The 115343-nt window shown below is 61.3% G+C and carries 84 protein-coding genes and 1 pseudogene (1 of these 85 running past the window's edge); 51 read left to right on the top strand and 34 right to left on the bottom strand.

Annotated elements, in window-relative coordinates:
- Positions 1–371: 371 nt before the first annotated feature.
- Both CAF74_RS04455 and CAF74_RS04460 read left to right on the top strand, forming a co-directional pair.
- Positions 372–5246 carry a hypothetical protein gene (locus tag CAF74_RS04455; protein WP_218189653.1) on the top strand — a complete coding sequence of 1625 codons (4875 nt, stop codon included), beginning with the start codon at positions 372–374 and terminating at the stop codon, positions 5244–5246.
- Entirely contained in the window at positions 5195–6646 is a 1452-nt protein-coding gene (locus CAF74_RS04460) for a hypothetical protein (protein ID WP_139832883.1), read from the top strand. The genes CAF74_RS04455 and CAF74_RS04460 overlap by 52 nt, the downstream gene beginning before the upstream one ends.
- 151 nt (positions 6647–6797) lie before the next feature.
- Here the strand turns inward: CAF74_RS04460 and CAF74_RS04465 are convergent, their stop codons facing one another.
- The gene (locus CAF74_RS04465; RefSeq protein ID WP_085745847.1) at positions 6798–7280 is read right to left on the bottom strand and encodes an N-acetyltransferase; all 483 of its coding nucleotides are present in this window, start codon (positions 7278–7280) and stop codon (positions 6798–6800) included.
- Between the two features lie 547 nt (positions 7281–7827).
- Here CAF74_RS04465 and CAF74_RS04470 point away from each other — a divergent pair.
- Entirely contained in the window at positions 7828–8187 is a 360-nt protein-coding gene (locus CAF74_RS04470; RefSeq protein WP_085745434.1) for a DUF6124 family protein, read from the top strand.
- A gap of 697 nt (positions 8188–8884) precedes the next feature.
- Here CAF74_RS04470 and CAF74_RS04475 read toward each other — a convergent pair.
- Positions 8885–9247: a DUF6124 family protein gene (locus CAF74_RS04475; protein WP_007959368.1), complete on the bottom strand. Its 363-nt coding sequence runs from the start codon at positions 9245–9247 to the stop codon at positions 8885–8887.
- A gap of 613 nt (positions 9248–9860) precedes the next feature.
- On the bottom strand, positions 9861–10241 hold the full coding sequence (gspI, locus tag CAF74_RS04480; protein ID WP_085745435.1) for a type II secretion system minor pseudopilin GspI: 381 nt from the start codon (positions 10239–10241) through the stop codon (positions 9861–9863).
- Between the two features lie 146 nt (positions 10242–10387).
- Between gspI and gspG the strand changes: the two genes are divergently transcribed.
- The 9 genes from gspG to CAF74_RS04525 all read left to right on the top strand — a co-directional run bounded on the left by gspG (position 10388) and on the right by CAF74_RS04525 (position 32611).
- Entirely contained in the window at positions 10388–10846 is a 459-nt protein-coding gene (gene gspG, locus CAF74_RS04485) for a type II secretion system major pseudopilin GspG (protein WP_007959380.1), read from the top strand.
- 8 nt (positions 10847–10854) lie between these two features.
- Positions 10855–11808 carry a type II secretion system minor pseudopilin GspK gene (gene gspK, locus CAF74_RS04490; RefSeq protein ID WP_085745436.1) on the top strand — a complete coding sequence of 318 codons (954 nt, stop codon included), beginning with the start codon at positions 10855–10857 and terminating at the stop codon, positions 11806–11808.
- Positions 11805–12950 (top strand): type II secretion system protein GspL, encoded by a 1146-nt coding sequence (gene gspL, locus CAF74_RS04495; protein WP_085745437.1) that lies wholly within the window; start codon positions 11805–11807, stop codon positions 12948–12950. Before gspK ends, gspL begins: the two co-directional genes overlap by 4 nt.
- A complete protein-coding gene (gene gspM, locus CAF74_RS04500; RefSeq protein WP_085745438.1) occupies positions 12943–13488 on the top strand; it encodes a type II secretion system protein GspM in 546 nt (181 codons plus the stop codon). Before gspL ends, gspM begins: the two co-directional genes overlap by 8 nt.
- On the top strand, positions 13485–15836 hold the full coding sequence (gene gspD / locus CAF74_RS04505; RefSeq protein ID WP_085745439.1) for a type II secretion system secretin GspD: 2352 nt from the start codon (positions 13485–13487) through the stop codon (positions 15834–15836). The genes gspM and gspD overlap by 4 nt, the downstream gene beginning before the upstream one ends.
- Positions 15833–17239, top strand: coding sequence for a type II secretion system ATPase GspE (gspE, locus tag CAF74_RS04510; RefSeq protein ID WP_039768906.1), 1407 nt, complete (start codon positions 15833–15835; stop codon positions 17237–17239). Before gspD ends, gspE begins: the two co-directional genes overlap by 4 nt.
- Complete coding sequence (gene gspF, locus CAF74_RS04515) at positions 17239–18450, top strand: type II secretion system inner membrane protein GspF (RefSeq protein ID WP_085646838.1); 1212 nt, start codon at positions 17239–17241, stop codon at positions 18448–18450. The genes gspE and gspF overlap by 1 nt, the downstream gene beginning before the upstream one ends.
- Before the next feature lie 348 nt (positions 18451–18798).
- Positions 18799–19908 (top strand): substrate-binding domain-containing protein, encoded by a 1110-nt coding sequence (locus CAF74_RS04520; protein ID WP_085745440.1) that lies wholly within the window; start codon positions 18799–18801, stop codon positions 19906–19908.
- Between the two features lie 190 nt (positions 19909–20098).
- A complete protein-coding gene (locus tag CAF74_RS04525) occupies positions 20099–32611 on the top strand; it encodes a filamentous haemagglutinin family protein (protein ID WP_085745441.1) in 12513 nt (4170 codons plus the stop codon).
- Positions 32612–32659: 48 nt separating this feature from the next.
- Here the strand turns inward: CAF74_RS04525 and CAF74_RS04530 are convergent, their stop codons facing one another.
- From CAF74_RS04530 to CAF74_RS04540, 3 genes are all read right to left on the bottom strand, one after another.
- Positions 32660–33028, bottom strand: a complete 369-nt coding sequence (locus CAF74_RS04530) for a type II toxin-antitoxin system RelE/ParE family toxin (protein ID WP_371857324.1) — start codon at positions 33026–33028, stop codon at positions 32660–32662.
- Positions 32934–33128 carry a stability determinant gene (locus CAF74_RS04535; RefSeq protein WP_085745848.1) on the bottom strand — a complete coding sequence of 65 codons (195 nt, stop codon included), beginning with the start codon at positions 33126–33128 and terminating at the stop codon, positions 32934–32936. Before CAF74_RS04535 ends, CAF74_RS04530 begins: the two co-directional genes overlap by 95 nt.
- A gap of 254 nt (positions 33129–33382) precedes the next feature.
- The gene (locus tag CAF74_RS04540) at positions 33383–34330 is read right to left on the bottom strand and encodes a transporter (protein WP_085745443.1); all 948 of its coding nucleotides are present in this window, start codon (positions 34328–34330) and stop codon (positions 33383–33385) included.
- 211 nt (positions 34331–34541) lie between these two features.
- Between CAF74_RS04540 and CAF74_RS04545 the strand changes: the two genes are divergently transcribed.
- The 7 genes from CAF74_RS04545 to CAF74_RS04575 all read left to right on the top strand — a co-directional run bounded on the left by CAF74_RS04545 (position 34542) and on the right by CAF74_RS04575 (position 42080).
- Complete coding sequence (locus CAF74_RS04545) at positions 34542–35579, top strand: AraC family transcriptional regulator (RefSeq protein WP_085745444.1); 1038 nt, start codon at positions 34542–34544, stop codon at positions 35577–35579.
- Between the two features lie 275 nt (positions 35580–35854).
- Positions 35855–36742: a Dyp-type peroxidase gene (locus tag CAF74_RS04550; RefSeq protein ID WP_085745445.1), complete on the top strand. Its 888-nt coding sequence runs from the start codon at positions 35855–35857 to the stop codon at positions 36740–36742.
- A gap of 9 nt (positions 36743–36751) precedes the next feature.
- Complete coding sequence (locus tag CAF74_RS04555) at positions 36752–37720, top strand: Gfo/Idh/MocA family protein (RefSeq protein WP_085745446.1); 969 nt, start codon at positions 36752–36754, stop codon at positions 37718–37720.
- 95 nt (positions 37721–37815) lie between these two features.
- On the top strand, positions 37816–38562 hold the full coding sequence (locus tag CAF74_RS04560) for a GntR family transcriptional regulator (RefSeq protein ID WP_085603142.1): 747 nt from the start codon (positions 37816–37818) through the stop codon (positions 38560–38562).
- Positions 38563–38564: 2 nt separating this feature from the next.
- Positions 38565–40295, top strand: a complete 1731-nt coding sequence (locus CAF74_RS04565) for a fumarate reductase/succinate dehydrogenase flavoprotein subunit (protein WP_085603144.1) — start codon at positions 38565–38567, stop codon at positions 40293–40295.
- 25 nt (positions 40296–40320) lie between these two features.
- Positions 40321–40566 carry a ferredoxin family protein gene (locus CAF74_RS04570; protein WP_007959413.1) on the top strand — a complete coding sequence of 82 codons (246 nt, stop codon included), beginning with the start codon at positions 40321–40323 and terminating at the stop codon, positions 40564–40566.
- A 110-nt stretch (positions 40567–40676) separates the two neighbouring features.
- Positions 40677–42080, top strand: coding sequence for an ABC transporter substrate-binding protein (locus tag CAF74_RS04575; protein WP_085745447.1), 1404 nt, complete (start codon positions 40677–40679; stop codon positions 42078–42080).
- Positions 42081–42087: 7 nt separating this feature from the next.
- Here the strand turns inward: CAF74_RS04575 and CAF74_RS04580 are convergent, their stop codons facing one another.
- Complete coding sequence (locus CAF74_RS04580) at positions 42088–42318, bottom strand: hypothetical protein (RefSeq protein WP_085745448.1); 231 nt, start codon at positions 42316–42318, stop codon at positions 42088–42090.
- A gap of 18 nt (positions 42319–42336) precedes the next feature.
- Here CAF74_RS04580 and CAF74_RS04585 point away from each other — a divergent pair, with 18 nt between their 5' ends.
- The 4 genes and pseudogenes from CAF74_RS04585 to CAF74_RS04600 all read left to right on the top strand — a co-directional run.
- Positions 42337–43119, top strand: a complete 783-nt coding sequence (locus tag CAF74_RS04585; protein ID WP_085745449.1) for an ABC transporter permease — start codon at positions 42337–42339, stop codon at positions 43117–43119.
- Positions 43119–43967: an ABC transporter ATP-binding protein gene (locus tag CAF74_RS04590; RefSeq protein ID WP_085745450.1), complete on the top strand. Its 849-nt coding sequence runs from the start codon at positions 43119–43121 to the stop codon at positions 43965–43967. Before CAF74_RS04585 ends, CAF74_RS04590 begins: the two co-directional genes overlap by 1 nt.
- Positions 43964–44926 (top strand): HEAT repeat domain-containing protein, encoded by a 963-nt coding sequence (locus tag CAF74_RS04595; RefSeq protein WP_085745451.1) that lies wholly within the window; start codon positions 43964–43966, stop codon positions 44924–44926. The genes CAF74_RS04590 and CAF74_RS04595 overlap by 4 nt, the downstream gene beginning before the upstream one ends.
- Positions 44923–45192 (top strand): annotated as a pseudogene (locus CAF74_RS04600) (DUF971 domain-containing protein); the annotation flags it as partial. The gene CAF74_RS04595 and the pseudogene CAF74_RS04600, both read left to right, overlap by 4 nt.
- A gap of 7 nt (positions 45193–45199) precedes the next feature.
- On the opposite strand, the gene CAF74_RS04605 reads toward CAF74_RS04600, so the two are convergent.
- From CAF74_RS04605 to CAF74_RS04615, 3 genes are all read right to left on the bottom strand, one after another.
- Positions 45200–46858: a phosphoethanolamine transferase gene (locus tag CAF74_RS04605; RefSeq protein WP_085745453.1), complete on the bottom strand. Its 1659-nt coding sequence runs from the start codon at positions 46856–46858 to the stop codon at positions 45200–45202.
- A 162-nt stretch (positions 46859–47020) separates the two neighbouring features.
- Positions 47021–47758: a TorF family putative porin gene (locus CAF74_RS04610; protein WP_085745454.1), complete on the bottom strand. Its 738-nt coding sequence runs from the start codon at positions 47756–47758 to the stop codon at positions 47021–47023.
- Positions 47759–47857: 99 nt separating this feature from the next.
- Positions 47858–49615 carry an amidohydrolase gene (locus tag CAF74_RS04615; protein WP_085745455.1) on the bottom strand — a complete coding sequence of 586 codons (1758 nt, stop codon included), beginning with the start codon at positions 49613–49615 and terminating at the stop codon, positions 47858–47860.
- A gap of 103 nt (positions 49616–49718) precedes the next feature.
- On the opposite strand from CAF74_RS04615, the gene CAF74_RS04620 reads away from it, so the two are divergent.
- The 8 genes from CAF74_RS04620 (at position 49719) to CAF74_RS04655 (ending at position 58358) form a co-directional block, all read left to right on the top strand.
- Positions 49719–50636, top strand: a complete 918-nt coding sequence (locus CAF74_RS04620; RefSeq protein WP_085745456.1) for a LysR family transcriptional regulator — start codon at positions 49719–49721, stop codon at positions 50634–50636.
- 38 nt (positions 50637–50674) lie between these two features.
- Positions 50675–51292 carry a transcriptional repressor LexA gene (gene lexA / locus CAF74_RS04625; protein WP_085745457.1) on the top strand — a complete coding sequence of 206 codons (618 nt, stop codon included), beginning with the start codon at positions 50675–50677 and terminating at the stop codon, positions 51290–51292.
- Positions 51292–51909 (top strand): translesion DNA synthesis-associated protein ImuA, encoded by a 618-nt coding sequence (imuA, locus tag CAF74_RS04630; protein ID WP_007959433.1) that lies wholly within the window; start codon positions 51292–51294, stop codon positions 51907–51909. The genes lexA and imuA overlap by 1 nt, the downstream gene beginning before the upstream one ends.
- A 7-nt stretch (positions 51910–51916) precedes the next feature.
- On the top strand, positions 51917–53332 hold the full coding sequence (locus tag CAF74_RS04635) for a DNA polymerase Y family protein (RefSeq protein WP_085745458.1): 1416 nt from the start codon (positions 51917–51919) through the stop codon (positions 53330–53332).
- A complete protein-coding gene (locus CAF74_RS04640) occupies positions 53308–56406 on the top strand; it encodes an error-prone DNA polymerase (RefSeq protein WP_218189654.1) in 3099 nt (1032 codons plus the stop codon). The genes CAF74_RS04635 and CAF74_RS04640 overlap by 25 nt, the downstream gene beginning before the upstream one ends.
- Positions 56407–56623: 217 nt before the next feature.
- Complete coding sequence (locus tag CAF74_RS04645) at positions 56624–57310, top strand: CsgG/HfaB family protein (RefSeq protein ID WP_162130490.1); 687 nt, start codon at positions 56624–56626, stop codon at positions 57308–57310.
- Between the two features lie 29 nt (positions 57311–57339).
- Entirely contained in the window at positions 57340–57702 is a 363-nt protein-coding gene (locus CAF74_RS04650) for a DUF4810 domain-containing protein (RefSeq protein ID WP_007959442.1), read from the top strand.
- Positions 57699–58358, top strand: coding sequence for a DUF799 domain-containing protein (locus CAF74_RS04655; RefSeq protein ID WP_085745459.1), 660 nt, complete (start codon positions 57699–57701; stop codon positions 58356–58358). The genes CAF74_RS04650 and CAF74_RS04655 overlap by 4 nt, the downstream gene beginning before the upstream one ends.
- Positions 58359–58507: 149 nt before the next feature.
- Here the strand turns inward: CAF74_RS04655 and CAF74_RS04660 are convergent, their stop codons facing one another.
- The 7 genes from CAF74_RS04660 to CAF74_RS04690 form a co-directional block, all read right to left on the bottom strand.
- On the bottom strand, positions 58508–59167 hold the full coding sequence (locus CAF74_RS04660) for a flavin reductase family protein (protein ID WP_085745460.1): 660 nt from the start codon (positions 59165–59167) through the stop codon (positions 58508–58510).
- 11 nt (positions 59168–59178) lie between these two features.
- Positions 59179–60666 carry an amidohydrolase family protein gene (locus tag CAF74_RS04665; RefSeq protein WP_085745461.1) on the bottom strand — a complete coding sequence of 496 codons (1488 nt, stop codon included), beginning with the start codon at positions 60664–60666 and terminating at the stop codon, positions 59179–59181.
- Positions 60663–61859, bottom strand: coding sequence for an amidohydrolase family protein (locus tag CAF74_RS04670; protein WP_085745462.1), 1197 nt, complete (start codon positions 61857–61859; stop codon positions 60663–60665). Before CAF74_RS04670 ends, CAF74_RS04665 begins: the two co-directional genes overlap by 4 nt.
- A gap of 274 nt (positions 61860–62133) precedes the next feature.
- The gene (locus CAF74_RS04675) at positions 62134–63186 is read right to left on the bottom strand and encodes an extracellular solute-binding protein (RefSeq protein WP_085745463.1); all 1053 of its coding nucleotides are present in this window, start codon (positions 63184–63186) and stop codon (positions 62134–62136) included.
- An 18-nt stretch (positions 63187–63204) separates the two neighbouring features.
- Positions 63205–63993, bottom strand: a complete 789-nt coding sequence (locus CAF74_RS04680; protein WP_007959453.1) for an ABC transporter permease — start codon at positions 63991–63993, stop codon at positions 63205–63207.
- Positions 63990–64907 (bottom strand): ABC transporter permease, encoded by a 918-nt coding sequence (locus CAF74_RS04685; RefSeq protein ID WP_085745464.1) that lies wholly within the window; start codon positions 64905–64907, stop codon positions 63990–63992. The genes CAF74_RS04680 and CAF74_RS04685 overlap by 4 nt, the downstream gene beginning before the upstream one ends.
- A 1-nt stretch (position 64908) precedes the next feature.
- Complete coding sequence (locus CAF74_RS04690; protein ID WP_085745465.1) at positions 64909–65994, bottom strand: ABC transporter ATP-binding protein; 1086 nt, start codon at positions 65992–65994, stop codon at positions 64909–64911.
- A 140-nt stretch (positions 65995–66134) separates the two neighbouring features.
- Here CAF74_RS04690 and CAF74_RS04695 point away from each other — a divergent pair, with 140 nt between their 5' ends.
- The 3 genes from CAF74_RS04695 to CAF74_RS04705 all read left to right on the top strand — a co-directional run bounded on the left by CAF74_RS04695 (position 66135) and on the right by CAF74_RS04705 (position 71730).
- Positions 66135–66824 carry a GntR family transcriptional regulator gene (locus CAF74_RS04695; protein WP_085745466.1) on the top strand — a complete coding sequence of 230 codons (690 nt, stop codon included), beginning with the start codon at positions 66135–66137 and terminating at the stop codon, positions 66822–66824.
- A gap of 132 nt (positions 66825–66956) precedes the next feature.
- Positions 66957–69068, top strand: a complete 2112-nt coding sequence (locus tag CAF74_RS04700) for a PAS domain-containing sensor histidine kinase (RefSeq protein ID WP_085745467.1) — start codon at positions 66957–66959, stop codon at positions 69066–69068.
- Between the two features lie 28 nt (positions 69069–69096).
- A complete protein-coding gene (locus tag CAF74_RS04705; RefSeq protein ID WP_085745468.1) occupies positions 69097–71730 on the top strand; it encodes an excinuclease ABC subunit UvrA in 2634 nt (877 codons plus the stop codon).
- 51 nt (positions 71731–71781) lie between these two features.
- Here CAF74_RS04705 and CAF74_RS04710 read toward each other — a convergent pair whose 3' ends face one another.
- The 7 genes from CAF74_RS04710 to CAF74_RS04740 all read right to left on the bottom strand — a co-directional run bounded on the left by CAF74_RS04710 (position 71782) and on the right by CAF74_RS04740 (position 77970).
- On the bottom strand, positions 71782–73725 hold the full coding sequence (locus CAF74_RS04710; RefSeq protein ID WP_085745469.1) for a response regulator: 1944 nt from the start codon (positions 73723–73725) through the stop codon (positions 71782–71784).
- The gene (locus tag CAF74_RS04715) at positions 73715–74590 is read right to left on the bottom strand and encodes a sensor histidine kinase KdpD (protein WP_085745470.1); all 876 of its coding nucleotides are present in this window, start codon (positions 74588–74590) and stop codon (positions 73715–73717) included. Before CAF74_RS04715 ends, CAF74_RS04710 begins: the two co-directional genes overlap by 11 nt.
- Positions 74583–75593, bottom strand: a complete 1011-nt coding sequence (locus tag CAF74_RS04720; RefSeq protein WP_085745850.1) for an ATP-binding protein — start codon at positions 75591–75593, stop codon at positions 74583–74585. The genes CAF74_RS04715 and CAF74_RS04720 overlap by 8 nt, the downstream gene beginning before the upstream one ends.
- The gene (locus CAF74_RS04725) at positions 75590–75994 is read right to left on the bottom strand and encodes an anti-sigma regulatory factor (RefSeq protein WP_085603201.1); all 405 of its coding nucleotides are present in this window, start codon (positions 75992–75994) and stop codon (positions 75590–75592) included. Before CAF74_RS04725 ends, CAF74_RS04720 begins: the two co-directional genes overlap by 4 nt.
- A complete protein-coding gene (locus CAF74_RS04730) occupies positions 75991–76353 on the bottom strand; it encodes an STAS domain-containing protein (protein WP_011334518.1) in 363 nt (120 codons plus the stop codon). The genes CAF74_RS04725 and CAF74_RS04730 overlap by 4 nt, the downstream gene beginning before the upstream one ends.
- Positions 76354–76356: 3 nt before the next feature.
- On the bottom strand, positions 76357–77208 hold the full coding sequence (locus CAF74_RS04735; RefSeq protein ID WP_085745471.1) for an STAS domain-containing protein: 852 nt from the start codon (positions 77206–77208) through the stop codon (positions 76357–76359).
- 240 nt (positions 77209–77448) lie between these two features.
- Positions 77449–77970, bottom strand: coding sequence for a DUF4142 domain-containing protein (locus CAF74_RS04740; protein WP_085695913.1), 522 nt, complete (start codon positions 77968–77970; stop codon positions 77449–77451).
- A 205-nt stretch (positions 77971–78175) separates the two neighbouring features.
- Here CAF74_RS04740 and CAF74_RS04745 point away from each other — a divergent pair, with 205 nt between their 5' ends.
- Together CAF74_RS04745 and CAF74_RS29205 are read left to right on the top strand one after the other, a co-directional pair.
- Positions 78176–78418 carry a YdcH family protein gene (locus tag CAF74_RS04745; protein ID WP_007959466.1) on the top strand — a complete coding sequence of 81 codons (243 nt, stop codon included), beginning with the start codon at positions 78176–78178 and terminating at the stop codon, positions 78416–78418.
- 109 nt (positions 78419–78527) lie between these two features.
- Positions 78528–78698, top strand: a complete 171-nt coding sequence (locus CAF74_RS29205; RefSeq protein WP_007959467.1) for a hypothetical protein — start codon at positions 78528–78530, stop codon at positions 78696–78698.
- Between the two features lie 15 nt (positions 78699–78713).
- On the opposite strand, the gene CAF74_RS04750 is transcribed toward CAF74_RS29205, so the two are convergent.
- The 4 genes from CAF74_RS04750 to CAF74_RS04765 all read right to left on the bottom strand — a co-directional run bounded on the left by CAF74_RS04750 (position 78714) and on the right by CAF74_RS04765 (position 83684).
- Positions 78714–79790, bottom strand: a complete 1077-nt coding sequence (locus CAF74_RS04750) for an SMP-30/gluconolactonase/LRE family protein (RefSeq protein WP_085745472.1) — start codon at positions 79788–79790, stop codon at positions 78714–78716.
- Entirely contained in the window at positions 79787–80932 is a 1146-nt protein-coding gene (locus CAF74_RS04755) for a sterol desaturase family protein (protein ID WP_085745473.1), read from the bottom strand. The genes CAF74_RS04750 and CAF74_RS04755 overlap by 4 nt, the downstream gene beginning before the upstream one ends.
- A 109-nt stretch (positions 80933–81041) precedes the next feature.
- A complete protein-coding gene (locus tag CAF74_RS04760) occupies positions 81042–81905 on the bottom strand; it encodes a LysR family transcriptional regulator (protein WP_085610473.1) in 864 nt (287 codons plus the stop codon).
- Between the two features lie 60 nt (positions 81906–81965).
- On the bottom strand, positions 81966–83684 hold the full coding sequence (locus CAF74_RS04765) for a hydrogenase maturation protein (protein ID WP_085745474.1): 1719 nt from the start codon (positions 83682–83684) through the stop codon (positions 81966–81968).
- Positions 83685–83982: 298 nt separating this feature from the next.
- Between CAF74_RS04765 and CAF74_RS04770 the strand changes: the two genes are divergently transcribed.
- From CAF74_RS04770 to CAF74_RS04815, 10 genes are all read left to right on the top strand, one after another.
- Positions 83983–84489, top strand: a complete 507-nt coding sequence (locus CAF74_RS04770; RefSeq protein ID WP_085745475.1) for a sigma-70 family RNA polymerase sigma factor — start codon at positions 83983–83985, stop codon at positions 84487–84489.
- On the top strand, positions 84486–85433 hold the full coding sequence (locus CAF74_RS04775) for a FecR domain-containing protein (RefSeq protein WP_085745476.1): 948 nt from the start codon (positions 84486–84488) through the stop codon (positions 85431–85433). Before CAF74_RS04770 ends, CAF74_RS04775 begins: the two co-directional genes overlap by 4 nt.
- Before the next feature lie 91 nt (positions 85434–85524).
- A complete protein-coding gene (locus tag CAF74_RS04780) occupies positions 85525–88449 on the top strand; it encodes a TonB-dependent receptor (RefSeq protein ID WP_085745477.1) in 2925 nt (974 codons plus the stop codon).
- A gap of 254 nt (positions 88450–88703) precedes the next feature.
- On the top strand, positions 88704–89195 hold the full coding sequence (locus CAF74_RS04785) for an antitoxin Xre/MbcA/ParS toxin-binding domain-containing protein (RefSeq protein ID WP_085745851.1): 492 nt from the start codon (positions 88704–88706) through the stop codon (positions 89193–89195).
- Positions 89192–89695, top strand: a complete 504-nt coding sequence (locus CAF74_RS04790) for an RES family NAD+ phosphorylase (RefSeq protein WP_085745478.1) — start codon at positions 89192–89194, stop codon at positions 89693–89695. Before CAF74_RS04785 ends, CAF74_RS04790 begins: the two co-directional genes overlap by 4 nt.
- A 118-nt stretch (positions 89696–89813) precedes the next feature.
- On the top strand, positions 89814–92468 hold the full coding sequence (locus CAF74_RS04795) for a TonB-dependent receptor (RefSeq protein WP_085745479.1): 2655 nt from the start codon (positions 89814–89816) through the stop codon (positions 92466–92468).
- 114 nt (positions 92469–92582) lie between these two features.
- A complete protein-coding gene (locus CAF74_RS04800; protein ID WP_085745480.1) occupies positions 92583–94433 on the top strand; it encodes an extracellular solute-binding protein in 1851 nt (616 codons plus the stop codon).
- Positions 94420–95484: a microcin C ABC transporter permease YejB gene (locus tag CAF74_RS04805; RefSeq protein WP_085745481.1), complete on the top strand. Its 1065-nt coding sequence runs from the start codon at positions 94420–94422 to the stop codon at positions 95482–95484. Before CAF74_RS04800 ends, CAF74_RS04805 begins: the two co-directional genes overlap by 14 nt.
- A complete protein-coding gene (locus tag CAF74_RS04810; protein ID WP_085745482.1) occupies positions 95484–96506 on the top strand; it encodes an ABC transporter permease in 1023 nt (340 codons plus the stop codon). The genes CAF74_RS04805 and CAF74_RS04810 overlap by 1 nt, the downstream gene beginning before the upstream one ends.
- A gap of 1 nt (position 96507) precedes the next feature.
- Positions 96508–98091, top strand: a complete 1584-nt coding sequence (locus tag CAF74_RS04815) for an ABC transporter ATP-binding protein (protein WP_085745483.1) — start codon at positions 96508–96510, stop codon at positions 98089–98091.
- A 52-nt stretch (positions 98092–98143) separates the two neighbouring features.
- On the opposite strand, the gene CAF74_RS04820 is transcribed toward CAF74_RS04815, so the two are convergent.
- Positions 98144–98461, bottom strand: a complete 318-nt coding sequence (locus tag CAF74_RS04820; RefSeq protein WP_042610331.1) for an SCP2 sterol-binding domain-containing protein — start codon at positions 98459–98461, stop codon at positions 98144–98146.
- Positions 98462–98509: 48 nt separating this feature from the next.
- Complete coding sequence (locus CAF74_RS04825) at positions 98510–99220, bottom strand: histidine phosphatase family protein (protein ID WP_085745484.1); 711 nt, start codon at positions 99218–99220, stop codon at positions 98510–98512.
- Between the two features lie 207 nt (positions 99221–99427).
- Between CAF74_RS04825 and sohB the strand changes: the two genes are divergently transcribed.
- From sohB to CAF74_RS04840, 3 genes are all read left to right on the top strand, one after another.
- Complete coding sequence (gene sohB / locus CAF74_RS04830) at positions 99428–100450, top strand: protease SohB (RefSeq protein WP_085745485.1); 1023 nt, start codon at positions 99428–99430, stop codon at positions 100448–100450.
- 85 nt (positions 100451–100535) lie between these two features.
- Entirely contained in the window at positions 100536–102836 is a 2301-nt protein-coding gene (locus CAF74_RS04835; protein ID WP_139832884.1) for a dermonecrotic toxin domain-containing protein, read from the top strand.
- Between the two features lie 10 nt (positions 102837–102846).
- Positions 102847–105522, top strand: coding sequence for an NEL-type E3 ubiquitin ligase domain-containing protein (locus CAF74_RS04840; protein WP_176240470.1), 2676 nt, complete (start codon positions 102847–102849; stop codon positions 105520–105522).
- Between the two features lie 47 nt (positions 105523–105569).
- Here the strand turns inward: CAF74_RS04840 and CAF74_RS04845 are convergent, their stop codons facing one another.
- Together CAF74_RS04845 and CAF74_RS04850 are read right to left on the bottom strand one after the other, a co-directional pair.
- Positions 105570–106064, bottom strand: coding sequence for a DUF934 domain-containing protein (locus CAF74_RS04845; protein WP_007959510.1), 495 nt, complete (start codon positions 106062–106064; stop codon positions 105570–105572).
- The gene (locus CAF74_RS04850) at positions 106048–107706 is read right to left on the bottom strand and encodes a nitrite/sulfite reductase (RefSeq protein ID WP_085745488.1); all 1659 of its coding nucleotides are present in this window, start codon (positions 107704–107706) and stop codon (positions 106048–106050) included. Before CAF74_RS04850 ends, CAF74_RS04845 begins: the two co-directional genes overlap by 17 nt.
- A 525-nt stretch (positions 107707–108231) precedes the next feature.
- Between CAF74_RS04850 and CAF74_RS04855 the strand changes: the two genes are divergently transcribed.
- Entirely contained in the window at positions 108232–109305 is a 1074-nt protein-coding gene (locus CAF74_RS04855) for an ABC transporter substrate-binding protein (RefSeq protein ID WP_085745489.1), read from the top strand.
- 4 nt (positions 109306–109309) lie between these two features.
- Here CAF74_RS04855 and CAF74_RS04860 read toward each other — a convergent pair whose 3' ends face one another.
- Positions 109310–109528, bottom strand: a complete 219-nt coding sequence (locus CAF74_RS04860) for a DUF2970 domain-containing protein (RefSeq protein WP_007959515.1) — start codon at positions 109526–109528, stop codon at positions 109310–109312.
- A gap of 177 nt (positions 109529–109705) precedes the next feature.
- Here CAF74_RS04860 and CAF74_RS04865 point away from each other — a divergent pair, with 177 nt between their 5' ends.
- Positions 109706–114961 carry a dermonecrotic toxin domain-containing protein gene (locus tag CAF74_RS04865; protein ID WP_085745490.1) on the top strand — a complete coding sequence of 1752 codons (5256 nt, stop codon included), beginning with the start codon at positions 109706–109708 and terminating at the stop codon, positions 114959–114961.
- Positions 114962–115025: 64 nt separating this feature from the next.
- Here the strand turns inward: CAF74_RS04865 and metH are convergent, their stop codons facing one another.
- Positions 115026–115343: the 3' end of a methionine synthase gene (gene metH / locus CAF74_RS04870; RefSeq protein WP_085745491.1), read on the bottom strand. Its footprint extends 3393 nt past the window's final position; the window shows 318 of its 3711 coding nt (coding positions 3394–3711); its start codon lies beyond the right edge, outside the window; it ends in the stop codon at positions 115026–115028.

Here is a 115343-nt window from a genome sequence, read left to right on the forward strand (position 1 = left end):
GGTGCGGTTGGAGGTGGAGAGGTTGGGGGAGGGGGTGGAGCTGCCTAGGTTGGTTAGGCCGTGATTTCTCAGGTGGGTAGTGATTGGTGTTTCAGTCGGTTGGTGAGTACTGGATTGCGGGGGACGTGCTTGATTGCTTTTGACCAACCGGAGGAAGCGTGGCGCAAATGTCCGATTTCGGCAAAAAGTGGTCACTAAAGTATGCACTGGACAGTACATAATCATGCTTATCGCGAAGGGAATAACAATGGAGGCTTAACAAAGGCCCACGTTTCCAGTCACGGATTGGCAGTCAGCGACCGGACAGGTTGCCAAAGGGTGTGAACCCAGCTATCACTAAGCAATTCTTAGACGTAGAACGGAAACGTCCCTTGACCCATACACCGCAAACTCCTCCCCCCAGTGACCGGATAGGTGGTGGTGGCGCTGCGACCAGCGCTGGCATACGTTTCGAACAACAACTCGGAGCACTCTTCTCCACTTGGATTCTGGCGGGCGACAGGCTTGATGGCAGCTTTCGCCTTGGAGCTGCGACTGCTGAATGGATTCGCTTCGAAACCGAGGCTCCAGTCGATGATCTTTTGATCAAAACTAGCAACGGCGGCTACCTTGCCGTTCAGGCTAAGACAACTGCGAGTATCAGTGAAGATCTGGGCTCTCCATTCGGTAAGACGATCTCACAATTCGTTCGCCATTGGCTCGTTGCTCAGCAAGGCAATGCCTCGATGGAGTGGAACCGGCCTCTCGATCCTACCCGCGACCGATTAGTGCTGGCTGTGAGTCCTCAAGCCTCAAATCAGATCAAAACCGATTTACCGGCCGCGCTCCGCCTCGTTTCACAGCCTGGAGGAGGCGCTCTTAACCAAGCACAGCACCGCGCGTATAAGGTGTTCTCAAGCTTAGTCGAGCAGGCTTGGGCGAGTATCACCAAAAGTACATATGATGATGATCTGCTACTGAAGTTGGCAGAGTTGATCGTTGTATTCACCTTCGACGGCGATACAGGCTACGCATTGGCGAGCGGATCCCTTTACAAGGCCTTTGGCCAAGGGATAGATGCCGCAGCCGCCTTTACTACTCTGACCGATCTTAGCGGCCAGTTGATGAAGCAGCGCGGGGGGGGGGATTTGCTCACTTGGCGACAACTTTTAGCTGGCCAAGGTTTTGCGCTCAGCGCCCCCCCTGAGTATCGCAGTGATATCGAGGCTCTTAAGCGTCACTCCAAAGGGATCGCCAGTGCCCTCGCCAGCTATGAAAAAATCGATATGGGCAATGGCGATTTCTTGTCTGTGCGCCGTGAATGCCAAGCTGAGGTTGAGACCGCGGTACTCAACGGACCGCTGCTCATCATCGGTGAGCCGGGAGCCGGCAAAAGCGGAGTTCTGAATACGCTTGCGAAGAGATTGTGCGATGACGGGCTCGATGTTCTCCAGCTCGCAGTAGACCGCTACTCAATTGAAAGCCTTGAAGGCCTGTCTCGTGAACTTGGACTAGCGCATCCACTTCTTGATGTTATTGACGCTTGGGATGGGCCAAGTAAGGCTTATCTGATTATCGACGCGTTGGATGCGACCCGGGGCGGTCGCGGTGAGAACGTTTTTCGAGCGCTTATCGAGCGGGTTCTTGAGCGAAAGGGCCGATGGAACGTAGTGGCGTCGATTCGAAATTTCGACTTGCGCATGGGCCAGCAGCTTCGCACTCTGTTCAAAGGAACACCACCGCAGCCGTCGCTTGCGGACTCATCCTTCCCCAATGTCTCCCACATACAAGTGCCGCCGTGGTCAGAGACGGAGTTCCAGCAACTCCTTCAACAGTCGCCAGCATTGGCAATGTGCCTCGCGCAATCTCCGCCGCGTTTGCGTGAATTGGCTATGGTGCCGTTCAACACTCGATTGCTAAGCGAATTGATCTCGGCTAACGCCGTCAAAAACTTAGATGTGATCGCGTCCCAAGCTGACTTGTTGGATCTCTACTGGGACAATCGTGTGGAAGGCCATGGCTCGCCAGCAAAAATTAGCCTTAAGCGCATGGTTCAACTGATGGTTGAGGCGCGAGCGCTTCGCGCACCAATGATTGATGTGGCAGCCGACAATCCAGCGATGATCGATACTCTTTGCCAGGAAGGGGTAATCGTTGTTGTTGATAACAGGCGATGGGTACAGTTCCGCCATCACCTCTTGTTCGACTACGCAGCAGCAAAGCTTTTCTTGGATCCGGATGCCATAGGTAGGGGCGTTTATCGTTTCAAAAAGACTGACGCGCTAGGACTGATGTTATCGCCAGCCCTGGGATTTGTACTGCGCGAAATTTGGGAATCACAGGCAGATCGTAGGCCTTTCTGGGTGTCGTTGGGCACACTCATCAATGACGAACATGGAGATCCGATCACCCGTAGCACAGCCGGCAGATTAGGTGCCGAATTTCCTATTTCGGCCGAAGATTGCCTTCAACTTGGGAAACTTGCTATCTCGGAGGACAAACTGGCGCAGGGGACGCTATCCCATGTCATCGGCGCATTGGCCGTACAGCTAGAAGACGAGAAAAATGTAACTCTGGAACCTTGGGTGCACCTCGCCGACTACCTCGCCACATCGCCGGAGAGTGTCGCGAATACTCTTCGCTTTCTGCTTCACAACCTAATCGGACGAGCCCAGGATGATGCTTTCAAACCAATGGTTGGCAGAGCCGCACGCTCGTTACTGACATACGGGCTAACCCAGCCTGAACCCGGATTTATGGTGAGGACGGCCATCGATTTCGTCATCGCCACCTACGGCAGCGATGTCGCCGCTTCAAAAGAGTTGCTAGCCCAGCTGTTCACTCGCGATCGACTAGATCGGTTCGGGCATGAGGAGGTGCCAGCGGTCTGCTACAAGATCGAAGCTGTAGGCGAAATCGATCCAGAGTTCGTTAGTACCGTCGTCTACCCAGTGGTGTTTGACTATCAGGTCACAGAAGATCAGAAGACAAGGATAAGTCATAGTCAAATCCTCAACCTAACCTCCAACGCCCGTCAAGATTATGAAATGGCGCGATGGTCGCTAGGTGAGTATTTGCCGAAGTTTTTAAAACTCCATCCTGAAGCAGCGATCAGGGCTGTCGTCAATGCAGTCGAAGGATATGTGTCACGTGAACACGCAATCTCTGACAACGCCCTAAATGTAGAGCTTGAGGTCGATGGAAGAGCAATCCATTTACGAGAGGACCGCAGCTACATCTGGGCGCACAATCCCGATAGTCCTCACGACCGTGATGCAAGCCGCTTAGTGGCGAAGTTGCGGAAGTATCTAAAAACCGCGCCGGAGGTAGAAGCCCTGACAGCGATCAAACTCCTGAGCACAGAGGCTTCTTTAGCGATTTTTTGGTCTCGGATGTTCCTGTGCGCTGTCGAACGCTTTGAAAGCTTGGTAGACCTGCTCTGGCCTGTTGCGGTGACAGAGCCCTTCCTCGTCCTCCCCGACACTCGAAAAGATGCCATTGATCTCGTAGCGAAGGGCTTCGTTCGACAGCCTATGCAAGAGCGTCAGAGTTTCGAAGAGCGGGTGCTCCAGTTCGACTTTTCAAGTTACAAATATGCCGAAGCTCGGCAAGCCTTCCTAGAGCGCATCTTTGGCGCGATCAGCCGGGAGAATTTGGTAACCGAGGAGGCTCGACGAATTCTGGACGCCTCTCCTCAAGATCGGGTCGAGACAAACCAAAGGTTATTCTCCGTTCAGACCAGTTGGGGAAGTCCGGAAGATTTTTTCTGGATCGAAGGCCTAGATAGAAATACACCTGAAAACGCATCAGCCATTGGCGCCATCAAAAGTGCGGAAAAGCTAATTGAGCTCGAAGCGAATTCTGCCGAGACCTCAGACGTCTCCTTGGAAGGATTGCTGGCAGCGCTCAACTCCATACAAGCTCGATTGGCTGACGATGCAGTACACGCCGGTCTAAAGCGTTACGCTGAGGGGGTAATTGGTCAAGGCTGCGAGGCGATCGTGTCGCGAAAGCTGCTGGCATCCACGCCGCTACCTCCGACGGGAGAGCAAGACTCGACATTTACAACGCTCCTGGAGATCGCCGCCGGATCCGAAAGCCCGGAAATGGACGAGGATACTGAAACTCAATTCGAAAAGTCTGCTGCTTGGGGTAGCCCCGCAGCGCGAGTTGAAGCTGCGCAAGCTTATTGGGATCTCTTCGCACAACGACCAGACCTCTACACAAAATTGGCAAAAAAGGCGGAAGAACTACTTTCCGACCCCCATCCGGCGGTCCGGCTGAGCGCAGTAGTCCGTCTTATCAGAATCTGGGACATAGATCGTGAGCGTTTCTGGCATCTTCTGAAAGAACGACTCACGAATGAACCTAACCTATCCGTTGTCGAACACCTCCTCGATGGGCTCATCTCACGCTTGATACATTCGGATCAAGAACGGACCCAAGAATTGTTGCTATTGCTGTCACAACGTGAGACGCCTGGGTCAGATCGACAACAACGCCTGCAAGAGGCTATCGCAGATAAACTTACTATCCTCTGGATTACCTATGATTCGACTGAGGCCAGAGAGGTTATCGACCAGTGGATAAGGGAGCCCTGGAGGCACGCTGAACAGGCAAACAAAATCTTGGCCATCTTGCGCGACGCCATAATTACTGGAGTAGGCGATACGCCCGACAAATACGTTGGTCTCCGCCATCGCTCCCGAGCGCTTGTTTCAGAGATCGTGAATGCCGCGAATACACGACTTGCCAGATATCTGACGGCTCCAGATTCGGACGGGACAGATAGCGAAGATGTTCGGGAGTGTGCGCGACTGATTGACACCGCAGGCATGCAGATGTTTTTTGCGGCTGACGCGGACAGCGATCGGTTGATGGGCGAAGCTTCATCCTCCCGGCGAGGCTTGGATGTATTTCTACAAGAAAACGCTGACCTTCTGAAGCGGATCGGCGAGTATGCACAGCCGCACACTACTTATTATCTACTCCAGCTCGTCGAGCGTTTGGTCGATGTCGATGCGGGAGCCGCCTTCGATCTAGCAGCCAGCATTCTTCAATCAAGCACCCGTTCAGGCTATCAAAACGATAGCTTGGGTGTGGACTTGTTGGTGAAACTCGTCGGTGTTTTTCTTGCTGACCACAAAGGAATATTCGAGGATTCTGCCAGGCGTACCGCACTCATTGACTGCCTGGAAATCTTTATGGACGCCGGTTGGCCGGCAGCAAGACGCTTACTCTATCGCTTGCCGGAATTTATCCAGTGAATCGGCTTGCGCTAGAAAACCGGTTCAAGGGGAAACTCAACGACCTACTCACTGAAGTAGAGCGAGAGCTACAGAAGCCAGACCGGGACCCCTACGCAGAACCAGACCCGGATCGCCGTCCCCACGAACACGATACGCGTCTTATCTTCGTGAATGAACTTCTCACTCTTCTTGACTGGAAAGTCGGTGCACGGGGCAATGTACTCGAGGAAGCCCGTTTACAAGCCAATACCACGAGATTTATGGACTATGTCGGGATTTCCGAGGTATCTAGAAAACCACTTTTGTTGGTAGAAGCCAAAGCTTGGGACAAACCTGCGATCTCGCCTCGTGGGGACGGTGAGCATGCTAGCGAAGGCGCATTAGTTGTGGCGGCGATCCAACATATTCGAGACGGAAAACCCGCGGATACGTCGCCGATAATCGGTGAGTGGGATGCCTATTTGCGCCAAGTCCGCGGCTATGTTGATACTCTTAAAAACGGATACCAACATACCTTGCGCAGGGCCATCATCATCAGCGGCGAGTGGATGGTGGTGTTCCGGGCTCCAGATGAAACGTTCCTAGGCTCTGCTCTGCCGGACGATATTATAATTTTCACTCGTTCCCAGTTCAGAGGACGCGCGGAAGAAATATTCGAACTTCTCCATCGTTCTGTTCTTACCAAAGACCCTCCGTTGCCGTTACGCCCTGCACAGCTGAGACAGTATTTGGAATTGAGTGATGTCTCCGGAGTATTTATGGGGGTGCATGTCCACTATGAACGAAGCGGCAGCAGACTGTTCACCCCGCGCCCGCGCATCCTGATCTACCCAACACTATTCATTGCCCTAAAGGATGATTCTGTTTACACAGTAATCCGCAATGACACCCACGTTGAACTTGGCTACGCAAGGAACGCCGATGGAGTCGAAACGCTAGCTCCGCACCTAGATGAAGTCCGAGCGCATGGCGCGGCACTCATTGAAGCATGCAGTATTGAACTAGGTGGCGCCTTGGCCGCAGGTGAGCTTTCGGCATTTCCTGGTTTTCCTAATGATGGTCAGCTGCAGGAGCCAGTGAAACAACTTGCAGAGGCGGACGATTGGCTCATTGCCACGGGAAGTGCGGCACACTTTCTCCTACCAGAACCTCGTGTTCCAGATTGTCGATACCATAGCTGGAACGAATGCGGTGCTGATGCCGCGATGCAATCAGCGATTAGCATTCGCTCCGTCGATCCACCAGCGTTCTTCGTCGATACTCAGCGTCACCACTGTGCGCATCAAGTTGTACAAGACCGTCGCGATAACCGCTGCCTAATTCAAGGTATCGACAGCCGTACCTGCTGCCAGGCCTGTGTGTTTTATGAAAGGTGCTGGACACAGGCGGAGCGAAATGCTCTACCCTGTGGTCGATAACAATATCTCAGCCTTTGTAAAATATGGATGACCGCTTCGGGTCCGGCTGTGTAGAGGAAGAAGGGGACAGATTTATTTTCCAGAAAATAGATCAATCTCCTTTGTTCATCTAAAGGTGCAACATCTGACGGGGCGCCGTATCAAGATCTGCCTAGTCGCCCAAATCAACGGCATTACCGTTAGCCCGGACATAATAATTATCGAATTCACCGCTTTCGACGAACACGAAGCCATGGCGAGTGTAAAAACGATTTGAAGCGCTTTCCTTGAGAGCACCGACCTTGATGGGACGCCCGATCTCATCAGCCTCTCTGAAAATCTGACTAAGAACTTCAGAGCCGATTCCTGCTCCTTGAGCACTGGGTATCACATACAAGTGGTCAAGCAAAAGCTCGCTCTGTTGGTCTTTGATTACGACAAAACCGACCAGATCACCTGATACTTCTATGCGGCGAGTGCTGTTAACGTCGAACCCAGCAACAAATCGTTCGCGTGCACGATCTGGGTTGAATCGTCCAAGCCGTTCAAGGCTCTCGCGCATGGCCTCAATCCTGATGGCTACCAGATCTTCCAGGTCGTTATTGGAAGCTGCGCATAAAACGACAGCGGAGATTTGATCAGCGGAGGCTGGCATGACAAGCACCCTAAACATGGCTGGTCAGTCATTATGCAGAGAACAGATTCCGCATAACCACTACTGCTTCGGTTCAATGGAGGCGATGGCTCCATATCAGCTTCAGGGGGATGTTCTCGCCGGACGCTTACGTTTGTTGGGGCAAGGGGACGGATCTGTCGTGGGATCCGAGACGCAATGAGAATTCCGATAAACACGAACGTTTAAAAAGACATCTCCAGACACTCTCTCAGGCTACATATCCTTGCGCCGTTGCCTACAGCTACGCCAGAATCCGCCGGCTTGTGCGCTTTGTACCTGGTCTTTATCGTCTACGTGTCGCTGGCAACCCAGCGACCGGGTTTAGCGACCCGACCAGGTATAAGTTCAACGACGCTCCAGTTTGTCGCAGACATTTGCGATGACGATATGGTGGCTGTGCGTGGGAGACCTTCGGGTCTGCCGGGTCTTATACCTCTCGGTTCGCTAACCCGCGTACAGCTGCCACCCTTACTTGTTTAGCGACAGGTGTTGGTGGTTTCACAAGGTATAAAAATGGAGCTTCACCATGATCAAACCAACACCCAACCCGCCCGAAACCGAATCGTTTTCCCCCTACGAATCCATCGACTCCAGAAAACTCCACGAAGCGGCCGACCGCGCGCTCGACCATTACCTCTGTCCGCCCGGTTCCACTCCGCCTCCACGCAGAACCCGCGGGATGTATGCCGTGACGGCGGACAACAAAAACGAAGAACTGCTGATCGATGCCAGTGAAACACTTGCCTCGGCCCAAACCATTGCCCAAAACATCGCCAGTCTGGTGCCGGCTTCGCAGCGTCGGGCGTTGGTGGGCATTGCGCAGTTGATCATGCTCGGGGAGTTGGCGGTGAATCGGGCGTTGGATAATTTGCAATTGCCGGAGTGAGGCAGACATCGGGGTCAGTTGCTGATTAGGCTGGTGTCAATTCTGGCGCGTTCGCGAGGAAGTCGAATCGTGAAAAAGGGGACTGATTCATTTCAATCGGTCCCCTTTTTGGGTCGCGGCTATCTGGCAATGAAGGCGCATCCGGCAGCTCGATAACCGCTGTGCGTCAGTGCCAGTCTCGAAAACAATGCATGCACTGGCGCGCACGCCAAGTCCTCAACTGCCCTGCGCAGTGTGGGCAGTGGGCAAGCTTTTGCTCGCACTGAGGTGCCATTCGATGGCGGAAGTACTCCCAAACGATATCCGGATCAATATTTTCTCGCCTGACGATCTCATCTACTACGGCTTGGTCACCCTTCTCGTGGAAGACCCCAATGATCGCTAGCGTTTCAACCGATGGGCAGTAAGCCGTAATGAGCTCGCCGCATCGATTACAAACACGTTGACCATGGCCATTAATCATAAATTCGCTTCAGTATCGGGAATTGGATAAACCCTTTTACTAGACGCTCGATGCAGAGACAACGGCCGCTAGTGGCCAAACGCGGCTGATCGTGAATGGCAGAAATGGGTGATGTCTCAATCTGTCTTTGAAGCGTGCCGGAAAAATTGCACCGCCTCTTTGGCGAGGTTGTCAGCTACACCTGACAACCTCGGCCATTTTCTTTTCGTCTATTGAGCTACAGCGCTCAGCCGCTTACGCCTTCACCTCAACATGATCCAGCGCCTGATTAACCGCCAACTCACTCAACATCACCAACTGCGCAATCCCGATCGCGGTTTTGCGATGAGCGGGCTCCAGCGTGGCCGCGAAGTTGTTGAGCATTTCACTGGCCGATCCCAGTGATTCGCTGGCGTTGGCCAGGAGGGATTCGGTGTTGTAGGCAGGGTTAGCCAGGTACATGGGATCGTGTTTGTGGTGGCTGCCCATGATGCGTTGTTGCGGGGTTAGGTAGTGGTCGAGGGCGCGTTCGGCGGCTTCGTTGAGGGTTCGGGAGTCGGGGAATTTGTAGGGGGAGACCGGGTCGGTTTCTGGTGGGTTTGGTGTTGGTTTGAACATAGATGTAGCTCCATATGGGACTTAAGGAGCCATCACTCTCGCTACCAAACGAGTGGTGGTGGCCATACGAAGGTTGGTAGACCGGCCCATATGGAAAATCCGGCGCGCCCGAGGACGCCCTGCGCATGGCCACCATAAGACAAATGCCGAAAAGGCATCTGCGCTAGGTGACGTTATGCGTCATATGGGAGGTCGGGCTACCAAACCCGATCACTGTTTTTCAGTGACCCGGAAACGATAAGACCCGCACTCCAGACGCACAAGCCGGCGGATTCTGGCGTAGTCGTAGGTAATGACGCAAGGTTGTGTAGCCTTGGGGAAGTAACGGAGAGTGTCTTTTAAACGGTGGTTTTTGGGGTTGTTAAACAGGTGAGTCAACAAGCGGCCCTCACCCCAGCCCTCTCCCGGAGGGAGAGGGGGCCGACCGAGGTGTCTGGCGTTATACATCGACCTGAGCGACCGAGTCGATTATGGGTTTGGAGGCAAGCGTTCACGTCGATTTTGGGTTCAACACGGCTGGTGCGAGTTGGTGAAGATCTTCAGGGTGGTGTCGGAAATGTCCCACGGCTGATTCATTTGCCATCGAGGAGGCCGACGATTTCGGGGGCTAGGCCTAAGGATTTTCCGGACGGCTGAGCAACGTCTCCAGCCTCGCCAGTGCCGGCGCCTCCTGGTTGCGGTCGAAGACCTGGAGGCCGACCTTGAGCAAGCGGCCATTTTCCGCGGCAGAGATGATCTGCTCGCAGCGCAGCATCAACCGCCCCTGATCGCAATCCTGCGCTTTCATGCCCATCAGCAATCTCCCTTCCAACCGAAGTTCAGCCATCCGACTCTGCGCCGCAATCATCGCAATCGAGCGATCCCGCAAAACCCCGCTGCTTTGCGTCATCAACCCCGCCACACGAACAGCGGCGGACATGGCTACGGCGATGATCGCCAGCGCCACGAGCACTTCAATCAAGGTGAATCCGGCTTGCGGGGAGGGGGTGCGCATCGGGGGCTCGGGCAGTCGGGCAGCCCTTGACGCTAACGCCCGTGCTTGACGGCTTGACGACGAAAACACCCGAGGATTTTCAACATCCCTGACATATCTTCTTGCAACACTGCGCGTCGAATCGAATCAAGCCAGGGAATGACGAGATGGATATCGCGCAGTTCAAACAGCCCAATCGACCGAGCCGGATGCCCCGTGGGCAGCAGGGTTTCACGCTGATCGAGATCATGGTGGTGGTGGTGATTCTCGGGATTCTGGCGGCGATGGTGGTGCCCAAGGTGCTCGACCGGCCGGATCAGGCGCGGGCCACGGCGGCGAAGCAGGACATTGGCGGGTTGATGCAGGCGCTGAAGCTGTATCGCCTCGATCACGGCACTTACCCGAGCCAGAGCCAGGGCCTGAAAGTGTTGGTGGAGCGGCCGGCCGATGCGAAGAACACCAACTGGCGCTCGTACCTGGAGCGCCTGCCGAATGACCCGTGGGGTCGTCCTTATCAGTACCTCAATCCCGGTGCCAACGGCGAGATCGACATCTTTTCCCTCGGCGCCGACGGCCAGCCTGACGGCGATGGCGTGAATGCCGACATCGGTTCCTGGCAGTTGTAAGGCCGGTCATGAACAGCCAATCGAACCAGCAGGGGATGGCGATCATCAGTGCGCTGCTGATTGCGGCGGTGGTCGCGGTGATCGCCGCCGGCATGCTGACGCGCCAGAGCGTTTCGACCCGGGCGCTGGAGGCCGAACAACTGCGCGTGCAGGGCCGTTGGGTGTTGCACGGCGGGTTGGAGATCAGCCGGCAATTGTTGTGGGATGCGCGGCAGCGTGATCCGCTGACCCGACTCGATCAACCCTGGGCGCAGTTGTTGAACACCCAGGGTTTCGAGGGGCGGCTGGAGGATGAGCAGGGCAAGTTCAACCTGCGCAATCTGGTGGCCAACGAGCGAATCGATGACGCGCAGGTGCAGGCGTTCGAGCGCTTGTGCGAGTTGATTGGTGTCAGCAGCGGCTTGAGCCGGCGCATCAGTCAGCGGGTGATCGGCTCTTATCCGCACCTGTTGAATGCGCAAGTGGTGGACAAGCCTGTGGCGAAAAACACTTTCGACAGCGGGCGCGTCACGTCGCCGTCCGCTTCGCGCAAACCGCAATCGCCGACCTTGCCGATGCTGCGCACGCTTGATGATTTGCGCAGTGTCGACGGAGTCAACGATGCGGTGTTGGCGAAGCTGGCGCCGTACCTGACGGTGATTCCGGCGACCACCTGGCTCAACGGCAACACGGCCACGGCGCCAGTGCTGGCGGCTTATGTGCCGGGGCTGTCGCTGGAGCGGGCGCAGGCGTTGATCAATGAGCGTGACGCCGGGCGCTGGTTTATCAATCGTGGGGATTTCGTCAATCGCCTGCGACTGCCGCAACTGGAGATCACCAGCGTCAAGGTCGGCATCACCAGCGACTGGTTTCGGCTGCGCGGGCAGGCGCGGCGCGATCAACGACGGGTGAGCCTCGATGCGTTGTTGCATCGCAGTGAGGATCGTCTGCCGCAAGTGATCTGGTCGCGGGTGGGCGTATGAGCCAGTTGCGCGTGAGTTTGCCGCCGCTGGCGGAGCTGAGTCTCGACAGTGAAGTGGATTGTGCGTGGCTGGATCGTCAGGGGCAGGTCACACGCCAGGAACGCGTGCGGCTCGGCGCGCTGCCGAAGCAACCGCTGGTGTGCTTTCTGCACCCGTCGGACAGCCTGTTGGCGAGTATCGATTTGCCGCCGCTGCCCGCGAGCAAAACCGCTGCGGCGGTGCAATGTGCAGCGCAGGCCTTGATGCTCGGCGACAGCGCCGAGATGCACATCGCTCACAGCGCTCGCAATGAAAGCGGCCAGGTGCAGATTGCCTGGGTAGCTCGCAAGGATTTGCAGCACCTCGGGCAGTTCGGTTTGAACATCAAAGGTCTGTACCCGGCGGCCTACAGTTTGCCGGTGATGGCGGGCGGCGTCGGTTGCCTGCACGACGATCATCTGTTGCTGCGCCACGGCCCGAATGCGGCGCAGGTGCAGCCGATGATCGACGAAGCATGGTTGCTGGAAACCGGTCTGCCGGCGCACTGGATCGGTGACGGCGCGCCGGAAGCGGTGCAATCGACATTGCCCGACACACAGCGTAATGCCGGCCCGTTGCCGAACTGGGGCCTGCACGGCGGCCTTCAGCAACCGGGCACCGAACATCGCGGTTGGGGCCGGGCGCTCGGTTGCTGTGCGCTGGCGTTGGCGGTGTGGGTGATCGGTTTGAATCTGTACGCCGCCCGCGAGGCCGGGCAGGGCCAGCAGCTCAAGGCGCAGATGGCGCAGCGGGTGAAGCAGGCGTTTCCCGAGTTGCCGGTGATCCTCAATCCGCTGCAACAGGCCCGTCAGCAAATTGCTGCGCGCCAGCAAGGCGCGGTGGATGCGCCGGGGCAGGATTTCACGCGGCTGGTGTCGCAGGCCGGCAGCGGCATGCTGTCCATGGCCGGGACGGTGCAGCGGCTGGAGTTTGTCGACGGCGCGTTGCAATTGAGTCTGCTGCCCGAAGCCCGGCGTTCGGGCAACGACAAGGATTGGCAAGGCACGCTGGCCCAGGCCGGCATCACCATCAGCCCGAACGACGACGGCTGGGTCCTGCGCCCGGCCGGCGAGGCGACCGCCGCCACCGACAACGAAGACAGCAGCGGAGCCGAAGATGAATAGCCCATTGCTTGCGAAATACCGCGCCGGTTGGCAGCGCTTCAATGCTCAGTTGCAGGCCCGTTGGCAGCCGTTGGCGCTACGGGAAAAACGCATGGTCGGCGGCATGGCGGCGCTGTTGCTGGGGCTGTTTGTGTGGGTGGCGTTGGTTCAGCCGCCGCTGAAGAAGATCGCCGCCTCGCAAGTCGAAACGCCAAAACTGCGCGCCCAGGCTGAAGCGCTGGAAGTGTTGTTGCGCGACGTCAGCGTGCGCCCGGACGGGCAAAACCTGGAGCAGTCGCTGCAACAGACCTTGCAGGCCAGCGGACTGGGCGGCCATTACCAATTGGCGGCTGCGTCCGCCGGCTGGCAGTTGACCTTCGACGCGGCACCGGCCGACGCCGTTCTCGACTGGCTGCTGAGCCAACCGCGGAATTTTTCACTGCAAGTGGTCGAGGCCCGTCTGCAACGTGCAGACGACGCCGCGACCGATGACACCGCCGGCACTCTGTCGGGCACCGTACGCATGGATCAGGCGCTGGGCGCTAAGGAAGCTTCATGAAGGGGTCAGGATCCAAACGCATGGCGTTGCCGATGCTGTTGATGGCATTGAGCGCGTGCAGCAACACCACGCCATCGAATCAACCGCCGCTGCTGGTGGACAGCGAACTCGGCCGGCCGCTGGCCAACACTCAGCGCAGTGGCGACGCGGTGCTCGACCGCGAAAGTGCGCAGGCTCAGGCAAGACCTGCGCCGAAGCAATTGCACAACATCACCGAACGCGCCCGCAGCGGTGGTTCGGCGCGCGGCACGACGTTGCCGGCCAATCCTTTGGGCGATCAACCGGTGACGCTGAATTTTGTCGACGCGGATATTCAAGCGGTGGTGCGGGCGTTGTCCCGTTCCACCGGCCAGCAGTTTCTGGTCGATCCTCGGGTCAAGGGCAACCTGACGCTGGTCTCCGAAGGGCAGGTGCCGGCGCATCAGGCCTACGACATGTTGCTGGCGGCGCTGCGCATGCAGGGTTTCAGCGTGGTCGATGTCGGCGGTGTGGCGCAGGTGGTGCCGGAGGCCGACGCCAAACTGCTCGGCGGGCCGATCTACAGCGCCGACAAACCCGCCGGCAACGGCATGCTCACCCGCACGTTCCGCCTGCAATACGAGAACGCGGTGAACCTGATTCCAGTGCTGCGCCCGATCGTGTCGCCGAACAACCCGATCAACGCTTATCCGGGCAACAACACCATCGTCGTCACCGACTACGCCGAGAACCTGACGCGGGTCGCGCAGTTGATTCAAGGCATCGACACCCCGAGCGCCATCGACACCGACGTGGTGCAGATCCAGAACGGCATCGCTGCCGACATCGCGCCCATGGTCGCTGACCTGCTCGACGCACCGGGCAATGATCCAACGCAGAAGATCGCCGTGATCGGCGACCCACGCTCCAACACCATCATCATCCGCGCCGGCAGCCCGGAACGCACGGAGCTGGCGCGCAACCTGATCTACAAACTTGACAACGCCCAGAGCAACCCGAGCAATCTGCACGTGGTGTATCTGCGCAACGCTCAGGCCGGCAAATTGGCCCAGGCCCTGCGCGGGTTGTTGACCGGCGAGAGCGACAGCGGCACCAGCGACAATGCGCGTTCGGTGCTCAGCAACATGGGCAGCTCCACCAACTCGGGCGGTGGGCAGAACGGCCAGAGCGGTACGCAAACCAACGGCTCCACTTCGACCACCAACAGCGGCAGCACCGGCGGCAGTTACGCCCAGGGCAGTAGCGCCACCAGCGGCAGCAGTAACGCTCAAAGCAGCGAACAGAATGTGGCCTTCAGCGCCGGCGGCGTGACCATTCAGGCGGACGCGACCACCAACACCTTGCTGATCTCCGCGCCGGAACCGCTGTACCGCAACCTGCGCGAAGTCATCGACCTGCTCGACCAGCGCCGCGCACAAGTGGTGATCGAAAGCCTGATCGTCGAAGTCGGTGAGGACGACGCCAGTGAATTCGGCGTGCAATGGCAGACCGGCAATCTCGGCGGCAAAGGCGTGATCGGCGGCGCCAACCTCGGCGGCTCGGGGATCAACGTCAACGGCAAGACCAGCCTCGATGTGCTGCCGCAAGGTCTGAACCTCGGCTACGTCAACGGCACCGTCGACATCCCCGGCATCGGCAAGATCCTCGACCTGAAAGTGCTGGCCCGGGCCCTGAAGAGCAAGGGCGGCACTAACGTGCTGTCGACTCCGAACCTGCTGACCCTGGACAACGAAGCGGCGAGCATTTTTGTCGGCCAGACCATCCCGTTTGTCAGCGGCAGCTACGTCACCGGCGGCGGAGGCACCAGCAACAACCCGTTCCAGACCGTAACCCGCGAAGAGGTCGGTTTGAAGCTCAACGTGCGGCCGCAGATTTCCGAGGGCGGCACGGTGAAACTCGACATCTATCAGGAAGTCAGCAGCATCGACGAACGCGCCTCGGCGGCGGCCAACTCGGCGGGGATCGTCACCAGCAAACGGGCGCTCGACACCAGCATCCTGCTCGATGACGGGCAGATCATGGTGCTCGGCGGCCTGCTGCAGGACGGCTACAGCCAGAGCAATGACGCGGTGCCGTGGCTCTCAAACATTCCGGGGCTGGGCGCGCTGTTTCGCAATGAACGCCGCTCGATCACCAAGACCAACCTGATGGTGTTCCTGCGCCCGTACATCATCCGCGACAGCGCGGCGGGGCGCAGCATCACGCTGAACCGCTACGACTTCATGCGCCGCGCGCAGGGCGGTCTGCAACCGGAGCGCAGCTGGGCGATGCCGGACATGCAGGCGCCGCAATTGCCGGCCACCGCCCAAGGCGTGCCGGCGCCGGTGTCCGGCCCGCGCGCGACGATCAAAGCGGTGCCGCTGCAATGAGCGCATTGCCTTACGCCTGGGCCAAGGCGCAGCGGATTCTGCTGCGCGACGGCGTGCTGACGGTGTGCCCGTCGACGCCGGGCTGGTCGATCAGCGAAGTGCGGCGGCAGTTCGGTGCAGCGAAGCTTGAGCGGGTGCGCGACGACGAACTCGACGGCTTGCTCGCCACTGCCTACGCCGACACCGGCAGCGCGGCGGCGGTGGTCGGCGCGGCGGAAAACGAAGTCGACCTCGACCGCCTGATGCAGGACATGCCGGAAATCACCGACCTGCTCGACACCCAGGACGGCGCGCCGGTGATCCGCATGATCAACGCCTTGCTCACGCAAGCGGCGCGGGACGAGGCCAGCGACATTCACATCGAACCGTTCGAAACCCATTCGGTGGTGCGCTACCGGGTCGACGGCACCCTGCGCGACGTGGTCTCGCCGCGCAAGGCATTGCACGGTGCGCTGGTGTCGCGGATCAAAATCATGGCCCAGCTCGACATCGCGGAAAAACGCCTGCCACAGGACGGCCGCATTGCGTTGCGCGTAGCAGGGCGGCCGATCGACATTCGTGTTTCCACCGTGCCCACCGGCCATGGCGAGCGAGTGGTGATGCGTCTGCTGGACAAGCAGGCCGGGCGCCTGCATCTCGAAACGTTGGGCATGGACGCACAGGTGCTGGCCAAGCTCGATCACCTGATCCGCCAGCCCCACGGCATCGTGCTGGTCACCGGCCCGACCGGTAGCGGCAAGACCACCAGCCTCTACGCGGCACTGGCGCGGCTGGATGCGAGCACCAGCAACATCCTCACCGTAGAAGACCCGGTGGAATACGACTTGCCGGGCATCAGCCAGATTCAGGTCAACGCCAAGATCGACATGACGTTTGCCCTGGCATTGCGGGCGATTCTGCGGCAAGACCCGGACATCATCATGATCGGCGAAATCCGTGACCTCGAAACCGCGCAGATCGCGGTGCAGGCTTCGTTGACCGGTCACTTGGTGCTGGCGACGTTGCACACCAACGACGCGGTGTCGGCGGTCAACCGCTTGGTCGACATGGGCGTCGAGCCGTTTCTGCTGGCCTCGTCGATGCTCGGCGTGTTGGCTCAGCGCCTGGTGCGGCGGTTGTGCAACCAGTGCAAACAGGAAGACCCGGCGACGCCCGGCACCTGGCGTCCGGTCGGTTGTGCGGCGTGCAATCACACCGGTTACAGCGGCCGGACCGGCATTCACGAGTTGTTCTGCATCGATGACGACATCCGCACCCTGATCCACCAAGGGGCAGGGGAGCAGGCGTTGCGTGCGGCGGCGAGCAAGGCCGGGATGTTCAGCCTGCGCGAGGACGGCGAGCGCTGGATCCGCAGCGGTGCCACGGCGCCGGAAGAAATCCTTCGTGTGACACGGGACGCCTGATGAATCGCTATCGTTTTGAAGCCGCCGATGCCAGCGGCAAGATCGAGTCCGGGCATCTGGAGGCGGAGAGTCAGGGCGCGGCGTTCGGCGTGCTGCGCGGGCGTGGTTTGACGGCGTTGTCGGTGGAGAAGGAGAGCAATGTCTCCCAGCATGGCGGCGGTGGATTGTTTAGTGCCAAGCTCTCGGATAACGATCTGGCGTGGGCCACGCGGCAACTGTCGAGTCTGCTCGGCGCCAGCCTGCCGCTGGAAGCTGCGTTGAGCGCCACGGTCGAACAGGCCGAGAAAAAACACATCGCTCACACACTCAGCGCCGTACGTGCCGACGTGCGCAGCGGCATGCGCCTGGCCGAAGCGCTGGCGGCGCGACCACGGGATTTTCCGGAGATTTACCGGGCGCTGATCGCGGCGGGCGAGGAGTCCGGTGATCTGGCGCAGGTGATGGAGCGGCTGGCGGATTACATCGAGGAGCGCAACAACCTGCGCGGCAAGATTCTCACCGCGTTCATCTATCCGGGCGTGGTCGGGCTGGTGTCGATCGGCATCGTGATTTTCCTGCTCAGCTACGTGGTGCCGCAGGTGGTCAGTGCGTTTTCCCAGGCGCGGCAGGATCTGCCGGGGCTGACGTTGGCGATGCTCAATGCCAGTGATTTCATTCGTGCCTGGGGCTGGTTGTGCGCCGGGATCATGGCCGGTGCGTTCTGGAGCTGGCGCCTGTATCTGCGCAATCCGGCGGCGCGATTGAGTTGGCATCATCGGGTGCTGAAGCTGCCGCTGATCGGGCGGTTTGTGCTGGGGCTGAACACGGCGCGGTTCGCCTCGACGCTGGCGATTCTCGGCGGTGCGGGGGTGCCGTTGCTGCGAGCGCTGGAAGCGGCGCGGCAGACCTTGTCCAATGATCGTCTGAGCCTGAGCGTCAATGAGGCCACCGCCAAAGTGCGCGAGGGCGTCAACCTGGCGGCTGCGCTGAAAGTGGAGAACGTGTTCCCGCCGGTGCTGATTCACCTGATCGCCAGCGGCGAGAAAACCGGTGCGCTGCCGCCGATGCTCGAACGCGCTGCGCAAACCCTGTCCCGCGATATCGAGCGCCGGGCGATGGGCATGACTGCGTTGCTTGAGCCGCTGATGATCGTGGTGATGGGCGGGGTAGTGCTGGTGATCGTGATGGCGGTGCTGTTGCCGATCATCGAGATCAACCAGTTGGTGCAGTAGTTTTCTCAACTTTTTTTACCGGCGTCTGATCTCACCCGAGCGCCAAAAACAGCATCCTCGGGTTCTCCTTTCTGTCATCTGCAACGGCCCTTCAAGGGCTGTGGCCGATTCCCTCGAAAAGCTTGCCGCAGACACTCCGCACAAGCCCCGGAACACCCGAGAAAATCCCTCGAAAATCAGCCTGCACCTCCCGAGGTTTTTTCCTTTATCTGTCACCGGAAACTGCGAATTTCTCAGTGCGACTTAACCACGGACCCCGCTTGCGAAGGTCGGCGGTGAGTCTTCCCAGTGTCATGCAAGACCCCTGAAAACCTGTGTTCACAACCAACGTTGAAAAGGAGATTCTTCATGTTCAAGCGCACTCTGATCGCAGCTTCCCTGACCGTCGCTGCCCTGGCTTCCGCCCAGGCCATGGCTGCCAACGTAACCGGTGGTGGCGCGACTCTGCCTGCCGCTCTGTACAAAGGTTCTGCCAACAGCATCTTGCCAGCCAACTTCAGCTACCTGGGTACCGGTAGCGGCACCGGCAAGACCGCTTTCCTGACCAACAACTCGGCACTGTTCAACACCACCGGTTCGGTTCACTTCGCCGGTAGCGACTCGATCCTCAGCGCTTCGGAAATCAGCACCTACAACACCAACTTCGGCGCTTCGTACGGCCCGCTGATTCAACTGCCTTCGGTGGCTACTTCGGTTGCCATTCCGTACAAAAAATCCGGTCAGACCGCTCTGAACCTGACCAGCGCTCAGCTGTGCGACGCCTTCTCCGGCGCCAAAACCACTTGGGGTGATCTGCTGGGCACTTCCGACACCACGCCGATCCGCGTTGTTTATCGCAACGTTTCCAGCGGCACCACGGAAATCCTGACCCGTCACCTGAACTCGATCTGCCCGACCAAGTTCGCCACCAACTCCACCTTCGCCAGCGCTCGTCTGCCAGCCGGTTCGACCCTGCCTTCGACCTGGGTAGGCGTTGCCGGTACTGCTGACGTGGCCACTCAAGTCAACGCCGTTGACGGCTCTATCGGTTACGTTGGTCCGGACGGTGTGAACGCCGCCAGCAACGCCGTGGTTGCTCGCGTCAACGGCGTACAGCCAACCACCGCCAACGTTTCGCTGGCTCTGGGTTCGGCGACTCTGCCAACCGCGCCTTCGAACCCTGCCCAGTGGGTACCGGTCGTTCCTAACCCAGCCAGCGGTTACCCGATCGTGGCTTACACCAACTTCATCTTCGGCCAGTGCTACAAGGACGCCACCGTGGCCGCTGATGTCAAAGCTTTCCTGACCACCCACTACAGCAACCCGGGCAACAACGCTGCCACCATCGCTCACAGCTTCACTCCGGTTCCAACCAACTGGAAAGCGGCTGTGACTGCCAACTTCGTCACCAACACCTCGGGCAACAACCTGGACATCAACAACGCCAGCGTCTGCAACGCTGTCGGCCGTCCTTTGTAAGCCTCGCTTCACGGCAATGAAATGGCAGCAGCCTTCGGGCTGCTGCCATTTTTTTTGGCCGATCTACACCTCGTTCATGAAGTTTGTGTGACATCCGTTCGGTCGCGGCCCCCGCCAACCGCCTATGTCGTAACAGCAGGGGCAAGCCGACCTGCGGCCTCATGTGGCAAACAAAAAGGATCTCGTAGTGATGCTCGCTCGCCCATCCCGTCGCAGTACCCGTGTTCAGCCTCAGCAGCGCATGGCCGCCGATCCGGCGCTGTGGTTGCTCAAGCCCCTGGCGCAGGCGATTGCCTTGTGTCTGGTGGCAGGCAGTGCCGAGGCGGCGACTGCGTTCAGTTCGGGATGGTTCGCCGCCAAGGGCGCGGCGCAACAGGCCGCCGCAGCGCGCCCGAGCGTGGGCGGATTGCCGGGGATGACGCCACCGCTGGCGCAGCAGCAAAAGGCCAACCAGCAGTTGCAGCGCTCGATTCAGACCTTGAACAACACGGTGGCCGCGATTGCGGCGCAACAGGCGGCGCAGGCGGCCGGTCGTGCGGCGGCGCTGGGCACGGTGCAGTTTGTGCCTGATGGTCTGGGCGAGGGCGGTCTGAAGGTCGATAACAGCCTCACGCAAGGTTGGCAGAACGCCAAGGGCCCGCAGCAGACTCAGGTTGATGGCAAGACCACGGTGAAGATCGAGCAGACCGCCGACAAGGCGATCCTCAATTGGGAGACCTTCAACGTCGGGCGCAACACCACCGTCGATTTCGTCCAGCAGTCGAACTGGGCGGTGCTCAACCGCGTCAACGATCCGAATGCGCGGGCCAGCCAGATTCAGGGCCAGATCAAGGGTGACGGCACGGTGATGCTGATCAACCGCAACGGCATCGTGTTCAGCGGCACCAGTCAGGTCAACGTGCGCAACCTGGTGGCGGCGGCGGCCAACATCACTGACATTCAGTTCCGCGACCGCGGCCTGTATTTCGACAGCACCGGCAGCCAACCGACGTTCACCGAGGCGGCCGGCAAAGTGCTGGTGGAGCGCGGCGCGTCCATCGAGACCGCGCGGCCGGCCAAATCGACCGATGCCGGCGGCTATGCCTTGCTGCTCGGCAGCGAAGTGCACAACGACGGCAGCATCAACACCGCCAAGGGCCAGACCGTGCTCGGCGCGGGCGATCGCTTTTACATCCGCAAAGGCTCGGGCACTGAGGGCAATGGCTTCTCGACGACGTTCGGCAACGAAGTCACGCCGGGCTTCAAGACCGGCAGCGCTGCCGGCAAGGTCAGCAACAACGGCCTGATTCAGGCCGCGACCGGCGACATCACCCTGACCGGCCATGAGGTCGTGCAAAATGGTGTGTTGCTGGCCAGCACCTCGGTCGCCACTCGCGGCACGATTCATTTGCTCAATCCGGCCACCGACACCCAGGGCAGCGTGACGCTGGGGCAGGGCAGCGCGACGGCGATCCTGCTCGACAGCAGCGATCTGACCGCCCTCGACAGTCAGCATCAGGCGGCGCTGACCGGCGTTACACCGAACAACCGGATTCGCAGCGATCAGTCGCGCATTGATATCCAGAGCGGCGGCAGCGTCGAGTTCCAGAACGGTTCGATCACCCTGGCCACGGGCGGCCAGGTTGCAGTGGCGGCGCAGCGTCGCAGTCTGGTGCGTGACGGCGCATTGATCGATGTCTCCGGTGCCATCGGCGTGAAAGTCGCGATGGAATCCAACAGCATCAAGATCAACGTCCAGGGCAACGAGCAGCGCGATGCTTCGGTCAATCGCGACAAGGGTGCGCTCAACAGCAATGACATTTGGGTCGATGTGCGCGAACTGGTTTACGTCCCGGCCGGCACTAACGGCTACGCCACGGATCGCTGGTACACCGCTGGTGGTCTGCTGGAGGTCGGCGGTTACCTCGGCACCCAGGGCCACAGCATCGGCGAGTGGATGGCTCAGGGCGGCATGGTCAGTTTTGCCGGCAATGACGTGGTGACCGAGAAGGGCTCGCTGATCAACCTGTCCGGCGGCACGCTGGATGTACAAAGCGGCGAGATTCGCCAGAGCTGGCTGCGCGGGGCCGACGGGCGCCTGTATGAGGTCTCAAAGGCACCGGGCGATCTGCTCTACACCGGGCTGTACAAAGGCTTTGAAGACAGCAGTGAACGCTGGGGTCAGACGAGTTATTACTACAACCCGTTGATTGCGCCGTCCAGTCGTCGGGAGTCGGGCTACACCGTGGGACGCGATGCCGGGCAACTGGTGATCGGCACCCGCAACGCTGTGCTCAAAGGGCAAATGCTTGGCGAGGTTTATCAGGGCGAGCGCCAGATCCAGGCACCGCGTGCCGTACTCGATGGCTATGCGCAGAGTCAGACGGCGCTGGCGCGGCGCGGGCAGTTGATTGTCGGCAGTTATGACCCGGCGTACGTGGCGGCTTCCGGTGGTTTGCTCTACGGCCTCAACCCATTGTTCGATCAGGTGCAGGTCGGCGGCGAACGGCCGCTGGCCGGCGATGATCGGGAGCTGACCGGCGCCGTATCCGATGCGCGCAGCGGCAAGCTGTTTCTTGATGCCGGGCAACTCAGCGACTGGCAATTGGGCGCACTGAAAGTGGCGGCCAAGGAACGGATCGACGTGCAAGGTGCCGTCACCGTCGACAATGGCGGCGACATCACCCTTTACGGGCCGGACGTGCAGGTCAACGCAAACCTGACCGCGCGTGGCGGCAGCCTGCGTCTGGGCAATGTGCTCAATCAGCTCAACACCGATCGCCTCACCGACACCCGACTCGTCGCGCCGACCGGCAAGGCCACCCGCGTGAGCGTGGCTGAAGGGGCACAACTGGACACTCGCGGTCTGTGGAGCAACCTGCGCACCAACCCTGACGATACCGCCAGCCTGGCGTATCTGGATGGTGGCGTGGTGTCGATTCGCAGCAGCGGTGACATCGAGATCGGTGCCGGCAGCCTGCTGGACGTGTCTTCCGGCGGGGCGATTCTGGCCAATGGCAAGACCCTCGGAGGCAAGGGCGGTGACGTGACGCTGGAGGCCGGCGCCTTGACCGCGTCGGGTGACAGTCATCTGACTCTGGACGGCCAGCTGCGGGGTTACGGTGTGTCTGGCGGCGGCCGTTTGTTTCTGCAGACCGGCGATGTGCTGATCGGCCAGACCGATAAGCGTCAGGCCGACTCTGTGTTGCAGCTGACGCCGACGCTGTTTGAAAAAGGCTTCTCGACCTACAACCTGATTGGCCTGAACCGGATGGAAGTGACGGATAACACCGTCATTGATGTGTCGATGCCGGTCTATCGCTTCAGCGAGGCGGCCGCCAATCAGGTCAGCGGTGCCGCGCCGCAGCGGGCACTGGAGCTGTGGACGCCGCCGCTCTATCAGGAAAATCCGACCAAGGCCCAACTGACGCAGCGTGCCGGTGCCAGCCTGACGCTGCAGGCCGGTAGCAGCGAAGTCAGGTTGCTCGATCCTGCGCACACGACCCTGAGCCTCGGCCAGGGCTCGCGCATCAGCGTCGACCCCGGGCAGAGCATCAACTTGCGCGGCGCGGGACAGATCACCCTCAATGGCGAACTGAATGCCTGGGGTGGCACCCTCGACATTCGCCAGCAACAGTTCGGTTTGAACGACGTCGCCGACAACTCACAACTGGCTGACAACGCAGCGCACAACCGCTCGATCTGGATCGGCGAACACGCGGTGCTGGATGTGGCTGGCCGCGCGGCCACGGCGGTGGATGCGCTGGGTCGTACTTACGGGCTGGTGGGCAAGGGCGGCACGATCATCGTCGGCGGTGAAATCGATGCGAAAAAAACCACGGCGACATCGGCCGATGCCTATGTGATCGTGCGTGAGGGTGCACGACTCGACGCGTCCGGTGCTCAAGCCACGCTGGATATCGCCGGGCAGGGCCCAACGCCGATAGCCACCGATGGTGGACGAATAAGCCTGAGCTCCTATAACGGACTGTTCATCGATGGCAGCCTGCGTGCAGTCGCCGGTGGTGCGCGCGCAGCCGGCGGGCGTCTGGACATTGCACTGGAGACGCCGCTCTACGACCTCAACCTCGCCGCCAATAAAGTGCGTGCCGCCAGGGAAATCATCCTTGGACAGGACGCAGGCAAGTCCCAGCTGCCGCAGGATCTGCAACCCGGTGCCGCTGCTTCAGCCTTGCAATACGGTCGTGCCCGCCTGGGCGCCAATCAGTTGATGGCCGGCGGTTTCGACAACCTCAGCCTGCTGAGCAATGGTTTGCTGTCGTTCGACGGCGATGTCGATCTGCACAGCCGCCAGAGCCTGAGTCTGTATGCCGGCGCGTTGGCGTTGGCCGACGGCGCCAGAGAGACTGCGCGGATCAATCTGTCAGCGCCGTATCTGCGGTTGTCGGGGACCGGCAAATACTTCGACGCGCCGGGTTATCTGCGCCCGCGAGTCATGAACACTCCGACGACCCATGTGGCACCCGCCACGTTCAACGCCACGGCGGACCTGCTGGATCTGGGCAACAGCCTGTCGTTCGGCACGGCGGGGAAGATTGCGTTACTCAACGGTGCGGCAATCGAGGTCAGTCGGCGCGGCTTTGATCAGGTGACCTTGCACAGCCGGGGGGATCTGCGCTTTCTGGCTCCGACCGGGTACACCACTAAAACGGAGTTGTGGACGCCTGGGGACCTGAACCTGCAGGCCGCGCAAATCTATCCGGCCAGTGATGTCACTGCCGAGGTGCGGGTCGGTTATCAGAGCGTGCACCCGGGCGCCGACCCGGCGCGCACCTTGCGCATCACCCGCGCCGGGAGCGCCCCGGCCGCCGTGCCTTACTCGGTGTTTGGCGACTTGACGCTGGCTGCCGGGCACATTGAGCAGGGCGGCGTTATTCGTGCGCCGCTGGGCATGATCCGCCTGGGCGACGAGACCGTGGTCAACACCCATGACCTGCATTTGTTGCCGGGCAGTGTGACGTCGGTCAGCGCGGACGGACTGGTCATGCCCTATGGCGGCACCACCGACGGCATCGACTATCGATACGCTGGCAAATCGGTTGTGCTCAAGGGGATTACCGCAGAAACCGCCGGTGTAACGCTGACCTCGCGGTACGTCGATGTGCAGCAGGGAGCATTGATCGATTTGTCTGGCGGCGGCGACCTGCGAGGGGCCGGGTTTGTGTCCGGGCGGGGCGGCTCTACCGATGCACGCTTCAATCCGCTGGTGCGCAATGCCACCGACGGTTCGTTCAGCTTGCCAGGCCTGGCCAGCAATCCGGTGTACGCCATCGTGCCCGGCAATCAGAGCACCTACGCGCCGATGCTCGCCGAAGCGGGAGCGGTTGATCCGCGCATCGGCCAGCAAATCACCCTCGGCGCCGGCGTGCCGGGGCTGGCGGCAGGCACCTATACGCTGCTGCCCTCGACGTTCGCCTTGTTACCGGGGGCGTTCCGGGTCGAGGTCAACGGCCAGGCCGCAGCGGGTGTCACGCCTGGCGCGTTGCCTTTGCGCAATGGTTCATGGACCAGCTCGGGGTTGATGTCGATCGCCAACACCGGGCTGCGTGACAACCTGGCCAGCCAGGTCATCCTGACCTCGGCCGATGTCGTGCGCCGTTATTCGCAGTACAACGAAACCGGTTTTACTCAATTCGTCCGCAGTGACGCTGCACGGCGTGGCGTGCCACGGGCGTTGGCGCCGATGGATGGCAAGTCGCTGAATCTGTACTTGATGTCGGGCGCCGAGCAGGGTATTGCGCTGGATTTCGCCGGACAGGTGTTGTTCAAACCGGCCACTGGCGGCGTGGTTGGGACGGCGGTGGTGAGGGGCGCGCGGGATGTGGAACTGCTCGGCGACGGGCATCGGCGTACCGAGGGTTTCAGCGGCGTGTCGCTGTATGCCGACAGCCTCAACAGATTGGGTGCAGGCCGTCTGACCATCGGCGCGCAACCGGCGATCGATTACAACACGGCGGGCAATATCGTTTCGTTCATCGGTGATACATCGAATATCACCCTGCGTGAGGGCGCCATGCTGTCTGCGCCTGAAGTGCTGCTGCGTACCACCAGTACCCGTGGCAGCATCACGCTCGAAGCCGGCTCGGGGATCAACACTCTGGGGCGCGGCGACGCACCGTACGATTCATCCGCAGGCTTTATCTATGCTCCGGGCACGGCAGGTCTGCTGGTGGTCTCGAACGGTTGGACCAACGTGCTCGCGCCGTCGTTGTCGACCCCTACCTCCGGCGCGGGGGATATTCGCATCGGCAACTGCCCGACGAACGCCTGCACCAACCCGACGCTGCTTTACTCCAATGGCAGCATCACGGCCGCCACAGACAAACAGTTCGAGCTCGACGAAACGGTACGCTTCGGTACTCGCCATCTGACGCTGGCAGTGGGGACGATCAATGCCGGCAGTGCCGAGGCCTTGAGTGCCGCCGGCAGTCGTGTGCCGACCGGCCTGACCCTGAACCAGAACGTGCTCGACCGGCTGTTGCGCGGTGATACGCAGTTTGGCGCTCCGGCCCTGGAGACCTTGAGCCTGACCAGTCGCGATGCCTTCAATTTCTATGGCAGTGTCAGCCTCGACACGCTGGATCGGCAGACCGGCGTCAGCAAACTGCAGAATCTGATACTCAGCACACCGGCCATTTATGGCTTGGGCCAAGCCGCAGACGTTGCGAGCATCCGCACTGCGAATCTGGTCTGGAACGGCGCCACGCAAGCGCCCGCTGCTGTCATCTCTGGCGGCGCCGGCACCGGTCAGGGCACACTCGACATTCAGGCCCAGCGCATCGAATTCGGCTACGGCCCCAACCCGCAGGCCAGTGGACTGGAGCAGAACGATCGCCTGGTGCTGGGCTTTGCCAACGTCAATCTGACCGCCAGCGACCGCATCACCGCCAACCACAAAGGCAGCCTTGCGGTGTATCAGGCGCAAGGCGCATTCGACCCGGTCGGGGGTTATGCCTACAGCGGCGGCAACCTCAACCTGCGCACCCCGTTGCTGACGGGGGAGGCGGCCTCGGTGAACCTGCTCAAGGCCGGTAACAACCTGACTCTCACGGGCGCCGGTACCCTAGCGGCGGCCAATGTCCTGGGCGCGGAACTGACGCTCGATGCGCGTAATGTCACGCTCGACAGTCGCATTGCTCTGGCCAGCGGCAAACTGGTGATCAGATCGGCAGAAGACCTGACCCTGAACAGTGGCGCTTACCTGGATATGGCCGGGCGTACCCTGGCATTCAACGATGTGAACAAGTACAGCTGGGGCGGTGATGTGGCGCTGTACAGCAGCCACGGCAATATCCGTCAGCTCGCGGGCTCAAGCATCGACCTGTCGGCGCAGAACAATCAGGCCGGCAATCTCAGCGCCATCGCCTTGGCCAGCGATGCCGGGATGGTCGATTTGCAGGGCCAGATCCTCGGCGCCAGCAGCGGCAGTTATGACGCGGGTGGCACATGGGTGCCGTACAAGGCCGGTGGCGTGGACATCCGCGCGCAACACTTGAATGGCGATCCGAGCCAGCAATTTGCGGCCCTTAACCAACGCTTGAACGCAGGGCAGGTTTTTGGCAGCCGTAGCCTGCAACTCAAGCAGGGCGATCTGTTGATCGGCGACGGGCTCAAGGCCGGTGAGGTCAATGTCTCGGTGGACAACGGTAGCCTGACCGTCGCGGGGCTTGTCGACGCGAGTGGTTCAAGGGTTGGTTCGATTCGTCTGTCGGCGAAGAACGGCCTGACGGTGACTGGCAGCGCCGTGCTCGACGCCCATGGCCGTGTGCTGCGGGTCGACAGCTACGGAAAAATCATCGATGCACCGAACCGGGCGATGGTCGAGCTCAACTCCGGCGCCGGAACGCTGACGCTGGGCTCCGGCGCACGGATCGATCTGCGCCACGGCACCGACGCTGCACCGGGGCCATTGCCCGGGCAGTCCGATGGATTGCCGCGCGGTACGCTGGAGTTGAACGCACCACGTCTGGCCGGCGGCGACATCGCCATCGATGCCAGCGGCGCACTGAACATTCAGGGCGCCCGTTCGATCGGGCTCAATGCCACGCGCCGTTACAGCGATGCCAGCGACGGTGCAGACCCGGCGGCCAGCGGACGTCCGTATCAGGTGATCGATCAGGCCTACCTTGACCGCATCCATGGCGACAACACGGCGTTCATCGATGCCGCGTTGCTCAACAGCAACCTGCTGCAGAACAAACTGGCCGGCCTGAACAATGCGTCCTATGCCGATGCCTTCCATCTGCGACCGGGTGTCGAGATCGTCAGCAAAACCGCCGACGGCGATCTGGTGGTGCAGGGCGATGTGGATCTGTCCGGTTACCGCTATGCCAGTCTCAATCCGCATACGCAGAAAACCGCAGCCTATGGCTCTGGCGAGTCTGGCAGCCTGGTGATTCGCGCCGGCGGCAATCTCGATATCCACGGCAGCCTCAACGACGGTTTTGCACCGCCACCCGAGACGGTCGACGATGCGGGCTGGAAACTGTTGCCGGGGATTCAGCCGTTCGGCGGTGATCTGGTGGTGCCGGGTGCAGGCGTCACACTGGCGGAGGGCACGCTGTTCCCGGCGGGCGTCACGCTGAACTACGACGTGCCGCTGCAAGCGACGACCCTGGCCGCTGGCACGTTGTTGCCAACCGAAGCGACCTTGGCCGCGCCGTACACGCTGGGCGCCGGTACGGTACTGGCAGGCGCGGTTCACGATGCCTCGGGCCAGTTGATTTTTGCCGCTGGAACGCTGCTGACCGACAACGTCACATTGCCGGCCGGCAGCCGCCTTGGCGCGGGTATTCGCTTGAATGACGTCACGTCTGTCAAAGCGATTCGCTGGCCTAAAGGCGTGCCGTTGCCGGGGAGCGTCGAAGCCGGTACCAACGCGATCAAAGGCGTGCGCTTGAGTGGATCGCTGGCATTGCTGCGCGGTTCTTTGATTCCGTCGATGACCGACGTGGTGCTGACCGATGGGACGGCCTTTATCGAGTTGCGGCCATTGAACGGCAACCAGCAGGGGCGCAACTGGGCCGTTGCCAGCCTGTTACCGGCCGGCAGCGCGTCCTGGTCGATGCGGGTGGTGGCGGGGGCCGATTTGGGTGCCGCTGATACGCGTGCGATCAAGCCGGTTTCCAGCGACGGCAATCTGCGTCTGGCCGACACTCATTACGGGCTCAAAGTCACTGAAAAGGCACCAACCCTGGTCTGGGGTGAAGGCAACCTGGGTGGCTTCACCCCGGGCGAACCAGTGCCTGACGAGCTCAAGGAATGGTGCGACTGGGCACCGAACTCCTGCGTTTCTGCACCGCGATGGACGTGGGCACCGGACAACTGGATGGGCATGCCCCCGGGGTCACCGATAAGCGATGACGACGTGCTTGCCTGGTGTGGGTCTTTCCCTGAGCTGTGCGTGGAAAACAAACCGGGCATCACCGTCAGGACCCGCACACAGATGTTCAGCGTACTGCGTACAGGTACCGGGGATCTGGACGTGCTCGCCGCCGGTGATCTGAGCATGGACTCACCGTTCGGCGTCTATACCGCCGGCACCCAATCCGAAGAGATCGATCCGCGCTTCAACCAGCCGCGCGGACGTCTGTCGGACAACGGTTCGGTGCTGGGCAGTGCCGGCAGCGATTACGAGCGGTGGGTCACAGGCAACGACAGTCTGTATCAGGCCTGGTACCCGCAAATGGGCGGCAACCTGACCATCAACGCCGGTGGTTCGATTTCGGGGGATGTGCTGGGTCGGCGTGGCCCTTCGGCAACCCTGGAAACACCTGAGCAAGTGCCCAGTGTGGCGGTGGGCAACTGGCTCTGGCGTCAGGGGACCGGCAACAGCGATGTGCCGACGGCGTGGTGGATCAACTTCGGCAGTTATGCGACTCAGCCGTTGCCGGATCAAGGCGTCGATACCGGGCCGTTCCTGGTTGGCTTCACCGGTTTCGGCACGTTGGGTGGCGGCAACATCAGCCTGCGCGCAGGTGCCGATGGGGGCATGGTCAAGGCGTTGGGCGAAAACGCCAACACCAATCTTTACCCCCGTGGCCAAGGCTTGATCGTGGCGGTCGGGAGTACCGGGCGCGTCGGCGACGATGGACGGCTGCAATTGACCGGTGGCGGTGACATGGACATCCGCATCGGCGGTTCGCTCAATCCGTCGTTGCAGGCCCGGGCCGGCAACAGTGGCGTGGGAGTCCCCCGACACGACCTGCAAGGCGCTCTGATCAACCTGCGCGGCGCGGCCCGACTGACTGGCGGGGCGCTGGGTGGAATCAATCTGCAGTACGGCGCAGCCTCCTATGTGCAGGACCCACGCGAAGTCCGACCGTTTGACCCGTTCACATCCACCGCTGGCAGTGCCTCCGGCGGCCTGGTCTTGATCCCTGGCGACTCGGGCATGAGCCTCAATACCCGCGGCGACCTGGTGCTGGGTGGCGCGGCGGACCCGGGCCGGGTTCGGTTGCAGAACTCGACGCCGTTCACCACCGCTGACGGTGTTGTGCATGACGGGGGCGGATTGAGTGGTTTCTCGCTATGGACCGATCACACGGCTATCGATCTGTTTTCGGCTGGAGGCAACCTGACGCCAAGTACACAGCTGGGCGAGGTTGACGGGCAGGGGCCCATGATCGGGCGAAACACATCTCCCACCGATGGGCGCTTCGTATATCCGTCGATCCTGCGTGCGGTGGCGGCCCAGGGCTCGATTTATGCCGGGCCGTCGGCGACCTACATGCAAGGCAGCGGATTTTTGCCGGCCACAGCGTACTCCTTGTTGCTGGCGCCCTCGAAGGCAGGGCAACTGGAGCTCCTGGCGCAGGATTCGATCTATGCCGGTGGCTACGCAATCAATCAGTCGGGCGCCAGTCCGTCGGCCATCGCTACGCCATTCACACCGGCCTTCAATGGCTACGGTAACAACACATCGAAAACGCCGATCATGACCAACCGTGGCAGTGATGGGGTTTCACCCGATAAAAACTTGCGATATCCGCTGTTCGCTTTTGGTGCCAACAGTTACTCGGGTTTGAGTGAGGTGCAGGCGCCCGCACGGTTCTATGCTTTGACCGGTGATCTGGTGGGGGTGCGCAGTGGTGAAACACTGACGTTCAGCCTCTCCAAACGTACCTGGTACGAGGCGGCCAGCCCTGTCTGGATGCTGGCAGGGCGCGACGTCGTGGCTTCCGGTACCTTTCTCGGGCAACCGACCACGGCGCCCAACGGCGAGATGGGGTTACCGAATACAGAGGGTGTCGCCTCGACCGGCAATCTGTTCGTGCACAACAATTCACGGGATATTTCCCGGGTCTCGGCAGGGCGCGACATCCTCTACAGCAGCTTCGACATCGCCGGCCCGGGTGTGCTGGACATCAAGGCAGGGCGCAACATCCTGATGGAGGACCGTGCCAGCATTACCAGCATCGGACCGATTCTGGCGGGGGACAACCGCCCCGGCGCCAGCCTGGTGATGCAGGCCGGTACGGGCGCACAGGGAGCGGATTATTCGCGGTTCATCGCCCGTTACCTGAACCCGCAGAACCTCGCGGACCCGAACGCATCCCTCAACGGGCAACCGGGCAAAGTGGTCAAGACTTACCTCGATGAACTGCAGAGCTGGCTGACCCTTGGCTATGGCTTCAGCGGCAACGCCGAACAGGCGCAAGCCTTCTTCGCTGCACTGCCGAGTACCGAGCAGGCGATCTTCGCCCGTCAGGTGTATTTCGCCGAGCTGCGTGCTGGTGGCCTGGAATACAACGATGTCGACGGCCCGCGCAAAGGCAGTTATCTGCGTGGTCGCAACGCCATTGCTTCACTGTTCCCGACTGTCGATGTGGCCGGCAATCCGATCCGCTATGACGGCGACATCACGCTCTACGGTGGTGCCGGGGTGAAAAGCCTGTTCGGTGGCGATATCCAGATGCTCACGCCGGGCGGCGGCCAGGTGTTCGGCATCGAAGGCGCCGCGCCGCCCTCGACGGCGGGCATCATCACCCAGGGCTCGGGCAACATTCAGCTCTATTCCCAGGGCAGCATTCTGCTGGGACAGAGCCGGATCATGACCACGTTTGGCGGCTCGATCCTTGGATGGTCCGCCGAGGGCGACATCAACGCCGGTCGCGGTTCGAAAACCACCGTGGTCTACACCCCGCCGAAACGCGTGTACGACACCTGGGGCAACGTGACCCTGTCGCCATCGGTGCCAAGCACCGGTGCCGGTATCGCCACGCTCAACCCGATTGCCGAAGTGGCCCCAGGGGACATAGACCTGCTCGCGCCGCTGGGCACCATCGATGCGGGCGAGGCGGGGATTCGCGTCTCGGGCAACGTCAACATCGCCGCGCTGACGGTGGTCAACGCTGCCAACATCTCGGTGCAGGGCAAAGCGACCGGCGTGCCGGTGGTTTCGGCGGTCAACACCGGAGCGATCACCTCGGCCAGCTCCGCTGCGTCCTCGGCAACCCAGGCAGCGGAAGACGTCGCCCGTCAGCAGCAAGCCGCGTCGCGCCAGAACCAGGCCTCGGTGTTCACCGTTCAGGTGCTGAGCTTCGGCAACGAACAACTGGCCCCGACCCGCGACGGCGCCAGCCGCGCACCGACGCCGGGCTACAACCCCAACAGCCCGGTGCAGGTGCTGGGCGCCGGGGCGCTGGATGAGCAGGCGAAACAACAGCTGACCGAAGAGGAGCGGGGGCAGCTGACGTTGTAAAGGACTCTCGTGCAGTACGCTTCGGGCGGCCGTTTGGCCGCCATTTTTTTATGTTGCTGAAGTTGAGGGGTATTTTTGACGGGCGTGAAGCACCCTCAGTATTTTGATGTGTCCATTCACTCGATAGACCAGCAGATAGTTCGGATGAATCACCATTTCGCGAGTGCCAGGCACTCGGCCAGGTCGGAAACCATAAGGTATTGATGAAAGTCGCTGTGCTGCTGCACCCACCTTGTTTCTTAGCGAAATTGAAGCGTTGGTGTTGTGTTGCTCGATGTATTTGAAGATGTCAGCCAGTTGACGCGAGGACTTGCTGCTCCATTCAAGCTGCAGCGCGGCGCTTCCTGCGTATCTCTTCCAGCATCTGGTCGAGCATTGCCATAACTTCATCATGGGGAATGCCAGGACTTGGATCATCCAGTGCATCCTGTATCTCTGCACGAAACCAGCGATCGTAGCTCTCTGCCTCTTCTTCGGATTCGAAGTCAGAGTAATACGGGGAAAGTAATAAGCTCATAGTGATCTCCGTGATCAATCTCGGCAGTTTAAGGGGGAATGGCCCATTGTCGTCACTGGCAGACGATGCACCCCATGAGCCCTTAAGGAACCATGAGGTAGCGGGACCCAGTATCTGCAAGTCCCCCTTTCAAATCTGCCGGACGTTTCCCATCGTTGTCCGGCAATCTCGACCGCCGCTGTAGGCCTATTCCTCCCCTCTGTTTTTCAGGTTTCCAGCCTACAAATCCGTGCGCGCCTTCCTACAAAATGCACTCAGAACGCATACGGAATGCTCACCTTCGCCCACAACATTTCCCCCTCTGGCCGGTTCTCCACGTCGAATTCCTTGGCCCAGCGGATCTCGGCGCTGGCGTACTTGAGGAAGGTGAAGTGCAGCGCCGGGCCGATGGCGAAGACCTTGCCGCGTACGCCGTCGTTCACGTCTTCGCCGGCGAATTGCACGGTGTGGCCGAACTGTTTGTCGTCGGTGGTCTGCTTGAGGTAGTAGCCGTTGATGCCGAGCATCAGGTCGTCGGTGATCTTGTAGCTGGCCGAGTAATCGAAGTGGAAGATCTGCCCGGACTTGTAGTCGGTGTCCTTGTTCTTCTCGTTGAAGCTGTAGGTGGTTTTCATCGACACCTCGGTGCGCTCGGTCGGCAGCCAGGTGAAGGAGAACAGCGGTTTGTAGGTGTAGAAATTGTTGCTGGTGTTGGCCAGCCGATCGACGCTGTATTCGCCGGTGGGCACGGTGATTTCCACGGCGGCGCCGAGGGTCAGGTCCTTGCCCATGTCCCACAGGATGATCGGCGCGATGGTGGTATCGCCCATGCCTTCGCGGGTGTCGCTCAGACCGAACACCGAGACTTCCTGCTTGAGCCACGGCTGGGCGATGTAACCGGCCAGTCGTCCGCCGAAAATCCGCACCGGGCTCAGGTAATCGAGACGCGGGATGACGGCGGTGGATTCGATCTCGACATTCGGCACCTTGCCGCCGAGCGAACTGATGTTGAGCTTTCGTGACTTGTAGTGGTTGTAGTAGAGGTTGAAGGCGACCATGTTCTCCGGAAGGCTGTCGACTTCCAGCGGCAGCATGAAGAAGCCGTCGGTGCCAGGGCCGATGTTGTCGACGCCAGCTTCGGTGGCCAGCGCCGGCAGGGTCGCGGCCCAGCCGAGCAGGCTCAGCGCCAGTCGCACAGGGAATGTCGCGCGGTTCGGGGTCATGTCCGTCCTCATTATTATTGTGTTTGGGCGCAACGCCGGCACGCAGGACGCCCGGCCACTATAGAAATAAGCCCTTGGCGCACGACAGGGCAGGGTATTGGCGGACACGTAAGGGGACTTCTGCGGACAGCCCGCCAACCCTGTGCTAACTTCCTTCGACATAACCGGTTACAAAAATAACAATTCAGCGTGATCCGGAATGTCAGCCTCCATGAACGTAAAAGTCCAAGACCCGACCTTCGAACTGGCGCTGGTGTCGCCATTTCTCCTGCAAACCCTGGCCGAAGTCGCCGCCAACAAGGGCATCGAGCCGCAGAGTCTGTGCCGTGGCCTGGGTTTTGATTTCGAGGATTTGCAGGATCCGGCGCAGAGGATTTCCTATCGCCAGGCCGTGGCGATGATCCAGCGTGCGCTTAAAGCGTTGCCCAATCAGGGGCTGGGACTGTGGGTCGGTGCGCAGAATGTGCTCGGTACGCTGGGGCTGCTGGGGCACGTGCTGTCGCTGTGCAAGACCTTGCGCGATGCGTTCGAAATCGGGGTCCGGCATCAGCACACCTCCGGTGGGATCGTGGTTTCCAGCGTCGATGTGGTGGGCGATCAGGTGTACGTCGACGTTGAATGCCGGTTGCCGTTTGCCGAGGTGCAGGTGTTTGCGGTGGAAGAGTTTTTCGCCAGCCTGCTGGTCTATGGGCGGGCGCTGGTGGGCGAGACGTTCAAGCCGATTGCCGTGGAGTTCATGCACGCCGCGCCGGATTACCTGGATGAGTACCGGCGGCTGCTGGGGCCGGAGGTGCGCTTCGGGTGCCTGCACAACCGCATGCTGATCGACGTGCAATGGCTGGATGTGAACCTGCCCAACCACCATTCGCTGGCGCTGCGTCAGGCGGTCAAGTTGCTGGAGCTGGAGGCGGCGCAGGTTCATCAGAAACTCGATCTGATCCAGGCTGTGGAGCGGGCGATTGCGCGGGACCTGAGTCGGGGCAGTCACATTGAAAAGATTGCTGGTGACTTGAACATGAGCAGCCGTACTTTGCGTCGGCGGCTGACTGAGCATTCGTTGACTTTTGAAGCGTTGCTGGAGCAAGTGCGGCAGGCACGCACCATGAGTTTGCTGGCCAATCCTGAGATGCCGATCGAGCGGATTACCGAGGAAGTCGGCTACAGCGACGTGCGCAGTTTTCGCCGGGCGTTCAAGCGTTGGACGGGGAAGAGTCCGAGTGCGTGGCGCATGGAGAGTTCTGTGATTTGACTTGAGACCGATACCCCTCACCCCAGCCCTCTCCCCGAGGGAGAGGGGGCCGACCGAGTTGTCTTGCGCGATACATCGACCTGAAAATTCTTTGTCGATTATGGATTCACCATCGTTCGTTCAGGTCGGCGTACCTCCTCAATTTTCCCCAATCAGTTCCCTCTCCCTCCGGGAGAGGGCTAGGGTGAGGGGCTTTTGAAGCTATCCAACCCATTTCAACCCCCCACAAACCCTCCGGCTACAGTTAAACTCCGCGCTCTTTCCAAGGAGTCGACATGAGTTACTACCAGCCGGGCATCCTCGCCACCCCAGTTCCGCCGCAAGCACGTCACCTGTTTTTCGCCCTTGAGTCGGTTGAAGCGCTGCCGCAGGCGATCGACAACCTGCTGAACCTGGTGGACGGCAAGTCGGCGGTGGTCGGTTTCGGTGAATCCCTGGCCAAGGCCCTGAATGTGAACATCGACGGCCTGCGCAGCTTCCCGGCGCTGACCGGCGTTGGCGTGGAAAACCCGTCGACCCAGCACGCCCTGTGGGTCTGGCTGCACGGCATCGACCGTGGTGATCTGCTCAACCGCAGCACTGCACTTGAGGCCGCACTGGCCCCGGCGCTGCGTCTGGTGCAGATGCAGGAAGCCTTCCGCCACAAGGACGGTCATGACCTCACCGGTTATGAAGACGGCACCGAAAACCCGCATGACGAAGCCGCCATCGCCGCCGCACTGCAAAGTGAAGGCGCCGAGGGTCTGGTCGGTGGCAGCTTTGCCGCGATCCAGCAATGGCAGCACGACCTCAAGGGTTTCCATGCGCTGTCCGCCGAGGACAAGGACAACATCATGGGCCGTCGCCTGAGCGACAACGAAGAGATCGACGACGCCCCGGTGTCCGCCCACGTCAAGCGCACCGCCCAGGAAAGCTTTGCCCCGGAAGCCTTCGTAGTGCGTCGTTCGATGCCGTGGATCGAAGGTGACCGCGCCGGCCTGATGTTCCTGGCGTTCGGCTTCTCCCTCGATGCCTTCGAAGCACAACTGCGCCGCATGAGCGGTCTGGAAGACGGCATCACCGACGGTCTGTACCGCATCAGCCGGCCGATTACCGGCGGCTACTACTGGTGCCCGCCGCTGCAAAACGGCCACCTCGATCTGCGCGCACTGCGCATCGGCTGAGGCACAAGAATGAACGTGGTGCGTTGGGGCATGATCGGTTGCGGCAGCGTCGCTGAACGCAAGAGCGGACCGGCCTTCTACAAGGCGCCCGGTTCGGCGTTGGTCGCAGTGATGGGGCGCCGCCTCGAAGCCGTGACCGATTACGCCGCGCGCCACGGCATCGATCGGACTTACACCGACGTCGATGCCTTGATCAACGACCCCGAGGTGGACGCGGTGTACATCGCCACGCCACCCGACAGCCACCACGCCTACAGCCTGAAAGTCGCCGCCGCCGGCAAGCATTGCTGCGTGGAAAAACCCATGGCCCTCAACGCCGGGCAAAGCCGCGAGATGCAGCAGGTGTTTGCCGATGCCGGCCTGCACCTGTTCGTTTCCTATTACCGTCGTTCACTGCCGCGTTTCCAGCAGGTTCGGCAATGGCTGGAGCAGGGGCGCATCGGCGAGGTGCGGCATCTGAGCTGGACGCTGACCAAGGCGCCATCGCCCAAGGATCTGGACGGTAGCGCAAACTGGCGCACCGATCCGGCGGTGGCCGGTGGCGGGTACTTCGCGGATCTGGCCAGCCACGGTTTTGACCTGTTCCAGTACCTGCTCGGCGACATCGTTGAGGTCGCCGGCTTCACCGCACGTCAGGCCGGGCTTTATGCGGCGGAAGATGCGGTCAGCGCCAGTTGGCGATTCGCCTCGGGTGCGTTGGGCATGGGCTGCTGGAGCTTTGTTGCGGACCGGCGCGAGGATCGGGTCGAGATCATCGGCAGCCAAGGGCGGATCGGGTTTTCGGTGTTCGACGAGCATCCGGTCGAGCTGCACGCCGATGAACACATCAGCCTGGAAATCCCTCACCACGAACACATCCAGTGGCACCACGTACTGGGCATGAATGCGCAGATTCGCGGTGAGTCGCAGCACCCCGCAGTCGCCGCCGAAGCCCTCAAGACCGATTGGGTCATGGATCAGATCCTCAAGCGCCACTGAAGGCGCATCTAAGGTTATGCCCAAACAATATTTCTCAAGCTTGTCATAACGTCTCTAAGATCACGTCATAACTCGTTATAACAAGTGATCCCGTGATGACCGATAACGTTCTCTCCCTTGGCAGCGTTCCTCTGCACACCCAACTGCGCGACGTGCTGCGCGCCCGGATTCTCGACGGCGAATACCCGCAAGACAGCCAGATGCCGTCCGAAAGCGAGCTTGGCACCCTGTTCAAGGTCAGCCGCATCACCGTGCGCCAGGCCCTGGGCGATCTGCAGAAAGAAGGGCTGATCTTCAAGATCCACGGCAAAGGCACCTTCGTTGCCAAACCCAAGACCTTTCAAAACGTCAGCACCCTGCAAGGCCTAGCCGAGTCCATGACCGGCCGTGGCTACGAGGTGATCAACCGCCTGCGCAGCTTCAAATTCATCGCCGCCGACAAACTGGTCGCCGAGCGTTTGCAGGTCGCCGAAGGCGAAATCGTCGCGCAGATAAAGCGTGTACGGCTGATCAACCGCGAGCCGATTTCGCTGGAAATCACCTACCTGCCCAAAGCCGTCGGCGAGCGGCTGGAGAAGGCCGATCTGGTCACCCGCGACATCTTCCTGATCCTCGAAAACGACTGCGGCATCGCCCTCGGCCACGCCGATCTGGCCATCGACGCGGTGCTGGCCGACAGCGACCTGACCCAGGCGCTGAACGTCGAGGCCGGCTCGCCGATCATGCGCATCGAACGGCTGACCCATGACGCCAACGGCCAGCCGCTGGACTTCGAACACCTTTACTACCGTGGCGATGCGTTCCAGTACCGCCTGCGGATCGACCGGCAAAAAGGGGCCTGAACATGACCCGCAATACTCTCGAACAGGAATACGACATCGTCGTGATCGGCGGCGGCACTGCCGGCCCGATGGCCGCGATCAAGGCCAAGGAAAAGAACAAGGAACTGCGCGTGCTGCTGGTCGACAAGGCCAACGTCAAGCGCAGCGGCGCGATCAGCATGGGCATGGACGGCCTGAACAACGCGATCATCCCCGGCCATTCGACGCCCGAGCAGTACACCAAGGAAATCACCATCGCCAACGACGGCATCGTCAATCAGGCGGCGGTATACGCCTACGCCACCCACAGCTTTGAAACCATCGAGCAGCTCGACCGCTGGGGCGTGAAGTTCGAGAAGGACGAGACCGGCGATTACGCGGTGAAGAAAGTCCACCACATGGGCGCCTACGTGCTGCCGATGCCCGAAGGGCACGACATCAAGAAAGTCCTGTATCGCCAGTTGAAGCGGGCGCGGGTGAGCATCACCAATCGACTGGTCTGCACCCGTTTGCTGACCGACGAGGAGGGCGCCGTCAACGGTGTGATGGGGTTTGACTGCCGCACCGCCGACTTCCACGTGATCAAGGCCAAGGCAGTGATCCTCGCCTGCGGCGCGGCCGGGCGACTCGGTCTGCCGTCCTCAGGTTATCTGATGGGCACCTACGAAAACCCGACCAATGCCGGCGACGGTTACGCCATGGCGTATCACGCCGGGGCCGAACTGGCGAACCTCGAGTGCTTCCAGATCAACCCGCTGATCAAGGACTACAACGGCCCGGCCTGCGCCTACGTCACCGGCCCGCTCGGTGGCTACACCGCCAACAACAAGGGCGAACGCTTCATCGAGTGCGACTACTGGAGCGGGCAGATGATGTGGGAGTTCCACCAGGAACTGGAGAGCGGCAACGGCCCGGTGTTCCTCAAACTCGATCACCTGGCCGAGGAAACCATCCAGAACATCGAGGAAATCCTCCACAGCAACGAACGTCCAAGCCGCGGTCAGTTCCACGCCAATCGCGGCACCGACTACCGCACGCAGATGGTCGAGATGCACATCTCGGAAATCGGTTTTTGCAGCGGCCACTCGGCGTCTGGCGTGTGGGTCAACGAGCGGGCCGAAACGTCGGTGAAAGGTTTGTACTCGGCCGGTGACATGGCCGCCGTGCCGCACAACTACATGCTTGGCGCGTTCACTTACGGCTGGTTCGCGGGCAACAACGCGGCGGAGTTTGTCGCCGGGCGCGAGTTCTCTGCGCTGGATGCCGAGCAGATCGAGAAGGAAAAGGCCCGGGTCTACGCACCGCTGGATCGCGAGCATGGTCTGCCGCCGGCGCAGGTCGAGTACAAGCTGCGGCGCTTCGTCAACGACTACCTGCAACCGCCGAAAGTGACCAAGAAGATGGAAATCGGCCTGCAACGCTTCAGCGACATCGAACGCGATCTCGACGAGATGAAGGCCAACAACGCCCACGAACTGATGCGCGCCATGGAAACCAGCGTGATTCGCGACTGCGCCGAAATGGCCGCCCGCGCTTCTCTGTTCCGCGCCGAAAGTCGCTGGGGCCTGTACCACTACCGCGTCGATCACCCGCAACGGGACGACCGCGAATGGTTCTGCCACTGCCACCTGAAGAAGGGCGAGGACGGGCGCATGACCAGTTTCAAGAAAGCCGTCGAGCCTTACATCATCCCGCTCGACGCCGAGGAAATGCAGGCTTACGACCGCCTTCGGGTCGGCGCTTTCGCCGCTTGATGCACCACTAGAGAGAGTCCGAACCATGGCCTATCAAGCCCAGGAAATCTTCTTCCGCTCCAACGCCCCCGTCACCGTGGACGAGGACAAATGCATCGCCGAAAAGGGCTGCACCGTGTGCGTCGACGTCTGCCCGATGGACCTGCTGGCGATCAACCCGGCCACGCAAAAGGCCTACATGGCCTTCGATGAATGCTGGTACTGCATGCCGTGCGAAAAGGACTGCCCGACCGGTGCGGTGAAAGTCGAAATCCCGTATCTGCTTCGCTAAAACGCTATCCGGCAACACCGGACGCCTGATTCAACACACCCCTCGTTTCCCACCGCGCCCTGATCGCGGCGGAGACGAACATCCTATAAATGATTCGAGGGGATTCAACCATGTTGCGTGCAGCAATCGCCGGTCTGGTACTGGCTTCGTTCACCCTGTCGGCCTCGGCCGAAACCATCCGCATTGCCATCGGCACCCAGGACACCACCATCAACTGCGCCGCCGGCGGTTTGTTGATTCGCGAGCTGGGCCTGCTCGACAAATACCTGCCTCACGACGGCGCCTACAAAGACGCCAAGTACGACGTGCAGTGGAAGAACTTCACCAGCGGCGCACCGCTGACCAATGAGATGGTCGCCGGCAAACTCGACTTCGGCGCCATGGCCGATTTCCCCGGTGCGTTCAACGGCGTGGCGTTTGAAACCGCCGGCAAACACAGCCTGTTCATCAGCGTGTTGTCGGGCAGCATCAAGGGCAGCGGCAACGGCATCGTGGTGCCGAGCGCGTCCGGCGTGCAGTCGCTGAGCGAGCTCAAGGGCAAGACCATTTCCGTACCGTTTGCGTCCACTGCTCACGGCATGTTGCTGCGCGCCGTGGCGGAGCAGGGCTGGGATCCGCTCAAGGACGTGAACATCATCGCCCAACCGCCAGAGGTCGCAGGCTCCGCGTTGCAGGCCGGCAAGATCGACGCCCACGCCGACTTCGTGCCGTTCGCCGAACTGTTCCCGAGCCGTGGCTTCGCTCGCAAGATCTACGACGGCGCCCAGGCCAATGCGCCGACCTTCCACGGTGCGCTGGTCGATCAGGCCTACGCGAAAAAGTACCCGGAAATCGTCGTCGCCTACCTGCGTGCGAGCATCGAGGCCAATCAACTGCTGGCCGCCGAACCGGAGAAATACAGCGAACTGATCGCCAAGGTGACTGGCGTCGATGCTGAGGTCAATTACCTGTTCCACGGCCCGCTGGGCGTGCAGACCCGCGACCTGAGCTGGAAGCCGGAGTATCGCCAGGCTGTGGGCACCGCGATTGACACGTTGAAGCTGCTGAAGAAGGCCGATCACGGGCTCGATCTGAATACCTTTATCGATGATCAGTACATCCGCGCGGCGTTCAAGGCTTCGAATCTGGATTACACGGCGCAACTGGCCAACTACGCGCAGACGCCGTTGAAGTCGCAGGATGCATTGACCGGCAAAGCGATCACCGACTTCAGCCATGTCGCGGAAATCTGGGTGCGGGGTGAGGACAAGGTCCGGCGCTATGCCTCTGCTGAAGAGGCGTTCACGGCGCTGGCCGGTCTGAAGTCGGAAGGTAAAAACATCCGTGCGGTGTATGCCCAGGCGAGTGACAGCGGGATCAAGTTGCTGGCGGAGCAGGCGTGGTTTGCCAGTGATGCGAAGGGGCGCCTCAGCGCGTTTTTGCTCAAGGGGCAGGCGCAGCAATTTGCTTCGGCGCAGGGCGGGAAGGTGTTTGACTTCACCGATGCCACGACCCAGGCCGTGGCTGCACGTTAACAGCAGATCAAAAGCTCCCCCTCACCCTAACCCTCTCCCGGAGGGAGAGGGGACTGACGGTGTTGTTCTGAAGAGTTACGCCGACCTGAGATATCGAGCCGAACTCAGGTTTGAAAATCATGAACATCTGCTCGTTCTCGAGTCGGGTACAGGTTTTGAAAGGCTTGAAGATCTGCCCCCTTTCCCCCTCGCCCCCTTGGGGGAGAGGGCTGGGGTGAGGGGGTTCGATCTCAGTCATCACACGGAATTCCGATCCATGAAAATCCCGAAAGCCCGCTGGACCACCAGAGCAACCTCCATAGCGTTCTGCCTGCTCTTCTGGCAACTAGCCGCCAGCCACCACTGGAACCTCGGCCTCGTCACCTTCGCCAACGTCCCGACCCCGCTGGCCGTGATCGAAGCCGCGCTCGGCCTCGGTGACTCCGGCAAGCTCATCCAGCACCTGAGCGCGAGCCTCGGCCGGGTCTTTGCCGGTTACCTCGCGGCGCTGGTGATCGGCATCGCCCTGGGCCTGGCCATCGGCCGTTCGAAGTGGGCCGAAGACCTGCTGCTGCCACCGCTGGAAGTGCTGCGCCCAATCCCCGCCGTGGCATGGATTCCACTGGCCATCCTGATGTTCCCATCCTCCGAACTGTCGATGGTCTTCATCACCTTCACCGGCGCGCTGTTCCCGATTCTGCTCAACACCGTGCACGGCGTCGAAGGTGTCGACCGGCGCCTGATCGCCTCGGCCAAAAGCCTCGGAGCCGGACGCCCGGCGATCCTGCTGGAAGTGATCCTGCCAGGCGCCGCACCGAGCATCATCACCGGCCTCGCGATCGGCATGGGCACGTCGTGGTTCTGTCTGGTGACCGCCGAAATGATCTCCGGCCAGTTCGGCATCGGTTACTACACCTGGGAGTCCTACACCATCCAGAACTACGCCGACATCGTGGTCGGCATGTTGCTGATCGGCGTGTTGGGCATGGGCAGCAGCCTGCTGATCAAACGCTTGGGCGGGCTGTTCACGCCCTGGCATCGACCACGAGGAAAAGCCTGATGAGCGTGATGCAAACCCCGGAAGGGCGGATCGATATCCGCCAGTTGTCCATCGTCCTCGGCGAAGGTCGGCAAGCGTTCGAAGCGGTGCAGGGGCTGGATTGCCAGATCGAACCCGGCCAGTTCGTGTGCATTCTCGGCCCGTCCGGTTGCGGCAAATCGACCTTGCTCGGTGCGCTGGCCGGGCATCTGCAACCCCATGGCGGACAGTTGAAAGTCGATGGCGCCGAAGTGTCCGGCCCGTCACCGCAGCGCGGCATGGTGTTTCAGCATCACACCTTGTTCCCGTGGCGCACGGTGCGCGACAACGTCGCGTTCGGCCTGAAAATGCGCGGCATCGGCAAGGCCGAGCGCCATCGCGCCGCCGATGAAATCCTCGAACTGGTCGGCCTCGAAGGCTTCGCCGAACGCTGGCCCGATCAACTGTCCGGCGGCATGCAGCAACGGGTGGAGATCGCCCGGGTACTGGTCAATCGCCCCCGGCTGTTGCTGATGGACGAGCCCTTCGGCGCACTGGACGCGCTGACCCGCCTGAACATGCAGGAACTGCTGCTGGACATCTGGACGCGGATTCGCACCACCGTGGTGTTCGTCACCCATGACATCGACGAAGCGCTGTTCCTCGCTGATCGCTTGCTGGTGATGAGCGCACGGCCGGGGCGAATCATCGAAGACCTGCGTCTGGATTTCCCCCGGCCACGCACCACCGAACTGGTGACCAGCCACGAATTCTCGCGCCTCAAGCGCCACTGCCTCGACCTGCTGCGCCACGACAACGACCGACCGCTGCCGCGCCTCAACCCGCTCGGCCTGCCTCCCGAAAACGCCTTGCCGAGATTTGCCCTGTGACTTCATTTTTTGCTGTGACCGATAACGACGACATTCTCGCCCTGCAACCACGCCTGACCGCTGATGACGCCGGTGTACGGCGGATTGCCCTGATCGATCTGGCCGACCTCGAAGAGCCGGACGGTCTGCTCTGGCTGGTCGAGCGCCTGGCCGAAGACCCCGCCGAAGAAGTGCGTGCCGAAGCGGCGCGTCTGTTGGAAGCCTGGGAAGACGAGCCGGTGGTTGACGCGCTGTGCCGGGCGCTGACGGATCCGTCGCAGGCGGTGCAAGCCGCTGCGGCGCAGAGCCTGAGCCTGCTCAAGACCGAAGCGGCGGGCAGGGTGATTCTGCCGTGGACCGCCCATTCCGAAACCGGCGTGCGGATTGCCGCGTTCCGCGCCTTGCGCGAGTTGCGTTTCCCCGGCGCTGCGCCGGCCGCCATTCAGGCGCTGAATGATGCCGATGCCAGCGTCCGTCGCGAAGCCGTCGGCGTGCTCGGCTGGCTCAAGCAACTCGACGCGTTGCCAGCCCTGGCCCGCCTGGCGAGTGATGACCCGGACACCGAAGTGCGCCGCGCCGCCACCGGCGCCCTGGGTCTGGCAAGTGACGCCGAAGTACTGCCCGCATTGCGTCAGGCCTTGCAGGACCAGGCCTGGCAAGTGCGCGAAGAAGCCGCGACCACCCTCGGCAAGGTCGGCCACACCGACGCCGGGCCGGCGCTGATCGAAGCCTTGGCCGACGACTACTGGCAGGTGCGCCTGCGCGCCACCCGCAGCCTCGGGCGCCTCAAGTACGTCGCTGCCCTCGACGCCCTGATCGACACCCTCGGTCATCGCATCAGTAACCTGCGCAAGGAAGCCGCGCTGGCCCTCGGCGAATTGAACGATCGTGGGGCGGTGGCGGCGTTGCAGGCCGCGCAGGACGACGGCGACCCGGAAGTGCGCAAAGCCGTGCGGATTGCCTTGAGTCAGCTGCAATGAATCCGCTGTCGGTCGGCAATTCCCAAAGTGAACACCGGTTACGGCTGAGCTGGCCGGATGGCCGCGAGCAGTTGCTCGACCATGCCGAACTGCGCCGCCAGTGCCCGTGCTCGCAATGCCGGGCATTTCGCCTGCGGGGCTCGCCGCCCATGGTTGACCCGCGTGTGCGGGTCATCGAATTGAACGCTCAGGGCTACGGCCTGCAACTGGTGTTCAGCGATGGCCATCAGCGCGGGATTTACCCGTGGGCCTATCTGGCGCAGCTGGAGGGGATCACTGTCCCGCCGTCATCGCCGGCCGGCAGCCATGGAAAATATCCAGCCCCGGCTGATACAGCGACGTCCTGACTTCGAACAACCCGAGCACCGAATGGAACAGGTTGTCGTGGCTCAGATCCGGCTGGCTGCTTTTGCCTTGCAGGCAGGCTCGGTCGATGCCCAGTTGCGCCAGGGTGTTGTTGCCGAACCACATCACCATCGGCACATGGGTCTGGGCTTCCGGCGCCAGCGCATAGGGCGCGGCGTGCAGGTAGAGGCCGTTCTCGCCCAGTGATTCGCCATGGTCGGACACGTACAGCATCGATGTATCGAGGTGGTCCTGATTGCGTTTGAGCAGCTCGATTACCTTGGCCAGGAAATGGTCGGTGTAGAGGATCGTGTTGTCGTAGACGTTGACCAGTTCGTCACGGCTGCAACTGCCCAGCTGGTTGGTGTGGCAGATCGGTTTGAAACGCTCCATGTCCTTCGGATAGCGCTCGTAGTATTCCGGGCCGTGGCTGCCGTCGGCGTGCAGGACGATGATCGCGTTGCCCTTGAGGCTGTCGATGTAGCCTTGCAGGTCGGCCAGCAGCGCTTCGTCGAGGCAGTTGTTGCCGTCGCAGAACGGCCCCGGCTGGTTCTTCGCGATGTCGCGGTTCGGAACGCGCAGGCAGGTGCCTTTGCAGTCGCTGTTGTTGTCCAGCCACAGCACTTGCACGCCGGCCCGTTGCAGGATGTCCAGCAGGCCTTCGTAGGTTTTGCCTTTCTTGTCGCTGTAGTCCTCGCGCGGGAACATCGAGAACATGCACGGCACCGACACCGCCGTCGAGGTGCCGCAGGAATGCACTTGGGTGAAATTGAGGATGTCGAGTTTGCTCAGCTCGGGATTGGTCTCGCGCTCATAGCCGTTGAGCGAGAAATGGTCGGCCCGGGCGGTTTCGCCGACCACGAACACCATCAGCGATTTCTTCTCGCGGGAGGCCGCCTTGGCGCTCATCACCGCGTCCTCGCCGATGGCCTGCACCACGAAATGCTTTTTGATCCCCAGCCGTTGCTTGGTGTATTTGCTGATCGCGTAGATGTAGTTGGTCGGGTTGATGAAGTGGGTGAGTTTGTCTTCCTCGCGAAAGATCGGCGCGTAGGTCGAATAGAACGCGCCCACCGAAGCGCCGATCACCAGCACGCAGGCCACGATCACCAGCACCTTGTTCAGCAAACCCCGAAAGAACGGCCGATAAACCACTGGCCAGCGCCAGATCAGCACGGCCGGCAACACGCCGAGCAACAGCACGTAAGCCAACAGTTTGCCGCTGAACAGCGCCGTGGCTTCCCCGGGATTGGTTTCGAACACGTTCTGGATCATCACCGTGTCGATGGTGATTCCGTATTCGTTCATGAAATACGCCGCGCAGGCCGAGAGCAGGGCCACCAGGGTCAGCGCCGGTTTCAGCGTCCAGCGAAACGACACCAGGGTCAGCAGCAGCGTGATTGCCGCCCACAGGAACAACCCGAAGGACGCGAAAAACGCCAGTTTCTGTGCGCCTTGCAAGGTGATCAGCGTTCCCAGCGCCTTCCAGGTCGCCAGGTTGTACAGCGCCACCAGTGCCAGCGAAAACAGCAGCACCAGGCGGGTCGGAGTGATGGACGGTAAACGCAGTCCTTTGCCCAAAGCCATTTCGATACTTTCCTCTACGTCAGTCGAAAACCCATACGGTTACGCGCGTAACTGTAGAAGAGCATTGGTAAAAATTCCGTAAACATCCGGTAACAAAATCACGATAAGTGCAAAAAAACGTGGGCGCCAGCAGGCCGGCTCCCACGGGAGATTTGCAGCAGGTCAGAAGGATTTGCTGACGCTGGCGACAACCGTCGCCGTGCACACGTCCTTGAAGCCCCAACTGCTCAGGCACTGGCTCTGCGAGAGGTCGGTGTCGATGTAGCTCAGGCCCAGCACCATGCCGGCCAGATTGTGGGTCAGTTTGACTTCCCACTCCCGGTAAGACTGTTCGCTGTGACCGGACGCCGAAAACATATGCGGGTCCTTGAAGTCCATGTTGCCGTAGCGCAGCTTCAGCCCGGAATCCAACGGCAATTCGGTTTCATAGCCGATGTAGCTATAGAGCGAACTCTGTTTGCTGTCGATGCCCGGCGCATCACTGGAGTAATAGGCCGCGAGTTTCACGCCGTAGGCGCTGAGAATCGAATACACCTCGCTCTGGTTGAACTGGCTCTCCTTGGGATACGCGTATTTGATGTAGCCCAGATCCAGGCTCGCGGCCTCGGTCGCCTGCCACAACCAGCCGGCGTAGTAATCGACTTCCTGACGGGTTTTCAGGCCGCCACCGAAATCGACGTTCGAGCTCCACGCGCCGAGGTACAGGCCGCTGCTGTGGGCCAGGGTCAGACCGGCCTGTACGGCCGGGTCGTTCTGGGTCTGGGAGATGCCGCGGGTGCGGTAGTCGCTGGCCAGGGTCAGGTCGACCAGCACCGCGAAATCATCGTTCAGGGGGATTGCGTGGCTGCTCAAGGGCAGCAGGCTCAAGGAAGTGAGGACGAGCAGGGGCAAGGCTTTCATGTGAAGTCCCGTTGTTGTGGTTGTTATGGGCAGGAAGCGGGCAAGGCTGCGCCGGACCCCGGCGACGGGCACGGGGTCGGGCAGCGGGTACGGCGATTGTTATTGGAGGGTAGGGGCGTAGACCTGGCGGCCGGCGAACCAGGTTTGCAGCACCTGGGTGTCATGCAGGGCTTTGTCATCGACGCTGAACACGTCGCGATCGAGCACGATGAAATCGGCCTGTTTGCCGGGGCTCAGCGAGCCGATCTGTTGCTCCAGGCCGATAGTCCGCGCGGCGTTGGCGGTGTAGGCGTAGAACATGGTTTCGCGGTCCAGGCGTTCGTCGGCGTTGAGCACACCCAGCGGCCCGGTGCGGGTGATGGCCTGGGCCATGGCGTTCCACGGGTTCGGCGAGGACACCGGCCAGTCGCTGGCGCCGGCAATCGTCGCGCCTTGCTTGAGCAGCGAATGCGCCGGGTATTGATAGCGGAAAGCGAGGGCGCTGACGTAAGGCTTGATCATGTCGGTGGTGTAGTCGTCGGCGCTGGCCCACAGCAGTTGCATCGAGGCAATCACGTTCAACGGCTTGAAGCGGGCGAACTCCTTCGGGTTGACCATTTGCAGGTGCGTGATCGAGTGCGTCACGCCGCTCTGCCGGTCCTTGCGCGCCTGGGCGATGCCGTTCAGGGATTCGCGCACCGCGCGGTCGCCGATGGCGTGGATGTGCACCAGCCAGCCGCGCTGGTCGATGGCGCTGACCAGTTCGCCGAAATGCTGTGGATCGATCAGCAGCTCGCCCTGTTTGTGCGAGTTGCTGTAGGGATCGATCATCGCCGCGCTCTGGGCCGGGTATTCGATCACGCCGTCGGCAAAGATCTTGATCCCCGGCAGCGTCAGGTTGGGGATGCCCTGAAATTGCCGGCGCACCTTGTCGAGGGTATCGAGATCGGCCGGTACGCTTTTCGGATTGGCCACCAGCAGCGCGGCGACGTGGGCAGTCATGCCGCCGCTGTCCGACAGGGCTTTGTAGGCCGGCAATACGCCGACGGTTTTCTCGGTGGGTTTGAGGGCGAACACCGGCTCGCCCGGCGCGGCGTTGGCGGCGGGGTCCATCCACGCGGTGATGCCGAGGCTGTTGTTGAAACGCACTGCCGATTGCGCGGCCTTGAGCATGTCGGCGGGGCTCGGCACCGGCATTTTCGAGGCGACCCGATCCCAGCCGGCGTCGACCACAAAGCCGTTCGGTTCACCGTTGGGCAGTTTGCCGATGGTGTCTTTTTCTGCGTCCGGCAGGGTTTTCAGCAGCGCGGCGTCGATGCCCGCACGCTTGAGCATGACGTTGTTGGCCCATGCGGTGTGGTGATCGCTGCCGGTGAACACCACTGGCACGTCGGCCCATTCGCCGTTATTGAAGATTTTGCCCAATGCCTCAGCCTTGGCCCAATACGCCGAGCTCATGCCGGCCACGCTCAACACATCGCCATGCCGGGCCTTGCCGTCGTCACGCCAGCCGCGCAGGCGTTTTTCCAGTTCATCCAGACCGACCACGTCGTCTTCCATGTTGGCCGAGACCATTTCCAGTCCGCCGAAAATCGCGTGGGAATGGCTGTCGATCAGGCCGGGCATCAGCGCCTGGCCTTTGAGGTCGATCACCTGGGTGCCGGGCTCGATCAAGGCCTTGATCTGCGCATCCGTGCCGACTTTCAGCACCTTGCCGTTCTCCACGGCCAGTGCCTGAACCTTCGGTTGAGCGCGGTCGGCGGTGAAAATCTTGCCGTTGAGCAGCACCAGATCGGTGGCGGCCATGGCTTCCATCGAGGCAAAACTCACAGCGGCGATCAGCAGATTTTTTGTGAAATGCGGGATGAATCTTTTCATTGAACATTTCCTTGTTATTGCGTCTGATGGCCAGATTAGTGGCTGCCAACGCCCGACAGAACGCCTCCCTCACGAAAAACGTTTTTGCCTGAATGGAAAAAGCATGGACAAGTTGGGTGCATTGAAAATGTTCGTGGTCACCGCGCAGCTCGGCAGTTTCAGCCGCGCTGCCGAGCAACTGGGCAAGACCCCGTCGGCCCTGACCAAAGCGGTCAATCATCTGGAATCTGAACTTGGGGCGCGGTTGTTCGAGCGCAGCACGCGGCGGATTCTGCTGACCGAAATCGGCCGGCTCTATCTGGAAACCGCACGCCAGGTGCTGCAACGGCTGGACGAGGCCAGCGAGGAAATCGAGCAGTTGCAGCACGGTCTGCGTGGCAGCCTGAAAATCACCGCACCGCTGGCTTACGGCCGGGCGTTTCTCGATCAGGTGTGTGACGGCTTTTTGCAGCAATACCCGCAGATCAGCCTGCAAGTGGATTTGTGCGACGAATTCGTCAATCTGCTGGAAAGCGGCTACGACCTGGCGTTGCGCGAGGGGCATGACGACTTGCCGGGGCTGATCGCCCGGGTGGTCGGCAGCAATCGCCTGGCGCTGTGCGGCAGCCCCGAATACCTGGCGCGCAAGGGCTTGCCGGTGACGCCGCAAACCCTCGATCAGCATGAATGGCTGCTGTACCGGCATCCGTTGCTCAGCCGCGAATTCTGGTGGGCCGAGCGCGATGGTCAACGTTTGAGCCTGGCGCAACCGGCGGCGCCGCTGTTGCGCAGCGACAATTACGATTTGCTGCTGGCCAGCGCCCTGGCCGGGCGTGGCTTGCTACACACGCCATTGTGGAGCGCTGCGCCGTACATCGCCGACGGGCGACTGGTGCGGGTCATGGCTGATTACGAGATCGACCCGGACAGCTTCGGCCCGCACATTCTGGCGGTGTACCCGAGCCATCGGCGGGCGACGGCCAAGGTTGTGGCGTTTATCGACTACATCGCGGGGTTTCTGGCGGAGCGCGGTTTGAGCTGACTGGCGGTGCTTGTCAGGAAAATCCCACAAGAGTACAAATGTACTCCATGACGACTCTCACTCCTCGCCGTACCGCCATCCTGACCTTTATCCGCGAACGCATCGCCGAACACGGTCAGCCCCCAAGCCTCGCTGAAATCAGCGAGGCTTTTGGTTTTGCCTCCCGCAGCGTGGCGCGCAAGCATGTGCTGGCGCTGACCGAAGCCGGGTTTATCGAGGTCAATCCGCATCAGGCCCGGGGCATTCGCCTGCTCGGGCAGCCGGCGCGGCCGGAACTGCTCGAAGTCCCGGTGCTCGGCCGGGTGGCTGCCGGTGCGCCCATCGGTGCCGATGCCGACCTGCACAATCGGCTGATGCTCGATCCAGCGCTGTTCTCCCGCACGCCCGACTACATGCTGCGGGTGCAGGGCGATTCGATGATCGAGGACGGGATTCTCGACGGCGATCTGATCGGCGTGCGGCGCAACCCCGAGGCGCTCAACGGCCAGATCGTGGTGGCGCGACTCGACGGTGAAGTCACCATCAAGCGCTTCGAGCGGATTGGCGATGAGGTTCGCCTGTTGCCGCGCAACCCGGCGTATCAACCGATTGTGGTGCGGGCCGATCAGGACCTGGCCATCGAAGGGGTGTTCTGCGGTCTGGTGAGGCAAGGCTGATGGGTGCCGTCGTTGCGCTGGATACGCTGTTCAATGGCGGCCAGGTCTGGAAGGGCCGGCCTGCGCCACCGGCCGCCAGCCCGCAACCCACCGGGCACGCCGCGCTGGACGCCGCCTTGCCCAGTGGCGGCTGGCCGGAAGCGGCGCTGAGCGAAATCCTGCTGGCCGGGCCCGGTGTCGGTGAGTTGCAACTGGTGTGGCCGACATTGGCGCGGCTGTCGGCAGCGGGCGAGCGCATCGTGCTGGTGGCGCCGCCGTTCGTGCCGTATCCGCAGGCCTGGGCCAATGCCGGGGTCGATCTGCGCCAGTTGTCGGTGATCCAGGCCAGCGAACGCGATGCCTTGTGGGCGGCGGAGCAATGCCTGCGCTCGGGCAGTTGCGGCGCGGTGCTGTGCTGGCCGCACAAGGCCGATGACCGCGCCTTGCGCCGTTTGCAGGTGGCGGCGGAAACCGGCCAGACCCTGGCGTTTGCATGGCGGCCATTGAGCGAGGCGGTCAACCCGTCGCCGGCCGCGTTGCGCATTGCCATCGATGCCCGCCCGGCGCAATTGCGCGTGCTCAAGTGCCGGGGTGGTCTGGCGCGCAGCGCACCGATTGCCTTCGCCGTGGGGCATTGAGGTCGCCATGCGCTGGGTTTGCATTCTGTTCCCGCAATTGGCCCTCGACGCCGTGCTGCGTCAACGCCCCGATCCCGAGCAACCGCTGGCGCTGCTCAGCGGCCCGGCCCAGCGCCGGGTGCTGCAAGCGGTCAACCCGGCGGCGCGGGCACTGGGTTTGCGTCCGGGGCAGTCGATGACCGCCGCGCAGGCCATGAGCAAAGGGTTCGCCACCGTCGATTACGATTCGGCCGAGGTCGAGCACTGGCAGCAGTTTCTCGCCGCCTGGGCCTATCGTTTCAGCGCCCAGGTCAGCGTGCATTACCCGCGCACGGTGGTGTTCGAGATCGAATCGAGCCTCGGGCTGTTCGGATCCTGGGCGCAGTTCGAGGCGCGGTTGCGCACGGAACTGACGGAGCTGGGCTTTCGTCATCGCATCGTCGCCGCGCCCAATCCGGTGGCGGCGCGGGTGTTGGCCAACGCCTACGACGGATTGGTGGTGCCCGACAGTGAAGCCCTGCGCCACCACCTCGGGCAATTGCCGGTCGACCGCATCGGCCTTGAACCGAGCGTGGCCACGGCGCTGTCGCGCATGGGCCTGCGTAACCTCCATCAGGTGCAGAACCTGCCGCGTCAGGCCCTGGCCCGGCGTTTCGAGGCGCCGATGCTCAAGCACCTGGACACGCTGTTCGGCGCACGGCCGCTGGCGCTGGCGTTCTACCTGCCGCCGGATCGTTTCGACGTGCGCATCGAACTCAATTTCGACGTGCAGTCCCATCAGGCGCTGCTGTTTCCCTTGCGCCGCCTGACGTCCGATCTGGCGGCGTTTTTGTGCGGGCGCGACAGTGGCGTGCAGCGCTTCGATCTGCACCTTGAACACGCGGGGTTGCCGGACACGCTGATCAAGGTCGGCCTGCTCAGCGCCGAGCGCGATCCGGCGATGCTCTTTGAACTGGCCCGTGGCCGACTGGAGCAGGTGCAGGTCGAGGCCCCGGTGCGCGGCTTTCGTCTGCGCGCCGAGGATCTGCCGAGTTTCGTGCCGCAGTTTCAGGAGCTGTTCGACGACCGCCCGCAGCAGACCTTGCCCTGGGAGCAATTGCGCGAACGCCTGCGCGCGCGACTGGGGGATGAGGCGGTGCAAGGCCTGCGTTTTCAGGCCGATCATCGACCGGAGTGCGCATGGCAGAACGCCGACGACAAACAGCGCTGCCCTGCATTGCCGGGCGTGCAGCGTCCGGGCTGGTTGTTGGGCGAACCGCAGTCCGTGCCCGAAGGTTCGGCGCGCATCCTCATGGGCCCGGAGCGTATCGAGTCCGGCTGGTGGGACGGTGACGACGTGCGCCGCGACTATTACCTGATCCAGAACCGCGCCGGCCAGCAAGGCTGGGCGTACCGGGCTGTGGGTGAGGGCGGTCCGTTGTGGCTGCAGGGCTGGTTCGCGTGAATCAGGGTTACGCCGAACTGCACTGCCTGTCGAATTTCAGTTTCCAGCGTGGCGCGTCCAGTGCGCTGGAGCTGTTTCAGCGGGCGAAAAAACACGGCTATCAGGCGCTGGCGATCACCGATGAATGCACCCTCGCCGGGATCGTTCGTGCCTGGCAAGCGGCCAAATCCGTGGAGCTGCCGTTGATTATCGGCAGCGAAATCCGCATCGAGAACGGCCCGAAACTGGTGTTGCTGGTGGAGAACATCGAGGGTTATCAGGCCCTGTGCGGTTTGATTACCCAGGCCCGACGGCGTACCCAAAAAGGCCAGTATCAAGTGCTGCGCGAGGATTTCAGCGAACCGTTGCCGGGATTGCTGGTGCTGTGGGTGCCGGATGCGGTCGATGATGTGGAAGAGGGCCGCTGGCTGAAACAGACCTTCGGCGAACGGCTGTGGCTGGCGGTGCAGTTGCATCGCGGGCAGAACGATCAGCAACGGCTGGCCGCGCTGCTGAGTCTGGCGGATGAGCTGCAGATTCCAGCCGTGGCCAGCGGCGATGTGCACATGCATGCCCGTGGTCGCCGAGCCTTGCAGGACACCATGACTGCGATCCGCCATCACGTTCCAGTGGCCGAAGCCGGGTTACGCCTGCACCCCAACGGCGAGCGGCATTTGCGCAGCCTTGATGTGTTGAGCGAGTTGTATCCGCAGGCCTTGCTGGACGAGTCGGTGAAACTGGCTCGCCGCTGCACCTTCGACCTGAGCGAGTTGCGCTATCAATACCCCAAAGAGCTGGTGCCCGAGGAACACAGTGCCAGTTCCTGGCTGCGCCACCTGACCGAACAAGGCATCGCCTGGCGCTGGCCGCAAGGCGCACAGCCCAAGGTGCTCAAGCAGATCGACGATGAGCTGGAGCTGATCGCCGAGCTCGGCTACGAAAGCTACTTCCTCACCGTGCACGACGTGGTGCGCTTCGCCCGGGAGCAGAAAATCCTCTGCCAGGGCCGGGGTTCGGCGGCCAATTCGGCGGTGTGTTTTGCCCTGGGCATCACCGAGATCGATCCGGACCGCACCACGCTGCTGTTCGAGCGTTTCATGTCGAGGGAGCGCAACGAGCCGCCGGACATCGACGTGGATTTCGAGCACGAACGCCGCGAAGAAGTCCTGCAATACGTGTTCCATCGTTATGGCCGCCGTCGTGCGGCGCTGACGGCGGTGGTCAGCACTTACCACGCTTCCGGCGCGATCCGCGATGTGGCCAAGGCGCTGGGGCTGCCGCCGGACCAGATCAATGCGCTGGCCGACTGCTGCGGTCACTGGAGCGATGAAACCCCGCCCGTGGAGCGCCTGCGCGAAGGCGGTTTCGACCCCGAAAGTCCGCTGCTGCACCGGGTGTTGAGCCTGACCGGGCAACTGATCGGCTTCCCCCGGCACCTGTCGCAGCACCCCGGTGGTTTCGTGATATCCGAGCAACCGCTGGACACGCTGGTGCCGGTGGAAAACGCCGCCATGGCCGACCGCACCATCATCCAGTGGGACAAGGACGATCTCGATGCCGTCGGGTTGCTCAAGGTGGATATCCTCGCCCTTGGCATGCTCAGCGCGATCCGCCGCTGTTTCGACCTGCTGCGCCGTCATCGCCATCAGGACCTGAGCCTGGCGACCATCCCGCCTGAGGATCGGCCGACCTACGACATGATCAGCCGCGCCGACACCATCGGCGTGTTCCAGATCGAATCCCGGGCGCAGATGTCGATGCTGCCGCGCCTGCGCCCGCAAACCTTCTACGACCTGGTGATCGAGGTGGCCATCGTCCGGCCGGGGCCGATCCAGGGTGGGATGGTCCATCCGTACCTGCGCCGCCGGAACCAGGAAGAAGAGGAAACCTATCCGTCCCCGGAGCTGGAAGTGGTGCTCAAGCGCACTCTCGGCGTGCCGCTGTTTCAGGAACAGGTGATGCAGATCGCGATTGTCGCCGCCGATTACAGTCCCGGCGAGGCCGACCAGTTGCGCCGTTCCATGGCCGCGTGGAAACGCCACGGCGGGCTGGAGCCGCACAAGGAACGGCTGGCTGCGGGCATGAAGAAAAACGGCTACAGCCCGGAATTCGCCGCGCAGATTTTCGAGCAGATCAAGGGCTTCGGCAGCTACGGTTTCCCTGAATCCCACGCCGCCAGTTTTGCCTTGCTGACCTATGCCAGTTGCTGGCTCAAGTGCCACGAACCGGCGGCGTTCGCCTGTGCGCTGATCAACAGCTGGCCGATGGGTTTCTACAGCCCGGATCAGATTCTTCAGGATGCGCGTCGGCATCATTTGCAGATCCGCCCGGTGGACGTGCGCGCCAGTGACTGGGATTGCAGCCTGGAGCCGATTGCCGGCGAGCAACCGGCCATCCGCATGGGCCTGCGGATGATCAAGGGCTTTCGCGAGGAGGATGCCCGGAGCATTGAAAAGGCTCGAGCGAGGGGCGCGTTTGCCGACGTCGCCGATCTGGGCGAACGGGCCGGGCTCGACAGTCGTGCCCAGGCATTGCTGGCGGACGCCGGCGCGCTGCGTGGCCTGGCCGGTCACCGCCATCGGGCACGCTGGGAAGTGGCCGGGGTGCAGAAACAGCTTGGGTTGTTTGCCGGGTTGCCGAGTCAGGAAGAGCCGGATGTGCTGCTGCCGACACCGAGCGTCAGCGAAGACCTGTTCACCGATTACGCCACCCTCGGCACCACGCTGGGGCCGCACCCGTTGACGTTATTGCGCGACGAGTTGCGGGCACGGCGCTGCCGTAGCTCCCGGGAGTTGCTGGACGTCGAGCATGGCCGGCCGGTCAGCGTCGCGGGTCTGGTGACCGGGCGCCAGCGACCGGGTACCGCCAGTGGTGTGACCTTCGTGACCCTGGAAGACGAGTTCGGCAACGTCAACGTGGTGGTCTGGCGCGATCTGGCCGAGCGTCAGCGTCAGGTGCTGGTGGGCTCGCAATTGCTCAAGGTCGATGGCCGCTGGGAGCGTGAAGGCGAGGTGCGGCATCTGATCGCCGGACGCTTGAGTGACCTTAGCTCGCTGCTCAACGGAATTCGGGTGCAAAGCCGCGATTTCCACTGACACGCCGTAGTGATCGTTCCCACGTCGAGGCGTCGAACCGTCCGCGTGGGAACGATCGGCAGAGGACGGCTGCTAACCGATTTGCAAGCCAATTCACTGACGTCAAAAAAACCTGTCCTCACTGATGGCACTTTGGCATAATGCCGCCCCTTTCCCGATCCCCCACAACATCACCGTGCGGGGACACATCGAATTTCAGAAGGAATGCACAGTGAGAATGATCTCCCGGATGTTGGTCTCGGGCGTTGCGATTGCCGTTCTCGGCACCCTGGCCGGCTCGCTTTCCGGTTGCGCCACCGAAAGCTCCCGCGCATTGCCGGTGGCCAAGGTGGAAAGCGCCTCCCAGGCCTGGTCCGGTGTGCGTATCCCGATGGCCGTGGGCAAGTTCGACAACCGTTCGAGCTACATGCGCGGGATCTTCTCCGATGGCGTCGACCGTCTCGGCGGCCAGGCCAAGACCATCCTGATCACTCACTTGCAGCAGACCAACCGTTTCTCCGTGCTCGATCGCGACAACATGGGCGAAATCCAGCAGGAAGCGGCGATCAAGGGCCAGGCCCAGCGTCTGAAAGGCGCCGATTACGTGGTCACCGGTGACGTCACCGAGTTCGGCCGCAAAGAGACCGGCGATCATCAACTGTTCGGCATTCTCGGCCGTGGCAAGACTCAGGTCGCCTACGCCAAGGTCAACCTGAACATCGTCAACATCAGCACCTCCGAAGTGGTGTATTCGACCCAGGGCGCCGGCGAGTACGCCTTGTCCAACCGCGAAATCATCGGCTTCGGCGGCACCGCTGCCTACGACTCCACCCTCAACGGCAAAGTCCTCGATCTGGCCATGCGCGAGGCGATCAATCGCCTGGTTGATGGCATGAACGCCGGTGCCTGGAAACCGGGCAACTGATAGACGCCCATTGCAAGGAGCAACACACCATGAATCTGTCCCTGTCCCGGTCGCTGATGGCCCTGACTGCTGGCGCCTTGCTGGCCGGTTGCAGCAGCCCGCAAACCCTGTATCAGTGGGAAGGCTACCAGCCACAAGTCTACGAATACTTCAAAAGCGAAACGCCGAAAGAAGCCCAGGCCGAAGCGCTGGAAGCCGATCTGCAAAAGATCCGCGCCAGCGGCAAGCCGGTACCGCCGGGTTACCACGCTCATCTCGGTCTGCTGTACCTGAGCATGGGCAAGGACGATCAGATGGTGCAGCAGCTGCGCACCGAGAAGACCCTGTTCCCCGAGTCCGGCACCTACATGGATTTTCTGCTTAAAAACGCCAAGACCGGAGATGCCCAATGATCTCCCGTGCCTTGAAACTGCTGGCCGCAGGCCTGGCGCTGACCGTTCTCGGTGGCTGCGTTGCACCGAAGACCGTGGACTATTCGGCGTACAAGCAAGCGCGGCCGAAATCCATTCTGGTGCTGCCGCCGCTGAACACCTCGCCGGACGTCAAGGCGTCCTACAGCCTGTTGTCGCAAGTGACGTTCCCGTTGGCCGAAGCCGGTTACTACGTGCTGCCGATCACGTTGGTTGACGAAACGTTCCGCCAGAACGGCCTGACCACGCCGGATGACATCCATGCGGCGCCGGCCAGCAAGCTGCAGGAAATCTTCGGTGCCGACGCGGCGCTGTACATCACCGTCAGCGAATACGGCACGCGCTACATGGTGATCAGCAGCGAAACTGCCGTCACCGCGAGCGCCAAGCTGGTCGACCTGAAAACCGGCGTCACCCTGTGGACCGGTGCGGCCCGGGCGTCGAGCGAGGAAGGCAACAACAGCAATGCCGGCGGGCTGATCGGCATGCTGATCACCGCGGCGGTGAAGCAGATCATCAACAGCTCCACCGATGCCGGCTACCCGATTGCCGGTGTGGCCAGCAATCGACTGCTGTCGGCCGGTCATCCGGCGGGCCTGCTGTACGGGCCACGGTCGCCGAAGTACGGCACTGACTGAAACCCAGGCTGCTGATCGTTTCCACGCTCTGCGTGGGAATGCCGCCATGGACGCTCCGCGTCCACTGTGACGCAGAGCGTCACGGTATGCATTCCCACGCGGAGCGTGGGAACGATCAGCACGGCGGCCCACCTCGGTGGGCCGTTTTTTTATTTGGCGGGCCAGAACCGCTCGCCGCCCCCCGGTGCCTCTGTCCACGCTTGCAACGAGCGGGTCGGCAAATCGAAGTAATCCCGGGTCCGCGCATAACCATGCCCGCCCATGCGCCCGATCGCATCCAGCCCCAATTGATCGATGTACAGGGTTTTCGGATCGATCAACTCGTCGCGCACATGCGCCATCAACACCTCGCCAAAAATGATCTCCCGCGACTGACCGATGTTCAGCGCCATCATCCGCCGACATTCCAGCGCCACGGGTGCTTCGCCGATTCGCGGGCATTTGACCGAGGTGCCGGGGATCGCTGTCAGGCCCGCTGCGGTCAACTCATCGAAGCCCGGCGCGAACGGCACGGCGCAGACATTCATGGCTTCCACCAATGCATCGCTGACGATGTTGACGGTGAATTCCTGATTCATCTGGATATTGCGCGTGGTGTCCTTCGGGCTCTGATCGCCGTAGTTCTCGACGCCGAGCGCGAGAATGGGCGGGTCCGCCGACAGCGCATTGAAGAAGCTGAACGGCGCGGCGTTGACCCGGCCTTCGGCATCGATGGTGGTGACCAGTGCAATCGGGCGCGGGACCACGCTGCCGATCAGAATCTTGTATTTTTCCCGTGGACTCAGTTGGCTGAAGTCGAAGCTGTGCATGGCAGTGTTCTCTAAAGAAGTGGATCGATGGCGCTCAACGGCGCTTCGGCGCTGTAGTCGTCGGCGAACGGAATGGCCGGTTGGAACAGGGTTTTCCAGTCCGGTCGGCCAAAGGCCCGGTCGCTGTGGCTGCGCATCAGTTTTTCGTATTGGCGCTGGGCCTGGCGTTGCAGAGTGGGGTAGTCGACGCCGTTGACCTGACCGTCGTGCATCACGCAGCGACCGTCGATGAAACTGGCGATGCAGTCGTCGCCGTGCCCGGCCAGCAGCAGGTTTTTCAGTGGATCGAACAGCGGGCCCAGGTGCAGACCGCGCAGGTTGAAAACGGTGATATCCGCTTTGGCGCCGGGGGCCAGGCGACCGAGGTCATCACGGCCCAATGCCTTGGCGCCGCCGAGGGTCGCGGCGTTGTACAGATCGAGGCTGCTGGTCAGTGCCGAGCCGCCCTCCATCAAGCGGGCGATGTTCAGACCGTGGCGCATGTTGGCCAGCAAGTCCGCCGGCCAGGTGTCGGTGCCGAGGGCGAAGTTGATGCCCTTGGCACGATAGCGGCCGAACGAATTCAGTGCTTCGCCATCGCGGGCGAACACCAGTGGGCAGTGCACCAGACTGGCGCCGCCGTCGATGACCCGTTGCAGATCGTCATCGCCCGAGGTGTAGATGCCGTGGGGCAACAGGCTGCGCGGGTTGAGCAAGTCCAGCTGCTGCAACCAGCCCAGCGGCGTAGTGCCGCGCAACTGTTCGACCATCGCCACCTCACCCAGCGCCTGACAGCAGTGCAAACGCATCGGCGCGTTCAGCTCGCGACTCAATGCGGACGTGCGCTTAAGCAGCGCCGGGGTGCAGGTCTGGATGCGATCCGGCAGCAGCGCACCGCGAATCAGCCCGGCATGCGCACCATCGAAATCCTTGAAAAACCGTTCGGCCGCATCCAGTCCCGCCAGGCCCCGAGCCTCATCCCAGTGGTGGGCGAGGGTGCCGTCGGCGCGCCAGTAACTCATGCCGCTCATGTAGCAGGGGCCGAGGTACGTGCGCAGGCCCAGCTCGCCCGCCACATCGGCCACAGCCGCGAACTCGTCGTAGGTCTCCGCCCATTCGCGGTAGTACATCGAGGTGATCGGCATCGCCGTGGTGATGCCGTTGCGGATCAACTGGGTGAAGGCGTAGCGGTACTTGAAGACTTCTTCTTCGGGGCTGAACGACTCACGCGGGCCGGCCGCCAGATACTCCGCCGACCACATCCGGCCCATCGCGCGCTCGTCGCCGTTGTCCAGGGTCAGTACCGTGGAGTCGAGATCGCCGAGGGCATCCAGGTCGATGAAACCGGGGCCTATCAGCGCATTGCCGTAGTCGATCCACTGATCCACCGGCCCTTGGTATCCGCGCCCGACAAATTCGATACGCGATCCGCTGAATACCACTTCACCGTCACGCCACAGCACATGCTGCGTGCCGTCGAAGCCGACCACGCAACCGGCCTTCAGGCCGATCCGTTTCACAGACGGCTGCCCAGCAGACGACCGCCGCTGGCGATCAGCTCGCCGCCGCGATAGACCTGGCGCACAGGGCGCGAAACCACGGCTTCACCGAGGGTTTCGACCGGCATCAGCAGAAAATCCGCAGGCTTGCCGATGGCGAAGCCGTAATCCTCGATCCCCAATGCGCGCGCACCGTTCACCGTCGCGGCGTCGAACGCCGCCGCCAGTTCTTCGTCCTTGCCCAGGTCGAAACGGAACGCCAGCAGCATCGCCCGTTCCAGCATGTCGCCATTGCCCATCGGCGACCACGCATCACGAATACCGTCGGAGCCCAGGCACACGTTGACCCCGATCTCGCGCAGCGCCAGAAACGGCGGCACCGCACAATCGGCCGGCGCTGAACTCATCAGCGAAATCCCCAGCGCCGCGAGGCGTTCGGCAACAGGTTTGACCTGGCTCCACGGCAGCATGCCGAGGCAATAGGCGTGGCTGATCATCACCCGGTTCTGCAGGTTGAAACGCTCGGTGTAATCGGCGATCCGGGCGATCTGCCACAGGCCCAGTTCTCCTTTGTCGTGCAGGTGAATGTCGACGCCACGCTGGAATTCGCTTGCCAGTTTGAACACGAAATCCAGCTGCGCGATCGGGTCGTTGTCGATGCCGCACGGGTCGAGCCCGCCGACGTTTTCCACGCCCAGGGCCATGGCTTCGCGCATCAGTTCGGTGGTGCCGGGGCGGCTGATCAGGCCGGTTTGCGGGAACACCACCAGTTGCAGGTCGATCAGGTCGTTGTAGGTTTCGCGCAGTTGTTGCATGGCCTCGACGTGGCGCAGGCCGAATTCCGGGTCGATGTCGACGTGGCAACGCATGGTCAGCGAACCCCGGGCGATGCAGTTTTCCAGCAGCGCGCCGGCGCGTTCGGCGATCGGCGCTTTGACTTCACGCAGGACGCGGCGCTCGTTGCTGATGTAGTCCTTGAGCGTCGGGCCGGCGCTGTTCGGGCGCCAGGGTTGGCCGTACAGGGTCTTGTCGAGGTGGACGTGGCTTTCCACCAGCGGCGCGGTCAGGAGCTGGTTCTGGCCGTCGATGTCGGTGGCGGCCAGTGGAGCATTGGAGGCCGGGCGGCGTTGGGTGAACTTGCCGTTTTCGATCAGCAGGTCTTCGGCGGGGGCGCCGTAGGGGCGGATGTTTCTGAGCCAGCGGGGGGCAGTCATTGGAACCTCATTTGTTCTTTGGATTTTTTCCCCTCACCCTAGCCCTCCCGAAACGTCGGACCGCCCGGAGGGAGAGGGGACCGAATGGGGGATATTGAAGAGCTACGCCGACCTGAACGAACGGCTCTGAATCCATAATCGATCAGGTCTTTCAGGTCGGCGGACAGCGCAATACAACTCGGTCAGTCCCCTCTCCCTCCGGGAGAGGGCTAGGGTGAGGGGGCTTCCAGGCCGATCCGGGAGTTGGGCGTTCAGATAAACCAGCGATCCATGATCAACCCTTAAGCTTCGACCAGATCCGATCCTGCAGCTCTCGCGCCTTGTTGCTGCATTCCTTCTCCGGCCGCAGCCGCGAGGCGTATTCCTCGGGCATGTTGATCGCGTCCATGACCTTCCATTTCGCATCCAGCAACTGATCGCTCTGAATCCCGTTGGCATAGGCAATCGCGTTGGACACGGCCGCCGCGTTCTCCGGTTTCATCATCCAGTCGATAAAGATCTTGGCGTTGCCCGGATGCGGCGCGCTTTTCGGTACGGCGAAGTTGTCCTGGAACATCGCCAGGCCTTCTTTCGGGTACACGTATTTGATGGTGCTCTTCTGCAACGTGGCGCGGGCCGTCGAGCCGTTCCAGTTCTGCATCATGATCACTTCGCCCGAGGCCATGCGATCCACGGTGTTGTCGGAGCTGTACATCTTCAAAAACGGTTTCTGTTTTTGCAGCAGTTCGAGGATGCGTTTGGCGTCCTGCGGGTTTTCCGTGCATTCGTCGACGTTCAGGTAATGGCTGGCGGCGTTGATCACGCTGCTGGAAGTGTCGAGGGCGGCGAGCTGGCCTTGCAGTTCCTTGCGCGGTTCGAAGAATTCTTTCCACGAATCGTCGAGCTTACCGCCCTGCACCCGGGCGCTGTCATAGGAAAACCCGGTGGTGCCCCACAGATACGGCGCCGAAAACTTGCGGCCCGGGTCGAAGCTCGGGTCGCGGAACGGGCCTTTGACGTACTGGAAGTTGTTCAGGCTCGGGGCGTCGATTTCCAGCAGCAGATCCTGCTTGATCAGCGTCTGCATGATCGACTGCGACGGCACGATCACGTCATACGCCGCGCCGCCGGCCTGCAACTTGGCGAGCAGGGTTTCGTTGCTGTCGTAGCCGTCCATGGTGACCTTGATCCCGGTTTCCTTTTCGAACTTGGCCAGCAGGTCCACCGGGTAGTAATCGGTCCAGTTGTAGAAGAACAATTGCTTGGGCTCGGCGGCATGGGCGCTGAACGCGGTGAAACAACTCAGGGCCAGACCGGAAATTGCCAAACGCATGCTTTTGGTTTTCATGAACAGAGCGCTCCAGGTTTATTGTTGTTTGCCGCGTTGGCCAAGCCAGAAGGCCAGCACCACGAGCACGATGGAAATCACCAGCATCAGGGTCGAAATCGCATTGATTTCCGGCGTCACACCAGCCTTGATCGCCGAGAAGATGTACACCGGCAACGTGGTCGAGCCGGGCCCGGCGACGAAGAAGGTCATGATGAAATCGTCGAGGCTGACCACGAACGCCAGCACCGAACCGGACAACACCGCCGGCCACAGCAGCGGCAAGGTCACGCGGCGGAACACCTGCCACGGGTTGGCGTACAGATCGTTGGCGGCCTCCAGCAGGCTCTTGTCCAGATCGTTGAGCCGTGCGCGGATCGGCAGGTAGGCGAACGGAATGCAGAAGCCGATGTGCGCGACGATCACCGTCATCAGCCCGAGCTTGATCCCCAGCGCCATGAACAGCAGCAGGGTGGCCACGGCGGTGACGATCTCCGGCAGGATCAGCGGCAGGTTGATCCCGCCCTCGACCATTTTCTGTCCGTAGAACGGCCGGTAAGTCGCCAGGGCTGCTAGCAGTGCAATGGTCGTGGCGCAGACTGTGGCGATGGTCGCGACGATGATCGAATTCAGCGCTGCGGTCTGGATCGATGGGTTGGCCAGGATCCGCCCGTACCAGGCGAACGAGAACTCGGTCCACACCGTCGCCGAGCGGTTGGCGTTGAAGCTGTAGGCGATCAACACCAGGATCGGAACGTACAGGTAGGCAAGGATCAGCAGGCTGATTTCCCGGGTCGCCGGGAGTTTTTTCAGGTGCAGAGAGATCATGCTTTCGCTCCCCGGTTCAGGGTTTTCGCCGCGCTGCGGCTGTAGAGGGCGTAGAGCACCAGCGACAACAGCAGAATCCCCAACAGCAGGAACGACAACGAACTGCCGAGCGGCCAGTTGCGCGCGGTGCCGAATTGCTGCTGGATCAGGTTGCCGATCATCAGGGTCTTGCCGCCGCCAAGGATCGCCGGGGTGATGAAGGCGCCGAGGCTCGGCACGAACACCAGCAACGCGCCGGCAATCACCCCGGGCATCGACAGCGGCAGGATGATTCGGCGCAGCGCATGCCAGCGGTTGGCGCCCAGGTCATAGGCGGCTTCCACCAGACGCCAGTCGAGTTTTTCCAGGGTCGAGTAGATCGGCAGGATCATGAACGGCAGAAAGCTGTAGACCAGACCGACGCTGACGGCGAAGTCGTTGTAGAGCAGGGTGATGCCACCGGCGCTCGGAAACAGCGCGTTGAGGCTCTGGGCGACCCAGCCCTGTTCGCGCAGGATGATCAGCCACGCGTAGTTGCGGATCAGCAGGTTGGTCCAGAACGGAATGGTGATGAGCAACACCATCAGATTGCGTCGGCGCGGAGTCAGGCTCGACATCCACAGCGCCACCGGAAATCCGAACAGAAAGCACAGCACCGTGGTGCCGCCGGCCTGGAACACCGAGCGCGACAGCGCCTGGGCGTAGACCCAGTTCAGCTCCAGTTCGCCGTCGAAACCTTCCTGGAAAAACAGCTGCACGTAACTCTGCAGTTGCCATTGGGCCTGCCAGTCAACGCCGCCGTAGGTGTTGCGCGGCAGCAGGCTGATGTAACCCATGATCCCCAGCGGAATGGCGATCAGGGCGAGCAGGGTCAACACCACCGGGCTGAGCAACAGCGCGCGGTTGAGGGAGGGGGAAGTGCTGCTGACGCTCATCTCAGGCCTCCATCAACAGGCAGGCTTGGGGCGGCAAATGCACCGCCACGCGCTCGCCGACTGCACGACCACGGTTCAGCCCTTCGTTGTTTTCCCGCAACATGACTTTGATGTCGTTGTTCAAACGGCACTGGTACAGCGTCGCGGTGCCGACATACAGCACCGCTTCGATCACACCGCGCAGATGGTGCGGCTGATCCGCTGCAACCAGTTGCGAGCGCTCGGGCCGGAATGCCAGCTGCACGCTGCTGCAATTGACGCCTTGGGGCGGGCAGGGGATTTCCACCGGCATGCCGTTGGGCACGAAGATGTTTTCGTTGTGTTCGCCGCGCTTGAGTTCGCCGGGGAGGAAATTGATGTCGCCGATGAACTGGGCGACGAAGCGGTGCTGCGGTCGTTCATAGATGTCGGTCGGGGTGCCGATCTGCAGGATCTTGCCGGCGGACATCACCGCGATCCGGTCGGACAGGGTCAGGGCTTCTTCCTGATCATGGGTGACGAAGATGAAGGTGATGCCGGCTTCCTGCTGCACGCGCTTGAGTTCGACCTGCATTTCCTTGCGCAGCTTCAGGTCCAGCGCCGACAGCGGCTCGTCGAGCAACAGCACTTTCGGCTTCGGCGCCAGGGCCCGGGCCAGAGCCACGCGTTGCTGCTGGCCGCCGGATAATTCCGCCGGTTTGCGCCCGGCCAGGTGCTCCATCTGCACCAGCGCGAGCATTTCGTCGACCCGTCCCGGAATCGTCTTGCGATCAAGACCCTGCATCTCGAGGCCGAAGGCGATATTCTGCGCGACACTCATGTGCGGAAACAGCGCGTAACTCTGGAACACCGTGTTGACCCGACGCTTGAACGGCGGCAGGTGATTGACCGTTTCGCCCGCCAGACGGATCTCGCCGTCGCTGACGTGTTCGAAACCGGCAATGGTGCGCAGCAGGGTGGTCTTGCCGCAGCCCGAGGGGCCGAGGAGGGTGAAGAACTCGTTGTCGGCGATGTTCACCGACACGTTATCGAGGGCTGGCGCCAGGCCAGGATCATCAGAATACCGCTTGGATACATTACGCACTTCAATGGCTATTGGTTGACCCATAATGGTGCAATCCTCTAATTATTGTATGCAATATCTGAATGCAATTTAGAAATACCCGGATTAATCTGCTTGCGCAACCCCCCATTTCCCTGACTGAGTCGTTCGTCGGGCAGCGTTGCCAGCATTGAAGGAGTTTTTGAATGACCGAGAAAAAAACGGAAACCACGGTCGACCGCGTCTACCAAGGGGTTTACGAGGCGATCAGCAAGCGTTCGCTGCGTCCGGGTATGAAGCTGGGCGAGGCGTCGCTGGCGGAGTTGTTCAATGTCAGCCGCACGTCGGTTCGTGCCGCGCTCAAGCAACTGGAGGCCGACGGACTGGTCACCACCGAGCCCAATAAAGGTGCGTCGGTGTCGTTGCCCAGCGATGAAGAGATCCGTTCGCTGTTCGAAACCCGGCGCCTGATCGAGATCGGCATCGTCACTGAGTTGTGCCGGCGAAAGGACTCTGCGGTGATGCTGGACCTGCGCGATCACTTGCTGCTGGAAGACGAGGCCCACGAAGCCGGCGATCACGGGCGGCTGATTCACCTGCTCGGCGAGTTCCACATCAAACTGGCCCGCAGTCTGAACAACCCGGTGTTGCTCGACTGGTTCCAGAAGCTGATTTCCCGCGCCTCGCTGTACGCCGCCGCGCTGGATGACGACAGCCACGAGGCCTGTCGCGACGACGAACACTTGCGGCTGATCGAGTACATCGAGGCCGGCAATCAGAACGCCGCGATCGAGCTGACCTGCATGCACCTGGACGGCATCCAGAAGGCGATCCTCGACGTCGCTGCGAAGATGAAGAGCGGCTACCATCCGCTCAAGCACCTGATCGAGGTCTGAGCATCGAGCCCAGGTGAAATCGGCTATACCTCTAATGAAACCATCGCTGCCCGGCGCGCTCGAAACAGACGGGCGTGGCGTTTGAACGCGCGGCGATAGAACCGGACCCACTACAAGGCGTTGAAGCAGCTGATGCAGTTTTTATCCGATAGCCATGGGTGTGACGGCTGGCAAGGCGAGATGGCCGGGCGCATTCGTGCGTTTGACTGGAGCAGGACTGATCTGGGCCCGCTCGAAACCTGGCCGGCCAGCCTGTGCAGCACGGTCCAGCTGATGCTGGCTTCGCCGCTGCCGATGGTCATGCTCTGGGGCCATGCCGGTTACATGATCTACAACGACGCCTATTCCCGATTCGCCGGCGGACGACATCCCTACCTGCTCGGATCGCCGGTGGAACTGGGCTGGCCGGAGGTGGCCGATTTCAACCGGCATGTGGTCGACACCTGTCTGGCCGGCGGCACCCTGGAATATCGCAACAAGGTCCTGGTGTTGCTGCGCGATGGCGTACCCGAGGATGTCTGGCTCGATTTGTATTACAGCCCGGTGGCCAACGATGCCGGTGTGCCTTCGGGCGTCATGGCGATGGTGGTGGAAACCACTGAACTGGTGCTGTCCGAACGCTTGCGTCAGGCCGCCGAAGACGCTTATCGCGCCGATAACGAACGGGTGCGCCTGGCGCTGAATGCCGGGGCACTGCTTGGCTCGTTTGTCTGGGACGTCAGAAACAATGTGCTGTCGGCCGATGAGCGATTTGCCCGCACATTTTCCTTTCCGCCGGATCAGGACCTGACCAACCTGCCGCAGCACATTACCGAGGCGCACATTCATCCCGACGACCGCAGTTGGGTGCAGGAATGCGTCGAGAATGCGGTGCGCACCGGCGAGCCGTACAACGCCGAATACCGCGTGATACGCGCTGATGGCAGTTTCCTCTGGGTGCTGGCCAGCGGTTGCTGCGAGTTCGACGAGCAGGGCCAGCCGTTCCGTTTTCCCGGCGTGCTGATCGACATCCACGAGCGCAAGATCGCCGAAGAGTCCCTGCTCAAATTCACCCGCAATCTCGAACAACGGGTGGCTGATGAAGTCGGCGCGCGTCTCTCCGCCGAAGAGCAACTGCGCCAGTCGCAGAAACTCGAATCCATCGGCGGCCTCACCGGCGGCGTGGCTCACGACTTCAACAACCTGCTGCAAGTGATCGCCGGCAACCTGCACCTGCTGGCGCGACATGAACCGAACAACGCCAACGTCCAGCGCCGGGTCAGCGCCTCGCTGGCAGCGGTGGAACGTGGCGCCAAGCTGTCCTCGCAACTGCTCGCGTTTGCCCGGCGTCAGCCGCTGTCGCCGGCGGTGTGCAATCCCCGGCAGATCTTCGAAGGCGTCGGCGAGTTGCTGCAACGAGCCCTGGGCGAAACCATTCAGATCGACGTGCAGCTGCCGGAAGATCCGTGGCACATCAACGTCGACCGCAATCAACTGGAAAACGCCATTCTCAATCTGGCGATCAATGCCCGGGATGCCATGAAGGGCGAGGGCACGATTGTGCTCGGTGCCTCGAATCTCTCACTGGATCGGGCGTTCTGCTCGGGCAAGGGCATCGTGCCGGGGGATTTCGTCCGGGTTTCGGTCAGTGACAGCGGCGTCGGCATTGCCCCGCACATACTGGAGCAGGTGTTCGAACCGTTCTTCACCACCAAGGCCGACGGCCAGGGCACGGGCCTCGGCTTGAGCATGGTGTTCGGCTTCGTCAAACAGAGCGGCGGGCATGTCGAGATCGACAGCCAGGTGGGCCAGGGCACGCGAGTGCAGTTGTATTTCCCGCGCAGCCTGCGCCCCGTGCTCGATGACTCGCCGAGCGTCAATCATCAGCAGGCGGGTGGTCACGAGACGATCCTGGTGGTCGAGGACAACGAAGCGGTGCGCACCTCGGCCGTCGAGCTGCTGCGCGAAGAGGGCTACCGTGTGCTGATTGCCGGCAACGGCGATGCGGCCATGCAGATGTTGATGGAAGGCGCCCGGGTCGACCTGATCTTCACCGACGTGGTCATGCCCGGTCTTATCAAAAGCTCCGATCTGGCGGCGTGGGCCAAAGTGCAAATGCCGCCGGTGGCCGTGCTGTTCACCTCGGGGCACACCCGCGACATCATCTCGCGCAACCACCAGCTCAGCCCCGACACCCATTTGCTCGGCAAACCCTATGGCCCCGAAGCACTGCTGCAGATGATCCGTTCCGTGCTCAGCACCTGAGCTCCAATCCCCTGACCAAGGCTGGCCCATGACTTCCAGACGCAATTCCAGTTCTGCCGCCGGCATGGTTCGCGTGCGCGGTGCCCGTGAACACAATCTGAAGAACGTGGACGTCGACATTCCTCGCGATGCACTGGTGGTGTTCACCGGGGTGTCGGGTTCGGGCAAGTCGTCGCTGGCGTTTTCGACGCTGTATGCCGAAGCCCAGCGGCGCTATTTCGAATCGGTGGCGCCCTATGCGCGGCGGCTGATCGATCAGGTCGGCGTGCCGGACGTCGATTCCATCGAAGGCCTGCCACCGGCCGTGGCCCTGCAGCAACAGCGCGGCACGCCGAGCACGCGCTCGTCGGTGGGCAGCGTGACCACGCTGTCGAGCCTGATCCGCATGCTGTACTCGCGCGCCGGCAGCTATCCGCCGGGGCAGCCGATGCTCTACGCCGAGGACTTTTCACCGAATACGCCGCAAGGCGCCTGCCCGCAGTGCCATGGATTGGGGCGGGTGTACGAAGTCACCGAAGCGCTGATGGTGCCCGATCCGAATCTGACCATCCGCCAGCGTGCTGTGGCGTCCTGGCCGCTGGCCTGGCAGGGGCAGAACCTGCGCGACATCCTGGTGACCATGGGCATCGACGTCGATATTCCCTGGCGCAAACTGCCGAAAAAGCAGCGCGACTGGATCCTCTTCACCGAGGAAACACCGACGGTTCCGGTGTACGCCGGGCTGACGCCGGAAGAGACCCGCGTCGCCCTCAAGCGCAAGATGGAGCCGAGTTATCAAGGCACCTTCACCGGCGCCCGGCGCTACATCCTGCACACCTTCACCCATTCGCAAAGTGCGCTGATGAAGAAGCGCGTGTCGCAATTCATGCTCGGCAGCCTGTGCCCGTTGTGCGATGGCAAGCGCCTCAAGCGCGAGGCGCTGTCGGTGACGTTTGCCGGGCATGACATCGGCGAGTTGTCGCGCATGCCGCTGCTGCAAGTCGCCGAAGTCTTGAAACCGGTGGCGGACCCGAGCTGGCTGGAACACGCCGATGAAACCGGCGAAACCCTGTCCCACAGCCAGACCCGCGAAGCCCGCCAGCAGCGCGTGGCCCATGGCGCCAGCGGCCACGCCAACGCGCCGGACGTGCGCCATACGCCGAACCTGTCGCTGGAAAAACGCCTGGCCGCGCAGCGCATTGCCGAGGACTTGCTGGACCGGGTCAGCACCCTGACCGATCTCGGGCTCGGATATCTGGCGCTGGAGCGCAGCACGCCGACCCTGTCGTCCGGCGAGTTGCAGCGACTGCGGCTGGCCACCCAACTGGGCTCGCAATTGTTCGGTGTGATCTACGTGCTCGACGAACCTTCCGCCGGCCTGCACCCGGCCGACGGCGAGGCCCTGTTCGAAGCGTTGCAGCGTCTGAAGGCCGACGGCAACAGCGTGTTTGTGGTCGAGCACGATCTGGACACCATGCGCCGCGCCGACTGGCTGATCGACGTCGGCCCGGCGGCCGGTGAAAAGGGCGGGCAGATTCTCTACAGCGGCCCGCCGCCGGGGCTGGCCGCGATCGAGGACTCGCAGACCCGCGCCTATCTGTTCGCCGAACAGCAACGGCCAACCCGCGCCGCGCGCAAACCGTCCGGCTGGTTGAAGCTCGACGGCGTCACTCGCAACAACCTGAATAACCTCAGCGCCGAATTTCCCCTGGGCTGTTTCACCTCGGTCACCGGTGTTTCCGGTTCGGGCAAATCCAGTCTGGTCAGCCAGGCGCTGCTGGAACTGGTCGGCGCGCAGCTCGGGCGCAGCGTCAGTGACGCCGAGCCGGAAGAACTCAACCTGGAAGACGATACCCCGACTGCCAGTACCGGCCAGGTCAGCGCCGGGCTGGAGTCGATCAAGCGTCTGGTGCAGGTTGATCAGAAACCCATCGGCCGCACCCCGCGTTCGAATCTGGCGACCTACACCGGGCTGTTCGACAACGTGCGCAAGTTGTTCGCCGCGACCGACGAGGCGAAAGCGGCGGGTTACGACGCCGGGCAGTTTTCCTTCAACGTCGCCAAGGGTCGCTGCCCGACCTGCGAAGGCGAGGGGTTTGTCAGTGTCGAGTTGTTGTTCATGCCCAGCGTTTATGCGCCGTGCCCGACCTGCCATGGCGCGCGTTACAACCCCGAGACCCTGGCCATCCTTTGGCAGGGCTTGAGCATCGCGCAGGTGCTGCAGCTGACGGTGGACGAAGCAGTGATGGTGTTTGCCGAGCAACCGGCGATCCGCCGTTCGCTGGAGGTGCTGCGTGATATCGGACTCGGTTATCTGCGCCTCGGTCAACCGGCTACCGAACTGTCCGGCGGCGAAGCCCAACGGATCAAGCTGGCCACCGAGCTGCAACGCAACCAGCGTGGCGCGACGTTGTATGTGCTGGATGAACCGACCACCGGGTTGCACCCGCGCGACGTTGACCGCTTGCTGGAGCAGCTGGATGCGCTGGTGACGGCGGGGCACACGGTGATCGTGGTCGAGCATGAAATGCGCGTGGTGGCGCAGAGTGACTGGGTGATCGACATCGGCCCGGGTGCGGGGGATCAGGGCGGCAAGATCGTCGTGGCCGGGACGCCGCAGAAAGTGGCGGCGAGCAAGAAGAGCCGGACTGCGCCGTTTCTTGCCCGTGCCTTGAACCGATAACTGAGTCGCCTGGGCGGGCCTCATCGCGGGCTTGCCCGCGATGGCGGTGTGTCAGGTGCCGTCGAGCGTGCGGCGTACCTTGTCCAGCAAATGACTGATCTGGAAGGGCTTGACCAGCATGTCCATGCCGGCCCCGAGGAACACCTGGCGATTGATCGCCGTTTCCGCGTAACCGGTCATGAACAGAATCGGCAACCCTTCTCGCCAGCCCCGGGCAACGTCGGCCAGTTCGCGGCCGGTCATGCGCGGCAGACCGACGTCGGTCAGCAGCAGGTTGATCGACGGGTCGTTCTGCAAGCGCTCCAGCGCGGTTTCGATGTCGCCGACCTGGGTGCAGCGGTAACCGGCGTCTTCCAGCACCTCGGTGACGAACAGCCGCACGGCCGGCATGTCTTCGACGATCAACACATGTTCGCCCGCGCCTAGCGGATCAATGACCACCGGGGCCACATCGACAGCGGTCGGATCACTGGTGGCCGGCAGCATGATCGTCACTTCGGTGCCGCGCCGCGCCACGCTGCGGATGTGCGCATCACCGCCGGACTGGCGGGCGAAACCGTAGATCGTCGACAGCCCCAGCCCGGTGCCCTGGCCCAGCGGTTTGGTGGTGAAAAACGGCTCGAACACCTTATCGATGACGCTGTGCTCGATGCCGGTACCGTCATCGCGCACCGATAGCGCCACATAGGAACCATCGGCGAGGTTCGGGTCGCCGTGGGAATACGCCGCGTACGTGCTGACCCAGATATTGCCGCCCCGTGGCAATGCGTCCCGGGCATTGATCACCAGATTGAGCACTGCGCTTTCGAGCTGGATCGGATCGACCAGCGCGATGGCAGGTTTGGTGGTCATTTCGAGCTTGAGGGCGATGCGTTCGCCGATGGTGCGCACCAGCAAGTCTTCCAGCGAAAGCACGTGGTCGTTGATATCCACCGGGCGTGTGTCGAGCGGTTGCTGGCGGGCAAAAGCCAGCAGGCGATGGGTGAGCGAGGCCGCGCTCATCGCCGAACTCAGGGCCGCTTCGGCGTAGAACTGGACTTTGTCCGGGCGCGCATCGGCGACGCGTTTCTGGATCAGTTCGAGGCTGGTGATGATCCCGGTCAGCAAGTTGTTGAAGTCATGGGCGATGCCGCCGGTGAGTTTGCCCAGTGCATCCATTTTCTGCACTTGCAGCAGCTGCGACTCGGCGCGGACCCGGTCGGCGACTTCCTTGGCCAGTTGTGTGGTGGTGTCGTCCAGTCGCGCAAGGTGCGAGCGTTCACGATGGCGGTGTTCGGTGACGTCTTCGACGAACACCAGGCTGAGCTCTGGTGTGCGGTACGGTGATATCTGCCACTGGGTTTCGCGGATCTCGCCCTGCACACGCATGTTCAGTGTGCCTTTCCAGCGTTCGCCGTCCACCAGTCGCAAGCGTAGCTCGTCAAGGATCGCGCTCTGATCCTCGGCGAAGCATTCACTGAGGGTCTGCGGGTCGCGGTTGTCCTGGATCAGTTGCGAGAAGGCGTGGTTGCACTCGTGGACTTTCAGGTCGGCGTCGAGCACCGCGATGGGCGCGGAGATGTTGACGAAGATCTCCCGAAAGCGCGCCTCGCTTTCGCGCAAGGCATTCTCCGTGTCGCGCACCCGCAGCAGGGTGCGCAAAGTCGCCAGCAGCACATCGGGATCGACCGGGTGAATCAGATACGCATCGGCCCCGGCATCGAGGCCGGTGATGATGTCGCCGGTCTGGATCGACGCGGCCGACACGTGGATCACCGGAAGCAGCGCGGTGGCCGGGTCGGCGCGCAATTTACGGACGATATCAAACCCGCTCATGTCCGGCAGATTGACGTCGAGAATCAGCGCATCAAGCGACTGACTGGCAATCAGAGCCAGACCTTCACCGCCGGTGCCGGCCTCGAGCACTTCGTAACCGTGGCGCTCCAGGCGTCGGCGCAAGGCGTAGCGGGTGGCAACGTTGTCATCGACGATCAACAGACGGATGTCATGTTTCATCGACGTTCTCCTCAGCAATCGCCAACGGAATGATCACGAAAAAGCTTGAACCCACGCCCGGCGTACTTTCGACACCGACCTCGCCACCGAGCAATTCGGCGAAGCGCTTGCACAGCGACAAGCCCAGGCCGGTGCCGCGCAGGCGTTTTTGCAGCGGTGAGTCGACCTGGGAAAAGTCTTCGAACAAGGTGCCGTGCAACTCGGGGGCGATACCGATGCCGGTGTCGCTGACCGCAAATCGCACTTTGTCCTGACCTTCCAGGCGTGCCGAGACCCGGACTTCGCCACGGGTGGTGAATTTCAGCGAGTTGGAAATGAAGTTGCGCAGAATCTGCGCCAGCTTCTTGTCATCGGTGAAGAGGCGCGGCAAACCCACCGGTTCCTCGAAAATCAGGTCCACGGCCGTGGCGTCGACAATCGGCCGGAACATCCCCCGAAGTGCGGCGAACAGATCGAACATGTCGAACCACGCCGGAGAAATGCTGATGCGCCCAGCCTCGATCTTCGCCAGGTCGAGCAGGTCGTCGACCATATCGCTGAGTTCCCGGGCGGCGGTGCTGACGAAGGCCACCTGCTTGTGCTGCTCGGGGCTCAGCGGGCCGTCGAGTTCGTCGGCCAGCAGGCTGTTGATGCTCAGGATCGAGCCCAGCGGGGTGCGGAACTCGTGGCTCATGTACGATAGAAAGCGGCTTTTCAGGTCGGACGCCTGGCGCAGTTGTTCGGCCTGGGTGTCGAGTTCGGCGTACAGCGCGAGTACGCCCTGATTGGTTTCGTCGAGTTCTTCGCGCAGTGCCGCCGATTCGCTCTGCAACTGGGCGATCAACGCGGCCTGTTCGGCGTTGCTCAGTGTCGGGGACTCAGCCATGGGCGGCCTCCAGGGCAACGACCAGCACCGTTACATCGTCGCGCCCGCGACAGAAGTCACGGTGCAGGACGGTGGCTATCACGGCAGGATGCCGATGCACCAGACCGGGGTAGTCTTGAAGGTTCCAACGGGACTGCAAGCCATCGCTGTACATGATCAATAGATGTCCGTTCACGTGAGCATAGTCAAAGGGCTGGGCTTTTCGGTATTGGCCGCCGACGATTCCGGGATGCGAGGCCAGTCCGCGCGACTTGTCGGAGGCGATCAGGCTGGCACCGATGTTACCGACACCGGTGAACGACAGACTGGCACGCCCGGCGTGAAACTGCGCGAATGCCACTGCGCCACCCCGGCTCCCGATCATCTCGCGGTGCATGTCTTCCATCAGCAGCGTTGGCGCACCGAACGGGCTCAGGGCAAAGGCTTTTTCCCCGGCACGGGCCGCACGCTCGGCGTCTTCACCATGGCCCAGACCGTCGACGATCAGAGCACTGATGTCACTGCCGTGAATCGCCAGATGCCAGACGTCGCCACAGGCCGGATCGTTGTGCAGAGAGTGCTGGCTGACACCATACGGCAGATCCGCCTGACGGTCGCTGCGCGGGTACAGACGAGCCAGCAGCACCGCGCCGCGATGATCGGCAAAAACATCGAAGACATCCGCCTGGCGTGCCACGGCGCCCAGGCCGATGCCCTGAGTACCGCCGGTGGAAAAACCATCGGCCATGCACGCGTCCAGATCAAACCCCTGAGCACGGTCGACCGCAATCATCTCGATGCCGTCGTCACCCTGACGCGGCAACAGACGCAAGTGAAGTTCGCCGTGCCCGGCATGCTTGAGCACATTGCTCGCCAGCTCCGTGGCCACCAGCGCGACGCGGCCGGCATCGCTTTCGCCAAAACCGTGGTGTTCGGCCAGACGCTGGGCCGTACGCCGGGCATGGCCGATCTGGCTGCTGTCCTCGATCACCAACACTTGGGTCAATGTCCCGCTGATGTTCATGTCCATCGGGTGATCGTTATGCGAGTGCCTTTGCCGGGCTCGGTGTCCAGTTCGAATTCGTCCACCAGCCGCTTGGCCCCGGTCAGCCCCAGGCCCAGACCGCTGCCGGAGGTCCAGCCATCGGTCATCGCCAGTTTGATGTCGGGAATACCCGGGCCTTCATCGCGAAAGGTCAGGCGCAGGCCGACCTTGTGGTTGTCATCGAGGATCTCCCAGTCCATGTCGCCACCACCACCGTAGACCATGGTGTTGCGCGCCAGCTCGCTGACGGCGGTCACCAGTTTGGTCAGGTCGATCAGGCGCATGCCGCATTCGGTGGCCAGTTTGCGCGCCTGTTGCCGGGCCAGCACCACGTCCTGCTCGATGTTGATCGGTTGGGTACCGCTGCTGCGCACGGTCATTGCTGGCGTACTCGTTCCTGCAGCAGTTTCATGCCGCGCTCGACATTCAGCGCGGTGCTGACGCCCGGCAGGTAAAGACCGAGCTCGACCAGGGTAATGGCGACCGCCGGCTGCATGCCGACCAGCATGGTTTCAGCGTCCATGATTTTCGACAGGCCGGAAATGGTGCCGATCATCCGGCCGATGAACGAATCGACCATGTCCAGCGCCGAGATGTCGATCAACACCCCGCGCGCCGAGGTTTTGCTGATGCGCTCGGACAGATCGTCCTGCAGGGTGAGGGCGAGCTGGTCGTGCATGTCGACCTGGATGGTCACCAGCAGGAAGTCACCCATCTGAAGAATCGGGATACGTTCCATTGTTCAGACCGTCTTGGTGAGGGTGATGCCCAGACGGGTCAGGGCCAGCTTCAGTGCGTCGGCCAGATTGGCTTTGGTGACCACGCCCTGCAGATCCAGGCCCAGATGGACGATGGTCTGGGCAATCTGCGGACGCACGCCGCTGATGATGCAATCGGCGCCCATCAGGCGGATCGCGGTCACGGTCTTGAGCAGGTGTTGGGCGACCAGCGTGTCGACGGTCGGCACGCCAGTGATGTCGATGATGGCGATTTCCGAACCGGTGTCGACGATGCGTTGCAGCAGCGATTCCATTACCACTTGGGTGCGCTGTGAATCGAGTGTGCCGATCATCGGCAGGGCGAGCACGCCATCCCACAGTTTGACCACCGGGGTCGACAACTCCAGCAGTTCTTCCTGCTGACGCTTGATCACTGCTTCACGGGATTTCTGGAACGTGCGAATGGTGTACAGGCCGAAAGCATCGAACAGTTCGGAGATTTCCCAAAGCTGTTCGGCGAGCAGGGCGGGCTGGTTCTGGTAATGGTTTTGCAGCAGGGCGAACAGCGGGCCCTTGAGCGAGAAGATGAAGCTGGCGGTCTGCTGCGAATCCTGACCGAGCTGGGCGCGGCTGTGGGAGAGTTTTTCGAGGAACTGGCGCATGCCTTCCCAGCCCGGCGCGGTGATGTTGGTGCCGCTGTCGTTTTCCAGGCCGCTGACCACCAGTTGCAGGAATTCGCTGGTTTGTTGCTGTATGTCGTGTTCTTTGATGTTGCGGGTAGCACCGCTGGCTTGCAGCCCGTTGATCCATTCGCCCAGCAGTTGTGCCTGTTTGTTTTTCATCGCATCGAGTGTGCTGTTCTGCAGTGCTGCCATGTGCCTGTTGCTCCATTGCGAATTGGGGGCCGGTTCTTCGGAAAATGACCGGCGCGAAGTGAATGACCCTGGCCGTTCGAAATAGTTGTTCGTTCCCGCGAGGATATTTTTGATCTGCCGCAAGCAATGCACCGGTAACTCTAGTCGGCGTGGCCGGAAATGCTGATCTTTTGCCTGCAACAAGGCCCCAACGCAAAGAGGCCGCGTCCAATGGAGGCGGCCTCTTTGAGTACCTGGCGGTTACTTGCTGGGGTGTTTGGCCTGTAGCTCTTTGGCGGCGGCCAGGTGTTTTTCCAGACCGGGCAGCATTTTCTGCGCAAAGGCTTTGAGTTCGGTGGCGCCTTTGACCTTGTCATCGGTCACGGTGTTGGCTTGTTTTTTGAACAGCTCGATGGTTTCTTCGTGGGCCTTCACCTGATTGTTGGCATAGGCGGCATCGAACGACTCATCGCGCATGTCGAGGATTTTTTCCTTGGCCTGTTTGACCAGCGTCGTGGTATCCGGCACTTCGATGTCGTTGGCCTTGGCAATCGTCGCCAGTTCATCGTTGGCTTTGCCGTGGTCGGTGATCATCATGTTGGCGAAGGCCTTGATGTCGGCCGACTGACTCTTCTCCAGCGCCAGGCGACTGGTTTCGATCTCGGCGATGCCGCCGGCAGCAGCGTTGTCGACGAAGTCGTTGTCGGTGGCAGCAAAGGCCGAGCCCATGCCGGTGCTCAACGCAACGGCCAGAAAAAGATGACGCAGTTTGAATCCGTCCATTGGTGCTTCTCCACGCAGGTTTTTGTGAGCGTTATTCAATGGAGGGAATTGGTCGACCAAAGGTTTTATCGCATTTGCGAAAGGGCGACGAACGGGCACCGCTGGTCTGACAGGTGGTCGACAGAACCGGTCAACCAAGGCCATTCTGATACTTGGCCAGCGCAATCGGTCGCGTTGGCTACCGATCAACTGACGGAGGTGTTCCATGCCGGTGACCCATGATTTGTTACAGGACTTGAAACTGACAAAGGAAGAGATCCAGCAACGACGCACCGCGGATCCACATTTGGATGCACTGATCAACAAGTATTCCCAGGCGGACGCCGAAGTCGTCAAGGCCGAGACGGCGACCTCGGATGCGCCGAGCGACGACACCCTGAAGAAACTCAAAGAGAAACGCCTGCAGGTCAAGGACAAGATCGTCGAGCAGTTGCAGGCTCGAACCTGACCGTCAGTCGCGCCACCGGCCCTCGCTGGTGAAACGACTGGAACGACAGCCCCGACCGGCACCTCGAATGTTCAGAGTCTTCACATTGCGACTCTCAACGAGGTGCCTTATGAAAGATCCAAAATTCCCCAGTGAAGAGCAGGGTGCATTCGACCCGGTACCCACCCATCCCGAGCCGAACAGTCCGGCGCACACCGTCCGTAATCCTGAAGAGGAACGCAAGAGCGAGGAAGTGCCGGAGGATGAGGATCCGGACAAGTTCGATCGATCCAGTAACTGACCGGCTGCCATCGCCTCACTTCAAGGCTGCCTCGAGAGGCATCCGCGCCATGTGCGTCGCCTTCAGCGAGCCGAAATACAACCACTCGCCATACTCGCGCACCGTGGTGATCGGCGAGTAATTGCCGGCGCTGGCATCCTGCAGATTGGCGATCACTTTGCCGTCCAGATCCAGGCCCAGCACGAACCCGCGCTTCTCCACCGGTTTGGGCAGTACAGTCATGGCCCGCACGATCATCTTGCGTACGAACGGGTGTTCAGCCGTGCGATCCAGCAGCGGATTGCGCGGTGTGTACAGCGCCACCCAGAAACGGTCCCGGCCGTTGAACGCGAGGTTGTCCGGTAGCCCCGGCAGGTTGTCGATGAACAGGTCATGGGTGCCGGCCTTGGGCCCGGTCAGCCAATAGCGGCTGATGCGGTAGGCGCCGGTTTCGTTGACCAGCACATAGGCGTCTTCCGGGCCGAGGGTCACGCCGTTGGCGAACTCCAGTTTGTCGAGCAGCACGACGGTCTTGCCGGTCTGGAAGTCATAACGCAGCAGGCGTCCGTCGCCGCCGTGCTCGATGATCGCTTCGCCATCGCGGCCGTAGCCCCAGCGACTCGAGGCATCGCTGAAGTAGGCGTAATGCCCGGACTTGTCGATGGCCACGTCATCGGTAAACCCGAACGGCAGGCCATTGGCTTCGGTGGTCAGCGCCACCAGTTGACCCTGCGCATCGAGCGACAGCAAACCCTTGACCCCGTCGGCGATCACCAGCAAACCGTTGGGATGCCGCGCCAGCCCCAGCGGCCGGCCGCCGGTATCCGCCAGCACCTTGCGCTGCTGACCGTCGAGGCTGGTGCGCAGCAGGCGTCCGTCGTGCAGCCCGGTGATCAGAAAGTCGTTTTCCAGCAGCAGCGCTTCCGGGCCTTCGATGTCACTTGGGCCAACTTGTGCCGCGCCCTTGAGTCGCTGGTTGTCAGCGTACTGGCCTTCGGTCAGCGAGGGCGCCGGTTGCGGTGTCCAGGCCACGGGCTCGACCTTGGTCGGCATCAACAACAAGAAGGCCAGAACGCCGACAATCAGCAGCAACAGCAGATAACGCCATCTCACACGTGGGCTCCCGCGAGAGCGAGGTGCCGGGTCGCCATGTCACGCAGGGCCAGCATCGAAGCCGCCGATTCGCGCTCGATGCGACGCTTGAGCAGCAAGTGGTTGGCAATGCGCAGGCCAATGCCCTCGAACTGATAATCGAGGGTTCGTACAAACCGAGTGGCATCGTTGTGCGCCGAGCATTCATAGGTCAGCCGCAACGACAGACCCTGATCACTTTGGGCCCGGGCACACCAGCGCCGGCCCGGCAGGTATTCGGTGACCTCCCAGCGCAAATGCCCCTCACGCCCGCCAGCGTGAATGTCCTCGTCGAATCGCGCACCGGCATGTAGCGCACCGCTGGGGCCGTCGATCTTCAGTGAAGACGGATGCCACTCCGGCCAGCGACTGACGGTGGCGGCGTAGGCGAGGACGGCGATCGGAACGCCGGCAATGTCGACGGTGTGCTGCATGCGGGTCATGGGCGTTCTCGAATCGGTCAGAGGGGCGGTTTCCGGCTCCCAGTAGAGGGTGCCGAACAGGTAGTCCATCAGCGGAAAAACGATATTGAAATTGCGCTCCTGCATGCGCTCGCGACGGTGATGCAGCTCGTGCAGACGGCGCATCTGGCGGATCCACGGCAGGCGGGTCAGCGGGTTCTGCGGCGGCAGATGCTCGCAGGCGTGAAACACTTCATAGGTCAGGTAACCGAACACCATGCAGCCGCCGAACAGCCCGGCCACATTGCCGTTGAACTGCGCGAACAGCCACCACAGAGGCAGGGTGATCGCCAGCGTGTGCAGCACGATCAGCCAGGCGGGGAACAGGATCACCCGCCAATCGCGGGCGCCGTCGTAGGTCATGTGGCCGGGGGTGAAGAAGCTGTGATGATCGCCGGCATGCCGGGCATAGAACATCCGGGCGAAGCTCTTTTTGTGGTGGCCGAGGTGGCGGTGCACCATGTACACGCCGAAATTGAAGAACAGCAGAGTCAGCGGCACGGTCAGCCATTCCAGCGGTTGCACCTGGTGCACGCTGCTCCAGAACGCGCCGATGGCCAGCACGCCGAACAGCAGCACGAACGCACCGTGCAGCCACGGGTTGTAGCGGGGATGGATCGCCGCACGGTAGCGGCTGCGAAAAGCCTCGGTGGTCTGCCTCACTGCGGTCACCTGCGGATATTGTCGTTATCCCGGCAGCGTAGCCGATCCCGCCGTTTGTGCAGGGCCAACCTTCAGGTCACAAGTGCCATGCTCCGGTGCATAGCGGCCGTCAGCTCAACGGGTTCCAGCGCTGCGACCAGTCGTCATCGGCTCTGATCACCTCACGCAGCAGGTCGAACGCCTGTTGCAGGATCGCCGAGTCGCGGTCACGGGAGTAGACGAGGTAGGTCGGGTAGCCGAATTCCGGGGCTTTGGTCACCGGCTCCAGCGCGCCGCTTTCCAGATAGGTGCGCACGACCCGGGTCCGGAAATAGCCGCTGCCGCCGTTCTCGAGGATGTATTGCAGGGCCAGCGGGCCGAGGTTGAAGCTCAGCGCAGCCTTGGCTTTTTCCGGCAGGGCTGCGTCGTGCTGGCGGCGGAAGTCCGGGCCCCAGTCGATGTACACGTAAGGGGCAGGGCGGCCCGGCGTGGTCACCAGAATCAGTTTCTCTTCCAGCACCTGCTCGACCTGCAGTCCTGGCCAGTATTCCGGTTGATAGACCAGCGCGGCATCGAGTACGCCTAGTTCGAGCTGGCGCAGCAGGTTTTCGCCGTCGCGGATGTCCATGCGCAAGGCGTGGCCGGGGATTTTCTCGCGCAATTCGGCGGCCCAACTGAGCATCAACGGGTTGCACAGGCTGACCTCGCCACCGATGTGCAGCACGTTGTGATAGCCCTCGGGCAAGGGCAGGTCGCGGCGTGCGGCTTCCCAGGTCTGCACGAGTTGATTGGCGTAGACCACGAAGGCCTCGCCGTTGGCGGTCAGCCGCGCACCGGCACGGTTGCGCACGAACAGCGTGCTGCCCAGCTGGCTTTCGAGTTTCTGGACGCGGGCGGTGATTGCCGTTTGCGTGACGAACAGCTTTTCCGCCGCCGCGGCGAGGCTGCCGTGGCGGACGATTTCCAGAAAGGTGCGGGCGAGATCGATGTCCATGGGCGGGCCGGTGGTTGAGGTGCGCGCATTGTACGGGCAGCCCCGGGACCGCGTCATCGTTCAGTCAGCCACTTCGACTTCACGCACCCGAGCCCATTCCTCCACCAACCGCGCCGGCGTACAGCAGGTCTTGCGCTTGTACACGAAGTTGCGGCACTTCTCGGCAAACTGATTGCGGTTGTACAGCATGTCTTCCTGCATCTCTTGCAGCTCCGCCTCGCGGCACTGACGAATCAACACCTGATCGACCCGCAGCTTGCGTTCGCGCACCGGCGCATACGTCGGATCGCTCAGCACACTGTTGGCCCGTTGCAGCAGCCACAGCGAGAACTCGTCCGGGCAGCGCGGGCCGATTTCCTGAACCATGCCCAGTTGCAGCGCCTGCGCAGCGCTGACCGGCAGGCAGGCCTGGGTCAATTGTTCCGCCATGGCCGGGCCGACGGCGCGGGGCAGGCTGTAAGTCCAGTATTCCGAGCCGTACAGGCCCATGCTCTTGTAATGCGGGTTGAACACGATGTCAGCACGGGCGAACACGATGTCAGCCGCCAGGGCGAGCATCACACCGCCGGCGCCAGCATTGCCGGTGACCCCGCTGACCACCAGTTGCCGCGCGCTGAGCAATTCTTCGCACACATCATCGATGGCCTGGATATTGGCCCAGGCTTCGGCACCCGGATCTTCGGCGGCCTGGATCACGTTCAGATGCACGCCATTGGAAAAACTGCCGCGTCCACCCTTGATCAACAGCACCTGAGTGTCGCGTGATTTGGCCCAACGCAGCGCCTCGACCATGCGCCGGCATTGCTCGGTGCTCATCGCGCCGTTGTAGAACTCCAGCGTCAACTCGCCGACCCGGCCTGACTCGCGATAACGGATCGGCTGATACGGCTCGTCGCTGAACGGTGCGTTGGCAATCGACCAGTCCAGCACCGGCACGTGCGCCAGTTTTCCGGCCAGCACATGCCGCGCCGGACGCTTGAAGGTTTCTTCGCCCGGTTGCGGTTTGCGTCGCAGCGAGCCGATCCACAGGCTGTGATCACCGGTCGCCACCAAGACCGCGTCGTCGTGTACCGCGAGAATCTCGCCGGGCATGCCGGTGCGCTGATCGAGGTGCGCGTCGTACACGTAATACTGCCCGCCGGCGAGGCTGGCAAGTACGCCGGGCTGGCCGTCCGCCGCGTCGATGCAGCGCTTGATGAAGCGCGAACAGTCGTGCCAGCTGAAGGTGCGGTCGTCCTGTTTCATGTTCGGCTGCAAGCGCCCGCGCACTGTCGGATCGTTGTAATCCAGCGCCACCGGCTCGAAGCCGTCGATGAATTTCTCCACCACTTCACGGATGCAACGGATCGCCGCGTCGCTGACCCGACCGTTGTACAGCTCGGATTTACGAAGGCCCGTTGGCAAGTTGAATTCACAGGTGGCCCAGACCGGGCCGGCGTCCATTTCCTCTACCGCTTGCAGGGCGGTCACGCCCCAGGACGGCAGCTCGCGCATGATCGCCCAGTCCAGTGCGCTGGCACCGCGATCGCCGACGATGCCGGGGTGAATGATCACCACCGGACGCTGCGGATTGCTCCACAGCGCGTGGGGAACGCGATCCTTGAGGAACGGGCAGATCACCAGGTCAGCGCCGCTGTTTTCGATCTGTTCGCACACGGCGGCTTCATCGGTGAACAGCACCACGCTGGGTGAATGCCCGGCCTGACGCAGTTCCAGCCAGGCGCGTTGGGTCAGGCCGTTGAACGCCGACGATAGAAGAATGATGTTGAGTGATCGCATGATTGCTCTTCCTTGAAAGGTCAGCCGCAGGCTCCCGGTGAGCCGTCCGTGGCTATCGATGGAGGCGCAAGGTTAGAGACTGGCGTGGGGGGCGCCACTGATCGAGATCAACGTTGTGTCAGCCAATGTTGCCGTGCCGACGGCGTGCCTTATTCTCAAAGGTTTGTTGATCCTGATTTTTTATTACTTCAAATGTCTCAGGCGCTATAGCACAGTCGCACCCCTGATCACCGCCGGAAGATCCCGGCGTATCCATGGATTTTCGCAGCGGGTGGAGCCCGTTTTCAGGGAGTAAGGCATGGGGAGTCACAACCCGCATTACCAGGTCATCGGGCAAATGTTCCAAAAGGACTACCGATGGTTGTGCGCAGCGGTCAGCCGTACCCTCGGCTGCCCGCATAGTGCACAGGATATTGCTTCGGAAACTTTTCTTCGGGTCCTGGCGCTGCCCGATCCGCTGGCTATTCGCGAACCCCGCGCGCTGCTGACCACGATTGCCCGGCGGCTGGTCTATGAAGGCTGGCGCCGGCAGGATCTGGAGCGCGCTTACCTGCAAAGCCTGGCAATGGCGCCGGAACCGGTGCATCCGTCGCCCGAGGAACGGGAGTTGGTGATCGAAACGCTGCTGGCGGTGGATCGCTTGCTCAATGGTTTGTCGGCCAAGGCCAAGGCTGCGTTTCTCTATCACCAGCTCGACGGCCTGACCTACAGCGAAATCGGCGAACGCCTCGGCGTGTCCACCAGCCGCGTGCAGCAATACATGGTCGAAGCGTTCAAGCGTTGCTATCAGGCGATGCAGGCATGAGGCCGGACGAAACGCTGATCGACGAAGCCGCGCAATGGATGGCACTGCTGCAATCGGGGCACGTCAGCTTGCAGGAGCGTGCGGCCTTCGACGCCTGGCGCACGGCGGATCCACGGCATCAGCAGATCATCGAGCAAATGGGTGGCGGGCTGAATCTGCTGCGCCATTCGAACCTGCGCGGCTTGCCGCGTGAGAGTGTGCTGCACAGCTTGAATGCACCGTCCAGTCGACGCCGATTCCTCAGTGGCAGTTTGAGTGTGCTCGGTATCGCGGTGCTGGCCGGTTTGCTCGGTCGACGTTATGGCTGGTTGCCCGAGGCTGGCGAGTTGTCGACCGGTACCAGCGAGCGTCGGGAATTCACGCTGGAGGATGGCAGCGCTCTGACCCTCAATGCCCGCAGCCGCGTGGTGCCGCGCTTCAACAATCTCGAACGTTTGCTGGACTTGCGCAGCGGTGAGCTGCTGATCGATGTGGCGAAAAATCTGGCCCGACCGTTTGTGGTCGAAACCGAGCACGGGCGGATGCGTGCGCTCGGGACCAAGTTCCTGGTGCAGCGCGGTGACGATTCAACGCGGCTGGTGATGCTGCATTCACAGGTCGAAGTGGTCACCGCCAGCGGCGCGCGGCAAGTGGTGGAGGCCGGCGAAAGTCTGCTGTTCAACAGACAGGAAATCCTCGCGCTGGAACGCAGCAAAGGACAGGAAAGTGCCTGGGTGCAAGGGCGGCTTGAAGTGCGTGATCGCCCTTTGAGCGAAGTCATCGACAGCCTGCGCAGCTACCGTCGCGGCATCCTGCACCTGAGCCCCGAGGTCGCCGGTTTGCGCCTCAGCGGTCTCTATCCGCTGGACGACAGCGACCGCACGCTGCAACTGCTGGAGCGTTCGCTGCCGATCCGCGTCACCTGGCACAACCCGTACTGGGTCAGCATCGAAGCACGGTTATAAATCCATAACTTCCCGGTCTATCCGTCCCCCTATAAAAAGCGCCGGCCCGCTGCTCATTCCCTGCAGACGCCTTCAACAGGGAAGCCCCTCGATGTTCTCATTCAAACAACAACAATTGTCCCGCCTGACGCTGGCCATCGTGCTGGCGACGGGGATTGCCCCGGCCGCCGTTCAGGCACAGGACGTCGCCGCTCAGGTCTTTACCTTCGACATTGCCGCCGGGGCCCTCGACGAGGTGCTGCTGGACATCTCGCGGCAGACCGGCGTGCCGATTTCCTTCAGTCAGAATCTGGTGCAGGGCAAGCGCAGCAGTGCGGTGCGCGGCGCATTGGGTGGCCGTCAGGCGGTAGAGAAAGCGCTGATCGGCAGCGGTCTGCAAGTCGAGCAGGGCAGCCAGGGCCTGAGCATTCGCCCGGCCGATGCGCCGGGCGTCGCGCCGGTCAAGGCGGCTGCCGTGGCGCCCGCCAGCAGCGCCGATTACCGAATGGAAAAAGTCACCGTCACCGGCTCGCGGATCGCCCGGGCGCAGAGCGATGGTGCGACGCCGGTCAACGTCATCACCCACGAAGAAATGGAAGCGCGCGGCTACAAGAACGTCTACGACGCCCTCGCCACGCAAACCCAGAACACCGGCATGACCCAGGGCGAAGACTACGGCAACACCTGGCAACCGGCGGCCAGCGCCCTCAACCTGCGCGGCCTCGGCCCCAACCACACGCTGGTGCTGATCAATGGCCGACGGGTCGCCGATTACCCGACGCCGTACGACGGCAAGGTCAACTTCACCAACCTGGCGAACATTCCGTCGGCGATCATCGAGCGTATCGAAGTGCTCAGCAGCGGCGCTTCGGCAATCTACGGTTCGGATGCGATTGCCGGGGTGGTGAACATCATCCTCAAGGACAAAATGAATGGCGTCGACGTCAACCTCAAAGGCGGCACCAGCGAGCGCGGCGGCGGCGACAACCAGCGTTTGCAGATCAGCGGCGGCGGCAGTTGGGGCGACTTCGACGGTTTGTTCGGACTTGAACTGACCAACCGCGATCCGATCTGGGCCGATGATCGCGGCTTCATGCAGAGCGGGCCGCTGGCGGATGTCGGCTACCGTCGCGACCTGACCAACAATCGCTATCTGGGGCCAGGTTGCGGCGCCTATCAGGGCACGTTCGACAACAAGCTGTTCAACAGCGGTGGACGTTGCCGCACCGACCAGATGTACAACGATTACTGGACGGTGCAGACGCAAAAGGAAAACTACGACGGCTACACTCGTGGCACCTGGCATTTCAGCGACAGCGGCCAGGTCTTCGCCGACCTGATGTACGGCCTCGATCACATCCAGAACAACACCCGTGGCCCGACCTTCACTTCGCCGGATTTCATCAACCAGAACAGCGGCAATCTGGAGCGCTGGTACCGGCGCTTCGGTGAAGAGGAAATCGGCGGGCGCACGAGCAACAACAGTAAATGGCGCGATACTTCATGGACCGGCACCCTCGGCCTCTCCGACAAGATCGCCGACACCGGGTGGAACTATGAACTGGCGGCCAACCGGTCCGAATACAAGAGCGTGCGCACCACGCGATACACGCCGCTGTCGTCGATCCAGGATTTCTACCTCGGCCCGCAGCTGGGCACCCGCGACGGTTATCCGGTGTTCGCGCCGGATGCCTCGCGCCTCGACCGGCCACTGACAGCCCAGGAGTGGGAGCAGTTTCGCGGCAATCTGACGCAGAGCAGCAAGTCGGTTTCCACCAGTTACAACGCGTCGGTCAACGGCGAGTTGTTTGATCTGCCGGCTGGCCCGGTGGGATTCGCCGGCGTGCTGGAGGCGGGCAAACAGGAATATCGCATCGACCCGGATGACAGCCTCAACGAGGGCAGTTTCTACGGCGTGACCCCGGCGCAAAGCTCCGGTGGTTCGCGCAAGCGTTATGCGGCCGGTGGCGAGTTCAGCATTCCGGTCACCGACACGGTGCTGGCGACAGCGGCGGGGCGCTGGGACCAATACAAATTCAGCGGCCGCACCGAACAACAGAAAACCTACAACCTCGGCCTGGAATGGCGGCCGGTGAACAGCCTTTTGGTGCGCGGCAGCTACGGCACCAGTTTCCGCGCCCCGGACCTGAACTACATCTATCAGTCCGACAGCAACGGCTACTACCCGGCGCAGATCGACTATTACGGTTGCAGCCAGGGCGTGGAGGGCGCCTGTGACCGTGGGCGCGTCGATTACACCCAGAGCGGCACGGCGGATCTGGAATCCGAACGCGGCAAATCCTGGACCTACGGTTTCGTCTGGTCGCCGTCGCGCAATTTCGATTTTTCCACCGATTTCTGGCGGGTGGAAATCGATGACCTGCTGACCACCGTCGACGAAAACCGTCTGCTGCAGCAAGAGAACGAATGCCGCAATGGCACCCAGGACATCAATTCAGCCAATTGCCAGTCGACCCTGGCACGCGTCGATCGCAATCCCGGCAATGCCGCTGTCGATCCCAATCAGTTGCAGCGGGTGCGGGTAAACGCGATCAACGCAGCCAGCGAACGGGTCAGCGGTCTGGACTTCAAGAGCAACATCCGCTGGGGCGCCGGGCAGTACGGCGCGTTCAGTTCGGCGCTGGGCTACACCCTGGTGCTCTCGCATTACTACAAGGAATCGGACGAAGCACCGACCCAGGACTGGCGCACCTCGCGCACCAACTACGACTGGCGCAGCAAGGTCAACGCCAGCCTGACCTGGGATTACCAGAAGGCCACGGCAACGCTGATGGGGATTCGTTACGGCTCGGTCACCAACGGCGCGGGCGACGGGCGCCTGTCGCCGTGGACGGTGTTCAACGCCAGTGCACGGTACAAACTCAACGACCGGGCGAGTGTCGGGCTGACCGTGAACAACGTGCTCAATCAGGTCAAGCATGACGACTCGGCGGGCTGGCCGTATTACCCGACCGGCAACTACGACCCGTACGGGCGCCAGTGGTGGCTGGATGTGAGTTATCACTTCGGCAGTTGAGGACGGAATGGCGTCAGGCAGCGTCCTACGGAAGTTGCCGGACTTTGGGCGAAAACGGGGATATTTCCGACGACTTTTTAAGGTTGGCCGTCGGAAGCGTGATCTATAGCATCGGCGATGACATTGAAGTCGTTAACGGCCTTATCACTCAGGCCTCTGATAATGGATTGATCATGCGAACTGCACACCTCGAATACGAAACGCCTGCTTATTCCGCTCGCCATCAGTGGCGCGATGATCGTGCCAGGTGCCCCATGGAGGATGTCGCCTTGCCCAGCGCAAAAATGCCCCGGTTGGCGGGTTTGAAGAAAGTCGAGGGCAAGCCTGTCGAATTGCTCGTGCATGGCCGGAACATCGGTGATGACGCCCTGCTGATTATTCAGCTTACCGATGAGGGTTTCGAGCTGAACGACGTCGTCGACATGCTTTCAACCTCCGAGCTTTATCAGCAAGGCGACATGGTCAAACTCATCACTGGCAAGTCGGTCAGAACGGTAAGGCGGCTGCTGAAGGAAGGCAAACCGGTACGGCTTGACCCGCAGCAGAGTGTCATCGCCTACCAATATGCATTGGTGCTGGAGTTAGCCATTCGGGCCTTCGGGGGGCAACCACGGGCGGAGGACTGGCTGCAGAAACCCTCTACCTATTTTTACGGTCATGTGCCGCTGGGATTGACCCTGCATCCATTGGGTTTTCAGATGGTGGAGCAGTATCTGAGTCAGCTTATCTACGGGGTTTACCCATGAACCCATTGCCGTGGGGCGAGCATTGGTATGCGTGGCGGCTGGATCGCGAGGTTTATGGAGGGACGTGGGACAGCGGGATGGGGTCAAAGCTCAGAGGCGGTCGATGGAACATACCAGGACGACGCGTCGTCTACGCATCCGTCGATCCTTCCTCGGCCATTCTTGAGGTGGCAGCCAACCGCAGTTTTGATGCCCTGGACAGCGAACCTTATGTATTGACGTGCTTTGAGGTCATCAGCGACGCAAAGGTGAAAATCGTGCAGCCCGAAGAAGTGCCGAACCCTTACTGGCTGAGCCCTGCACGGCCGTCACCCAATCAGCGATTGTTTGCCGACGCTTTACTGGCTGAACATCCGTTTGTGCTGATTCCGTCGGCGGCAACCCGGCATTCGTGGAACTTGCTGGTGAGTTGTGACCTGGCAGAGGGGCAGTTCAAGATGGTCTCGCAGGAGCGGTTCAGCCTTGATACCCGACTGGTCAGGGAAATGGCGTTGGTCTGATGCAGCGTCATGCTGCATTTTGCATAACCTCAGCACCCAACGGTCTAAATCGCGCTCTATAAATCAACATCCGCCATCGCACATCCCTGCATAAACCAAAACGCAGGGATGGCTGTTCATGATCCATTTTTCACCCGTTAAATCCCCTTTGAGCCTGGCCTTGCTGCTGGCGATCAACACGTTGCCGGCCATCGCTGCCGACAGCACGGCCAACGAGCCGACCACCCAACTGCAACGGGTCGAAGTCACCGGCACCGCGATTCGCCGGGTCGATGCTGAAACCGCTGTGCCGGTCACCATTCTGCGGGTCGAGGAGTTGCAGAAGCAGGGCGTGACCACCACCGAAGAGCTGGTCAACCGCATCTCGGCCAACCAGTCTTCGGTGGGCTCCGGGCGCTCGGTGGGGTCGAGCAGCGGCGGGGCGTCTTACGCCGACCTGCGGGGAATCGGCCCGAACAAGACCCTGGTGCTGCTCAACGGTCGGCGCCTGAGCAACAACGCGACCAATGCGATAAATGGCTCCGGCGTCGATCTCAACACCATTCCGTTCGCCGCCATCGACCGGGTGGAAGTGCTGCGCGACGGCGCCTCGGCGCTGTACGGTACCGATGCCATCGGCGGGGTGATCAACTTCATCACCAAGACCAGCCTCACCGAAGGTCAGATCAGCACCAATTACGACACCCCGACCCATTCCGGTGGCGGTGAAAGCCGCAACTTCAGCGGCAGCTGGGGTTTTGGTGATTTGCAGGAGGATCGCTTCAATGTTTTCGGTGTCGTGAGTTATGACAAGCAACAACGGCTGGCCGCCGAAGATCGCGGTTATACCTACAACTACCAACCGGGGCGTGGTCTTGATTACACCTCCGGCACGGCATCGCCTGCCAACTGGAGCCAGGGCAGCAACGCCACCAACCCATTGGCCGGTTCCGGTTGCAATGCGCCGGGGCTGCTGTCGCGCAATGGTATCTGCCGCCAGAGCCTGTGGAACTACCTCGATCTGGTGCCGGAAACCGAGAAGACCTCGGCCTTCGCCAAAGCCACCGGCAAGCTGTCGGACGAACACAACGTCAGCCTCGAATACTTCTGGGCCCGCAACGAAAACCGGACGCAGATCGGGCCCGGCACTCTGATGGGCAATCAGGTCAATCCTGGCACCGCGTTCTATCCGGGGAACGGCATTACGCCCGGCCCGAGCGGTTTTGCCCTCGACCCGACGCAGCCAGTGGACGTGAACTGGCGTGAAACCGCCGTCGGTGCCCGTCAGCATGAAGATGACAACACCGGTCAGCGTCTGCTGTTGAGCTTCGACGGCACGCTGGTGGGGTGGGATTACAACCTCGGCGCGTCGTACAACCAGAACAAGGTGGTCAACACGATTCGCAGTGGTTATGTGAACGACCGCGCCGTCAGCCAGGGCATCGCCGACGGTGTGATCAACCCGTTCGGCCCGCAGACGGCTGCGGGTTCGGCGTTGCTGGCGGCCAATGAGGTAGACGGCGATTACGCGACGGCGGTGGGCCGGGTCAAGGCGATTGACGGGCGTATCAGCCGCGAGATCGGCGACTGGTTCGGTGCAGGGCCTTCGGCACTGGCGCTGGGCGGTGAGTACCGCAAGGAAGACTTCCATCAGGATTTCGCCGCGTTTGCCGGCGACGTGCAGAGCCTGGGTGTGGATCCCAACGGCAGTGTGCAAGGGGATCGTAGCGTCTCGGCGCAGTACGCCGAAGTCAACGTGCCGGTGCTCGACAGTCTTGAATTGTCCGCCGCCGTGCGCCACGACAAATACAGCGACTTCGGCAGCACCACCAATCCGAAATACTCGTTCCGCTTCCAGCCGTTCAAGGAGCTGGTGGTGCGTGGTGCCTACAGTGAAGGCTTCCGTGCGCCGTCGCTTTATGAGTTGTACAACCCGACGTTCACCTCGTTCACCAATGCCAACTACAACGACCCGCGCCTTTGCGCCGGTGGCAACCCGAGTAACGGCGGCATTGCCAACCGCGACTGTGCCCAGCAGTTCAACCGTACCTCCGGCGGCAACACCGATTTGAGCCCGGAAACTGCGCGCAACGTCACCCTCGGTTTCGTTTATCAGCCATTCGATCGCCTGACCACCGGGCTGGATTTCTGGTGGATCGACATCGCCAACCAGATCGCCGAATTCCCTGAATCGGCGGTGTTCGAAAACCCGGAACTGTATCCGGAGCGTTTGATCCGCAAGCCGGACGGCTCCATCGATCACATCGTCACCGGCCTGGCCAACCTCGGCAAGATCAAGACCAACGGCGTCGACGTGAGCTTCGACTATCGCCTGCCGAGCACACCGTACGGCGATTTCGGCATCGGTCTGCAAGGCACTTACGTCACTCGCTACGACTATCAGCAGCAGCTCAAGGGCGACTACATCGACAAGCTCGGCGATTTTCGTGGCGGCGACTTTGCCTCGGCCGGCGCCGTGGCTCGTTGGCGTCACAGCCTGACCGGCAGCTGGAACTACGGCCCGCTTGGCGCGAGCCTGACCAACCGCTACACCAGCGGTTACCACGACTCGGATCGCGAGACTCACGATTATGTCGGTTCGTACAACGTCTGGGACGTGGCCGGTACCTACACCTGGCGCAAGACCCTGGCGGTGACCCTCGGGGTGAAAAACCTGTTCGACCGCGAGCCGCCGTTCAGCAACCAGACCTACACGTTCCAGAGCGGCTACGACCCGAAATACGGCGACCCGTTTGGCCGCACGTTGTACACGCGGGTTAATTACAAGTTCTGAGAATGATCGGTCAGGGCGGGTTTTAGTAACACATCGTTCTAAACCCCGCCCTATAAAAAGGCCCGGCCTGTTGCACATCACAGTCAGGCAGGCACGTGGTGAAAGGATCTGCCCATGTTTTCCAGAGTCATTCTGTTCAGCGTCGGTCTGTTGCTGAGCCCGGCGCTGTTTGCCGCGCCACAACACGCCCTCACGGTCTACGGCGAAGCCCCGAAATACGCCCCGGACTTCCAGCACCTGGCCTACGCCAATCCCGACGCGCCCAAGGGTGGGACCTTGCGCCGCTCTTCGCTGGAGAGCGGCCCGTTCGATCACCTGATTCCCTACATCGACAAAGGCACCGGCGTTGCCGACATCGACGGCTGGCTCTACGCGCCGCTGGCCTATCGCAGCAAGGACGAGCCGTACAGTGTCTACGGCCTGGTCGCCCAACGGATGGAGCTGGACGCGGACCGGCGCTGGCTGCGTTTTTACTTGAACCCCAAGGCGCGGTTCGAGGACGGCACGCCGATCACCGCTGAAGACGTGCGCTACACCTTCGAGCTGTTCACCACTCAGGGCAGCCTCAAGTATCGCCAACAGTTTCGCGATGTCGCCGAGGTGCAGGTCGAGTCGCCGACCCAGGTGCGTTTCGTGTTCAAGAACAACGAGAGCCGTACCTTGCCCCTGGATCTGGCGACGTTGCCGGTGTTGCCCGAGCATTGGTGGCGCACGCGCAATTTCGCCGATGGCGCAGGCTTCGAGATTCCGCCGGGCAGCGGGCCGTACAAGGTCAGCGCGGTGGACGCCGGGCGCAGCGTGAAATTTCAGCGGATCAAGGACTGGTGGGGCAGGGATCTGCCGATCACTCGCGGGCTCTACAACTTCGATCAATTGAGCGTGGAGTTCTTTGCCGACACGGACGTGTCGCGACAAGTGCTCAAGGCCGGTGGCTTTGATTACAACCGCGAGTTCTCCGCCACCAGTTACACCATCGGTTACGCCGGGGCGGCGCTGGAGCAGGGCAAGTTGCTGCGCGAACACCTCGCACCCGGCGCCGCGCAAGGTGCCCAGGGGTTTGCGTTCAATCTGCAGAAGCCGATGTTTCAGGATCGCCGGGTCAGGCAGGCGATTGCCATGCTCTGGGATTTCGAATGGAGCAACCGGCAGATGATGCGCAGCATGTACCTGCGTCAGCGCAGCTTCTTTTCCCACAGCGCGTTGTCGGCCACCGAACTGCCGGATGCCGAAGAACTGAAAATCCTCGAACCGTGGCGCGGCAAGATTCCCGATGAAGTCTTCAGCCAGGTGTTCGAGGCGCCGCGCACCGACGGCAGCGGCAACGTCCGCGCGCAACAGTTGCAGGCGCTGAAACTGTTGGAGGCCGCCGGCTGGACACCCCGAGGCGATCAATTGGTGAATGCCGCCGGCGAGCCGTTGCAATTCACTTTTCTCAACGGTCAGAAGGGCTTCGAGCGTCTGCTGCTGCCGTTCAAGCGCAATCTGGCGCAGATCGGCATCGGCTTCGATATTCGTCAGGTCGACACCGCGCAATACACCAACCGCGTACGCAGCCGCGACTACGACATGATCGTCGTCGGTTACCCGGTGAGTCAGGCGCCGGGGCGCGAGCTGTTCAATTATTTCGGTTCCGACGGCGCCGATGATCCTGGCTCCAACAACTACATGGTGCTGCGCGATCCGGCGGTGGATGCGCTGCTCGAAGGCGTGGTCCAGGCCGACAACCGTGAAAGTCTGCTGCGCCACGCCCATGCCCTGGATCGGGTGTTGCAGTGGGGCTACTACTGGATTCCCAACTATTACCCGCCGGGGATTTCCACGGTGTGGTGGAACCGTTTCGGTCGCCCGACGATTGCGCCGCTGTACGACGCCGGTCTCGACACCTGGTGGGAAATCAGCCCGACCGCGCTGACCGCGACGCAAATGCAGCAACAGCAAAAGGAGTACGCCCATGTGGGGTTATAGCCTGCGGCGTCTGCTGCTGATCGTGCCAACCTTGCTGGCGATTCTGCTGGTGAACTTCGTGATCGTGCAGGCCGCGCCCGGTGGCCCGGTCGAGCAGGCTATCGCCCGATTGCAGGGGATCGGTGTCGGTGCGGCGGTGGGTGCCAGCCATGTCGAAAGCATTGGCGGCGAGTCCCGCGCGACCCGTGGGCTGGACCCGAAACTGGTGGCCGAGATCGAGCGCCAGTACGGCTTCGACAAAAGTGCCGGTGAACGCTTGTGGCTGATGCTCAAGAGCTACGCGCAACTGGATTTCGGCAAGAGCTTCTTCCGTGGCGCGTCGGTGACCGAGCTGATCTGGCAGAAGCTGCCGGTGACCCTGTCGCTGGGTTTGTGGGCGACGCTGATCACTTATCTGGTATCGATTCCGCTGGGCATCCGCAAGGCGGTGCACAACGGCTCGGCGTTCGATGTCTGGAGCAGTGCGGCGATCATCATCGGCTACGCGATGCCGGGTTTTTTGTTTGCGCTGCTGCTGATCGTGGTGTTCGCCGGCGGTACGGCGCTGGACTGGTTTCCGGTGCGCGGGCTGGTCTCGGACAACTTCGCCGAGCTGTCGCTGTGGGGCAAGGTCGCCGATTACTTCTGGCATCTGGTGTTGCCGGTCAGTGCGCTGGTGATCGGCGGTTTTGCGACGCTGACGATCCTGACCAAGAACAGCTTTCTCAACGAGATCTCACGGTTGTACGTGGTCACGGCCCGGGCCAAGGGCCTGAGTGAACGACAGGTGTTGTACGGGCATGTGTTTCGCAACGCGATGCTGCTGGTGGTGGCCGGATTGCCTCAGGCGTTGGTCACGGTGTTTTTCGGCGGCTCATTGTTGATCGAAGTGATCTTCTCCCTCGACGGGCTCGGCCGCCTGAGCTACGAAGCGGCGGTGTCGCGGGATTACCCGGTGGTGTTCGGTTCGCTGTTCATTTTCACCCTGTTCGGGCTCTTGATAAAACTGCTGGGCGACCTGTGTTACACGCTGGTCGATCCGCGCATCGACTTCACCGCGAGGACTGCCTGATGCCGACGCTTTCTCCAATCGGACAGCGCCGGTGGGCGCGGTTCAAGGCTCATCGACGCGGCTGGTGGTCGTTGTGGCTGTTTCTCGCGCTGTTCGGCCTGAGCCTGGGCGGCGAACTGGTCGCCAATGACAAACCGTTGCTGGTGACGTATCAGGGCGAGTGGTATTTCCCGGCGTTCAAGCGCTACACCGAGCAGGATTTCGGCGGCGAGCTGCCGTTCCAGCCCGACTACCGCAGTGCCCAGGTGCGTGAATTGATCGAGGGGCAGGGCGGGCGGATGTGGTTTGCGCCGATCCCGTTCGGCTACGACACGGCCAACTACGACCTCACTGAACCGGCCCCGAGCCCGCCCACCGCTGAAAACTGGCTGGGCACCGACGATCAGGCGCGGGACGTGCTGGCGCGGGTGATATTCGGCACGCGGGTCTCGCTGTTGTTCGCCCTGGCGTTGACGGCGGTGAGCGCGTTGATCGGTATCGCCGCCGGTGCCTTGCAGGGCTATTACGGTGGTTGGGTCGACTTGCTCGGGCAGCGTCTGCTGGAGGTCTGGTCGGGGCTGCCGGTGCTCTATCTGCTGATCATTCTGTCGGGCTTCGTCGAGCCGAACTTCTGGTGGTTGCTGGGGATCATGGCCCTGTTTTCGTGGCTGAGTCTGGTGGACGTGGTGCGCGCCGAGTTCCTGCGCAGTCGGGGGCTCGAGTACGTGAAAGCGGCGCGGGCGCTGGGTGTCGGCGATGCACAGGTGATCGTGCGGCACATTCTGCCTAACGCCATGAGTGCGACGTTGACGTATCTGCCGTTCATTCTGACCGGGGCGATTGCGACGTTGTCGGCGCTGGATTTCCTCGGCTTCGGCATGCCCGCCGGCAGCGCTTCGCTGGGGGAACTGATCGGCCAGGGCAAAAACAATCTGCAAGCACCGTGGTTGGGGCTGACGGCATTTTTTGCCCTGGCGCTGATTCTTTCATTACTCGTATTCATCGGCGAAGCCTGCCGAGATGCCTTCGACCCCAGGACTTGATATGCGTGAACATCTGATCGAAATACGCGACCTGCGGGTGGCGTTCAAAGGGCAGGAAGTGGTGCATGGTATTGACCTCGACATTTGCCCGGGCGAATGCCTGGCGCTGGTAGGCGAGTCGGGTTCCGGCAAGTCGGTGACGGCCCACAGCATCCTGCAACTGCTGGATCCGGGCATCACGCAGATCGACGGCAGCATCCGTTATGGCGGCGAAGAATTGCTGGGGGTGCACGAGCGCTATCTGCGGCAACTGCGCGGCAACCGCATCGCGATGATTTTTCAGGAGCCGATGAGCTCTCTAAATCCGTTGCACAACATCGAGCGGCAACTCGGCGAAAGCCTGGCGCTGCACAAAGGCCTGGCGGGCGCGGCGGCGCGCAAACGGATTCTGGAACTGTTGGAACTGGTCGGCATTCAACGACCGCGCGAGCGGCTGAAGGCGTATCCGCATCAACTCTCCGGCGGGCAGCGGCAGCGGGTGATGATCGCCATGGCGCTGGCGTGCGAACCGCAGTTGCTGATCGCCGATGAGCCGACCACGGCCCTCGACGTCACAGTGCAACGCAAGATTCTGTTGCTGCTCAAGGAACTGCAACAGCGGTTGGGCATGGCGCTGCTGATCATCAGTCACGACCTGAATCTGGTGCGCACCATCGCCCAGCGAGTGGCGGTGATGCGCGCGGGCGAAATCGTTGAGCAGTCAAGCTGCGAGCAATTGTTTCGCGCGCCGCAGCATCCCTACAGCATCGAATTGCTCAACGCCGAACCCGGCGGCGCGGCGCTGTGCCGTGATGCGGCGGAGGATTTGCTCGAAGTTCGCGATCTGCATGTGCGTTTTCCGTTGGGTGGCGGATGGCTGCGGGCCAAGTCGTATCTGCACGCGGTCAATGGCATCGATCTGAACCTGCAGCGGGGCAAGACGCTGGGCATTGTCGGTGAGTCCGGATCGGGTAAATCCACGCTGGGTCAGGCGATCCTGCGCCTGATCGACGCCGACGGCAGCATCCGCTTCAAGGGTGAGTCGCTTGAGCAACTGAGCGGCAAACAATTGCGTCCGTTGCGCAAACGCCTGCAAGTGGTGTTTCAGGACCCGTTTGGTAGCCTTAGCCCGCGCTTGTGTGTGGAGCAGATCATTGCCGAAGGTTTGCAGGTGCACAGCGACTTGAATGCGCAGGCGCGCGAGCAGGCGGTGATCGATGTACTGAAGGAAGTCGGGCTCGATCCGGCGACGCGTCATCGCTATCCCCACGAGTTTTCCGGCGGGCAACGGCAACGCATCGCCATCGCTCGGGCGCTGGTGCTCAAGCCGGATCTGATTTTGCTGGATGAGCCGACCTCGGCGCTGGATCGCACGGTGCAGAAACAAATCGTCGCGCTATTGCGCCGGTTGCAGGAGGAGCACGGGCTGACCTATCTGTTCATCAGTCATGACCTGGCGGTGGTGCGGGCGCTGGCCCACGATCTGATCGTGATGAAGGATGGCGAGGTGGTGGAGCGTGGGGAAACGGCCGGGTTGTTTCATTCGGCCCGACACCCGTATACGCGGGAGCTGCTGGCGGCGTCGTTTGCCGGTGTGAACGCCTGAAACGACAAATCCCGCCACAGGGGCGGGATTTGTTTGCAGACTGGCTGCGGTCTTACGAAGGGAACAGCTCGGACAGTTTCATCGACAGCATCATGTCGCCTTCAACGCGCAGCTTGCCGCCCATGAAAGCCTGCATGCCGTCGGTTTCGCCGCTGACGATACCTTTCAGGGTTTCGCTGTCCAGCACCAGCGTGCAGTTGGCGTCCGGGTTTTCGCCTTCCTGGATGTCGCAGGTGCCGTCTTTGACGATCAGGGCGTATTGCTTGTCTTCGTCAGTGATGTTGAAACCGAAGACCAGATCCAGACCGGCAGCGGCGGCTGGGTTGAACTTGGCTTGCATTGCTTTTACGGCATCAGCTACGGAGGTCATGGTTCGATCCTTTTTGGTTGATTGCAGCAGGGTCACAGTAATCCGGACTCAGCGAAACGTGATGAGTTCCGGGGCCTTCAGCAGTTGCAAATGTGCATGACTGTTGAAGGAAGCCAGAGCCACCTCGCGCCCGCGGAACTTCAGCTGGTTGAGCGAGGTGTTGACGATTTGCCAGTTCAGTTCAAAGGCCTGCCGGGCAGGCATTTGAGTAATGAGGTGGAGCAGGGCGGTGATGGTGCCACCGGAGGTGAACACCGCGATTTTCTGGGTGTTGTCAGCCTGTTCGAGAATCCGCTGCAGCCCGGCCTGTACCCGTTCGACGAAACCCAGCCAGCTTTCCAGCCCCGGTGTGTCGTAGGTGCCGGCGAGCCAGCGCTCGATGATCAGGGCGAAGATGCGCTGGAATTCGCCACGGTTTTGCGCGGCGTTGCGCAGGATTTCCAGTGCTTCGGGCTCTTCCGGCAGCATGGCCGGGAGCAGGGCGCGGATCACGGCGTCGGCGTCGAATTCGTTGAAGGCCGAATCGATTTCCAGTGCCGGAACCGGCAGGCCGGCGGCGGCGAACTGTTCCAGCGCGCTGTTGGCCGTGTGTTGCTGGCGGCGCAGGTCGCCCGACAGGCAGCGGTCGAAGCTGATTCCGAGTTCGGCGAGATGGCGGCCGAGGATTTCCGCCTGGCGTACACCGGTCGGCGACAGGACGTCATAGTCGTCTGCACCGAAGGAGGCCTGGCCATGTCGAATCAAGTAGATGCTGCCCACGTCCGCGTCATCCCGGTACGTTGAAGGTTGTGGCGAGGTTATGGGGATGACGGTGAGCTGTCAATGAAAAAACATACGCTTGTTTGAAATGCCCGTTCCAGCCTTGTTGCCAGAGGTTTCACGGCTGGCCGACCGGCTGGTGCATGGGTATGCTGGAGCCAATTCCCGCGTGTGTTTCATGACCGCGCATCGTTTGAAGGAGTCACTGTGGAGTTTTTCACTGAATACGCCAGTTTCCTGGCCAAGACCGTGACGCTGGTCATCGCCATTCTGGTGGTGCTGGCGAGTTTTGCTGCGTTGCGCAGCAAGGGCCGGCGCAAATCCGCGGGCCAGTTGCAGGTCAGCAAGCTCAACGATTTCTATAAGGGCCTGCGTGAGCGGCTGGAGCAGACCCTGCTCGACAAGGATCAGCTCAAGGCCTTGCGCAAGGGCCAGGCCAAATCCGAGAAGAAACAGAAGAAGAAACCCGACGCCAAACCGCGTGTGTTCGTGCTGGACTTCGACGGCGACATCAAGGCTTCGGCCACCGAAAGCCTGCGCCACGAGATCACCGCGCTGCTGACCCTGGCCACGCCGAAGGACGAAGTGGTCCTGCGTCTGGAAAGCGGCGGCGGCATGGTGCACAGCTACGGCTTGGCCTCGTCGCAACTGGCGCGCGTCCGTGAAGCCGGCGTGCCGTTGACCGTGTGCATCGACAAGGTCGCGGCCAGCGGCGGCTACATGATGGCGTGCATCGGCGAGAAGATCATCAGTGCGCCGTTCGCCATCCTCGGCTCCATCGGCGTGGTGGCGCAGTTGCCCAACGTCAACCGCCTGCTGAAAAAGCATGACATCGATTTCGAAGTGCTGACCGCCGGCGAATACAAACGCACCCTCACTGTATTCGGCGAAAACACCGAGAAGGGCCGGGAGAAATTCCAGGAAGACCTGGACATCACCCACCAGCTGTTCAAGAACTTCGTCGCCCGTTATCGCCCGCAACTGGCGATCGACGAGGTCGCCACCGGCGAAGTCTGGCTGGGCATCGCGGCACTGGAAAATAAACTGGTCGACGAACTCAAGACCAGCGACGAATACCTGGCCGAGCGTGCCAAACAGTCCGAGGTCTATCACCTGCACTACGCCGAGCGTAAGAGCCTGCAGGAGCGCATCGGCATGGCGGCCAGCGGTTCGGTGGATCGCGTGTTGCTGAGCTGGTGCAGCCGGCTGACTCAGCAACGCTTCTGGTAAACACCTCACACGCTCGTGAGCAATCAAACTCGCGGGCGTGCTGCATTTTCAGCGGAAGAAAGTGCGGTACATAGATATTTTATAGTTGCGTATTGTTGTTGTTTTACAGGTTGATTCATCAACTAATCACGCTGTATTGAAAGAGTCTGAAACTTTATTCTGGATGCCCCTTTCAGAAATAAAGTTGCTAAACATGGATGTTGAAAAGAGTAAATTGATCTTGCCAGTCATGACGCCCGCTCAACAGGGTGTCTTTTTTGAATTGTATGAAAAACAGATTCCTGACTGGTTGCTTAAATCTTCAGAAACCGTTCGAAACGATCTCTATGAAAGTTTCAAGGCCAGTTTCAAATCCCGTCATGCCGCACTTGAGCAATTGCGCGCACTGAAATCCCCGCAGAGTTTTTGTACGCCACTGCTGGCCAAAGCCATGGCTGAGAAACTGGGCGAACCTTTCGAGGTCGAAGGGGCGATTTTTCAACATGTACGCTCAAAGTCCAGCCTGTTGGGATTGCGCAGGAAACTGGTGCTGCCGATCAATCGTGATTTGCTGACCGCTGCCTGTGAAAATTTCGAATTGTCGGAAACTCTGGCCAGCACCTATCACGAGAGTTCATTGCTGTATATCCCGCAGCGGATAACCGGGCGAAACAATAAGGTGTTGTCGATACAACCTCACGAGTTTGCCAGACTTTGTCGTTATCTGGATCTCGGTAAGCAATATCAACAGCACGTGGGGGATTTCTTCGGCACTGATAGCCAAGTCGCCAGTTTGCAGGAATCGTCTGTTGCCTGTTCCAGAGACCAGTTTGATGTCGAGCGGCATATCGCTTACATGCGTGGCCATATCAGTCTGGATGTGTACCGCATGCTTGAGTCGGTCAAGAACTCGGATTCTTCAATCACACTGGGCAACAACACCCTGGGTTATCAAAGCCTTGAAATGCTTGAGGTGCAGCTCAGAGGGCCGATGTTCATCGGCCCGGTCAGCGAACATGCGGATGGCGATTACCGTTGTGTGATCTATATGCCTGGTGATCCCGATCATCCTCTCAAAGAGTATCCCAGTTTCCAGAAGTTCGAGGTCGAGTTGAGCGGGCGTTTACGCGGCTCGCAGTTTCGCAGTTTTTTCACGCGCTTCATCCCGATGAAGGATCGCTCGGTTTTCCTTAACGGACTCGATGTACGTTTGTTGAAAGCGCGACCGAACCAGTTTCCCGTTTCCACGACCTTCCTTCCGCTGACAGGGCTCGATCTCCAGGGTGACGCAAGACACAACCTGTTTCTCGCGATCTTCCAGCACCGCGCGGCGCAGGTTCGGGCCGATACTCGCCTGCTGGTAGTGCCGACGGATGATGAAGATGAGAAAACCCGCCTTGCCAGGCAAGAGTCCTATAAAGCCATCGGGCTGAATACGCTGTTGTTCTTTGTGTCCTTCGTGCCGGTTCTCGGCGAGGTCATTTGTGCCGTCGCCGGAATACAGTTGCTCGGTCGGATCTACGAGGGCATCGACAGTTGGGCCCACGGTGATCAGGAACATGCCACCGATTGCCTGTTCGACACGCTTGAGAATCTGATCCTCATGGCGGGTTTCGCTGCCGGCGGTGTCGCGGTGGGTAAGGCTTACACCGTCGTGCGCTCGTCAAGTTTCATGCAGGGACTACGGCGGGTACCAGTTGGGCCAATGTCTTATCGCCTGTGGAATCCGGACATGACGGCTTACCGCCAGCGCGAGTCTTTGCCGCGCAGTTTTGCTGCGGATGCGCAAGGGCTGGTATGGCGCGCAGACAACCGCTATTTGCCGCTGGGTGCCAATGCGTACGCGGTGCGTCCGGTTACCGGCACCGGTTTGTGGGAGGTCCATGATCCGCACTTGCCCGGGCGTTATTCACCATTGCTTGAGACCAATGGAGCTGGCGCCTGGCGTCATGACTCCGAATTGCCTCACGAGTGGAGTTCGTTGACCTTGTTCCGTCGCCTGGGTTTTCGTGAAGAAAAGATTTCAGACCCCCGTGCCTTGCAAGCCATTGCAGTAAGCGGGATCGGCCAGGCAGCCATGCGCAAACTGTTCGTTGAACGCGGCAAGCCTATGGCGATGCTCACGGACTCGGTGAGACGCTTTCGTGCCGACTCCGACGTCAGCCAGTTCATGACGCAAATTGATACGCCCGCATCTGCGCCGCTGGCGGATGCCGATCTGCAACTGTATTTGCTGACAGGAGCAGGTCGCTGGCCACAGGACATGGCAGTCATTGTGAAAGACATCTTTGGTAATGAAGTGACACGCTATGGCGCAGACGAGGCTGTCCGCCAGGTCAACCTCACAGAGGGCGCGCTGCGCAACGGCCAGTTTTATACCCCTGTTGGCAGCACTCAGCGACAGTGAGCGTTCACACTTGCTGGGCTCGGCCACTGTGGAGTCGAAAAATCAGATAGCGTTATTGGGCAAACATATTGCCGGGCTGGCGCCGCGGATGCGCATGGCGATGATGGACCGGTTGTTCCGGCGAAGCGACGTCTGTGAGCTTTCCAGAGGCGAGCCGATCATCAAGGCATTCCCGGGGCTTTCAGCCAGTGTCGCCGACGAACTGGTGCAACATGCCGATGCGCGTGAGTGGGCGCAGCTTGAATCCGGCACCGTACCGTTACGTCTGGCCGAGGAAGCCAGGCGCTATCAGCAGGTCCAGCGATTGAATCGCGCGTACGAGGGGTTATATCTGGACGCCGCCAGTGGGCGCGATGCCGACATGCTGGTACTCGACACCTTGAGCCATTTGCCGGGCTGGCCGGGCGATGTATTTGTCGAAATTCTGGACTGGGGTTTGTATGCCGATCAGCGGGCCGTCGTTGGCCCGAGCGATGCCCCACACAAAGTGCTTGTCGAAGCCTATGCCGAGCGTTATCAGGTCCAGGATGCGCGCAGCAATAGCGTCTCCAGTCATCCGTCACGCGACCGTGCGAATTTTTTCCAGGCACTGTGGGAAAGCCTTCCGGCCCACAGTCGCAAGGCCATCGGCGTTGAAACGGACATCGACGGCACGGGCTTGCGGGAGAAAATCACCGCATTGGCGCTGCAGCGGCGCGAAGCCTTCGCCAAGGTGCTGGAAATTGCACCGGCACACTCGAGTTACCGCTCCCCGATGGGGCTGGCAGATCAGCGGATCGAACAGGTCACCGTCGAGCAATCGGCACCTTCAAGCCCTTCTCAGGGCGTTTCGCCCGCGCTCGTGCGTCGGGCGCAGGAGTTGTATCCGACTCAATCAACCGCACAGATCAAACGTTTTGTGACCTCTCTGGGCGCCGACGAAGTATTGGCTATCAGGTCGCTTGAACGGTTGCGCGAGCAATACAGGACGATGGTGGAAACCCTGGAGCGCTGGACCCACCGCGATACGTATTATCAGGGTGAGGAAGGTCCGAGGCTCAAGGTCCCCGCCCATAGCAAGGCGCGGGCAATGCAAGCCATTTTGCGCGCGTGGCGCAAGGAAACCCGTCACACGGCGCACTCGGGGCATCCGACCTACAGCCTGACGCTCGATGCGGTGCCGTTAGGGCAGATGCCGGTTCTTATCGGCGATTTTTCCCACATCACCGCGCTGGAAATGAGCGGCGTGGGCGCCAGTGCAGGTCTGAATACGTTTCTGCGCAATTTTCCCGGACTCAGGGTGCTGAACCTGTCAGGTAACGGACTGACACGCATCCCTGTCGCGATCGGGGACATGCCGGGGCTGACAGGTCTGGATCTGAGCAACAACCGTATCCGGCTTACTCAGCAGACGATTGTAGAGCTGGCCGGCAAGCATCACCTGCGCACACTGGATTTGGGCTTCAACCCCCTCCTGGGGCGTACTCCGGACGTCAGTGCAATGCGTAAATTGCGCCACTTGAGCCTGCGAAACACCGGCATCACCGAATGGCCCGGAAATACCGATGCGCTTGCGCATCTGGAATCTCTGGATCTGCGCAACAACAGGATTGTCGAGATCCCGACGTCCGTCTTCACCTCCCGCGCTGTACTGAATCGCGGCACTACGATCGATGGCAATCCGCTGTCGACCGAGAGCCTGCAAGCCATCGCTGCGTACCAACAGTCACAAGGCATAAGTCTGGGCGTCATCACCACCGAGTACACCAGCACCGCACGACTGGCCGGTGACCGGGAAGGGGCGGGATGGGTAAACGGCTTGCCGACGGTGGAGATCGGTCGGGCCAAGCAAGTGTTGTCGTCACTGTCGGCTGACCCGGATTCCCGGGATTTTTTTGAAGTGCTCATGCAACTGCGTGAAACGGCCGATTACTCCAGAACCCGCGAACAGCTCGGGCAGCGGGTATGGAATGTGCTGGAAGCGGCCTGTGAGGATGATTCGTTGCGTCGCGCGCTGTTTCGCATGGCCCGCACAGGCTGGGTCAGTGCGCCCAATGTTGCGGGACTGTTCAGCGATCTGGAGGTCAGGGTTCTGTGTTATCGGGCAGCGGCGGCGGCCCGCACCGGTACCCAGACACTCGAAGGCGATCTGGTTCGTCTGTTGCGCGGGCTGTTTCGGTTGCAGCAGGTAGAAAAACAGGCGTTGCTCGATATCGCGCGCCGATCCCGCGCAGGAAATTTCACTCAACGCCAGGCACTGGATATCAGCCTGATTTATCGGGTGCGACTGGCGCAGCGCCTGGCGTTGCCGGCACAACCCACAGAGCTGAATGTGCCACTGGATGCCGAGGTGACGGACGCGCAGATCGATCACGCCTATCTGGAGGTCGTCAGGGCCGAGCAGACGGCGCAACTCTCGGAGTCAGTCAGCAGGCAGGAGTTCTGGGCCGAGTATTTGCTGGCGACACGCCAGGATGCGTTTACCAGCGTTCTGGATCGCAGTGCTCACGCGTTCGCGCGCCTGGAAGCGCAGGTCGGGCTGTCCCGTGAAGCAGCCAGTCAGCAAATGACGACGATCTTCGACAACTTCAGGAATGAAAGCCTGGAACTGCGCAAACAGCTGACCAATGCGGCGCTGGCGAGGCATCCGGGTTTGACGTTGCCGGTCACGCCGGGGCCCGGCAGACTGGGAACGAGAGAGGGATAAAGCAGCGACCTCGAGCCCGCCAATGCGGGCTCGAGGTAGACGTACGATCAGCGGCGACGGAACAGCGGCAGCGGTTCGTCAGTGGCGGCCTGATAGGTCACCGAGAAGTCCTTGAGGCTTTCAAGGGCATCGTACGGGTCTTTGTCCGCGCGCAGGGCGAAGGCATCGAAACCGCAACGGCGCATGTAGAACAGCTGGTCGCGCAGTACGTCGCCAATCGCCCGCAGTTCACCTTTGAAACCGTAGCGGTCCCGCAGCAGGCGGGCGTTGGAGTAGTTGCGGCCATCGGTGAACGCCGGGAAGTTCAGGGCAATCACCTGGAACTCGTTCACGTCGTCACCGATTTCTTCGGCTTCTTCGTCGGCGTCCAGCCACACACCCAGACCGCCGTCGCGGGCCTTGAGCATGCGGGCGTGTTCACGCCACAGCTGCAGCGGGACGATCAGGTCGTCGCAGTTGCTGATTTCGTCGATGTTGAAATCCTTGGGCAGCAGGTGCCAGGTTTCGTCGACGACCTCGTTGTTCTTAATGATTCGCTGCATAGACGCGTTCCTTGAAGAGGTCGATGCCAATACGCTGGTAGGTGTCGATGAAACGCTCGTCTTCGGTGCGTTGTTCCACGTACACGTCGATCAGTTTGGAGATCACGTCCGGCATGTCTTCCTGAGCGAAAGACGGGCCGAGGATCTTGCCCAGGCTGGCGTCACGGCTGGCGCTGCCACCGAGCGAGACCTGGTAGAACTCTTCACCTTTCTTGTCCACTCCTAGAATGCCGATGTGGCCGACGTGGTGGTGACCGCAGGCGTTCATGCAGCCGGAGATGTTCAGGTCCAGTTCACCGATGTCGAACAGGTAGTCCAGGTCGTCGAAACGGCGCTGGATCGATTCGGCGATCGGGATCGACTTGGCGTTGGCCAGGGAGCAGAAATCACCGCCAGGGCAGCAGATGATGTCGGTCAGCAGGCCGATGTTCGGCGTGGCGAAGCCACCTTCACGCAGTTCGCCCCACAGGGTGAACAGCTGGCTCTGCTCGACGTCGGCCAGAATGATGTTCTGCTCGTGGGAGGTGCGCAGTTGACCGAAGCTGTAGCGGTCCGCCAGATCGGCGACGGCGTCGAGCTGCTTGTCGGTGATGTCGCCCGGTGCAACGCCGGTCGGCTTCAAGGACAGGGTCACGGCCACATAACCCGGCTTCTTGTGCGCCAGGGTGTTGCGGGTGCGCCAGCGGGCGAAGCCCGGATGTTCTTTGTCGAGGGCGGCCAGTTCGGCGTCTTGATTGCTCAGCGCCTTGTAGTCCGGGTCGACGAAGTGTTTGGCGACGCGATGAACTTCGGCTTCGGTCAGGGTGGTCTGGCCGCCGCGCAGGTGTTCCATCTCGGCATCGACTTTCTGGGCGAAGACTTCTGGAGTCAGCGCTTTGACGAGGATCTTGATCCGCGCCTTGTATTTGTTGTCACGACGGCCGTAGCGGTTGTAGACCCGCAGGATCGCGTCGAGGTAGCTCAACAGGTCCTGCCATGGCAGGAATTCGTTGATGAACGCACCAACCACCGGAGTACGACCCAGACCACCGCCGACCAGCACGCGGAAACCGAGTTCGCCAGCAGCGTTATGGACCGGCTCAAGGCCGATGTCGTGAACTTCGATGGCCGCACGGTCGGAGGTCGAACCGTTGACGGCGATCTTGAACTTACGCGGCAAGTAAGCGAATTCCGGGTGGAAGGTCGTCCACTGACGAACGATTTCGCACCAAGGACGCGGGTCAATTAGCTCATCGAACGCAACACCGGCGAACTGGTCAGTAGTGACGTTGCGCAGGCAGTTGCCGCTGGTCTGGATGGCGTGCATCTGCACGGTGGCCAGTTCCGCGAGGATGTCCGGGATGTCTTCGACCGCCGGCCAGTTGAACTGCACGTTCTGCCGCGTGCTGATGTGGGCGTAGCCCTTGTCATAGTCGCGGGCGATTTTTGCCATCATGCGAGTCTGACGCGAAGTCAGCTGGCCGTAAGGCACCGCCACGCGCAACATCGGCGCGAAACGCTGGATGTACAGGCCATTTTGCAGGCGCAGGGGGCGGAATTCTTCTTCGCTCAGCTCACCTGCCAGATAGCGTCGGGTCTGATCACGGAACTGCTTGACGCGGTCCTCGATGATCCGCTGATCGTACTCGTCGTATACGTACATATAAGTCCTGTTCTCAGGCTTTGGCCACTCGGAAAACGCTGCGTTTTCGCTTGCTGGAGTCCGATGGTTCCTCTGCAATTCTGCGCGCACGGCCGCGCACTCCCTGACGGAGCCGGGGCAATATACCCGTTTGCAGTTATGCGCAAAAGTGATGTTTGAGTATATGGAAAGAACCAAAACGCCTAACGAGAATTCCTTTCACCTAACCCACATTTGTCGTGCGGACAATCATCGTCTTAACTGTGGTCGAGTCTTTCTGCAATCACCGATAAAACCGACAAGAGGCGATGCAATGAGCAACCCAACCAAGGCAAGGAAAAGCGATAGCAGTGTCGATGCATGGGCCATTCTGTTCCTGATCATTCTGGTCGTTGGAACGGCGGTGTTCTGGGTCAGCCATCAGTAAAACGACTCGTCCGGGCCCCGCTTGCGACGATTGTCGGACAAAAGGCGGGATCAAGCGCCAAAGGCCAGGTGATCAATGGCTATAATGCGCGGCCATTTTTCCTTGGGCCCGGATGATTCATGTTCAAGCTTTTCCAACTCAGCCTGCTGCTGTTCGGCGCGGTTTTCGGTACCTGCGCGCGTGCAGAGTCGGTGCTGTTCCTGAATCCCGGCTCGACGCAGGAAGCGTTCTGGGTCAGCTACTCGCAATTCATGCAGGCTGCCGCCCGGGACTTGGGCATCGACCTGCGCATTCTCTACGCCCAGCGCCAGCCGGAATTGACCCTGGCGCAGGCGCGACTGGCCCTGCAGGGGCCTGAGCGCCCGGATTATCTGGTTTTCGTCAACGAACAGTACGTGGCACCGCAGATTCTGCGGATGGCCAATGGCAGCGGGGTGAAGCTTTTTATTGTCAACTCGGGTCTGACGCCCAACCAGCAGGCGCTGGTGACAGAGGGGGCGGATCGGATAGGCAGCCTGGTGCCCAACGACGAGGAGGGCGGCTACCTGATGATGAAGGAGCTGATTCGCCTGCATCCGCCCGTGGCGCCCGGTGAAAGCATCGATCTGCTGGCGTTTTCCGGCCTCAAGATCACGCCATCGGCGCAATTGCGCGAAAAGGGCATGCAGCGGGCCCTGGCGGAGAATCCGCAGGTGCGTTTGCGGCAATTGGTCTATGGCGGCTGGACCCAGCAACGGGCTTACGAGCAGGCGAAGCAGTTGCTGGTCCGCTATCCCGACGTTTCATTGGTATGGGCAGCCAATGATGAAATGGCCTTCGGCGCGATGCGTGCCGCGTCCGAGGCCGGCAAGGTGCCGGGCAAGGACGTGCTGTTCAGTGCGGTCAACACTTCGCCCGAAGCGTTGCAGGCGCTAGTCGACGGGCGCCTGAGCGCATTGCTCGGCGGCCATTTCACTTTGGGTGGCTGGGCATTGGTCGAGCTGCATGATCATGCGCAAGGCGTCGATCTGAATCAGTATGGCGGCCGTGACCGGCAGATTCCGTTGCTGCAACTGATCGACAGGGATCATGCCCGGCGAATCCTTGCCATGGGCGCCTCGCCGGACTACGGCGTGCACTTTCGCAAGCTCTCGGCGAAGGGCCGTCCGGTGTCGTATCGCTATCCGTTCAATCTGCAGACCCTGATGCATTAAGCCGTCAGACGCCCGCCAGATGCACCACCAGTTGCACAATGCCGAACAGCGTCAGGGCGAACACCGCCGTGAACGCGATGCCCAGAAAGATGAAATGGCTGGGCTTGCCGTGGGTGAAGTCCCTTGCCCGGTTCTTGCCGCTCTGCACCCCGAACGCCGCCGCCATGACGCTGTGCAGCATCTGCCAGAAGGTCGGTGGTTTGTTGTCGACTGGATCGTCCATAAATCCCTCGTCTGAAAAGTGTACCTCTTGAGCTTAGCCAATCCTGCGAATCGTGCGGAGCCGGTCACGACAGAAGAAATCCATGGCAACAAATCGTCGCCCGTCGCGATAACTATCTAACGCAGTCCGGTTCGCCTGGCATGGTGTTCTGATGCTTTCATTCCAAGGAACGAGAGCATGTCTGAAACCTTTCAGCCGGATTCGAGCAGCGTCAAGCCTTCACGCCAGCACGTCACCCAAAGCATTCACGCAGCAATGCTCGAACAATCCATTCCCGACTGGCTGACGGAGGCTGCTTCCCATCGTCGTGCGTCGTTGAGAAACGCCAATGCCATTTTGCCGGACTGGTATCGGAAGGCCTCGTCTGGACAACGCAATGTTCTGAACGAGAGTTTTACGGCGAGCTTTCGCGCCCAGACACGATTGGACCACGCGTTGGCCGACATGCAGGGCATCCATGCGTTTGGCAAAACCCTGCTGTGCGCGATGCTCAAGGATCGTTTCAATGTCGAACTGGATGTCGAAGACACGTTTTTGCAGCTGATTCAACCGATCAATGCAGGAATATGGTCCACGGAGATCGGCACCTTCGAGGTGTCGAAAATGTCATTGCTGGAAGCCGCGCTGCACAATTTCGAAGCGGCCGAATGTGAGAGCGGTGCGTTTCACAAGCGGTCGGGATTTCTCGCCCGATTGCCGGCGGGGACTTTCAAGGCTGTGCGCACTTCGATGTCCGTCCGGCAATTCATGGTCGCCTGCCGCGCGCTGGACATTGGCGGCCAGTACCAGCGATACCTCAAGCATTATCTGTATTCCGAAAATCAGCCAGCCCATCAAACCCTGCGTGAACTATTCACAACGGCGTGCAGAGCAGCCTTGCGTGCGGCCGCCGAGCAGGCACTGCTGCAAGGAGATATCGAGCCTGCGGATCATGCATCGATCCAGGAAATCCTCGATGGGGAGCGCCAGCCCCTGCTTGGCGGCCGGCGTATCTGGTTCTGTGAAATGAGCCTGATGAGGCGTCGCCTGACCGGTTGTCTGTGGTTCGCAATCAGTGAGAGGTTCGAGGACCCTGAAGAACTGATTCTGTACATTCCCGATGATCCGCATCACCCCCTGAAGCGATACAAGACCTGGCAACTCGAGGCCGCCCTCAAACGGCGATTCACGGCCCGGGAAAGCGCGTCGTCCGATGACGGCTCGCCGACGCAATATCAACGATTTTTCAGCAGATTCGTAGCCTATGCCGACCGTGCGTACTACTTCAGTCAGTTCACTGACAATGCACCGGATGCCTCGTTCAGCAGCAGGGTCACGTCTTATCTTGCACGGATCAACGACTGGATCAACGGGCTGAGCCCTTTGCCAAACCCACTTGTCGATCTGGTGCCACCCGCGCCCGCGATCAGACAGGTTGCCAACCAGGATCCGTTTCTCGCCCCGGTCAACATGCCGTTCAAGGGGCTGCGTTTCTGGGATGACAACATCGACCTGTGGGATTACCTGTTCGAACGTCATCGCGAGCAACTGCTTGAAGATGCACGCAGTTACGCCGTGCCCGTAGAGGATGTCGATGCGAATGCTCGCAAGACACTGTTCGCGAAGTTGCTGAACAGCGGCATGCTCGTGTTCAACACGGTTTCGATGCTTGTGCCCGTGCTGGGCGAAGTGATGATGGGGGTCATGGCTTGCCAGCTTCTGGAAGAGTCCATCGAGGGCGTGATCGAGTGGAGCGAAGGGGATCGGCATGCTGCCACGGCGCATCTGGTGGACATTGCGAGCAATCTGGCGTTGATCGCGTTGATGGGGGGCGTGACGAAGGGGGTGACCCGACTGAAGCCGGTCGATGCTGCCCCGGTTATCGAGGATCTGCATCCCGTCACGCGTCCTGATGGCCATGCGCGATTGAGAAAGTCCGATCTCGGAGGATATGAAAGCACGGTCCGCTTCGATCCAGGTGTCCGGCCCGATGCGCTGGGGCGTTACGAGATACAGGGCAGACACTTCATTCGGATCGAGGGCAAGACCTATGAGCAGGTGTATGACCGGGCGCTGGGGCGCTGGTGTATCAGGCACCCCGACAATCCGCATGCGTACCTGCCTGTCCTGACTCACAACGCGGCGGGAGCGTGGCGCCATACGCTCGAGAACCCGCTGAAATGGAGTCGGCAGACCTTGTTGCGGCGCATCGGACACATCACTGAAGCGTATACAGACGAACAACTTCTCACGATCGGTGAGATCAGCGGGGTCAGCGACAACGCGTTACGCAAGATGCACATGGATAATCTTTCGCCGCCTCCGGAACTCATGGATGCCTTGCGACTGTTCGATACTGATCGTGGTGTTGTGCAAGTCATCGAGCAATTGGCAGGCGATCTGGACATCGATCATCGCTATTTACACGCCTTGCCCTTGATCATCGAACTGCCGGGCTGGCCTGTCGGGCGCACTTTGAAGGTCTATGACACCCCAGACTTTACCGGGCCTTCCACCCGCTATGGTTCGGAACATCCATTGGCGGAGATGGCGAATAAACCGCCGATCCGGCTGAGCCGCAGCCATGTGCTCAATGGTGAGTTACCCGCCAGAATCCTGTCTGCCCTCGATGAGTCCGAGATATCCGCGTTATTCGGTGACAAGGAGGCGGGTGACCGGGTATGGCGACCTCAGGCTTTTCGGGATCTGCTGGCCGATTACGCCCGGGCGAATCGTCCGACGCTGTTCGAAAGCCTGTTCCAGGAAAGTGCCATCGCGGATCCCATGATTGACAGGTTGCAGCGCGCTTACGCCGGACTCAGCGACGCCGCGGCGCAAGAGATTCTTCGCCACGCCAATGCTGACGACATGGCGATTTTGTACAGCACCGGGCGTATGCCGGACGCAATGCTGGAGGAGGCGCGATGGTATGCACGGCGCGGTCGACTGGTTCGCGCGCTTGCCGGGCTGCACATGGAGCACATGATGTCAGCTGACACTCGCCGCCTTGCCTTGCACACCTTGAGCAAGTTGCCGGGTTGGTCCGCTGATATGCAGCTCGATATCCGTGACGGTCGTGTCGACGGCAGACAGATCGATTCCATCGGTCACGAAAGCGCGGCTGTGCGCCGCAGCGTAGTCAAGAAGGGGCCGGTCTATCAGGCTTTCAATGAACATGGTGTCGCGCTCAATGAGCTGCCGGTCTCGGGAAACGGTTTTTACGCTTCGGTCTTGCGCCTGCTGCCCGAAGACGTACGAAAGGCCATCGGCCTGTCGGAGGCCGCCCACGGAAGCGATCTTCAGCGAGCCATCACTGCTTACGCTACCGAGCATGCCGGCGATACGGCCACGATTCTTGCGCTGCACGGCCGCAGGACACTCAAGTTCAAGCCACCGCAGCGGATCAGGGAGCATCTGGTGGGTTACCACGCAAGCGGCGAAGGAGCGGTCGGGCTCTCCGGTCTGAATCCTTCGCTGGTCGTGAGATTGCTCAGCCTTTATCCGGATCTGAGCATTTCCAGGGCCAACGGCGTGCTCCTGAAGATGATTCGGACAGGCAAAAGCGATGCGCACATTCTTCAATTGCTGGAGGATCTGAGGCATCAATGGCTTGAGCTTGAACAAACCCTGGACCATTGGGCCAATACCGGACCGAACCGGGCGCAAAAAGACCGGATCGCGACCCGCCTCAAAAGGTGCTGGCGAAAACGGCCATTCGCCGAAGAAAACCCGACGTTGCGCCACCTGGATCTGGCCACTGATGAAGCATTGCCCGGTTTCTCGGCGGACTTCTCCCATGTCACGGTGATGCGACTTCAAGCGCCCCACGCCACCCTCGGACAGATGCGCGGATTCCTGCGCAATTTTCCCGAACTTGAGTTCCTCGACCTCAGTGGCAATCACTTGGTCACCAGCCCGATCCCTCGGGAGTGTTCTGCACGGCTGCTTGAGCTGGACCTTTCCGACAATCCCATGAGTCGCCTGGATGTCACCGGGATGTGGCGTCTCGAATTGCTCAATTTGAAGGGGACGCGTCTTCAGGAATGGCCGCTCGGCGCTGACAGCCTGCGCAACTTGAGATGGCTGGACCTGGGTAACACGCTGGTTTCCGACATTCCACCGCAGGCCCTAGCCCGCGATGAATGGGTGCTGAACATGAATCTGGCGGGGACGCCACTGACCGATGACGCACGCTTGCAGTTGCGGGTCGCGCAGCAGCGATGCGAGCAGGCGCTGGATCTGCCGCAGGGGTCGCTGGCGCAATTCATGCTCGAAAATGTGCCCGAGCAGGACAGTCGGCCGCTAGAGAACGGCACTCTGGTGGCTGGCCGGTTGATGCGTATACCCGCGCCAATACCATTCACGGATCATGTTCCGGCGTTTACCCGGCGTTTGCGCAGGGTGCATCCATCCCTGACCGAAGAAAAGGCCGAGGAAGTGGCCGAGGGTTTATTGCAGGACGCAAGCGTCGAACAGGTCAATGCGCGGATCGAAGACTGGAATCAGAGATTGGAGTCAATGACACGCCAGCTCAATGGCTGGATCTTTACGCGTCGATCAGGAAACACACTTTTTGGAGGGCACTGGTCGACGTCACAGGGTCGCCGGGAGGCCTCGCTCAGAATCATGGAGTGCTGGAGGAAGGGGCTGCTGGGGGCGGCGGCGCGTAGCGATCGAACGCTGGATCTGGCCAATATCTCCAGATTGGGAACACTGCCTCGACTGTCTCCAGAGTTTGCACACGTGGAAGGGCTGAGCCTGAGGGGGCTCGGTTTGAGCGGAGCAGACGTTCAAGAGTTTCTTCAGGCTTTTTCCCAGGTACGCTGGCTGGATCTTGGTCTCAACGAGTTGAGTACAGTGCCATCGGTCATTGCTGGCATGGAGCGACTGGAAGAACTGGGGCTCATCGGTAACCGGTTCAACGATTTCCCGGCTCTTGTCGACGCATTGGGCCCCATGCCGCGGCTCAAATGGCTGAAGCTGAACTACAACCGTCTGACGGTTTTCAATGGAGTCACGGCCGAGCAATTACCGGCGTTGCGCTGGCTGGAGTTGAGCTTCAATCATATGAGGCAGTTCAACGGGCCTGTTAGCGCAACACTGGAAGTCCTTCATTTGAATGGCAATGACTTGCGCGAGTGGCCGGAAGGTGTGTTGCAGGCTGAGCGTCTGCTTTCGCTGAACCTGGAAGACAACCCGATAAGAGAGATTCCGCCAAGGGCGTTCGACGGAAACCACGACGTTTTGCTGGCGGGTACGCGAATGTCGCCCAACTGGCGTTCCTTGATGACGGACAGTCTGATTCGACTCAGGGCTCATCTCGACAGAGTGGGTGGTGAGCAGGTTTTGGGTATCAAGCGGGAGACGCTCGATTTTTGGCTTACCGATACCGAATTCGATCAGTTTGTTGACTGGTCCGGCAGCGAGTCCGAACCAGAGGAGGACGTCAGGTAACCTGAGCGTCACGGAGTCGAGCCCCTGTCTCAGTGCATCCGAGACAGGGGCTCTATTGCGTCAATCAGTTGTCGTAGCCGAGGTTCGGCGCCAGCCAGCGTTCGGTCAGGCTCAGTTCCTGGCCTTTGCGCGAGGTGTAGCTCTGCACCTGATCCTTGTCGATTTTGCCCACGGCAAAATACTGCGCCTGCGGATGGGCGAAGTACCAGCCGCTGACCGCTGCCGCCGGGAACATCGCGTAGTGCTCGGTGAGGAACACGCCGCTGCGACCGGCGCGCATTTCCTGGGCCTCAGGGTCGAGCAGGGCGAACAGCGTGGCCTTCTCGGTGTGATCCGGGCACGCCGGGTAGCCGGGAGCAGGGCGGATGCCGGAGTACTGCTC

The sequence above is a fragment of the Pseudomonas sp. R45(2017) genome, assembly GCF_002112305.1.
Lineage (GTDB): Bacteria > Pseudomonadota > Gammaproteobacteria > Pseudomonadales > Pseudomonadaceae > Aquipseudomonas > Aquipseudomonas paraglycinae.

What these genes read in the sequence shown, in the direction of transcription:
- CAF74_RS04465 (WP_085745847.1), bottom strand. Translation starts at nt 7,280, where the DNA reads ATGCCAGCCTCCGCTGATCAAATCTCCGCTGTCGTTTTATGCGCAGCT.
- CAF74_RS04470 (WP_085745434.1), top strand. Translation starts at nt 7,828, where the DNA reads ATGATCAAACCAACACCCAACCCGCCCGAAACCGAATCGTTTTCCCCC.
- CAF74_RS04475 (WP_007959368.1), bottom strand. Translation starts at nt 9,247, where the DNA reads ATGTTCAAACCAACACCAAACCCACCAGAAACCGACCCGGTCTCCCCC.
- gspI (WP_085745435.1), bottom strand. Translation starts at nt 10,241, where the DNA reads ATGCGCACCCCCTCCCCGCAAGCCGGATTCACCTTGATTGAAGTGCTC.
- gspG (WP_007959380.1), top strand. Translation starts at nt 10,388, where the DNA reads ATGGATATCGCGCAGTTCAAACAGCCCAATCGACCGAGCCGGATGCCC.
- gspK (WP_085745436.1), top strand. Translation starts at nt 10,855, where the DNA reads ATGAACAGCCAATCGAACCAGCAGGGGATGGCGATCATCAGTGCGCTG.
- gspL (WP_085745437.1), top strand. Translation starts at nt 11,805, where the DNA reads ATGAGCCAGTTGCGCGTGAGTTTGCCGCCGCTGGCGGAGCTGAGTCTC.
- gspM (WP_085745438.1), top strand. Translation starts at nt 12,943, where the DNA reads ATGAATAGCCCATTGCTTGCGAAATACCGCGCCGGTTGGCAGCGCTTC.
- gspD (WP_085745439.1), top strand. Translation starts at nt 13,485, where the DNA reads ATGAAGGGGTCAGGATCCAAACGCATGGCGTTGCCGATGCTGTTGATG.
- gspE (WP_039768906.1), top strand. Translation starts at nt 15,833, where the DNA reads ATGAGCGCATTGCCTTACGCCTGGGCCAAGGCGCAGCGGATTCTGCTG.
- gspF (WP_085646838.1), top strand. Translation starts at nt 17,239, where the DNA reads ATGAATCGCTATCGTTTTGAAGCCGCCGATGCCAGCGGCAAGATCGAG.
- CAF74_RS04520 (WP_085745440.1), top strand. Translation starts at nt 18,799, where the DNA reads ATGTTCAAGCGCACTCTGATCGCAGCTTCCCTGACCGTCGCTGCCCTG.
- CAF74_RS04525 (WP_085745441.1), top strand. Translation starts at nt 20,099, where the DNA reads ATGCTCGCTCGCCCATCCCGTCGCAGTACCCGTGTTCAGCCTCAGCAG.
- CAF74_RS04530 (WP_371857324.1), bottom strand. Translation starts at nt 33,028, where the DNA reads ATGATCCAAGTCCTGGCATTCCCCATGATGAAGTTATGGCAATGCTCG.
- CAF74_RS04535 (WP_085745848.1), bottom strand. Translation starts at nt 33,128, where the DNA reads ATGAGCTTATTACTTTCCCCGTATTACTCTGACTTCGAATCCGAAGAA.
- CAF74_RS04540 (WP_085745443.1), bottom strand. Translation starts at nt 34,330, where the DNA reads ATGACCCCGAACCGCGCGACATTCCCTGTGCGACTGGCGCTGAGCCTG.
- CAF74_RS04545 (WP_085745444.1), top strand. Translation starts at nt 34,542, where the DNA reads ATGAACGTAAAAGTCCAAGACCCGACCTTCGAACTGGCGCTGGTGTCG.
- CAF74_RS04550 (WP_085745445.1), top strand. Translation starts at nt 35,855, where the DNA reads ATGAGTTACTACCAGCCGGGCATCCTCGCCACCCCAGTTCCGCCGCAA.
- CAF74_RS04555 (WP_085745446.1), top strand. Translation starts at nt 36,752, where the DNA reads ATGAACGTGGTGCGTTGGGGCATGATCGGTTGCGGCAGCGTCGCTGAA.
- CAF74_RS04560 (WP_085603142.1), top strand. Translation starts at nt 37,816, where the DNA reads ATGACCGATAACGTTCTCTCCCTTGGCAGCGTTCCTCTGCACACCCAA.
- CAF74_RS04565 (WP_085603144.1), top strand. Translation starts at nt 38,565, where the DNA reads ATGACCCGCAATACTCTCGAACAGGAATACGACATCGTCGTGATCGGC.
- CAF74_RS04570 (WP_007959413.1), top strand. Translation starts at nt 40,321, where the DNA reads ATGGCCTATCAAGCCCAGGAAATCTTCTTCCGCTCCAACGCCCCCGTC.
- CAF74_RS04575 (WP_085745447.1), top strand. Translation starts at nt 40,677, where the DNA reads ATGTTGCGTGCAGCAATCGCCGGTCTGGTACTGGCTTCGTTCACCCTG.
- CAF74_RS04580 (WP_085745448.1), bottom strand. Translation starts at nt 42,318, where the DNA reads ATGACTGAGATCGAACCCCCTCACCCCAGCCCTCTCCCCCAAGGGGGC.
- CAF74_RS04585 (WP_085745449.1), top strand. Translation starts at nt 42,337, where the DNA reads ATGAAAATCCCGAAAGCCCGCTGGACCACCAGAGCAACCTCCATAGCG.
- CAF74_RS04590 (WP_085745450.1), top strand. Translation starts at nt 43,119, where the DNA reads ATGAGCGTGATGCAAACCCCGGAAGGGCGGATCGATATCCGCCAGTTG.
- CAF74_RS04605 (WP_085745453.1), bottom strand. Translation starts at nt 46,858, where the DNA reads ATGGCTTTGGGCAAAGGACTGCGTTTACCGTCCATCACTCCGACCCGC.
- CAF74_RS04610 (WP_085745454.1), bottom strand. Translation starts at nt 47,758, where the DNA reads ATGAAAGCCTTGCCCCTGCTCGTCCTCACTTCCTTGAGCCTGCTGCCC.
- CAF74_RS04615 (WP_085745455.1), bottom strand. Translation starts at nt 49,615, where the DNA reads ATGAAAAGATTCATCCCGCATTTCACAAAAAATCTGCTGATCGCCGCT.
- CAF74_RS04620 (WP_085745456.1), top strand. Translation starts at nt 49,719, where the DNA reads ATGGACAAGTTGGGTGCATTGAAAATGTTCGTGGTCACCGCGCAGCTC.
- lexA (WP_085745457.1), top strand. Translation starts at nt 50,675, where the DNA reads ATGTACTCCATGACGACTCTCACTCCTCGCCGTACCGCCATCCTGACC.
- imuA (WP_007959433.1), top strand. Translation starts at nt 51,292, where the DNA reads ATGGGTGCCGTCGTTGCGCTGGATACGCTGTTCAATGGCGGCCAGGTC.
- CAF74_RS04635 (WP_085745458.1), top strand. Translation starts at nt 51,917, where the DNA reads ATGCGCTGGGTTTGCATTCTGTTCCCGCAATTGGCCCTCGACGCCGTG.
- CAF74_RS04645 (WP_162130490.1), top strand. Translation starts at nt 56,624, where the DNA reads ATGATCTCCCGGATGTTGGTCTCGGGCGTTGCGATTGCCGTTCTCGGC.
- CAF74_RS04650 (WP_007959442.1), top strand. Translation starts at nt 57,340, where the DNA reads ATGAATCTGTCCCTGTCCCGGTCGCTGATGGCCCTGACTGCTGGCGCC.
- CAF74_RS04655 (WP_085745459.1), top strand. Translation starts at nt 57,699, where the DNA reads ATGATCTCCCGTGCCTTGAAACTGCTGGCCGCAGGCCTGGCGCTGACC.
- CAF74_RS04660 (WP_085745460.1), bottom strand. Translation starts at nt 59,167, where the DNA reads ATGCACAGCTTCGACTTCAGCCAACTGAGTCCACGGGAAAAATACAAG.
- CAF74_RS04670 (WP_085745462.1), bottom strand. Translation starts at nt 61,859, where the DNA reads ATGACTGCCCCCCGCTGGCTCAGAAACATCCGCCCCTACGGCGCCCCC.
- CAF74_RS04675 (WP_085745463.1), bottom strand. Translation starts at nt 63,186, where the DNA reads ATGAAAACCAAAAGCATGCGTTTGGCAATTTCCGGTCTGGCCCTGAGT.
- CAF74_RS04680 (WP_007959453.1), bottom strand. Translation starts at nt 63,993, where the DNA reads ATGATCTCTCTGCACCTGAAAAAACTCCCGGCGACCCGGGAAATCAGC.
- CAF74_RS04685 (WP_085745464.1), bottom strand. Translation starts at nt 64,907, where the DNA reads ATGAGCGTCAGCAGCACTTCCCCCTCCCTCAACCGCGCGCTGTTGCTC.
- CAF74_RS04690 (WP_085745465.1), bottom strand. Translation starts at nt 65,994, where the DNA reads ATGGGTCAACCAATAGCCATTGAAGTGCGTAATGTATCCAAGCGGTAT.
- CAF74_RS04695 (WP_085745466.1), top strand. Translation starts at nt 66,135, where the DNA reads ATGACCGAGAAAAAAACGGAAACCACGGTCGACCGCGTCTACCAAGGG.
- CAF74_RS04700 (WP_085745467.1), top strand. Translation starts at nt 66,957, where the DNA reads ATGCAGTTTTTATCCGATAGCCATGGGTGTGACGGCTGGCAAGGCGAG.
- CAF74_RS04705 (WP_085745468.1), top strand. Translation starts at nt 69,097, where the DNA reads ATGACTTCCAGACGCAATTCCAGTTCTGCCGCCGGCATGGTTCGCGTG.
- CAF74_RS04710 (WP_085745469.1), bottom strand. Translation starts at nt 73,725, where the DNA reads ATGAAACATGACATCCGTCTGTTGATCGTCGATGACAACGTTGCCACC.
- CAF74_RS04715 (WP_085745470.1), bottom strand. Translation starts at nt 74,590, where the DNA reads ATGGCTGAGTCCCCGACACTGAGCAACGCCGAACAGGCCGCGTTGATC.
- CAF74_RS04720 (WP_085745850.1), bottom strand. Translation starts at nt 75,593, where the DNA reads ATGAACATCAGCGGGACATTGACCCAAGTGTTGGTGATCGAGGACAGC.
- CAF74_RS04725 (WP_085603201.1), bottom strand. Translation starts at nt 75,994, where the DNA reads ATGACCGTGCGCAGCAGCGGTACCCAACCGATCAACATCGAGCAGGAC.
- CAF74_RS04730 (WP_011334518.1), bottom strand. Translation starts at nt 76,353, where the DNA reads ATGGAACGTATCCCGATTCTTCAGATGGGTGACTTCCTGCTGGTGACC.
- CAF74_RS04735 (WP_085745471.1), bottom strand. Translation starts at nt 77,208, where the DNA reads ATGGCAGCACTGCAGAACAGCACACTCGATGCGATGAAAAACAAACAG.
- CAF74_RS04740 (WP_085695913.1), bottom strand. Translation starts at nt 77,970, where the DNA reads ATGGACGGATTCAAACTGCGTCATCTTTTTCTGGCCGTTGCGTTGAGC.
- CAF74_RS04745 (WP_007959466.1), top strand. Translation starts at nt 78,176, where the DNA reads ATGCCGGTGACCCATGATTTGTTACAGGACTTGAAACTGACAAAGGAA.
- CAF74_RS29205 (WP_007959467.1), top strand. Translation starts at nt 78,528, where the DNA reads ATGAAAGATCCAAAATTCCCCAGTGAAGAGCAGGGTGCATTCGACCCG.
- CAF74_RS04760 (WP_085610473.1), bottom strand. Translation starts at nt 81,905, where the DNA reads ATGGACATCGATCTCGCCCGCACCTTTCTGGAAATCGTCCGCCACGGC.
- CAF74_RS04765 (WP_085745474.1), bottom strand. Translation starts at nt 83,684, where the DNA reads ATGCGATCACTCAACATCATTCTTCTATCGTCGGCGTTCAACGGCCTG.
- CAF74_RS04770 (WP_085745475.1), top strand. Translation starts at nt 83,983, where the DNA reads ATGGGGAGTCACAACCCGCATTACCAGGTCATCGGGCAAATGTTCCAA.
- CAF74_RS04775 (WP_085745476.1), top strand. Translation starts at nt 84,486, where the DNA reads ATGAGGCCGGACGAAACGCTGATCGACGAAGCCGCGCAATGGATGGCA.
- CAF74_RS04780 (WP_085745477.1), top strand. Translation starts at nt 85,525, where the DNA reads ATGTTCTCATTCAAACAACAACAATTGTCCCGCCTGACGCTGGCCATC.
- CAF74_RS04785 (WP_085745851.1), top strand. Translation starts at nt 88,704, where the DNA reads ATGGAGGATGTCGCCTTGCCCAGCGCAAAAATGCCCCGGTTGGCGGGT.
- CAF74_RS04790 (WP_085745478.1), top strand. Translation starts at nt 89,192, where the DNA reads ATGAACCCATTGCCGTGGGGCGAGCATTGGTATGCGTGGCGGCTGGAT.
- CAF74_RS04795 (WP_085745479.1), top strand. Translation starts at nt 89,814, where the DNA reads ATGATCCATTTTTCACCCGTTAAATCCCCTTTGAGCCTGGCCTTGCTG.
- CAF74_RS04800 (WP_085745480.1), top strand. Translation starts at nt 92,583, where the DNA reads ATGTTTTCCAGAGTCATTCTGTTCAGCGTCGGTCTGTTGCTGAGCCCG.
- CAF74_RS04805 (WP_085745481.1), top strand. Translation starts at nt 94,420, where the DNA reads ATGTGGGGTTATAGCCTGCGGCGTCTGCTGCTGATCGTGCCAACCTTG.
- CAF74_RS04810 (WP_085745482.1), top strand. Translation starts at nt 95,484, where the DNA reads ATGCCGACGCTTTCTCCAATCGGACAGCGCCGGTGGGCGCGGTTCAAG.
- CAF74_RS04815 (WP_085745483.1), top strand. Translation starts at nt 96,508, where the DNA reads ATGCGTGAACATCTGATCGAAATACGCGACCTGCGGGTGGCGTTCAAA.
- CAF74_RS04820 (WP_042610331.1), bottom strand. Translation starts at nt 98,461, where the DNA reads ATGACCTCCGTAGCTGATGCCGTAAAAGCAATGCAAGCCAAGTTCAAC.
- CAF74_RS04845 (WP_007959510.1), bottom strand. Translation starts at nt 106,064, where the DNA reads ATGCAGCGAATCATTAAGAACAACGAGGTCGTCGACGAAACCTGGCAC.
- CAF74_RS04850 (WP_085745488.1), bottom strand. Translation starts at nt 107,706, where the DNA reads ATGTACGTATACGACGAGTACGATCAGCGGATCATCGAGGACCGCGTC.
- CAF74_RS04855 (WP_085745489.1), top strand. Translation starts at nt 108,232, where the DNA reads ATGTTCAAGCTTTTCCAACTCAGCCTGCTGCTGTTCGGCGCGGTTTTC.
- CAF74_RS04860 (WP_007959515.1), bottom strand. Translation starts at nt 109,528, where the DNA reads ATGGACGATCCAGTCGACAACAAACCACCGACCTTCTGGCAGATGCTG.
- CAF74_RS04865 (WP_085745490.1), top strand. Translation starts at nt 109,706, where the DNA reads ATGTCTGAAACCTTTCAGCCGGATTCGAGCAGCGTCAAGCCTTCACGC.